The organism is Yersinia sp. 22-579, assembly GCF_030433455.1.
GTDB lineage: Bacteria > Pseudomonadota > Gammaproteobacteria > Enterobacterales > Enterobacteriaceae > Yersinia > Yersinia enterocolitica.
Genome location: NZ_JAUJTZ010000019.1, coordinates 1 through 83323 on the forward strand (window position 1 = coordinate 1; position 83323 = coordinate 83323).

The following is an 83323-nucleotide window of genomic DNA, read 5'->3' on the forward strand; positions in this document are numbered from 1 at the left end:
CGAAGGGTGAGGAACGAAGTGACGAGTAATCCTTCCCCCACCACCATCTATTAATTATTCACCATCTCCTCAGTAAACAACTCAATCAAAAAATAGCACCCATCGGGGGAAGGTAAGAACCTTCGACCAAGGTTCGCGCCGAGCGTAGCGAGATAACGACGCGCAGCGGCGGCCCGAAGGGTGAGGAACGAAGTGACGAGTAATCCTTCCCCCACCACCATCTATTAATTATTCACCATCTCCTCAGTAAATAACTCAATCAAAAAATAGCACCCATCAGGGGAAGGTAAGAACCTTCGACCAAGGTTCGCGCCGAGCGTAGCGAGACAACGACGCGCAGCGGCGGCCCGAAGGGCGAGGAACGAAGTGACGAGTAATCCTTCCCCCACCACCATCTATTAATAATTCACCATCTCCTCAATAAATAACTCAATCAAAAAATAGTACCCATAGGGGGAAGGTAAGAACCTTCGACCAAGGTTCGCGCTGAGCATAGCGAGATAACGACGCGCGGCGGCGGCCCGAGGGTGAGGAACAACGTGACAAGCAATCCTTCCCCCACCACCTTCTGTGCAGAGTACATCCTCCATCATATATTCATATGTAAATATAAAATCCCAGAAAATATTTAAATAAAATCACTACAAATCAATAGATAACAATCAACTCGGTTGATAATAGATTAACGATGTGACATTTTCACACCAGAGTATGTATATAATCAATTAACCTATTAAGTACACTTGAATGTGATCTTGATTTGTAGAAATACAATTTATTTTCTTCTTGAAAGTTTGTTAAATCTATAAAATCCAATTTTGAATCGCCATTAAAATCATCCATAATAGAATCTGTAATACAGATATATCGGCCGGAGTAGATGAAATTCAAGCAACAAGCCAGGTTGTCTACCTGCCTCACATTCACTTTACTATATTGTTTTTTAACGCATTCCTCCAGATATTTGACAAACTTACTTCTATATAACATCGGATTACACAGCCAAATATTATTATGAAGAATACTTATAATGTCAGAACTCTCATTAAGTATGTCTTTTCTACCATAAATACCAAATCCACTATCCGGAACTTCATTCAGTAGCATAAATCTGTCACTGCTGACTTTTTCAGATGAAAGGATAAGTGAATTCCCATCATAGTCTCCAATCTCATCAATATTTTCATAATGAAACTTTATTATATTAGCCTGTATATTGTTTTTTTCTGCCACTCTATATAATTTCGTCAATTTTTCACTTTTTCCCCAGTCGTAATAAATGTTGATGATATTGGAAACGTGACCTGTGAGATGTTTTTTAGTGATTTCTTTTTCTTGTTGATATAAATCTTTTAGATCATTATATAAAACCTCTCCATCTCGCGTTAAACTCATGCCAAATTTTTCTCGTTTGAATAACTTTTTCCCTATTATGCTCTCGAAGTCTTTTATCGACTTCGCAACAGGCGGTGTAGTCCTGTTCATTACTCTTGCCGCCTTACTCAGCGAGCCATTTTCTACTACGGCCATAAAGGCCTCCAACTTACGAGATAGAAACATAATTCACCAATCCTTTGCTTTGCGTCAAAAATTATCAGAAAAAAAAGACAAGCATGCCTACGTATATAATGCCAACTGTAGATATTGTTTATATATATAATAAAAAAAACACCAGTGGGTTTGGAATAATTTATAAATATATTATAATAAGCTATTACTGCGTAGACACTAACGACGTAAAGTTGCATGTTTTGCAATCAAAGTTTTGGCGATTTAGTGTATTGCCGCCTTAACATTGCAAATATTTTTAACAGAGTTTTAAATGTAGATCTATGATATCAAATAACTATTTTTTATTCTTCTCGTGACAAAATCAGTTAACGCTTTATCAGAGAAAAAATAGAAATGCCTATAGCATTTACCGCCAAAAAAAATTAAGTGGAATGGGTTGCTAGCAAGGAAATGCTTTAAATCATTTACACCAATAGAGTGATTAAGTTAAATCGATAGATATTTATAATGTTTCAACTATAAAAGAATATAACTTATTTTTTTGTCAGAAAAAACATGGTCGCCTGGCAAGATAAAATTTAATTTTATCTAAAATTAGGGTGTGAATAATACATGTAGCACGCCGTTTAATTAACAATCCGAGATACTGCGATAAACTCATGTGAAATATAAAAATATTTATAGGGTTATTTTGACTTTTGTCGGTAAAAGTATTTTATTATCTATTCTCTGCATCACCTATTACTTATTCTTTTGTTGTGCATTACATTTTTATTCGGCATCTGCTAATATTCGACATCATTTCTAGCGAATATACGGTGCTGACCATGAAGTTTGTCTCTTTTAATATCAATGGCCTACGTGCTCGACCTCATCAACTGGCTGCAATAATCGAACAACATCAACCTGATGTTATCGGGCTTCAAGAAACGAAAGTCCACGATGATATGTTCCCGCTTGAAGAGGTCAGCCAACATGGTTATCACGTCTTTTATCATGGGCAAAAAGGGCATTATGGCGTCGCACTATTAACCAGGAATGAACCTTTAGCGGTTCGTCGGGGCTTCCCTACAGATGAAGAAGATGCACAGCGCCGTATTATCATGGCCGATATTGCAACGCCACAAGGTCCCTTAACCGTGATTAATGGTTATTTTCCTCAAGGAGAAAGCCGTGACCACCCCATTAAGTTTCCTGCCAAAGAACGTTTTTATGCCGACTTACAACAGTATTTGGAGCAGCAACTTTCGGCTGATGCCCAGGTGCTGATTATGGGTGATTTAAATATCAGCCCAACCGATCTCGATATTGGCATTGGTGAAGATAGCCGCAAGCGTTGGCTACGTACCGGTAAATGCTCATTCTTGCCTGAAGAACGCGCATGGTTAGAGCGCCTGCAAAATTGGGGGTTAGTGGATACATTCCGTGCAGCAAACCCGGATTGTAATGACCAATTCTCATGGTTTGACTACCGTTCGCGTGGTTTTGACGAAAATAGAGGCTTGCGCATAGATTTATTACTGGCAAGCCGACCTCTGGCCGCACGCTGTATTGCCACTGGCATCGATTACGATATTAGAAGTATGGAGAAACCATCGGATCACGCCCCTGTGTGGTCTGAATTCGCGCTCTAATCACGCTTTACATTGAGGTAGCCCCTATTTATAGGGTTACCTCTTGGCGTGACACATAAACCAATGTAATCGGGCAAATAGAAAATGATTGATGTCGTTGCGGCAATTATAGAACGAAACGGTAAGATTTTATTGGCACAACGGGATTCACATCGCGATCAGGCAGGTTTGTGGGAATTCCCTGGGGGCAAAGTCGAAGCTGGAGAGAGTCAACCGCAAGCATTGATGCGTGAACTTGGCGAAGAATTAAATATTGATGCAATAATAGGCCAATATATTGCTACCAATCAATGGAACTCACAGCAACGCATCATCCGGTTACACGCCTGGCATATTGAAAACTTCAGTGGTGAGCCGGTGTTGCATTGTCACTCGGCTCTGGCGTGGCTAACACCAGAGGATGCTTATCGCTACCCTCTGGCCCCCGCTGACATCCCGTTATTAGATGCTTTTATCGAACAAAAACGGTAGTCCGTTATCTGGTTAATCTTTTCCAGATAAGTGGATTAGTCCCAACCACGTTGGGATCACGCACACATTGCAAAACTTCACCTTCAACCCGCAACACTGCACCTTCCGAGTAATTTTGATTTTGGTAAATGCAACAGCGTGTGCAAGGATTATTGTTGGTATTGCGATTTGATGAGTTATTCCAGACCTCTGGAGGCAAAGGAACAACGACATCAACATTATTCCTGTTTGCCAAAACCTGACCGGAAATAAGTGTGGCAAAACCAATACATCCCAGCATTACCCATGTTCTCATGACTTATTCTCCTTGGTTTTGGATGGCGTTTTCTTACGTTTTTTTATCGCCCCGGATGGGGCTGCTGGCAACCCACGAAAGACCTGAGGTGACCGATTTTGCTTTGCCTGACTGATTAAATCCTGCAATGTAGCCACCAGCGGTTGCATAAAATCCTGATAGCGACAGTTTTTCTCACTGATTTGTGTCAGCGTAGACTCCCAGTGCGCCGTCATATCCGGCCGTGCGGCAATATCAGGCAATGCATGAATCAATGCTCTTCCTGCTGGGCTGGCATGAATGTACCGACCTTTTTTAAACAAAAAAGTCCGTTTAAACAATAGCTCAATAATTCCGGCTCGTGTTGCTTCAGTCCCCAAACCATCAGTTGCACGTAACACTTTCTTCAGTTCTTTATCTTGCACAAAACGGGCTATACCCGTCATGGCTGATAATAAACTCGCATCAGTAAATGGCCGGGGCGGCTGAGTTTGACGCTCCACAACTTCACCGCGCTCACACAACAACTCGGCCCCCTTCTCAACCACTGGCAGTGGCGCGCCTTCATTCTCTTCATCTCGCTCTTTACTTCCAAGCAAGGTACGCCAACCCGCTTCGGCCAGAAAACGGGCTTTAGCAATAAACTTACCACCGGCAATATCCAGCTCAATAACGCATTTACGGAACTGTGCGTCAGGACAAAATTGCATCAGATATTGCTGCGCGACTAATCGATAAACCTTGCTCTCATCGGTGGTTAAATTCACTTTACTGGCCCGCGCCGTCGGGATAATCGCGTGGTGGGCATCGACTTTTTTATCATCCCAACAGCGGTTGCGCCTATCACTGTCCATTACATCCAGCGGTAAAAGATCAGCCTGATGGAGACTAATGGCATTGAGTACCGAATGACGCCCTGCGAAATGCTCTTCTGGTAGATATCGGCAATCCGAACGCGGATACGTAATCAATTTGTGCGTTTCATATAATCGCTGGCAAATATCCAGCACTTGCTGCGCACTTAGCCCGAATCGTTTGGCGGCTTCAATCTGCAAGGTAGATAGCGAGAATGGCAACGGGGCTGTTTCTGATTCCCGTTTATCATTATAGGAGGTAACAAGTGCAGGCTGACCCGCAATACGATTAACAACGTGTTCTGCTAATGGCCGGTGTAACAAGCGCCCTTCTTCATCCTGATAGGACTCACAAGAATCACTCGGCTGCCATAGTGCAATAAAGCGCTCATCAGCAGGCGTGACGATATGGGCTTTAACTTCAAAAAAATCTTTGGCAACAAAATCTTCTATTTCTTCATCGCGGCGCACCACCAGCCCTAACACCGGCGTTTGCACCCGACCGACCGACAACACGCCATCATAGCCCGCATTACGCCCAAGAATGGTATAGGCTCGAGTCATATTGATGCCATACAACCAGTCAGCTCTGGCTCGCGCTAATGCTGAGACACATAGCGGGATAAACTCACGGTTATAGCGCAGGCGCTCCACGGCACGCTCAACCGCTTGCGGGTTTAAGTCATTAATCAAACAACGCCGGACGTTTTGCCGTTTCTCTGCCGCCAAATCGAGATAATCCAATACCTCATCAACCAAAAGTTGCCCTTCACGGTCAGGGTCTCCCGCATGAATGACTTCATCAGCTTGTTGTAACAACTGTTTGATAACATTCAATTGTTTGCTCACTGAAGGGCGTGGCTGTAATCGCCATTTTTCAGGAATTATCGGTAAATCTGCCAGTGACCAACGCGCATAACGGCTATCGTAAGCATCAGGTTGAGCTTGTTCCAACAAGTGGCCCACACACCAGGTCACCATGTTGTCACTACCACAGGCAATGAATCCATCACCCCGTCGATGCGGCTTTGGCAAGATATCGGCTATCGCCCGTGCCAGACTCGGTTTTTCGGCAATAAAAAGTCGCATCATTCACCGCACTGATACATCAAATAAAAAGACAGCAAATAAAAGGTCATTCTGTAATCTCAATCAGTGCCCGGTCATTATCCACTACATTTAGTTCGCCAATAGCACTGAGCGTCATACCATGTTGAGCGGCTATTTCCTGCACTTGCGCCTCAGCATCAGGTAAAACAGCTAACAGCAAGCCACCTGATGTCTGTGGGTCGCAGAGTAAACTCTTCTGCAAATCGGACATTTTGCCAATCAGATGACCATAGCTGTCAAAGTTGCGGCCCGTTCCGCCCGGAACACAACCTGCGGCAATATACTCTTCTACTGCGGGTAAACGCGGGATAGACGAAAAATGTAATGTCGCTTGCACACCCGACCCCTGACAAATCTCACTGAGATGCCCTAACAGACCAAACCCGGTCACATCTGTCATAGCAGTGACCCCCGGTATATGGGCAAAGTCAGCGCCAGACTTATTCAGTTGACACATAGTTTCCGTAGCAACACCTTGGTGCTCTGGCCGTAATTGACTCTTCTTCTCAGCGGTAGTGAGGATACCAATTCCCAGCGGCTTGGTGAGAAACAGTTTGCAGCCCGCTTTAGCTGCACTGTTTTTCTTAACCTGCTCAGTGCTGACAATACCCGTGACAGCCAAACCGAAAATCGGTTCAGGCGCGTCAATGGAGTGCCCCCCTGCTAACGAAATTCCTGCCTGTTGGCAAACATATCGGCCGCCTTCGATAACTTGCCGGGCGACTTCAGGTGCCAGTTTATCAATTGGCCACCCCAATATCGCAATGGCCATAATCGGCTTGCCGCCCATAGCATAAACATCACTAATGGCATTAGTGGCAGCAATGCGCCCGAAGTCGAAAGGATCATCGACGATCGGCATAAAAAAATCGGTGGTGCTGATAATACCAACACCATTACCAATATCATAAACAGCTGCATCATCACGGGTTTCATTGCCCACCAGCAGGCGAGGATCAAGAAATTTTTGTTGCTCGGAATGTAAAATTTTATCCAATACTTTAGGCGAAATTTTACAACCGCAGCCCGCTCCGTGGCTGTATTGAGTAAGACGTATCGCTGGCGATGTCATAACACTCTCCCGTCTGGTGGTTCAGTAATAAGCCGTTTAAAGATATATATACCCTAAATAATTCGAGTTACAGGAAGGCGGCAAGCGAGAGAACCCGGTGAGCTTACATGAATAAGTGATTCGGGTAATTGAACGTAGCCAACACACATGGAACTTGAAGTATGACGGGTATATGTATCCAAGGTACCTATGGTAGCGTCTCTAGCTTAGCTTAGTAAGTAGAGAGCAGTGATTGGGCAGATAGGTTGGTCACAAAGCAGGCGAAAACGCAGCTTATTGCCGATAAAAGCAACAGGCCGCGTAGTATCGTGTAAGAAATAGCCGCTATATCTCAGAAATAACGCACAAAAGTCGAGTAATCGGGTGGTGTCACTTTGGTCGCTGATTTCAGCTGTGGGGTCCCAAGATACAGGAAACCGACAATTTCATCTTGTTCTCGGCAGGCAAAACCGTCACGGACAACCGGATGATGTGTCCAGGAACCGGTGCGCCAAATACCATTAAAACCCTGGGCCAGCGCAGCCATTTGCATGGCTTGCACCGCGCAACCAGCAGAAACGACCTGCTCCCAGTTTGGGACTTTAGGGTTTTCTGTAACATGCGCAATAACAGTAATAATCAAAGGCGCACGGAAAGGTGCCTGTTTGGCCTTCTCCAACACAGTTTCATCAGAGCCATCATGCTTGACCGCATCCTGTAGCAATTGGCTAAAACGTTGCAACCCCTCATCTTGAATTAAAACAAAGCGCCATGGCTGCAATGTGCCATGATCCGGAGCGCGCATTCCTGCGTGAATAATATGGTCTAATGCTTCGCCTGCTGGGGCTGGGGCAGCTAAGCGCGACGCCGAACGGCGATTAAGTAACAGTTCCAATGCATCCATCATTTTCTCCTGATAACGATTTTCATTTTCAACACGGTAGCATAAGTTGTCATTTTGTTACCAGTGTTGACCTAATAGCTAAGTTTCTCGATGATTTAAAGCTGACTTTTGTTCGTCAGGTCATTAGGATAACGATACTTGCCCGGTTTTGTTGGAGATAACATGCGCACTTTGTGGCGAATTATTGCTGGCTTTTTCAAGTGGACCTGGCGTCTGCTGAATTTTGCCAGAGAGTTTATTCTTAATCTTTTCCTGATACTGCTAATTTTGGTCGGTGTCGGTATTTACCTTCAGTTCCAAAGTAAACCGGCAGAACCGGTTAAAGGCGCACTGTTAGTGAATTTAAGCGGTGTCGTTGTCGATCAACCTGCGGTAAATAATAAATTGCGCCAGTGGGGGCGTGAGTTATTAGGGGCATCCAGCAATCGCCTACAGGAAAACTCCCTGTTTGATATTGTAGAAACCATTCGGTTAGCAAAAGCCGATAATAATATTACTGGCCTGGTGTTATCGCTGAGCGACTTCACCGGCGCTGATCAGCCTTCTCTGCAATATATTGGCAAAGCGCTGCGGGAATTCCGTGATAGCGGCAAGCCGATTTACGCTATTGGCGAAAGCTATAGTCAAAGTCAGTACTATTTAGCCAGCTTCGCCAATAAGATCTACCTGTCACCGCAAGGGACGGTCGCTCTGCATGGTTTTGCCAGCAATAATCTGTACTACAAATCACTATTGGAAAAACTCAAAGTTACCACCAATATCTTCCGCGTTGGCACCTATAAATCTGCTGTCGAACCGATGATTCGTGATGATATGTCCCCTGCTGCACGTGAGGCGGACACTCGCTGGATTGGTGGTTTATGGCAAAACTATTTGACTGCTGTTGCGGCTAACCGGCAATTAACCCCAGAACAATTGTTCCCAGGGGCGGCAGGTGTTGTCAGTGGATTGCAGGCCGCAGGTGGCTCTCAAGCACAATATGCCCTGTCGAGCAAATTGGTCGATCAACTCGCCACGCGCCCAGAGATGGAAAATGAGTTGGTTAAAGCCTTCGGCTGGGATAAGAAGAATAACGATTTCAACTATGTCAGCATTTATGACTACCAACCTACTCCGACTCCACAGCAAGGCGAACAAATAGCAGTGCTCTTTGCTAATGGTGCCATTATGGATGGGCCACAGACACCAGGGAATGTCGGTGGTGATGCTTTAGCCGCACAAATTCGCCAGGCGCGATTAGATCCGAAAATCAAGGCCGTTATCTTGCGGGTCAATAGCCCAGGTGGCAGCGTGAGTGCTTCTGAACTAATTCGCAATGAATTAGCCGCCTTACGTGCCGCTAATAAACCATTGGTGGTATCAATGGGCGGGATGGCAGCCTCTGGTGGTTATTGGATCTCAACACCGGCTAACTATATCATCGCTAACCCAAGCACCCTGACCGGCTCGATCGGTATTTTCGGTGTGATTAATACCTTCCAAAATACTTTGGAAAGTATCGGGGTGCATACCGATGGTGTGGCAACATCGCCACTGGCAAATGTTTCTGTGACCAAAGACCTGCCACCGGAGTTCTCTCAGATGATGCAGATCAATATCGAAAATGGTTACAAAACCTTTATTGATTTGGTGGCAACCGCTCGCCATAAAACACCAGAGCAAGTTGATCAAATTGCGCAAGGCCATGTTTGGATTGGTATAGATGCCAAAAATAATGGTCTGGTAGATCAACTGGGTGATTTTGACGATGCGGTTAAGAAAGTCGCGGAGCTGGCAAAACTGAAAACCTGGCAACTGAATTGGTTTGTTGATGAACCAAGCCTCAGTGATTTGATTTTCGGCCAAATGAGTGCGTCAGTACAGGCGATGTTACCTACTGCGATTCAAGCCTGGTTGCCCGCACCAATATCTGCTGTGGCACAAGCAGTAAAAGATCAGCCCAACTTAATGAATACGCTCAATGACCCACAGAATCGTTATGCGTTATGCCTAACTTGCGGTGATGTACGCTAGTAAATTAAGTAAATAGTAGATAAATACTCTGCCCGGCACCTGCCGGGCTTTTTTTCCTCGCCAGTCGCCCTATAATTCACCCATCTCATTTCACACCACCTTTCAGGCATATTGCTCATGCAGAAGAAATCTATTTATGTCGCCTATACTGGCGGGACTATTGGTATGCAACGCTCGGATAACGGATACATTCCGGTTTCCGGCCATCTACAGCGCCAGCTTGCGCTTATGCCTGAGTTCCATCGCCCGGAAATGCCGGATTTTACAATCCATGAATATGCCCCATTGATTGATTCCTCGGATATGACCCCGGAGGACTGGCAGCATATCGCCAATGATATTCAGCAAAATTACGATTTATATGATGGCTTTGTGATTTTGCACGGCACCGACACTATGGCTTTTACCGCCTCGGCGCTCTCTTTTATGTTGGAAAACCTGGCCAAACCGGTGATTGTCACTGGTTCGCAAATCCCACTGGCAGAGTTGCGTTCTGATGGGCAAACTAACTTGCTGAATGCTCTCTATCTGGCTGCCAACCACCCAGTCAATGAAGTCAGTTTGTTCTTTAATAACAAACTGTTTCGCGGCAATCGTACCACTAAAGCCCATGCTGATGGGTTTGATGCATTTGCTTCACCTAACCTCTCGGTGCTGCTCGAAGCCGGCATTCATATTCGCCGAATGGTCTCAGTAGAATCACCTATCAATAATGGCCCATTGATTGTTCATAACATCACCCCACAGCCGATTGGTGTAGTGACTATCTACCCAGGTATCTCTGGTGCTGTTGTGCGTAACTTCTTGTTACAGCCAGTAAAAGCGCTTATTTTACGCTCCTATGGTGTCGGCAACGCACCACAAAAAGCCGAATTATTGGATGAATTAAAAAATGCTAGTGAACGAGGCATTGTGGTGGTGAATCTGACGCAATGTATTTCTGGTAGAGTCAATATGGACGGATATGCCACCGGTAATGCATTGGCACATGCGGGGGTTATCAGCGGCTCTGATATGACCGTTGAAGCGGCGCTGACCAAACTGCACTATTTATTGAGTCAATCTCTATCTCCTGAAGAAATTCGCCGCTTAATGCAACAAAATCTGCGCGGTGAATTAACGGATACTAACTGATCGGGCGGAATGTGAATGAATGCAGCGCTGTTGTTAATTGATTTGCAGAATGATTTTTGCCCAGGTGGCGCATTAGCGGTTGCCAAGGGTGACGCGGTAATTGCCGTTGCAAATGAGGCTATTGCTACCTGTCTGGCTCACAAAATACCCATTATCGCCAGCCAGGATTGGCACCCCGCAGAGCACCGCAGCTTTGCTGTCAATTCGCAGGCAGAGCCTTGGACGATCGGTGATTTGGAAGGGTTAACCCAAGTGTGGTGGCCGGTGCATTGTGTTCAGAATTCAGTTGGAGCAGCTTTGCATCCAAAGTTGAATCAAGAGGTGATTACCCAGATTTTCCGTAAAGGTCAGGATCCGGATATCGACAGCTACAGTGCTTTTTTCGACAATGGACGGCGGGCAAAAACACCGCTGGATGCTTGGTTACAACAACAAGAGATCAATTGCCTGTTCGTTATGGGATTAGCAACAGATTACTGTGTGAAATACAGCGTGTTGGATGCATTAACATTAGGTTATAAAACATCCGTCATTAAAGATGGGTGCCGTGGCGTCAATTTGCAACCACAAGACAGCCAACTGGCTCTTGATACGATGAATGAAGCCGGAGCTAACATACAGTCGTTGGCGCAATTTATTGCTGAAGTAAAGCAACTGACAGCTCGCTGACTCGATAAGATAAACATCAACGGAGCCTCATCTGGCAGAGTTCAAACTGCTGACAAAGTTAAATGAAGGGGAATCGTGCCGTTGGGGTCGTAACGGCGTAAGCCGTCGGAGTGCCCCTAGGCGCGGTAACCCCTTCACTCCCTGAGTTATCAATAACTTTATTATTAACCTCACGGAGCCTCATCTGGCTCCGTTTTCCCTGTATCAAGCCTAAGTTGCTTAAACGATTACTCGGGCTTCAACTTAACCAGTGTCGGCTGACTGAATTGTTGCTTCAGCTCTTGCTTGGTTTTCATCACTATCTGGCCATCGGTGCCGATGCTCATATGTTGCGCATCCTTGTTGTGACGGGCCTGCCACAACATCACCATTTGCAGGCTGTTCTCTTTCTGTTCTGGCGTCAATGCCACACCATCCGGCCATTTACCTAACTCTACAGCCAGCATCAAACGTTGGTAGATTTCGGGCGTCATCACTGAAATCAGGTCTTCAAGCTCCATCAGAGCATCCTCAGTAAACGAATAATAAGCTGAATCGATTTTTCATTGACAAAATGGTCACAACAACCGGTATCTATCCGGGGATTTGTTCGCCATTTTGGTCATCAACAAAATTGAGTGAAGCCGAGTTCACGCAATAACGCTCCCCTGTTGGTTGCGGGCCATCAGGGAAGACATGCCCCAAATGCGCATCACAATGACCACAGCGAATTTCGACACGATGCATATTATGAGAATAATCATCAATATAGCGAATAGATTCAGCATCTAAAGGCTGATAGAAACTCGGCCAGCCACAGCCAGAATCAAACTTCGACTCTGAGATAAAAAGTGGCTGGTGACAGCACAAGCATTGGTATATCCCTTCGCGCTTGTTGTGCAGTAATTTGCCGCTAAAAGGCGCTTCCGTCCCCCGCTGTTGGGTGACATGCCGCTGAATATCGGTCAGTTTCTCAATATTTTCTGTAGGGTTCAGTTCTTTAGCCATTTGTGCGGTTCTCTGGCAGGGAATAAAGTCAACAAAAACAACGTCTAATAATAACAAAAAATTAACAACAAAGCAGTTAAAATTGTCCTAAACTGTATGCCATCGAAGCGGCAACAGTGTAAATGTGATAAAAATCGCAAATATTACTGATTCTCACTTTAAACTGAATAATTCGCCCCAATATAAAAATGAGGCTAATCGTATATGGAAACGCGTGATTAATGTTCGATCTACCCTGTCTGGTTTGATTTGTAGCAATAATTGACACGATTCCGCTTGACGCTCGGTAAGGTTTTTGTAATTTTACAACCAACCTTTTATTCACTAACAAATAGCTGGTGGAATATATGACTATCAAAGTAGGTATCAACGGTTTCGGCCGTATCGGTCGCATTGTTTTCCGTGCTGCTCAGGAACGTTCTGACATCGAAATCGTTGCAATCAACGATCTGTTGGACGCTGACTACATGGCATACATGCTGAAATACGACTCTACCCACGGTCGTTTCGACGGTACTGTAGAAGTAAAAGACGGCCACCTGGTTGTTAACGGTAAAACCATCCGTGTTACCGCAGAGAGAGATCCGGCTAACCTGAAGTGGAACGAAGTTAACGTTGACGTTGTTGCTGAAGCAACTGGCCTGTTCCTGACCGACGAAACTGCACGTAAGCACATTGCTGCTGGCGCGAAGAAAGTGGTTCTGACTGGTCCGTCTAAAGACGACACCCCTATGTTCGTTATGGGCGTTAACCATAAAGAATACGCAGGTCAGGAAATCGTTTCTAACGCTTCTTGTACTACTAACTGCCTGGCTCCACTGGCTAAAGTTATCAACGACAAGTTCGGTATCGTTGAAGCGCTGATGACCACTGTGCATGCAACTACCGCTACTCAGAAAACTGTTGATGGCCCGTCTCACAAAGACTGGCGCGGCGGCCGCGGCGCATCCCAGAACATCATCCCTTCTTCTACCGGTGCGGCTAAAGCAGTAGGTAAAGTTATCCCAGCACTGAACGGCAAACTGACTGGTATGGCGTTCCGCGTTCCTACTCCTAACGTTTCAGTTGTTGACCTGACTGCACGTCTGGAAAAACCAGCTTCTTACAAAGAAATCTGTGCTGCCATCAAAGCGGCTTCAGAAGGCGAGCTGAAAGGCGTTCTGGGTTACACCGAAGACGACGTTGTTTCTACCGATTTCAACGGCGAAAAACTGACTTCAGTATTCGATGCTAAAGCCGGTATCGCGCTGAATGACAACTTTGTGAAACTGGTTTCTTGGTACGATAACGAAACTGGCTACTCAAACAAAGTTCTGGACTTGATCTCTCACATCTCCAAATAATGGATTGATGTAGATTTCTGCCAAAAGCCACCTCCGGGTGGCTTTTTTATTGCTGATACATTGTGCTTCTTCCCTCACCCCATTGCCTCACTGCAAATAAAATTGCGCAATATCAATGATTCACTACTCGGTTAGCGCCGATTTGCTGCAAGATATAAAGCCTGTGATATTATCGAAAGTCTGAAGTTCAATGGATCTCTAGCCCCTTTGCTCATAAGGTCAAACGAATGAACGAGAAAGTCTTCACCCTACCTGTTGTTGAACAAATTTCACCTTATATCAGCCAGCGCCAGTTGGATGAACTGCCAATCGTAGTGGTTTCCCATCCGAAGGTGCGTGCCGCCGTCAGCTTGCAAGGTGCTCATTTATTGGCTTTCCAACCGAGTGGTGAGCAACCGATTATTTGGTTGAGTAATAACACGCCATTTAAAGACGGTGTCGCTATTCGTGGCGGTGTACCGATCTGTTGGCCTTGGTTTGGCCCATCAGCGCAACCTTCTCATGGTTTTGCTCGTTTACTGCCATGGAAGCTCAGCGCCCATGATGAAAATGAGAATGGGGTTATCTTGACCTTCACTCTGGAAGACAGCGATGCATCTCGTCAATTCTGGCCACACCCGTTCACTTTGATTGCCCGCTTCAAGCTGGGCGAAGAATGTGAAATGGAATTAGAATCACACGGTGATTACGAGGCAGTTGCTGCCTTGCACACTTATTTCCAGATTGGCGATATCAGCCAGATTAAGATCAGTGGCTTGGGCGAAAAGTACCTTGATAAAGTACTGAAAATTGCTGATGCAACGCAACAAGGTGATTTGGTCTTTAACGGTCAGACCGACCGCATCTATACCCACCCTGAAGCCTACAGCCTGATAAAAGATGCCGGGCTGAAACGTACCATTGAAGTGCATCATCATCATCAAAGTGATGTAGTTGCATGGAATCCAGGTGCTGAACTGTCCAGCAGCATGGTTGATATGCCAAATGATGGCTATAAAACAATGGTTTGTGTAGAAACTGCGCGGGTGAATAAACCGTTGGTCGCCAAACAAGATTCTCCTGCACGTCTGGCCATGACCATTCGTAGTCGCAAGAATGCCCAATAATAGCTGATATTGCAGACACAAAAATGGGGCACAAAGCCCCATTTTTATTGTTCAGATAGGGTGCGTGATAGATTAACGGAAGGTATATGTGACCCCAGTCCACAGTACGCCGGTCCAGGATGCATCTACCATTGGGCTATTCTTCACTTCATTTGCCAGGTGAATATAACGACCAGTAAAGAAAGCATTCCAGTTTGGATTGATATTGTAGTTTGCCGTCAACTCCAGATATGGTGACCAGCTATCACTAGGGCTGTACTGGGCCAGTCCACTGCGGGCGGACTCCCCACGGCTCACACCATAGTAGTACTTATTCTGATCTTCACTGTTCCAGGCAACACCAACGCCCGGAGTCAGCGTCCAGCTATCAACACTGAAACGATAGAGATAAGCCAGATCGCCGACAAAGCCGCCGCTGTTATCCAGCACGTCGCCGGAGAACATGGCGCGTAAAGTCCCCCAATCCTCGATATGGGAATAAGACATACCCGCCATCAAAGTGCTACGGCGTTTATCCAACTGCTTCATCTGCTGGTCGTCACTATCGCCCGGCGTAAAATGTAGAGGCAAATAATAGGCATCAATCGATAAACGATTGTTGTCATCTTTCCATAGGTAATAACCCGCAGCCAGTGTGCGGAAATAGAAATTATCACTTTCATAAGAAACGATAGGCACTGGGTAAACACGGTCATTCTTACCGCGATATGGGTCAGGGCTGACTAATGCTGAGGCCCCCAAAGACCATGTTCCTGCCATCGCAGTAGGCATACAAACTGCCGTAGCTACAGCCAACGCTGCCAGTGTTTTGACTTGCTTCGTTTTTATGTAATGTTTTTTCACGGAAAGATCCCTTTGGTAACAAAATCGTTAGTTAACTTAGTGTAAATCAATTGCTTGCCTGTGGCGAAATCTTTACACACCCAGGCGCAAAATTAGTCTTCCCTGCACAACTTATCGCCGATATGCCACAAATTGACAACCTAAAAATTTACGTAGATTTGATTACAATAAAATAACAAGATATTCAAATAGATAATCTCAATTAATCATATATAAAACACTGTTAATGAAATAAAAAATAGATTTAATTACCGAATGATGGTTATTTATTGTACTGGGGGTGGCAAATCTGTGGTTAATGTCAACTTGACCTTTATGAGAGACGCGACCATAACAATAAGGTAGTAGTTTCAAAATTTTAACCCAATAAAGCGCTACTATTATTTTATGTTCCCAACCATTCAAACAGGACGGGCATCGCTATGAACATATTTGATCACTACCGCCAACGCTATGAGGCTGCCAAGGACGAAGAGTTCACACTGCAGGAGTTCCTCACCATCTGCCAGCAGGATCGCAGTGCGTATGCCAATGCGGCTGAACGTCTGCTGATGGCTATTGGTGAGCCTGTCATGGTTGATACCGCGCTCGAATCTCGCATGTCTCGGCTGTTCTCCAACCGAGTTATCGCCCGCTACCCTGCTTTTGAAGAGTTCTATGGCATGGAAGAAGCCATAGAGCAGATCGTTTCTTACCTTAAACATGCGGCTCAAGGGTTAGAAGAGAAGAAACAGATCCTGTATTTGCTCGGCCCTGTGGGTGGGGGTAAATCATCACTGGCTGAACGTTTGAAAGCACTGATGCAACGGGTGCCTATCTATATTTTAAGTGCTAATGGTGAGCGCAGCCCGGTCAATGACCATCCATTGTGCTTATTCAACCCGCAGGAAGATGCGGCGATTTTAGCCAAAGAATACAATGTTCCTAGCCGTTATCTCGGCACAATCATGTCACCGTGGGCGGCCAAACGCCTGCATGAATTTGGCGGTGATATCACCAAATTTAAAGTCATCAAAGTCTGGCCCTCTATTCTTGAGCAGGTCGCGATTGCGAAGACTGAGCCGGGTGATGAAAACAATCAGGATATTTCTGCTCTGGTGGGTAAGGTTGATATCCGTAAACTGGAGAACCATGCCCAAAACGACCCTGATGCTTATGGTTATTCCGGGGCATTGTGCCGCGCGAACCAGGGGATTATGGAATTCGTCGAGATGTTCAAAGCGCCGATTAAGGTGCTGCATCCCCTGCTGACAGCCACTCAAGAAGGGAACTATAACGGTACCGAGGGGATCTCTGCCCTGCCATTCAGCGGCATTATCCTCGCGCACTCTAACGAATCAGAGTGGGTGACATTCCGCAATAACAAGAACAATGAGGCCTTCCTTGACCGTGTTTATATCGTCAAAGTGCCCTATTGCTTGCGGGTATCAGAAGAGATCAAGATTTACGACAAGCTGTTGAATCACAGTGAATTAACTCATGCGCCTTGCGCTCCAGGGACGTTGGAAACACTGGCTCGCTTCTCCATTCTCTCAAGGATGAAAGAGCCGGAAAACTCGAGCATTTACTCCAAAATGCGGGTGTATGACGGTGAAAGCCTGAAAGATACTGACCCGAAAGCCAAGTCTTATCAGGAATATCGCGACTATGCTGGGGTTGACGAAGGGATGAACGGTCTTTCTACCCGTTTTGCCTTCAAGATCCTGTCACGGGTATTTAACTTTGACCATGCAGAAGTGGCAGCTAACCCGGTACACCTCTTCTATGTGCTGGAACAACAGATTGAACGCGAACAATTCCAGCAAGATGTCGCGGAAAAATACCTCGAGCATCTGAAAGGCTATTTGATCCCGAAATATGCCGAGTTTATCGGCAAAGAGATTCAGACTGCCTATCTGGAATCCTACTCTGAGTACGGTCAAAATATTTTCGACCGCTATGTTATTTACGCCGATTTCTGGATTCAGGATCAAGAGTACCGCGATCCGGATACCGGGCAACTGTTTGACCGTGAATCGCTGAATGCTGAACTGGAGAAAATTGAAAAACCTGCGGGTATCAGCAACCCGAAAGACTTCCGTAATGAAATCGTCAACTTTGTGTTGCGCGCCAGAGCCAATAACAATGGCCGCAATCCAAATTGGACCAGCTATGAGAAGTTACGCACGGTTATTGAGAAGAAAATGTTCTCTAACACTGAAGAGTTATTGCCGGTTATCTCCTTTAACGCCAAGACTTCAACGGATGAGCAGAAAAAGCATGATGACTTCGTCGATCGGATGATGGAGAAAGGTTATACCCGTAAGCAGGTTCGTTTACTGTGTGAATGGTACCTACGGGTCAGAAAATCATCATAACCTGTTGTCGAACCACCCTAATATTACAGGTACAGCTTTCGCGTTGTGGCTGTGTTGCCAGCCAGCACAGCCACAGTGTGGAAGATGCAGGGAATAGAGGCAGGGGGAGTTATGGGCTACTTTATTGACAGGCGACTTAACGGCAAGAATAAAAGCATGGTTAACCGCCAGCGCTTTTTGCGCCGCTATAAGTCGCAAATTAAACAATCGATTTCTGATGCCATCAATAAAAGGTCGGTAACTGATATTGAGAGTGGCGAATCGGTGTCGATTCCTATTGACGACATTAATGAGCCAATGTTCCATCAGGGCCGTGGCGGGTTACGCCATCGGGTACACCCCGGCAATGATCATTTTATTACTAATGACCGTATAGAGCGCCCGCAAGGTGGTGGTGGCGGCAGCGGTAGTGGTCAGGGGAATGCCGGTCAGGACGGTGAAGGCGAGGATGAATTTGTCTTTCAGATTTCCAAGGATGAATATCTCGATTTGTTGTTTGAAGACTTGGCGCTGCCTAACCTGAAGAAAAATCAGTATAAACAACTGACTGAATTTAAAACCCATCGCGCGGGTTATACCTCCAATGGGGTTCCTGCCAATATCAGTGTGGTGCGTTCACTGCAAAACTCACTGGCCCGCCGCACCGCCATGACGGCCAGTAAACGCCGCGAACTGCGCGAATTGGAGGAAACACTTAAAGCATTGGAGAACTCGGAACCGGCACAATTATTGGAAGAAGAGCGGGTACGTAAAGCCATTGCCGAGTTGAAACAAAAAATCGCCCGGGTGCCTTTTATTGATACCTTCGATTTACGCTATAAGAACTATGAACGACGCCCGGAACCATCAAGTCAGGCAGTGATGTTTTGCTTGATGGACGTGTCAGGTTCTATGGATCAAGCCACCAAAGATATGGCAAAACGGTTTTATATTCTGCTGTATCTGTTCCTGAGTCGGACTTATAAAAATGTGGATGTGGTGTATATCCGCCACCACACACAAGCTAAAGAAGTTGATGAACAAGAGTTTTTCTATTCGCAAGAAACCGGTGGAACCATTGTTTCCAGTGCACTGAAATTAATGGACGAAGTGGTGCAAGAGCACTATGACCCGGCGCAATGGAATATCTATGCGGCGCAAGCCTCAGATGGCGATAACTGGGCTGATGATTCGCCTCTGTGTCATGAATTGTTGGCGAAAAAAATTCTTCCCGTGGTGCGTTACTACAGTTACATCGAGATAACCCGCCGTGCCCATCAAACGCTGTGGCGGGAATATGAAGACTTACAGGCAAAATATGAGAACTTTGCCATGCAGCATATTAGGGAACCCGAAGATATCTATCCGGTATTCCGTGAGTTGTTCCATAGGCAGACTGTTGATAATTAACTTCCAAACTAGCCGGTCATCTTTTTCTGCCACAGAAATAGCTTTCCGGCTTTTTAATGCGCTAAAATTTCCACTCCCTGCTTAATTCTCAGAGCTAACCCAATGAAATGGCATGATGGACTGCGACAACCGGGTGTATTGGCGGCATTAACTGCTGCGGTACTGTTTGGTGCGGGAACCCCGCTGGCAAAACAATTGCTGAATACGGTGAGTCCGTGGTTGCTGGCCGGTTTGCTGTATTTGGGATCGGGGGTAGGTTTGGCGCTATATCGGTTGATAACCCGCCCGGCTACCGTCAAGTTACCACGTAATGAGTTATGGTGGTTTATCGGCGCGATTACCGCCGGAGGGATCATTGCGCCAGTGCTACTGATGATAGGCCTTACCGGTATGCCCGCATCGGGAGCCTCACTGCTACTCAATGCCGAAGGGGTATTCACTGCCCTGCTCGCCTGGTTTGCTTTCAAAGAGAATTTTGACCGACGCATTGCCTTGGGCATGATGGTGATTGTAGCGGGTGCCGCTATTTTGAGCTGGCCGGGAGAAGCTCGCTTTGCCGGATTGTGGCCGACGCTGGCTATTCTGGGTGCCTGTTTTGCCTGGGGAATTGATAACAATCTGACCCGTAAAGTTTCGCTGACGGACGCCACCTGGATTGCTTCGGTCAAAGGATTGGTGGCGGGTGTGGTGAATCTCGCATTAGCATTTTCCCTCGGCGCAACCTTACCACCACTGACCAATCTGGCTGGTGCCCTGCTGGTGGGGTTCTTTGCCTATGGCGTGAGTCTGGCGCTGTTTGTTATCGGTTTGCGTCACCTGGGTACCGCCCGAACCGGCGCTTACTTCTCTATCGCGCCATTTTTAGGTGCGGCGCTGGCAGTGGCTATGGGTGATGCAGTAACAATCCCCCTGATCGTAGCCGGGTTATTGATGGCAATAGGGATTTGGTTGCATCTGACTGAACAGCATGAACATCAGCACCACCATGATGACTTACTGCACGAGCACCAACATCTCCATGACGAACACCACCAGCATTCACATGATTTCCCCGTCAATGCCGATATCCCCCATAAACATCCTCATCAGCACCAACCGATGGAGCACTCTCATCCCCATTTTCCTGACTCACACCATCGCCACAAACATTAGTCACAAACATTAATCACAAATATGAGTTACAAATATTAGCAGTATATAAATCACCACGTTAGCGCCTATTTCATCGAATAAACACCAGACAAGTATTGGTAAACAGCATAATTTGCCCAATTGACATCATTGGCTTGTTCTGTCTGACAAATCCCCTAATATGAGAACATTCTTATTCTGGTTGTGTTGCAGAGATGACTGTGCGCTCCTTACTCATTCTGATTTTATCTTTATCATTTATTCCCCTTTGCCAGGCGGTTTATAACCCCAAAGAATATAATATTTGGCATATTCAGGGTGGTGTTTTATACGGAGCTACCCAAACAGAAGATGAGGAACCGGTGCTTATCAGTATTGCCGGCCCCACCACTCACTGGGCCAATATGGTAATTTCATTGATAGCCACTGAGCCTTGCGATCTCCACAAAACAACCACTGAATTTGCTTTTAATAATGATATGTTGACTGTCGAATATAGCTGCCTGACAACGGCGGGTCATACTGTCATAAGCTATACCCTGCATGATGCCGACAAGGTCAATAAGCTCTACAGCCAACTAAAATCGGGCTTTACCATCACATTGGATAAACGTATTAAAGTTTGGGCGGCCAATATTGGCACACCCATCAACAGTGACTAATAGCGTGGTATTTTATTGATCGTCAAGTTGGCTAAAACGTAGCGTCAAATAATCCAGCACACTGCGCACCGAAGGTAATAAACCACGCCGTGAAGGGAAAACAGCATGGATAATTTCATGGCGCAGTGACCACTCAGGTAGCAGGCGAATTAATTCACCCGTGGCTAATTGCTCCGTCACCATCATTACAGGTAACTGCACCACCCCGACACCGCTTACCGCCGCGCTGCGTAATGTGGTCATATCAGCGGTCACCAGTCGCGGTTGATGATAGACCGCCGCATGCGCCCCTTCAGGCCCGTCTAAATTCCAGATAAATTCCTGTTGAGGCTGCCCCAGTCCCAGACTAGGCCAGCCAGTCAAATCAGCCGGTACTTTCACCTGCCCAAGACGGGCAATCAATTCAGGGCTAGCGACCAGGCACTGACAGCGGTTGCCCAAAACCTTCAATACCAGATCACTGTCTTGCAACGGTGGTGGCCGAACCCGAATCGCAATATCTATGGCTTCAGCTATCGGGTCTACCTGCCGATTGGTCGATTCGAGATGCAACGTCACCAGAGGGCAACTGGCCATGAAGTCTGCCAACATAGCACTGACCGTAGCCTGCAACAGTGCCACTGGGCAGGTGATACGTACTACACCGCGTGGTTCAGCTCGTGTTAACTCTATGGCTTCTTGTGCCGCTTTGGCTTCTTCCAGCATCGCTTTGCAGTGTTCGTAATAGGTGCGCCCGACATCCGTCACGGCAAAGCGCCGGGTTGAGCGCTGAATTAATCGCACCCCCAGCCGCTCTTCCAGTAAAGCCAACCGTCGACTCAGTTTTGATTTGGGCAAACCTAATACTCTGGCGGCAGCACTGAATCCGCCATGCTCTACCACCTCTGCATAATAATAGAGATCGTTAAGGTCCTGCATACCCCGCCTCTCAGTTGCTTATCATTGTTCCAATAATAGAACACTGATAGCTAAATTTGCTATCTACTGCCGAAATTATCCTGAATATATACTTTATCCAACTTGTGGACAGGCGGATTGAATAGCCTGGCTGCTATACCTCATTAAGGTGTTGTAAGGAGAATGCGATGAAAAAAGTTCAAGGTATTTATCGTGCGCCGCGCCAACATTGGGTCGGTGATGGTTTCCCGGTTCGCTCACTGTTTTCATACCAGAGTCATGGTAAACAACTCAGCCCGTTCCTGTTGCTGGACTATGCCGGACCGATGGATTTCACTCCGACCCAGCATCGTCGTGGTGTCGGGCAACACCCACATCGTGGATTTGAAACAGTGACCATTGTGTACGACGGTGAAGTTGAACATCGTGACTCTACCGGTAAAGGTGGGATTATTGGCCCCGGTGATGTGCAGTGGATGACCGCTGGTGGCGGTATTCTGCATGAGGAATTCCATTCCGATGCCTTCGCGAAACGTGGCGGGGCTTTTGAAATGGTACAGTTGTGGGTCAATTTACCGGCAAAAGATAAAATGACCGCCCCCGGTTATCAGGCGATTCGCAGTGAAACCATTCCTCAGGTCGCATTATCTGAAGGTGCAGGTAGTCTGCGCGTTATTGCCGGTAATTATTCCGGAGAAAATGGCCCAGCCAATACATTCTCACCGCTGAATGTCTGGGATATCCGGCTAAATCAAGGAAAAAGCGCCGAGTTCTCCCTGCCAGATGGCTGGAACACGGCACTGATTGTATTGCGCGGTACCGTGCAAGTTAATGGTGATGCCATTGCCCGCGATGCAGAAATGGTGTTGTTGGACTCTACCGGCAGCAATGTCACTATTGAGGCTAATAATGATGCAGTGCTGTTATTACTCAGTGGTGAGCCAATCGATGAGCCCATTATCGGTTACGGGCCATTTGTGATGAATACGCAGGAGCAAATAGCCGAGGCTATCGCTGATTTTAACAGTGGCCGCTTTGGTTCGATGGATAATCACGCATAACCGCTGAGCGACCCGCCATTACCTGATATCGTTATTATCAGGTAATGGCATTCAGCTGGTTATCAAACCCAAATATCAACCCGCCCGATACTCACCGCAAATCCCCTCTTTCCCTCCCCGGTTATCGACTAAACTTAATGTTATATTCTGTACAAAAAATAGCATCAGCATAAATAAGACAAGGGGATTTTTTTACATGTGGCGCTTTAATTCACATTTGAATATTTGTCATTAATCTTATTCTATTTATAAACAAATAGTGATATTCCAATAGCCACGGTGATAATTTCGCTCAAACAACAAGTAACAAGACTGCCAAGCGATTCTTTTTCCTAGGAATTAATCATGAAAACCCAAAAAACAGTAAAATGGCAGAAAAAAGGGCAGTCTGAGTACAACGAAAATAATGCCTTATTAAGCGCATTAGATCATTCATTGGCGATTATTGAGTTTGATCTTTCCAGCCGCATTATTGAAGTTAATCAAAACTATCTTGATTATTTTGGCTATCAGCGTGATGAAGTGATTGGCCAACATCATTTGATGTTTTGCCATCCTGGTTATGCCAGCAGCGAAGAGTATCAAAAAATCAAAAAATGTCTGCTAGCCGGGCAATCGCTGGAAGGACGTTTTGAGCGTTTACATAAAGACGGTTCAACAGTTTGGCTGGCGGCCATTTATCAACCGGTCCCCGGCCCTGACGGTTCGGTGACCCGTATGGTGAAAATCGCCAAAGACATTACCTTTTTAATCGAACAACAAAAAGCAACCCAAGAGTGGGTGCAGCTTTTAACGCAATTAACCGACCGCAGCGACAGCGCAATGTTTATTGCCGCGAATACCGAGCACGGGCAACAAGCTGTTTATATTAATCAGGGGTTTACGAAACTGTTTGGCTATACCCCAGAACAGGCTCTGGGGCAAAATATGGTCGATCTACTGCAAAGTGCGCATCCTGAACAGCTCGCGCCAGTCAATGGCCACTCACCCGATACACGCCAACGGCTGCTGCCTAAAGAGCTTTTTTACAGCAAAGACCGGCAACCCCATTGGTGCTCAGCAGTGATGAACTCACTGATTAATGAGCAAGGCGAGCAGAGTTACAGCATTGGGGTGCTAACTGATATCACCCTGACAAAAATGTATGAAGTATTGCAATATAAAGTGTTGGAAGCCCTGGTCCGCGAGCGCCCGCTGGAAGAAGTGATGTCATTACTCTGTCATGAAGTTGAGCGGATTGCTCCTGAGGTGACCGCCAGTATTTTGCAAAGTATCGGCCAGAATCACCTTTCCCATCTTGCTGGCCCTAGTCTGCCACTGACTTATACGGCCATCCTCACCTGTGTGCCCATTGGCCCATTTTCCGGTTCCTGCGGGACAGCTGCATTTCGCAAAGAAGCGGTTGAAGTACAAGACATCGCCACTGACCCATTGTGGCAGGACTACCGACATCTGATATTACCGCATGGTTTATTGGCTTGCTGGTCAACGCCTATTCTCTCCAGCCAAGGGCAAGTACTTGGTACATTTGCTTTTTATTATAAACAGAAACGAAAACCCAGTGATTTTCATCGTCAGCTGGTCAAATTAATTGCCAATTTATGTTCTCTTGCTATGGAGCGAGAACTCTCACGCAAACAAATTCAACATTTGGCTTTTTATGATTCATTGACCGGGTTGCCCAATCGCACCCAGTTTTTGGTGTATGCCAAACAAGCCATTGCTCTGGCAGCTGAAATGAATCATCCGCTGGCGGTATTGGTGATTAATCTGGATCGGTTTAAACAAGTCAATGACTCACTTGGTCATGCCGCTGGCGATGAATTACTGGCGGCGATGGCCCAGCGCCTGCGCGACAGTTTGCCTAAAAATGACATCATTGGCCGCCTGTCTGGCGATGAATTCATCATTATTCTGACCTCCAGCACCCTGCAACAGACCACGGTAAGAGTAGAGAAAATGCTCAGTTTGTTGTCACAGCCCTGCCAAATTGCCAACATGAATATTATTCCGTCGGCCAGTGTAGGTATTAGTTTGTATCCTGAAAATGGTATGGAAATGGACACCCTGATGAACCATGCCGATATTGCGATGCATAAAGCGAAAAATATGGGGCGCGGACATTTCAATTTCTTTAGCGCAGAAATGAATAATCTCAATCAACAGCGCCAGGATATGGAAGATGCGCTACGTCATGCATTTCATATCGGCTCCCTGGAGTTATTTTATCAGCCACAAGTGATGCTGAAAGATGGCCATCTGTATGGTGTCGAAGCTCTGAGCCGTTGGAAGCACCCAATATTGGGGGATATTCCACCACAACGTTTTATTCCGCTGGCCGAAGAGAGTGGTCTTATCAATGAACTGGCCCTATGGGCGATTGAAACAGCATGTCGGCAATTGGCCGACTGGCGTTTGCGGGGCATTGATGTTCCCTCGGTGTCAGTGAATTTATCGCCAACCAATTTCCACAATCTGGGTTTACCGGACATGATTCTGCATATTTTGCACCATTATCATTTACCGCCGCAGGATCTGACGTTGGAAATTACCGAAGACATATTGATTGAAAATAATCCGGCCATATTCACGACAATCGAAAAAATTCATCGTCTGGGGGTTCGACTATCCATGGATGATTTTGGCACCGGTTATTCTAGCCTCAGTTACCTGCGCCGCCTGGATCTCGATGAAATCAAACTGGATAAAAGCTTTGTACATGACCTTGAATATGATGAAACCAGCCGAACCCTAAGTGAAGCAGTGATACGTATTGGCGAGAGTTTGCAATTGTCGGTGATTGTCGAAGGGGTAGAGAATGAAGCCCAGCGCACCTTATTGAGCCGGCAAGGTTACCTGATTGGTCAGGGATTTCTATTTTCCGAAGCGCTACCCGCTATCAAACTGGAAAAATGGTTAGAGCATCGTCTGACAAGTTAGACGGTGAATAATAAGAGATATATGATTGGTTGTAGTAATCTATTAGGGATTTCTAAACACTAACAAGTGACATTGTCACTATCGTTGGGTTGGGTCATGCTCAACCTTTTCATTTGTCGGCAATTTCTTTATCCTTGCTGCCTTTGTAATCTGGATGTTGTTTTGTTGTTATGCAAAAATTCCTTTTTCTGCTGTTAAGCTTGATTCTACTCGGCCCTCTGGGCATCGACCTCTACTTACCGACCATTCCTGCTATTGCCAAGGGGCTGAACAGTAGCGAGTCATTGATCCAATCCACCATTGCGCTGTTTATTTTAGTTCTGGGGGTCGGGCAACTGATTGCTGGACCATTGGTTGACAAATATGGCCGCAAACCGATTGCCATCATCGGGATAATCCTTTACATGCTAGGTGCCGCCATGGCTGCTCTGGCTGTCAGCCCTTTCATGTTTGTCAGCTCTCGCCTGTTACAAGGTGTGGCCGTTTGCTGTACGGCAGTGGTGGCATTCAGTGGGGTGCGCGACCGCCTGAACGGCAATGAAGCTGCCCGTGCTTTTGGTTTTCTCAATGGCACATTAAATATCGTGCCGGCATTAGCCCCATTATTAGGTGGTTTGTTGGCCGAAGCCTTTGGCTGGCGTGCGCCATTCTGGTTCCTGGCTCTGTACGGATTGTTGGTATTAATCCTGGTTATCGTTTTCCTACCGGAGACTCGCCCGGCAGAGACGCAACCGGTGAAGAGTTTGCCGATTAAAAACTATCTGCGTATTTTGCGTGATGACCGTTTTCTGACTTTCGCGCTGGTGAATGCGGGCGCGATGGGAATGGCGTTAACTTATGTCTCTCTGGCACCCAATGTCTTGATGGTGGGCGCTGGACTCAGCCCGCTGCAATTCTCGCTGGTGTTCGGTGCCAATGGTTTTTGGATCATGGCCGTCAGCTTTTTTGCGAATCGGATTATCCAAAAAGTGGGCCGCCCAGCCTGCCTGATGACGGGTAGCGTGCTGATGGCACTCGGCTGTTTCAGCCTGCTATATGGCCTGCGCTTAGCACCTGAAGTACAGCATCACTGGCTGGTTTACATGTTACCCGTCGCCAGTGCCTGTGCCGGTTTAGCCTTTATGATGGGGCCAGCCACCAGCTATGCACTGGAGCCTTATGCCAATGAAGCGGGTGTTGCTTCAGCCTTGGTTGGGTTTGTACAGATGGCAGGAGGCGCGGGATTAGGTCTGTTGGCGATGGCCTTACCGATTGAACCTAAGTTATCTCTGGCTATTGTGATGTTGGCCGGTTGCTTACTGGCCTGGCAAGCGCGCCGTGCCAGCAAGCATGTGCGCGGTAAATTACAAAAGATAAACTAACCATTCGCTATGTGCGCTCGGTGGTGACCTGAACCCTGGCTGCCAGCGCACACATCAACTCATACCCCACCGTTCCTGCGGCTTGTGCCACATTATCAATGGGCACATTCTCACCCCATATTTCGACTTTGCTGCCCATCTGCGCTTGCGGACATGGCGAGAGATCCACGGTGAGCATATCCATCGAAATCGCCCCCACAGTGTGCGTCAATATACCATCCACCATAATAGGTGTTCCCGTCGGTGCGACACGCGGATAACCATCAGCATAACCACAAGCAACCACCCCTATGCGCTGCGCACCAGTAGCGCGATAACGGCTACCATAACCCACACTTTGACCGGCGGATAATGATTGCAGCGCGATAATCTCACTGTGCAAACTCATCACCGGGCGCAGACCAAGGCCAGCAATATCTGCAATATCACCACTGGGTGACGCGCCGTAGAGAATAATTCCCGGACGTACCCAGTCATAATGGGTGTCCGGGTTACGCAATATTGCCGCTGAATTGGCAAAGCAGCGAGCTGCCGGAATATGCCCACTGGCCTGCTGGATCTGAGCAAATTGCTCATCAGCGCCAATAGGATTATCTGCATTAGCAAAGTGGCTCATTAATGTGATTTCGCCGACATTGCTGAGGCTGTTGGCCCATTGCCACACAGCTTCCGCCTGACCAATTGGAAACCCTAAACGATTCATACCGCTATTAAACTTCAAGTAAATATTGAGTGGAGCCGTCAGGCGGGCCGCTTTGATAGCCTCAAGTTGCCAGTCACTGTGCACCGCCGTCGTCAGGCGATAATGATCCAGCAGCACCAAATCCTGCGCTTGAAAGAAACCCTCCAGTAATAAAATTGGCCCTTGCCAGCCCTGTTCTCGCAGCAGAATAGCTTCGTTTAAATCCAGTAAAGCAAATCCATCCGTTGCCGCCAGCCCTTGCCAGACACGCGCTAAACCATGACCGTAGGCATTGGCTTTCACCACCGACCAAATTTTTGCCCTTCCCACATGGCGGCGAACAACATTCAGATTATGGTGCAGCGCAGGTAAATTCAGCGTGGCAGATATCGGGCGAGGCATGCTTATTCCTTCCAGAACACTATTCAGTTGTTGTTAACAAAAGGGCTATCCACTAATCCCCTAAATAATTCGAGTTGCAGCCAACACACATGCAGCTTGAAGTATGGCGGGTATAGGTTAACGAATGGGATGAGCGTCATGTAACGGCGCAACATTCAGCGGCCGAAAGCCCGCGTTATAGCGCGAGACCGAGAGATCATCTGCCAGAATCGCAGGACGCCGACCAGACATAATATCGGCCAATAGTTGACCTGAACCGCATGCCATGGTCCAGCCCAAGGTGCCATGCCCAGTATTGAGATAGAGATTTTTCAGCGAAGTTCGCCCAACAATAGGTGTACCATCCGGTGTCATCGGGCGCAGGCCAGTCCAAAATATCGCCTGACTGATATTACCGCCATCGGGATACAAATCGCCGACGACCATTTCCAGTGTTTCCCGCCGCGCCTGTTCCAGTTGGGTGTTGAATCCCACGATTTCCGCCATGCCGCCCACCCGAATGCGATTGTCAAAACGGGTAATAGCTATCTTATAGGTTTCATCCAGCACGGTAGAATAGGGTGCGTCAGCAGGGTTGGTGATGGGGATTGTCAGGGAGTAACCTTTTAGCGGGTAAACCGGAATCGATACTAACCCCGCCAGCAGCGCAGTTGAATAAGCGCCAAAAGCCACGACATAAGCATCGGCTTTGATGATGTCATCGCCGCACAACACGCCAGCGATTTGATCCCCGTCCACCAGCAGTTTTTCCACTGAGCGATTGAAGATAAATTTCACGCCAGCCTGTTCGGCCATTGTTGCCAGCCGCTCGGTAAACAACTTACAGTCGCCAGTTTCATCATTAGGTAGACGTAAGCCGCCGGTGAGCTTATGTGCCACTTTTGCCAGAGCTGGTTCGACGGTGGCCAGTTGATCCGCAGTTAACAGCGAATACGGTACCCCTGCATCATCCAATACAGCAATATCTTTAGCTGCATTATCAAATTGCTGTTCGGTGCGGAATAATTGCAGCGTTCCCCCTTGCCGCCCTTCGTACTGAATACCGGTATCTTCGCGTAGATCTTTCAAGCAATCACGGCTGTACTCGGCCAACCGCACCATACGGCTTTTGTTAATCATATAGTGGGAAGTGTCGCAGTTTCTCAGCATTTGCCACATCCAGCGCAACTGCGAAGCACTGCCATCCAGGTGAATCGCCAACGGCGCATGGCGTTGGAACATCCATTTAATGGCTTTTAGAGGAACACCGGGGGCAGCCCAAGGTGCCGCGTAGCCGGGAGATATCTGGCCCGCATTACCTGCACTGGTTTCCTGAGCTGGCCCATCCTGCCGGTCAATGACCGTGACATCATGTCCATCTTTCGCTAAGTACCAGGCACTGGCAACACCAACCACACCACTTCCTAAAATGACAACGCGCATATCACCCCCACACAAAATGCATCAAAAGCACAATATTCTGTTGACAGAAAATTAACTCAGCAGAAAAAACTATCCAACACATTAATGATAGATTGTGACTTAATTCACAATTAATTTACACCGCAATCACTTTCCAATTCAATAGCAGGCTTTAAATAGCGATAACATGCTATTTAAAGCGGGATATACAAAAAAATGACTGAAAATAGCGCTTATTATCCCTATTAACAGCATGAATAATTGCCATGTTGCTGATGTTAATTTTATTGGTTTTATATTCTGCAATAACCACAATTAGACAGAGCAATAATCTAATTAAATCTCTTTTGGGATAATAACTTCTGCCAGTAAAAACAGTCCCTATTCCCGCGATAGAGAGCCTCTATTTTGAAAGATGACGGATATTCATTGACATAAAGTATTGCCATGCCTCAATTTGTTCATATTGAGCTAGGATTATTGAAGTGACCAGTATTTTGCAGGGTTATAAAACCGTGAGGATGCGCTAATGACAACTTCAACATCGAAACACACCGCGCAAGATAAGCGCCTGACTGACGGCCCAGACTGGACATTTGAATTGTTACAGGTCTATCTGGATCAAATAGACCGGGTGGCAAAACATTACCGGCTCGATACCTACCCCCATCAGATTGAGGTTATTACCTCGGAACAAATGATGGATGCCTACTCAAGTATTGGTATGCCCATTAATTATACCCACTGGTCTTTCGGTAAAAAGTTTATCGAAACCGAGCAAAAGTATAAGCACGGCCAGCAAGGGTTAGCCTATGAGATTGTGATTAACTCCAATCCTTGTATTGCCTATTTAATGGAAGAAAATACCATTACTATGCAAGCCTTAGTGATGGCTCACGCCTGTTATGGTCATAATTCTTTCTTTAAAAATAATTATTTATTCCGCGCATGGACTGATGCCAGTTCCATCGTTGATTATTTATTATTTGCGCGCCATTACATCAGTGAATGCGAAGAACGCTATGGTGTGGAAGAGGTTGAACGACTGCTCGATTCTTGCCATGCATTGATGAATTATGGTGTTGACCGCTATAAACGCCCGCAAAAAATCTCGCTAGTTGAGGAGACTGCACGGCAAAAAAGTCGAGAGGAATACCTGCAAAGCCAGGTCAACTCTTTATGGAAGACCTTGCCACGTAAAGACAAAGAAGAAGTGCAAGCCCAGGCTCAGCGCTACCCAAGTGAGCCGCAAGAGAATCTGCTCTACTTTATGGAGAAGAATGCCCCGTTGCTGGAATCATGGCAGCGGGAAGTACTGCGGATTGTGCGCAAAGTGAGCCAGTATTTCTATCCGCAGAAACAGACCCAGGTGATGAACGAAGGTTGGGCAACTTTCTGGCATTACACCATTCTTAATCATTTATACGATGAAGGCCGGGTCAGTGATCGGTTTATGATGGAGTTCCTGCACAGCCACACCAATGTGGTGTATCAACCGCCGTATAACAGCCCTTATTACAGTGGTATCAACCCTTATGCGCTTGGATTTGCCATGTTCCAGGATATCAAGCGCATCTGCCAGTCTCCAACCGAAGAGGATTATTATTGGTTCCCGAATATTGCCGGTAAAGACTGGTTGGATACCCTGCATTTTGCGATGCGCGATTTTAAAGATGAAAGTTTCATTAGCCAGTTCTTATCACCAAAAGTGATGCGTGACTTCCGTCTCTTCACTGTGCTGGATGACGATAAGAATAACTATCTGGAAATTTCGGCCATTCATAATGAAGAAGGCTATCGTGCTATTCGTAATGAATTATCTGCTCAGTATAACTTGAGCAATCATGAACCTAACATTCAAGTCTGGAATGTTGATCTGCGCGGGGATCGTTCTCTGACGCTACGCTATATTCCTCATGACCGAGCACCGCTGGATAAAAGTCGCCAGCAAGTGATGAAACATATCCATCGCTTATGGGGGTTTGATATTCATATGGAACAACTAAATGATGATGGCAGTATTGAATTGCTTGACAGCATTCCACCCAGAGCCAATAAGCTCTAATCTGGCTGTATCAGTGCGTTGATATCAAATGGAAAAGGGGCGCGGTTGGCCCCTTTTTACTGTGCTATTTTTACTGATTGTGCTTCTAGCGGCGAGCTTCTGCCAAATCACTTGGCATGGTGCCCTGCATACTGTGCCAGATAGCCCCGCTCTCTTTACCGTAGGCACGCAGGCAATCTAACACCTGATCATAGGCTTTCTCATCGCACAGTGTCGACAAGCGGCTATAAAACGTCAGTGCCAACTTACGCGCTTCTGGATTCGAGAAATAATAACGCCCAACGCGAGTATACAACCCTTTCAATCCATTGAGAATTAAACCATAAATTGGGTTGCCTGAAGCAAAAGCCAAACCACGGAAAATACCGTAATCCAGCGCAGTGAACGACTCTGCGTTATCGTCAACCGTCTGCGCTTGTGCCAGAATTTCTTGCGCTTTTTCGGGATGATTGCGGATAGCTGTCCGGACAAAAATTGTCGCGATATTGGTTCGAACAGCCAGTAAGTTATCTATCAATTGTGGCACGCTATCGTGGTCAAGCCGCGCCAGTGTTTCCAGAATATTAAGACCGGAAGTTTCCCAAAAGTTGTTTACTTTCGTTGGTTTACCGTGCTGAATAGTGAGCCAGCCATCGCGGGCTAGCCGTTGTAGCACTTCGCGCAATGTTGTGCGGGTCACTCCAATCAGCTCTGAAAGTTCACGCTCCGCGGGCAAAATAGTGCCTGGAGGGAAGCGATTATTCCAAATACTTTCAATAATATACTCTTCCGCGAAACCGGCAGGACTTTGCGCCTTTATAACCATATTTTTTGACGTTCCGTAGCGATAAATATCAGCAATTTAGTATGCTCATCATACCAGACGACGCTATTCTGATATAGATCCAGAGCCGAACAAATGGTGAAAGCAGTCATAAAGTTGCAAAAATTGCGCAGATGTAATGATGAACAGATTATACATATTGCTTTTAGGCGAATAACGTAAAGTAAAATGTAACCTTGAGCAGTAATAGCGCCATATATCCTGAATAATTCAAGTGACCGCGCACAGCCAACGCGCATGCAGCTTGAAGTAGGACGGATATAATAATTTATTAAGGAGACCTTAGCTCACAATGGACATCACCATTAGACAAGCCGTACTCAGGAATTTTCTTGGCAATTCACCAGATTGGTACAAGCTGGCAATTATAGCGTTTCTCATCATTAACCCGTTGGTGTTCTTTTTTATCAGTCCTTTTGTCGCCGGTTGGATGCTGGTTATTGAATTTATCTTCACGTTGGCGATGGCACTGAAATGTTATCCGTTACAGCCCGGTGGTTTACTCGCCATTCAAGCCGTCGCTATTGGGATGACCAGCCCGCATCAAGTAGCAGAAGAAATTGCCAATAACCTCGAAGTCCTGTTGCTACTGGTATTTATGGTGGCGGGCATCTACTTTATGAAACAGCTCTTGCTGTTTATTTTTACCAAACTGCTGCTGAGCATCCGCTCAAAAATCACTCTTTCCCTCGCTTTCTGTGTCGCTTCTGCCTTCCTTTCCGCCTTTTTGGATGCATTGACCGTTATCGCCGTGGTCATTAGTGTATCGGTGGGTTTTTATACTATTTATCATCATGTTGCCTCAAATCACTCAGATAATGACATCAATGATGACAGTTGGATCGACAGTCAGGAAAATCGCAAGACGCTGGAACAATTCCGTGCATTTTTACGCAGCCTGATGATGCATGCGGGTGTGGGAACGGCGCTGGGTGGCGTGATGACTATGGTGGGTGAACCGCAAAACCTGATTATCGCCAAAAGTGCCGGTTGGCATTTTGGTGATTTCTTTATGCGGATGCTGCCCGTCACCCTGCCAGTGCTGTGTTGTGGATTATTGGTTTGCATACTGGTCGAGCGTTTTAAACTGTTTGGCTATGGTGCCGCGCTACCTGAGCGTGTTCGTCAGGTCCTGACTGATTACGATAAGCAGGCCAGCGCGAAACGCAACCGTCAGGAGAAAGTGAAGCTGCTGGTTCAAGCACTGATCGGCGTTTGGCTGGTTCTTGCATTGGCGCTACATTTGGCTGAAGTGGGCTTAGTGGGATTGTCGGTCATTATTCTCGCCACTTCTTTTTGTGGCATCACCAATGAACATGCGCTGGGTAAGGCATTTCAGGAAGCGCTACCTTTCACTGCGCTGCTTACAGTGTTTTTCGCCGTAGTCGCAGTGATTATCGAACAAAGCTTATTCACTCCGATTATTCAGTTTGTTTTACAATCTTCACCCTCGGCCCAATTATCCCTGTTTTATCTGTTTAATGGCTTACTGTCTTCGGTTTCTGATAATGTCTTTGTCGGTACCGTATACATTAATGAGGCGCGGAAAGCATTTGAATTGGGCGTTATCTCTCTGCAACAGTTCGAGTTGTTGGCCGTCGCGATCAACACCGGTACTAACCTGCCGTCGGTGGCAACACCGAATGGTCAGGCCGCGTTCCTGTTCTTGCTAACCTCAGCGCTCGCTCCGCTGATTCGCCTGTCCTATGGCCGAATGGTATACATGGCTCTGCCTTATACCATAGTGATGACAGGTGTCGGCCTGCTTGGCGTGGAGTATTTATTAGTTCCAGTGACGGAGTGGATGATGCAAAGTGGCTGGATAAGTTTGCCTCATATCGCTGCGGGAGTTAGCATGACACACTGATAACTTACCTTATAGTTCGTGCCAGCCCACTATTCTCCTCGCTATTCGGGGCTAAGATGGGCTGGTAAAACAAACCAATATCTCATCCAAAGCAAAATTGATGCTTCTGGTAGCTGTCATAGGCGAGAAATAGCTGATTTTTGCCTAATTTTACCGTTGGGTAGCTGGCAGCAAAGATGAATTGGTTTACACTGCCAGTACAATTGCTTACTGCATGGAAAATAAAGATATGTTGCAATTCCTTAACCGCTGCTCTAAAGGGCGCGGTGCTTGGCTATTAATGGCCCTGACTGCACTTGTATTAGAATTGGTTGCGCTCTATTTTCAACACGTGATGCTGCTACAGCCTTGCGTAATGTGTATTTATGAACGAGCCGCATTATTCGGTATTCTTGGTGCATCATTGCTGGGTGCTATCGCGCCTAAATCCCCTTTGCGCTATCTGGCTATTTTTATCTGGATTTACAGCGCCTGGAAAGGGGTTCAGCTCGCCTGGACACACACCATGCTGCAACTGCATCCATCGCCTTTCACCACCTGCGATTTCTTTGTGAGCTTCCCTTCATGGTTGCCGCTAGATAAATGGTTCCCAGCTGTCTTTGTTGCCAGTGGTGATTGTGCAGTAAAACAGTGGGAATTCCTGTCATTGGAAATGCCGCAGTGGTTAGTCGGTATCTTTGCCGCTTACCTGTTTATCGCGATATTAGTGCTGATCAGTCAGTTTGTTAAACCGAAAAGACGCGATCTGTTTAGTCGATAGTTTTCTATTTCGATTGATAGTTTTCATTTCGGTTGATAGTTTTCATTTCGGTTGATCATTTTCACACATATCTTTATCTATTTAAGGCGCCCAGAAATGTGGCGCCTTTTTATATTCTGAACGTCGAATGATGCTAGAGATCCGCCACATTATTCATTAACGAATAATGCCACGAGCCGAGCGGCTGAAAAAAGGTTTATAAGCCAACAGTATTTGCCACTCTTTAGCCAATAACTCAATTTCATTATTCACATCAGCCACTAACTTACCTGTATGATAAATAAGCCGGTAAGCCTCTATAACCGCTTGCCGGTCACCACTATTTAGCCAATCAGCCTCAACGCCAGTTTCTCTTATACCTACGGGAACAGCACGATTTCCTTCAGCTATGACATAAGGAGGAATATCCTGCACCACACAAGCACCGGTATTGATTAATGCGTAGGTTCCTATCACACAGAATTGATGTACCGCACTGCCAGCACTGATAATGGCAAAGTCATCAACTTCAACATGCCCAGCCAAACCCACATTTGAAGCTAATGAACAGTGATTACCCACGATACAATCGTGGCCAATATGGACATGGCTCATCAGATTATTATCATTACCGATATGTGTCACCCCACCGCCCTGCAACGTACCCCGATGGATAGTGACATTTTGCTGAATCAAGTTGCGGTTGCCAATCACAACGCGAGTGCTCTCACCCTTATATTTAAGATCCTGATTAACCTCCCCGATGGAGGAAAACTGTCCAATATTATTGTCACATCCAAGCTCGGTAAGACCATTAATCACAATATGTGATTTAAGTACCGTGCCGGAACCAATAGTGACTTGAGAACCAATGTAGCAAAAGTGGCCAATTTGCACATTCGCACCAATCACCGCCCCCTTCTCAATAATTGCAGAAGCAGAAATTATCGCGGTGGCATCAATCAAGCTATTTAACTCTCCTGGTGGAGGACTCACTTACTGCTTTGTGGGTAACTTCAGTGTTGACTGAGAGACTAATCCATCCATTGGTTTAATCGGATTTACTGACAGAAAAAAGATAGGAATACGAGAATATGGCCGTCATGCTGACTCAATCGCCCATATAAAAAACCCCGGCGAATACCAGGGTTTTGAAAGGGTGCCGGTACTTTCCCGGCCGTCATGTTATGGCGTAAGCGTCCATCGTACACTCCAACGTTACACAGTCTAAGCATGACTATTGCATAACAGAGAAACACACTGGCAATTGCCCCAATACGCTTTTCTGTTAAACAACTTGTCCCGCGATCCGCTAACTGTACCTAGCTTTAACTTCACACGACTAATAATCATACAGCGTTATAATATTTCATCAAGACCAATTGAATATAATTTTCTATTTCAGAACAATCTGGATTTTTTATTTCTTGCTAACACAAAATAAATGACTGTTCTGCCCGTGATACAACTAAAAAAGGCCGCCTGATGGCAGCCTTATTTTACCAATATAATCAAATCATTATGCTTTGGTATGGGTACAAGTATACTGGCTGGCCTGCTCGCCATCGACAATAGCCAGGCGGATTGGCATTGCAGAAATATTAAGCGCAGCAATAACATGTTCTTGGTTATTTGCCTTTTGGAAGATTAATGACTCACCCTGACCTTCCGGATTAACTTTAACAAATTGAAAAACTGACTTATCAATGGTCAATTGCTGATTAGGACCATCCAATACAGCAGAAAGGTTACCACCCTCTTTCAATTCGCAATCAAGATTAATCAATGAAGCCCCAGCGGCCTGAACTTGGTGTGAAACACTACCTAAAGTAGCGGATAGGCCGATGATGACAGCGGCTAAAGTAGAATATTTCATTTTTTAAGTTTCTTGGTTAAATTTCGGCGTTAGTATGCCATATCTGACTTATTAATAGGTAGGCGTTATCTGGCCCACTGTGGTTTATTCAAGATATGGTCTTGCCAATCAATCACTTCACTCTCTCGCACAGCAATATGGCGCACCGAAATCCGCTCGCCATGCATAGCAGATTTTGAACCTGCTAATAATGGGTGCCAGTCAGGTAAATCATGGCCTTCACCAATTAAGCGATAGGCACAGGTAGGCGGTAGCCATTCGAAAGTCACTAAGTTTTCACGCGTTAATTTGATGCAATCCTCTTCTAACTCAAAGCGGCGCTCATAATTACGACATTGACAGGTTTTGAGATTAAGCTGATCGCAAGCCACATTGGTGAAATAAATTTCATCCGTGTCTTCATCAATCAGTTTATTCAAACAGCATTGACCACATCCGTCGCACAGAGATTCCCATTCGCTATCCGACATCTCAGCGAGTGTTTTTTGTTGCCAAAAAGGAAGTTGTGACATAACGGCATCCGGTGTTGTGAGTAAATATAGAGTTAAATGAGCGGGTCGTTATAGACGCTTTGGCTAGCAGATGCAAGTTTTGCCGCCTGAACAACAAGCCCAAGCGGCATATATTTAGAGTACACGGGTGCTCAACGTCTTGCCATTCAGGCCAATTTTTAGCATATCACCCGATGCCATCGGCCCGACACCTTGTGGCGTACCGGTCAAAATAATATCGCCAGGCCGTAAGGTAAAGAAACGGCTGATATAACATATTAATGGCAGAATGGGTGTAATCATATCGCGGGTGTTTCCCTGCTGACGGATCTCATCATTTATGGACAGAGATAACTCAGCCTGTTGTGCATCACCAAACTCAGCGACAGGAATAAAACCCGAAATCGGACACGAACCATCAAATGCTTTGGCCTTTTCCCACGGCTGCCCCGCTTTTTTCAACCTGGCCTGTAATTCGCGCAGGGTCAAATCCAATGCCACGCCATACCCAGCAATAGCACGAGCCGCTCTGTCTTCATTCGCTTGCTTTAACGGTGTACCGATCAAAACGGCTAATTCTACCTCATGATGAACAGCACCGAACTCTTTCGGGATAGCAACCGGTTGGCGAATATCACACAATGCCGTTTCAGGCTTTATGAACAGCACAGGCTCGACTGAGGTGATACTGCCCATTTCTTTAATATGTTCGGCATAGTTACTGCCTACGCAAACCACTTTATTGACTGGAAAATCCAGCAAAGCCCCTTGCCAGTCTCTATGTTGATACATACTGCCTCTCCTGATTACATCCTGATAGACACTACCCGTGGCCAAATACGCTGTTCTACTGCTCATATTGGCCGCAGGCTTTATTGACTAATGCTATCTGCCATCATACCAATGCTGATAGCAAAATAGTAAGAACGGTTCCAGTGCATAATGGTTCGGAAATTATCATAAACCAGAAACGCACGCCCTTGCACATCATCAGGCACGATCACCCAGGCGCGCAAGTCAGGGTCAGCCACACTGCCCTTGGGGGCAACACCGAGTTGCTGCCATTGGGCCACGGTCTTGGCCTGGCTGTCTTTCAGGCCAGCAAGTGCGACATTGAAGCCATCAGGCAACTGTGCTTCTTGCCCCCAACCGATCCCCGGTTTCCACCCCTCAGTAGACAAATAGTTAGCAGTAGAAGCAAACACATCATCAATATTATTCCAAATATCGACTTTGCCATCACCATCACCGTCAGCACCATAGGTCAAAAAAGAACTTGGCATAAACTGGCTTTGCCCCATAGCACCAGCCCAAGATCCTTTTAATTGTGGGTCTTCAACCCGACCTTGTTGAATAATCTTCAATGCGGCGATCAACTCTTTGGTGAAAAACGCCTCGCGCCGCCCTTCAAATGCCAAGGTTGATAAAGCCGAAATGACATCTTCTTTACCTTGAATCTTACCGAAACCACTTTCCATTCCCCACAGCGCCACAATATAGCGTTCAGGTACCCCATAGCGTGCAGTCACTTGTGATAATTGGGGTTGGTAGCGCTGATAAATCTCTTTACCCTGCGCTATTTTGCCTGGCGTCAAAACTTTGGCGAGGTAATCATCCAGTGTGACCTTTTTTTCTAACTGGTTTCGATCTGATTGGATAACCCGGTCAACAAAATGAATATTGGCGAAAGCAACCGCCAAAGTCGCCTCACTGATTCCCTGAGCTCGCGCCTGGGCTTTCAATTGTTCAACATAGGCAGGAAACTGCGCCGGATCGCGCCCCTGTTCGGATAACATTTTTTTGCTGTTGTTATTGCTGGCAAGGGCTGGGGTTGGTGCTGCTTGTGGTGCAGCAACCGGTGTTTGAATTGGCGCGGCTGTGTTCTTATTAGCACACCCCAAAGATATAACAGCCGCAAAAGCGACTGTAATCATTGACAATTTCATCGACGTGTTCCTTTATAAAGCCACAAACCGTGAGGGAACTAAGCTTTCGTTTCACCCAAATGCATTTTTAATAAGCTTTCTGGCGGCGGCGGAACTTGTAGATAAAAACCCTGCTCAACGAGTGCACTTTTCACTTTTTCGATATCCGCTGTGGCTAAGCTCTTGCGCTCATTAAGTGAAAGCAACATCGCAAATTGGGGTTTACCAAAACTGGCGAGTAACTCAGCCGGCACGCGTGAGAAATCGTCTTTCTTTTCAATATAAAGGTAGGTTTGATCCCGTTTCGGGCTTCTGTAGATAGCACAAAGCATGTTTTGGACTCTAGTCGATAAATTCAATAGTCATAGCTGGCGATTATAACACGCCAGCCTATATCACCTATCCGAGATATCAATAGACGGGAATATCAATGCCAATACTGGCAGCACAAGGGTCGTGAACTAAATAGGAATTCTTAGTATTGTCCACACGCGGGCGTTGTTGAGATTCCTGCTGTTGGCATTTCACCTGTTTTTCCTTTTCATTCCTCGCCGCCTCAGCGTCCTTTCGCGCTTTCTCCTCGTCCAGTTGACGTTGCCATGATTGGGCATCAAGGCCCGACGCCCCCAATGCTTTTCGTTTTTCAAGATAATCCGTAGAAATCTTACTATCTTTTGGAATTTCAGCGTGATAGCTAAAATCAGCCCCGACTTGCAATGGCGTTGATATGGCAATAACACCGATAAATGATAGTGGGATGAAACTCCTTTTCATCATTGATTTCCTTTAGATTAATGAATGTAGAAATCGGAAAATATCATAAAATGATTATCATTCTCAATATTATATAACTAAAAATAGTGGTCGTGCGCCTAATTTATAGGCAAAAAATAAAATCCTTCAAATTTGTGACTCATTTCTGCTTTATCAATGCATGGCTCAGATTGACAAAGTATTGAGTGAGATTTCTCCGAAATAATATTACGAGGTATTTCACTCATCGGATAATAGCCACATTACCCCCTCTTATTTCTTCATCTTAAAAACGATAATAACGGATAAGAAGCCAATCTGACTGTTGAAAAAATAAACAACACAATCATGACAGTGATATTAACCAAATATAGACAAACCGGGGCTAGCGAATAAGGAGAAGTTATGCTGTAATTTCCTACAAGATTGGCATCATTTGGATGTTAGGATTCAATATATTGATACGGATAGATTTATTTTTATATTACCTATAACATGCTTGGGAAGATCAGAATATTGTACCCCGAATGAAATTCCGGGGATTAAACGCAGCTGAAACTGAGTCAGGATAGATGTCACAATCGCCAATTGAGTTAAAAGGCAGTAGTTTTACCCTATCGGTCATTCATTTACATGATTCACGACCGGAGGTAATCCGTCAGGCATTACAGGAAAAGGTAGATCAAGCACCCGCTTTCCTGAAAAACGCCCCTGTTGTGATTAACGTTGCAACGTTACCTAACGGTGCTAACTGGAAAGATCTCCAACAGGCTGTCACTTCAGCGGGTCTGCGTATTGTTGGCATCAGTGGTTGTCAGGATGAACGTCAAAAACGTGCGATAGCACGAGCTGGTTTGCCATTACTGAGCGAAGGTAAAGGTCAGAAAATGGCACCAGAGCCGGTTGTTAGTCCGCCGGAAAATGTTCCTACCAAGACACGAATTATCAACACGCCTGTCCGTTCTGGCCAACAGATTTATGCCCGTAATTGTGATTTGATTGTTATCAGCAGTGTCAGTGCTGGAGCTGAATTAATTGCCGACGGCAATATTCATATCTATGGAATGATGCGCGGTCGTGCGCTAGCAGGCGCATCAGGTGATGCGCAGTGCCAGATTTTTTGCACGCATCTGGGTGCTGAACTAGTCTCTATCGCAGGGCAGTACTGGTTGAGTGATCAAATCCCCAGTGATTATTTTGGTCAAGCTGCGCGTTTGCATTTGCTGGATAACGCATTAACTATACAACCTTTAAATTAAGCCCTTTTGACAAGGAATCCATTTCATGGCACGCATTATTGTTGTTACATCGGGTAAAGGGGGCGTTGGCAAGACCACATCAAGCGCGGCTATCGCAACCGGCTTGGCCCAAAAAGGTAAAAAAACCGTTGTTATCGATTTTGATATCGGACTACGGAATCTAGACTTGATTATGGGTTGTGAACGCCGGGTAGTTTACGATTTTGTTAATGTGATTCAAGGTGACGCCACATTGAATCAGGCATTAATAAAAGATAAGCGCACGGATAATTTGTATATTCTGCCCGCTTCTCAGACCCGTGACAAAGACGCTCTGACCAAAGAGGGTGTCGAAAAGATTTTAAACGATCTTGGCGAAATGAATTTTGAGTTTGTCGTGTGTGACTCACCTGCCGGTATCGAAAGCGGTGCGTTGATGGCACTGTATTTTGCTGACGAAGCAGTCATCACGACCAACCCTGAAGTTTCTTCAGTTCGTGACTCAGACCGTATTCTCGGGATATTGTCATCCAAGTCACGCCGAGCTGAGAATGGTCAGGAACCAATTAAAGAACATCTGCTGTTGACTCGCTACAACCCAGGGCGTGTTAATCGCGGCGATATGCTTAGCATGGAAGATGTCCTTGATATTCTGAGGATACCACTGGTTGGCGTTATTCCAGAAGATCAGTCTGTATTGCGCGCCTCGAACCAAGGCGAGCCTGTGATTCTGGACAAAGAGTCAGATGCCGGTAAAGCTTATGACGATACCGTTGACCGTTTGCTAGGAGAAGAACGTCCCTTCCGCTTCATTGAAGAAGAGAAGAAGGGCTTCCTGAAACGCCTTTTTGGGGGATAAACCATGGCTTTGTTAGACTTTTTTCTGTCCCGCAAAAAACCGACAGCCAATATAGCCAAGGAACGGCTGCAAATTATCGTCGCTGAGCGTCGTCGTGGGGACAGTGAGCCCCATTATTTGCCTGACTTGAAACGCGATATTTTGGCGGTTATTTGTAAATACATTCAGATTGACCCGGAAATGCTGCATGTGCAATTTGAGCAGAAAGGGGATGATATTTCGGTGCTTGAACTTAACGTGACATTACCGGAAACGGAAGAAACGCCTAAATGATTTCTTCGCAATAACTACCCCCTGTATTTATTTACAGGGGGTAATTCTTTTTTATAAACTGTATATATATCCAGGTTTATACTCGTTATATATACGCCCGCCAAAACAAGAAAATTCTTAACTCTTATTTCTGCTATTAATATTGCTGTAAAATATCAGTCAATTCCGTAGCCAATAAATCCCCACGCCAGCCACTTAATAATTCAGGTTGAGTTTCTGTCGACTTCAATTTCCAATGCCAACTGAGTAATTGGTTTATTTGGCGGCGTGACGCCAACAATTCGCTACTTAACCCACTGCGTTCACTGACCGACACAATAAGTGCTTTAATATCTTTAAAGACTTTTTTGTAACCAGGCTGATCAATCAGATTGATAACCGGTGGTGGCAACTGGTCCTCAGGAACAGCATTACCTTCCGCTACCAACGCCAGTAAAGTGCGGCCATGATAGCGGATCTCTTGCCCACTTAAGCCCAGAGAGTCAAGCTCACCCAGCGAGGTTGGCTGATAACGGGCAACTTGCCACAGATTCTCTTCGCGAACCACAAAGTTCACCGCCAGGTCACGTTCGCGAGCCTGACGTAAGCGCCATGACGCCAATTTTTGCAGACAAGCCAACTGATGGCCACGCAACTGCCAGGCATTGGTGATTTCACGGTAGGCTAATTCGGGATCGAGTGTTTCACTACGGCGGCGACACAACAGCTCACATTCGTCTTTAGCGGCGTCCATACGTCCTGCTGCTTCGGTCGCTGCAACTAATTTAGTCGCTAACGGTAATAGGTAAAATACGTCAGCAGCCGCATAATCACACTGTTTTTCACTCAGAGGACGAGCAATCCAATCCGTGCGAGATTCGCTTTTATCTAATTCGACGCCTTCAAATTCATTCACCAACATGGCGAAACCGCAAGATAACGAGCGGCCAGAAAATGCCGCCAACACCTGAGTATCAATCATCGGTGTAGGCATCAGTTCAAAAGCATTCAAAAACACTTCGAGATCTTCACTCCCGGCATGTAGGTACTTCACTACATTTAAATCTTGCAACAACTCACGGAAAGGCTGCCACTGCGTGATGGGCAAAGGATCAATCAGCGAAAGTTGTTCACCATCATACAGTTGAATCAGGCCCAACTGAGGGTAGTAGGTGCGGGTTCTGACAAACTCTGTATCCAGCGCAACATGGGCATGTGTTCGGGCTTGTTCGCAGACCTGCTGCAACGCACTGTCGGTCGTGATCAACTGATAATTCAAAACGTGATTCTCTATTAGTCGTTAGTTCTATGGCAAACACAACAACGCCGGTGATAACCGGCGTTGTTGATGATGATTGGGTGACTCCATCGTTAAGCTATGCTGCGTTTTGCTCGCTAGTCTTAGCTTTAATCTGATCGTCACGCAGTTCCCTGCGCAAAATTTTGCCAACATTCGATTTTGGCAATTCGTCACGGAACTCTACTATTTTCGGTACTTTATACCCTGTTAGGTAGCGGCGGCAATGGGTTAGCAGCTCTTCCTGCGTCAATGAGGCATCTTTTTTTACCACAAACAATTTTACTGTCTCACCGGAAACCTCATTAGGCACCCCTACAGCGGCAGACTCCAGTACTTTCGCATGTAACGCCACCACATCTTCAATCTCGTTGGGGTAGACGTTAAAACCTGAAACCAGAATCATATCCTTTTTACGATCAACGATGCGCAAGAAGCCTTGTTCATCTAGCGTCGCAATATCACCGGTTGCCAGCCATCCGTCTTTTAATACTTCATCTGTCGCTTCAGGGCGTTGCCAATAGCCTAACATAACTTGCGGCCCGCGCACCCACAGTTCGCCCGGCTCCCCCATAGCAACATCGTTGCCTTCATCATCCACTAACCGAACATCGGTAGAAGGCACGGGTAAACCAATACTGCCACTGTAATGTTTCAAATCATAAGGGTTACCAGTGACTAACGGCGAACACTCCGTCAAACCATAACCTTCCAGTAAATGTTTCCCAGTCAGTTTTTCCCATTTTTCGGCCACCGCTTTCTGCACTGGCATCCCACCACCAACAGAAAGGCGTAATGTCGAGAAATCTAATTTGGTAAATTCTTCATTATTTAACAACGCATTAAATAACGTATTGACCCCCGTCATCGCCGTGAAGGGATAGCGACTGAGCTCTTTGACCATTCCTGGAATATCACGCGGGTTGGTTATCAATAAACTGCGCCCGCCTAACTCGATAAATAACAGGCAGTTCATGGTCAAAGCAAATATATGATAGAGAGGCAGAGCCGTCACGACCAACTCGTGACCTGGCTGCAGCAATGGCGCGTAGGCAGCCTTAGCCTGTTCCAGATTCGATTGCATGTTACGGTGAGTTAACATCGCCCCTTTCGCCACGCCAGTAGTACCGCCGGTATACTGCAAGAACGCCATATCTGTATTGATGACATCCGGCTTCACATACTGCATCCGCCGGCCTTTTTGTAAGGCAGTGCGAAATGAAATAGCATCAGGCAAATAGTATTTCGGTACCAAGCGCTTAATATATTTCACTACAAAATTAACCAGTGTCCCTTTCGCGGTCGACAATTGGTCGCCCATCCGAGTCAAAATGACGTGTTTGACCTGGGTCTTAAATACGATTTTTTCCAATGTATGAGCAAAGTTGGAAACAATAACAATGGCCGCAGCGCCGCTATCATTAAGCTGGTGTTCTAATTCTCGCGGGGTATACAAGGGGTTAACATTCACCACAACCATACCGGCGCGCAGAATACCAAACAAAGCGATAGGATATTGCAGCAGGTTAGGCATCATCAATGCGACGCGGTCGCCTTTTTGTAACCCCAGGCCTTGCTGTAAATAGGCGGCGAAAGCACGGCTACGCTCTTCCAGCTTACGGAAGGTCATCACCTCCCCCATATTGATGAATGCAGGTTGGTCCGCATAACGTAATGCAGCGTTCTCAAACATTTCCACCAAAGAAGAATAGCGATCCGGGTCAATTTCTGCGGGGACATCTGCCGGATACCGCTTTAGCCATACTTTTTCCAAGGTAGTACTCCTGAAATTATTATTAGTCGCCCAAATAGGGAGGCAAACTTATTTACACCAGAACTTTAACAATATTTTAACTCAGCTTACCAGTTTGCTTTTAAACAATTTTGAGGTTGGGATATACATCACTATTTTCTGGCGTTGAAATCATAGAAATAATCAAGCTGAAAAATAAATCTCAGTAAAATCAACATACTATTTTAATTTAATAATGTTAAATAGTATAAGCTTTTGATTATAAAATCTTTTACTCAAATTCCATGTGGGATAGAGACAAAAAGGGCGCTGAATTCAGCGCCCTTTTGTTAAATCCACTTCCACGTAGGTAACCGGCCCACTACTCCGTAACGATAGTTTGTATCGGTGCTGGCCCCGGATTGTACCAACCGCCCCATCCTGGCCCCCACATGCCAGGGTGACGATAACCCCAAGGGTCCATCATGGGTGGCATTAACACTTGCTGCTCAATATGCCAACGCTTGTAACCCGTAGCATTCATTACCACGAAATCATAAGGTGTCTGACCAATTTTACCCGCTTCAACACCGGTAATTGGCCCAACAACAGTGACAAGATGCCCACGGAAATCGACCGGTTCCAGGAAGCCATTCACATAAGCAATAACACGCCCTTGTGAAGGTTCACCCAAAATAGGTCTGGCTCCGGAATCTAACGGTACGCTAGCAATTTCAAGCCGGGTGCGCCGAGCCTCGTTGGTGACATTAATAACAGTTCCACCAAAACGTGCTTCCTGACCAATAAAGACCTTGGGATCAGTCCGAACCAAGTTAAGATTTTGCTGCGGTGTCGCGGTTGTTCCCTGAATCGCTGGCGGGATCGTGACACAACCGGAAAGTAACAAAGCGCCCAATCCTAACCAGCCACACTTCCATTTACGGCTCTTGTTCTGGGTAGATTGAGTTGTTGACGTCATTATCGCCATAACCTGAGGCTCCTTATCATATCTCTATCTTGATATTTTAGACTCTAAACAGCATGACAAGTTGCTATATTCTTAATCCTTCAAATTACAGCAGCAACGAGAAATTCTAGCGGCCAGGAAGTTTTTTCCAGGTCACTTCATTGCGCAGATACACCGGCTCGGCATTCTCCACATTGACGACCTGCCCATTCACCCATGATGATAATGCCAGCGGCAACATATCTTCAGCATGGGGTAAGGTTATTTCACCGTCAACCAGCACTACACCACTGCCGCTAATCAGATCAGGATAAGTCTGCCAACCCGTGCCGACCGTTGACCAAGTGCCACTCAATGAGTGTGCGTGCTCCAGCGCTTGTGCCGGTGTCATCACCGCTTCACTCGCGTCGCCGAGCCACACCCCTTCGTCGTTGCGCTCGAATTCGCCCCAATACACTTCGCCCATTCGAGCATCTATTGCCGCTAAAACGCGAGATGCTCCCGTCAGGCGAAACGCCCCCTGAGCCATGGTTTGCAAGGTAGAAATACCGATCATTGGCAAATCAGCGCCCAATGCCAGCCCTTGGCCAATGCCGATGCCAATTCTTACACCGGTAAAACTGCCGGGGCCACGACCAAAGGCCAGTGCATCGAGTTGTTGCAGAGACAAGCCCGACTCAGCCAACACTTGCTGTACCATCGGTAAAATTCGTTGGGTATGTTCTCGTGGGCAAAGCTCAAATAAAGCCTGAACCTCACCGTTGTTCCAGAGTGCGACAGAACAAGCTTCTGTTGCGGTATCGATCGCTAAAATTCGCGTGGACATGCCAACCTCGGCAGGAAAAGAAGATAAATTCAACACAGGGCGCGCATGATAGCACACCCCTCCTCGCTTTTCCCTCAATCGCGCTGCTTGAGAAAAGCGATAGCTTTCGCTAAATCACGGGTACGGGGCGCGGGGGGTAAGCTATTGAGGAACATCGCGCCATAAGGACGCATTACCAGGCGGTTATCACAGATAACCAGCACGCCGCGATCATCAATATCACGAATCAAACGCCCGACACCTTGCTTGAGCGTAATCACTGCATCGGGTAATTGCACATCATTAAACGGATCGCCGCCACGCAAGCGGCAATCTTCAATGCGCGCTTTCAACAAAGGGTCATCCGGCGAGGTAAATGGCAGTTTGTCGATGATAACGCAGGATAAAGCATCACCCCGCACATCCACCCCTTCCCAAAAGCTGCTGGTCGCCACCAAAAGCGCATTGCCCGCTGCCACAAATTGCGCCAGAAGCTGCCCTTTGCTGGTTTCCCCTTGCACCAATACCGGCAATGTCATGCTGGCCCGGAACTCTTCAGCCAGGCCGCGCATCATCTGGTGCGAGGTACACAGGAAGAAACAGCGTCCTTTATTGGCATCAATCAAGGGTTTTAGCATCACGGCCAGTTTACGCGCCGCCCCCGGTTCATTTGCGGAAGGCAGATTGCGCGGCACGCACAGCAATGCTTGATTAGCGTAATCAAACGGGCTGGGTAGCAGCAATGTCTTGGCATTGGTCAACCCTAGTCGGGAGGTGAAATGCTCCAACTGATCATTCACCGACAGTGTGGCGGAAGTGAAAATCCAGGTGCCGGGTTTTTCTTCGATTAACTCGCGAAAGCGGTCAGAAACTGAGAGTGGCGTTAGCGCCAGAACAAAATGCCGTGAGTTACACTCATACCAATAACTATAACCGGGCATGGAGACATCTTTTAATCGTTTCAGGCGGTTGCGATACACCGTAGCGCGTTCAAAGGCCGCATCCAGCATGGCGCTGCGCCCCAGAGACAATTTCATGACGTCGTAGCACAGTTCCAGTGCATCATCGAGCAACAGCAACGCCCGCTGAATGGCGGGTTGCTCCATCACATCGCGCAGATTACCGCGATAGCCGGGATCCCCCAGAACCAAACGAAAATCTTGCGTGCTTTGTGTCAGGCGGTCAGCACTTTTTTGTAATTGTGCTGAATCACGCACTTCAGTGCGATAGGCAATAATAATGTCTTTTGCCAAATCCATCAGTTGCCTGCTGGTCAGTTGCTGACCGAAATATTGGCTGGCAATATCAGGTATCTGATGGGCTTCATCGAAAATCATTACATCGGCAGTGGGGATAAGTTCTGCAAACCCGCTCTCTTTCACCACCATATCCGCCAGGAATAGATGGTGGTTAACCACCACCACATCAGCATCCATCGCCCGGCGGCGGGCTTTGACCACAAAACAATCTTTGTACAACGGGCAATCACTACCCAGACAGTTGTCATTGGTGCTGGTGACTAGCGGCCAGACAAAACTGTCTTCTGCCACTTCACCACAGGTACTGATATCCCCGTCTACGGTTTCTGCTGACCAGCCGCGCAGTCGAACTAGATCCACTAATGTATCACTGGCAAGTTCGCCACCCGCCAGAGATTGCTGTTCCAGTCGCTCCAGACACAGGTAGTTCGAACGGCCTTTGAGTAACGCCAACTTTCCTTTGTATTTTAGGGCAGTCGCGACAGTAGGCAGGTCGCGGGAATAGAGCTGATCCTGTAATGCTTTGGAGCCAGTGGAGATAATGACTTTGCAATCAGCCCGTAAGGCGGGTGCCAAATAAGCAAATGTTTTACCCGTACCAGTACCGGCCTCAACCACCAGTTGTTGTTTAGCATCAATGGATTCGCTGATTGCCGCAGCCATCTGGCGCTGGGACTCACGGGGATTAAAACCTGTAATGGCCTGTGCTAATGCACCATCTGTTGCAAAATCGTCTGTCACGCTTTCTCTTCCGGGCGAAATCAGCGGTGATTATGCCAAGCCTGACGCCTTACGACCACACATTCTCGCGGCGAGCTATGTTACTCTAATGGGATAACTGACATTGACATTCACACAAGGGAGTGAAAATGAGTATTGAACGCATTAATCCAGAAAAACGCTGGTCAGACGCAGTGGTATTTAACAACACTATCTATTACACCAGCGTACCGGAAAATTTGGATGCAGACGCCACGGCACAGACGGCAAATACCCTGGCAGCGATTGATATGATATTGAATCAGCTTGGTTCAGATAAAAGCCGTATTTTGGATGCCACTATTTTTCTGGCTGATAAAGCCGACTTCGCGGCGATGAATGCGGCGTGGGATGCCTGGGTGGTTGATGGCAGTGCACCTGTACGCTGCACCGTCGAAGCCAAGCTAATGAATCCAAAGTATAAAGTTGAAATCAAAATTATTGCGGCTATTTGATTAGCAGCCAAATTTCCTTGGCTTGTCTCAGACTAATCACAACGTGAATAGGCGGGGAAATGTGCCGAATGGGTCGTAGCGGCGTAAGCCGCCGGAGCGCCCATCGGTGCAGTCGCCCCGCCAGACTCCAGATTAGGATAGCTTTATCATTACCATCCCAGCCAGTAACAAGATCAGACCAATCCAGCCTTTATAGTTCAGGCGCTGATTAAATAAGATCCAACCGGCTGCTACAGTGGCGGCGATACCGAACCCGCCCCATAAAGCATAAGCCACTGACAACTCAATACCTTTTACCGCTTGGGCCAGCGCACTGAATGCCCCTAATACTGACAACAGCGATAATATGCCCAGCCATACCCGGCGAAAACCATCTGACATTTTCAGCAAGATATTGGCGATGATTTCCAGGATGACAGCCAAAATCAGAAACGCGATATGATAAAACTCAAGCTGTTGCATGATGCTCACCTGAATTTCGGTTCGGACTGTTTGGTTTCTTCGGCTTACGAGTCCCTGATTTCACTAACATTATGCCACCGACCAAGGTGACTAAACCGGCAATTTTCAGTGGCGACAAGCTTTCATCAAACCACAACACACTGAAGACTGTGATAATCAAGATACCAATCCCTTCCCACAGAGCATAGGCCACACCTAAGGCCACTTTCTTCACTGCCAGCGCCAGCATGATATAAGAGCCCGTTATCATAAAATACATCACGATATGCCCGGTCAGTTCACCACTGACACTGGCGTATTTCATTGATAACGTGCCGATAATTTCTGCAACAATCGCTAAACCTAAAAATATCCAATAAATCATTTTTCTTCTCCTAACACGCATAAACGCACGCTAAGGTCTATTTGTTACGGTTATCCTCACTCGGCACCCTATTCACAGGGAATAGACGTGCGCAGGCCGTAAGAAATAGAAACTCACTTGGCGTATAAATTTTGTTAAATTTATTAACTACGGAAGAAGAACGACGCTACAGCTCGCTGCACCAGTGATGCTCACTGGCCAGAATGGCAGACAGGAAGAGTTGACAGGTAGAAGGTTTGAAAGTAATTCCATTAATTTTCATCATAATATATCTCTTTTTTTTAGCCACACGCGGTTTAGCTACATTCTTGTATGCAAAACTTAGTGTGATACGCCTAAAACCCTCATCAAATTGGAATAATTAACTGCTGTATTTTTACCACAGTCAATTTTATAAAGCAAACCATCAATTTGGTAAATAGTTTATAAAAAGAGATTACAAAATAATAAGTTAGTGATTCTAAAAAAACAAAACCCCTGCATTGCAGAGGTTTTATTGTGGGCAACGAATGCCTGTATCTCCCATCAGTTCAGGAGGTTAGAGTAACTTATGCGGTAGCGCCCGCAACAGCTTGTTTAGCTAATTCAGTAATGCGAGCGTAGTCACCTTTTTCCAAGGCATCAGCAGGAACTAACCATGACCCGCCGATACACAACACGCTTTTCAGCGCCAGGTAATCACGATAGTTATTCGGTGTGATACCGCCAGTTGGGCAGAAACGCACTTGAGAGAATGGGCCACCAATGGCTTGCAAGGCTTTCACGCCGCCGTTAGCTTCTGCCGGGAAGAATTTAAACTCACGCAGGCCATAACTCATGCCCAGCATCAGTTCTGAAACCGTGCTGATCCCTGGGATCAACGGAATAGAGCCTTCAGTCGCTGCTTTGAGAAGTTCATCTGTCAGCCCCGGGCTAATAGCAAATTGAGCACCAGCCTCAACCACGTCAGCCAATTGCTGCGGATTAAGAACAGTCCCCGCGCCAACTATCGCTTCAGGCACTTCTTTAGCAATAGCGCGGATAGCCTCAACAGCACAAGGGGTGCGCAACGTCACTTCCAGCACCCGAACACCACCAGCCACCAGGGCTTTTGCTAATGGTACCGCTTGCTCGAGCTTATTAATCACGATCACCGGGACAACTGGGCCTGCGGTCATGATTTGTTCTGCGCTCGTTTTCCAGCTTTTCATCAGTTGTTATCTCCACTTATGCCGATTGGCATGTACTCACCCGAAGGTGTTAGTTGAAATATGGCAGGCAGAACATGCATTCCTGCTTCTGCCTGCCATAAAGAATCACAATGCGAGCCAGCTAACGGCTCTTTATTATATTTATTCGAACTCATTCCATGAACGACCATCACGAGTGATCATGGCGACAGATGCTACTGGCCCCCATGTCCCGGATTGGTAAGGCTTAGGTGCTTCATTATCAGCAGCCCATGCATCCATGATGGAATCGACCCACTTCCAGGCTTCTTCTACCTCGTCACGGCGTACAAACAGCGCCTGAATACCGCGCATCGTCTCTAACAGCAGACGTTCATAAGCATCAGCCATATGCTGTTCGTTAAAGGTTTTGGTGAAGCTAAGGTCAAGTTTGGTGGTTTGTAAGCGGTGCTTGTGCTCCAGACCTGGCACTTTATTCAGCACTTCAATTTCGATGCCTTCATCTGGTTGCAGACGAATGGTCAGCTTATTTTGTGGCAGTTGCTGATAAGATTCACGGAACAGGTTCAGCGCAGGGTTTTTAAAGTACACCACCACTTCAGAACATTTGGTCGGCAGGCGTTTACCGGTTCTCAGATAGAACGGCACACCGGCCCAGCGCCAGTCATCAATATCCACACGAATAGACACGAACGTTTCGGTATTACTGCTCTTATTCGCCCCTTCTTCTTCCAGATAGCCAGGCACTTTATTACCTTGCACAAATCCAGCGGTGTACTGACCACGTACTGTGGTTTCACGCACATTGGTGTGATCGATACGGCGCAGAGAGCGTAGTACTTTCACTTTTTCATCACGAATACGGTCAGTACTCAAATCTGCTGGCGGTGACATGGCAATCATAGTCAGAATTTGCAGCAAATGGTTTTGAATCATATCGCGCATCTGACCGGCCTGATCAAAATAGCCCCAGCGCCCTTCGATCCCCACTTCTTCTGCCACGGTTATCTGCACATGGTCAATCGTGCGGTTATCCCAGTTGGATGCGAACAGTGAGTTAGCAAAACGTAAAGCCAACAAGTTCAGCACGGTTTCTTTACCGAGATAATGGTCGATGCGGTAAACCTGACACTCGTTGAAATATTCGGCAACCTGATCGTTAATCACCCTTGAGGACGCTAAATCTTTCCCCAATGGTTTTTCCATTACCACCCGCGCAGGCTCTTTATTCAGCCCTGCCTCACCCAAGCCTTTGCAGATTGCACCAAAAGTATTAGGTGGCATGGCAAAATAATTGATAGTTATGCGGTTTTTCTGATCCAACATTTTGCCCAATTTGGCAAAGTGTTTGCTGTCATTGACATCTAAATTACAGAAGTCGAGACGAGAACTGAGTTTTTGCCACAATTCATCATCCAGCTTCTCTTTCATAAAGGTATCGAGGGCTTCCTTTACCACGGCTGTGTACGCGTCTTTATCCCAGTCGGCACGGCCTACGCCGATAATCCGAGTATCTGGGTGGATGTGACCCGCTTTCTCTAATTGGTAAAGGGAAGGCAACAGTTTCCGGCGAGCCAAGTCTCCCTTAGCGCCGAAAATCACCAGATCACACGCCTGGGCTGCCTGGGCTGTATTAGTTACCGCCATGTTATTCTCCTCGTTGCAGGATATTTGTAATTTTCTTACATTACTAATGTACTCTCTTTGACTATAGCCAGTAAACCCAGATAAAAGCGGGTCAAAAAAGGTCAAAAAACACGCGATAGAGTGGCAAGCCGCGTCAAATCTGGCGGTACAACTTTAAAATGTAATTTTATGACGGTTTTGACAACTATTTACCATTATGAAAATTAGACACAGGTCATATTCTGGTGAAAAAGAGTCACTTCTTACCAGATGCCTCTGCCAACGGGTCCCAGCTCGTAGTATATTTTCATTAAACCGGCATAGATTTCTCCTTTAAATGAAATCGGTAAAACCCATGGGTGATTCTCGATATATGAATACGCTGGAAAATATCCAAAATAATCTGGACCTCCTGAGCAAATCGGAACGGAAAGTCGCCGAGGTCATCCTCGCCTCCCCACAAACGGCCATCCACTCAAGTATTGCCACCCTCGCCAAATTGGCGAACGTGAGCGAACCCACCGTAAACCGCTTTTGCCGTCGATTAGACACCAAAGGTTTTCCTGATTTTAAACTTCATTTGGCACAAAGTCTGGCTAATGGCACACCTTATGTGAATCGAAATGTTGAAGAGGATGATAGTGTATCCGCTTACACGGGGAAAATATTCGAATCGACCATGGCTAGCTTGGATATGGTGAAGAATAATTTAGACATTGCAGCCATTAATCGAGCAGTAGATTTATTGACGCAAGCGAAGAAGATTTCGTTCTTCGGCCTTGGCGCGTCTGCTGCCGTGGCCCATGACGCGATGAATAAATTCTTCCGCTTCAATATCCCGGTGATTTATTTCGATGATATCGTTATGCAACGTATGAGTTGTATGAATTCCAGTGAAGGTGATGTCGTAGTATTGATCTCCCATACTGGGCGGACAAAAAGCCTGGTAGAGTTGGCTCACTTAGCTCGTGAAAACGATGCCACTGTGATTGCCATTACCTCGCGCGATACTCCGCTAGCCCACGAAGCAACATTACCGCTGCTGCTGGATGTGCCGGAAGATACTGATATGTATATGCCGATGGTGTCACGGATTGCTCAATTGACCTTAATTGATGTGTTAGCCACCGGATTTACGCTGCGTCGCGGTGCGAAATTCAGAGATAACCTGAAACGGGTCAAAGATGCATTGAAAGAATCGCGTTTCGATAAAGGTTCAGCGCGTATCAATAGCGGTGAATAACGTTCATGAATCCATAAGCAGAATTCAAACTCGCTTTGTTTTGTGCTAACGCAGCTTCTGTAGTGATAATCTGACATATTATTGGCACATAATTTTCACCATGGCTCCGGTAAATATTATCTGAGTCGATAAGTTAAGATAGCTTGAGTACTTTTTACTATCGGATTTATTATCCGCTGTTTTAACAACACCATGCTTCACCAGTCAACGGAGTAAGAGATGTCCAGACGGCTTAGAAGGACCAAAATTGTTACTACACTGGGGCCAGCTACTGACCGCGACAATAATCTGGAAAAGGTTATTGCAGCAGGTGCTAACGTAGTCCGCATGAATTTTTCCCACGGTAGCGCTGAAGATCATATAAAACGAGCCAATGACGTTCGTAAAATAGCAGCCAAATTGGGCCGACATGTAGCGATTCTTGGCGATCTACAAGGTCCTAAAATCCGTGTATCAACCTTTAAAGAAGGCAAAGTATTCCTTAATATTGGTGATAAATTCCTGCTAGACGCCAATATGGCCAAAGGTGAAGGCGATAAGGAAAAAGTCGGTATCGATTATAAAGGGCTACCTGCTGATGTGGTTCCCGGTGATATCTTGTTGCTGGACGATGGCCGTGTGCAGTTGAAGGTTATTGAAGTTCAGGGCATGAAAGTGTTCACTGAAGTGACTGTCGGCGGCCCGCTCTCCAATAACAAAGGGATTAACAAGTTAGGTGGTGGCCTGTCAGCCGAAGCATTAACCGAAAAAGATAAAGCCGATATCCTCACCGCCGCCAAGATTGGCGTGGACTACCTAGCTGTTTCTTTCCCACGTACCGGTGAAGATTTGAATTATGCCCGTCGTCTGGCGCGTGATGCTGGTTGCAATGCACAAATTGTGGCTAAAGTTGAGCGTGCTGAGGCTGTGGCAACCGATGAAGCTATGGATGATATCATTCTGGCCTCTGATGTGGTGATGGTAGCTCGTGGTGATTTGGGTGTTGAGATTGGTGACCCTGAGTTGGTCGGTATTCAGAAAAAACTGATCCGCCGCGCTCGTCAGCTAAACCGTGCGGTGATCACTGCGACTCAGATGATGGAGTCGATGATAACCAACCCAATGCCAACCCGTGCTGAAGTGATGGACGTGGCTAACGCAGTGCTAGATGGTACCGATGCGGTGATGTTATCAGCTGAAACAGCTGCAGGTCAGTATCCGGCTGAAACTGTTGCTGCAATGGCTCGCGTTTGCCTGGGTGCAGAAAAAATCCCTAGTATTAATGTGTCAAAACATCGCCTGGATACACAATTCGACAATATCGAAGAAGCTATCGCGATGTCGACCATGTATGCGGCAAACCATCTGAAAGGTATCACGGCAATTATTGCCATGACCGAGTCGGGCCGTACTGCATTGATGATGTCCCGTATCAGCTCCGGTCTGCCAATTTTCGCTATGTCGCGTCATGAACATACGTTAAATCTGACAGCCATCTATCGTGGCGTCACTCCGGTATTCTGTGATACTCACACTGACGGCGTGCTGGCAGCTAGTGAAGCAGTCAATCGACTGAGAGACAAAGGTTTCCTGGTGTCAGGCGATTTAGTTATTGTCACTCAAGGCGATGTCATGGAGACAGTTGGCACCACCAATACCAGCCGCATTCTGCGTGTTGAATGATATGATTTTGTGATAGACAAAAAGCAAAAACCCGCTGATCACTAGCGGGTTTTTTATTCCTTATTTTCTGTTTCAACTCCCACGCTAAGCGTTACAAGTCCTTACGAACATAAGGTTCTATTTCACCTTCTTTGCGGGTTTTCAGCAGTTTTAAAATCCAGGTATATTGTTCTGGATTTGGTTTAACCAGCAGTTCAACTTCTTCATTCATACGACGTGCAATATAAGCATCATCCGCATCTGCCAGATCATCCATCGGTGGACGAATATAGATATCAAGGCGATGTTCACGATAATTGTAAACAGGGAACATTGGAACGATGGCTGCACGACAGACTTTCATCAATCGCCCCACTGCCGGTAGCGTGGCCTTATAAGTCGCGAAGAAATCAACAAACTCACTTTGCTCAGGGCCGTAGTCCTCATCGGGCAAGTAATACCCCCAGAACCCCTGGCGCACGGAACTGATAAAGGGCTTGATGCCACTGTCACGCGCATGAATACGGCCACCAAACCGCAAGCGTGCGCTGTTCCATAAATAATCGACAACAGGATTGCGTTGATGATGGAACATACCGGCTACTGGCTTACCTTGCTCTGCGAGCAACATGGCCGGAATATCAATCGACCAGGCATGGGGCACCAACAAAATAACATTGCGCTCTTGCTGTTGCAGTCCATCTAAAATATCCAGTCCATGCCAATGAACCCGCGTCAGTACTTTCTTTGGGTCGCGAAAACACAGTTCCGCCATCATCATTAATGGTTGCGCCGCGGTTGCAAACATTTGATCAATAATATGTTCGCGCTCTGCTTCTGGCAGCTCTGGCATACAATAAAGTAAGTTAATGCGAGCTCGGCGACGGGCACTTTTAGCAAACTTTCCGGCAAGACGCCCCACCCCGGCCAATAATGGATCACGGAATTTCGGTGGGACATATGCCATTGCGGCCATGGCCCCGGCCCCTAACCACACCCCCCAAAAACGTGGATGTAGAAAAGATTTTTTAAATACCGGAATAAAGCCAGCTGCGTCGTTTTTCTCTTTGTGCATGGGGAACTCTTGGAATGGGCGATGGGATAATAATATACCGCTGGGTATAAACGCGCCGGTAGCCCATAGCTACCGGCATGCGATTAATCCAGTTGCAACTGCGGAATGACCTGTTTGGCAAGCGCCAGATATTCACTACGGTCTTTGCCGCTTAACCCTTCTGAGCGCGGTAACTTGGCGGTCAATGGGTTAACTGCTTGCTGGTTCATCCAAAATTCATAATGCAGATGCGGGCCAGTGGAACGGCCTGTGTTACCTGACAATGCGATGCGATCACCACGTTTTACTTTTTGGCCTGGTTTCACCAGTAACTTCTTCAAATGCATATAACGGGTGGTGTACTGACGGCCATGACGGATAGCAACATAATTTCCCGCCGCCCCGCTGCGCTTAGCAATAACCACTTCACCATCACCCACAGCCAGTACCGGTGTACCAACTGGCATCGCAAAATCTACCCCTTTGTGCGGTGCAATACGCCCGGTCACTGGGTTAATTCGGCGCGGATTGAAGTTAGACGAGACGCGGAATTGTTTCATGGTGGGGAAACGCATAAAGCCACGCGCCAGGCCAGAACCCTGGCGGTCATAGAACTTACCGTCTTCGGCACGAATAGCGTAATAATCCTTACCACCTGAGCGCATTCGCACCCCGACCAGTTGGCTTTGCTCACTGCGGCCATCGAGTATTTCACGGGACATCAACACCGAGAACTGATCACCTTTGCGCAGCTTGGCAAAATCTAACTGCCATTGTAATGCTTTCGTCACTGCGCGTATTTCTGCGCCAGTCAAACCGGCCTTTTTGGCACTGGTAACAAAACTGCCATCCAGCCGACCAGTAAGAACGGTATTGGTCCAGTCGCCTTTCTGTAACTCTTTTGTTTCTTTGAAATTATTACCTACACGGTCATAAGTGCGGGTTTCTCGACGAGAAACTTCCCATGTCAAACGCTGCAAATCACCGGTGTCATTGACAGTCCACGAGATTTGTTGCCCGATCTTCAAATTACGCAAATCACGGTTTTGGGTTGCCAGTAAGGAAACATCCGAGATATCAATGCCATATTGGGTAAGAATGCTGCTCAGGGTATCCCCGGTTGAGACAACATACTCATGGACGCCAGTTTCACTGACATCTTTGGCATCTAATTCGTCTTGCGGGATTTCATCATCAGGAGTTGGCTGATCAATGGGTTCGCTGGCTTCGGGTAATAAAATGCGGGTTTGGCTGGTATCTAATACCACGCTCTTGGCGATTGGCTCATGTTCCGGATGATAAACAAAAGGCCGCCAAACAGCGACGGCCAGTGTCATTACAGTCAACGACCCCAGCATGATACGGTGGGGCCTCGGGAGATTGTTATACGCCAAGGTGATAGTTCGGACTATCTGCTGCACTTATGAGTATCCTTTTAATCTTGCTTCAGGCAGCTCACGTATTGGTTCGACAACTGAGACATAAAGTTCACATAGCTGTCCTTACCTAATACTATGCCACTCCCCAAAGGATCTAAGGTGCCTGAACGCACGTCTGTTCCTTTGGCGACAGCATTAATGACGGCCGGCCTGAATTGTGGCTCAGCAAAAACGCATACCGCTTTATGCTCAACCAACTGTGTTCGAATTTGATGTAAACGCTGCGCACCAGGTTGAATTTCGGGATTGACTGTAAAATGCCCTAATGGGCTCAAGCCAAAGTGTTTTTCAAAGTAGCCATAAGCATCATGAAAAACGAAGTATCCCTTACCTTGGGCAGGCTTTAGCATAGTAGCAATATTTTTTTCATTTTGCGCTAGTTGATCCTCGAATCGGCGCAGGTTTGCATCTAATTTGTCCTTATTTTGTGGCATAAGTTCCAATAATCTGTCGTGAATAGCAATTGCAGATTGTTTGGCAATAGTTGGGGACAACCAAATATGCATATTATATTCGCCGTGATGATGCTCATCATGGTGATTATCTTTAGCATGATCATGGTCATGACCGTCGCCTTCCCCTTCATGTTCATCATCTTCACTACCTTTCATCAATAAAGGCATGACAGAAGGTAACTGCGCCAATGCTATCTGTTTATTATCAGCAACTTGCGTTAGAGGTTTCGATAAAAATGCTTCCATTTCCGGCCCAACCCAAATAACCAAGTCAGCGCTACGTAACCGCTGGACATCTGATGGGCGCAGGGCATAATCGTGCGGTGATGCGCCATCGGGCAATAAGACTTCTGTCGGTAATACGCCATCAGCGATAGCTGAGGCAATAAAACCCAACGGTCGCACTGATGTAACGACCGCTGCTGAAGCAATATTAAATGGATTGGCAATTAATATTGCACTGGCCAACATTGCGCGCTTTAGCCATTTATTTTTGTGTAACATAATACGAATTCTCGACGTTTTGATGGGTTAAGCGTAATATTATAACATTCAATCGGTTCTGCAAACGTAATCATAATGTCCACACTGGTAACTCTAAATAAGATATCCGTCACTTTTGGTAGTCGGCGGGTGCTCAATGATATTTCCCTTTCCCTGCGTCCGGGAAGAATTCTTACTCTGCTTGGGCCAAATGGCGCGGGCAAATCAACCTTGGTGCGCGTGGTGTTAGGGCTGATTGCGCCCACCAGCGGCTCGATTATTCGTGAGCCGGGTTTGCGCATCGGCTATGTACCGCAAAAGCTCCATCTGGATACGACATTACCGCTAACAGTGAGCCGTTTCATGCGGTTGAAACCGGGCGTTAAAAAAGCGGATATTCTGCCAGCTCTAAAACGGGTTCATGCTGCTCATCTATTGGATCAGCCAATGCAAAAACTGTCCGGCGGTGAAAACCAGCGGGTACTTTTAGCCCGTGCATTATTGAATCGTCCACAGTTACTGGTGCTGGATGAACCGACGCAAGGCGTTGACGTCAATGGACAACTCGCGTTGTATGATTTAATTGAACAATTACGTAGAGAACTCGGTTGTGCAGTACTGATGGTGTCCCATGATTTGCATTTAGTGATGGCTAAAACCGATGAAGTATTATGTCTTAACCAACATATTTGCTGTTCCGGCGCTCCGGAAGTGGTCTCAACTCATCCTGAGTTTATCGCCATGTTTGGTCAACGTGGAGCTGAGCAGTTAGCGGTTTATCGTCATCACCATAATCATCGTCATGATTTACATGGAAAGATTATTTTGAAGAACAGTGGGAGCCGTGGCGCATGATTGAATTATTGTTGCCTGGCTGGTTAGCAGGTGTATTGCTGGCAACGGCGGCGGGGCCTCTGGGATCCTTTGTTGTCTGGCGTCGGATGTCCTATTTTGGTGATACCTTAGCGCATGCATCATTGCTAGGTGTTGCATTCGGTTTACTGCTCAATGTGAATCCATTTTATGCTGTCATCGTGATGACCATGTTGCTGGCACTGATTCTGGTGTGGTTGGAACGCCGCCCGCAGTTGGCCGTTGACACACTACTCGGGATTATGGCTCACAGTGCATTATCTTTGGGCTTAGTGGTGGTTAGCCTGATGCATAATGTGCGGGTTGATCTCATGGCCTATCTATTTGGCGATCTGCTTTCGGTTACATTGAGTGATATCTGGTTGATAGCCGCAGGAGTGGTGGTGGTGCTCGGGATATTGTGCTGGCAATGGCGAGCGTTGCTATCAATGACTATCAGCCCGGAACTGGCTCATGTAGACGGTGTTAATTTAGAACGCGTCCGGATGCTGCTGATGCTGGTGACCGCACTGACTATTGGCTTGTCGATGAAGTTTGTTGGCGCACTGATTATTACGTCCTTACTGATCATTCCTGCCGCCGCCGCACGCCGTTTTGCCCGCACTCCAGAACAAATGGCCGGTATTGCCATTGGTATTGGTATTGTTGCCGTGACCGGTGGCTTAACCTTCTCTGCTTTTTATGATACCCCGGCTGGCCCTTCAGTCGTGTTGTGTGCCGCAGTGATGTTTATCCTAAGTCTGTCGCAAAAAGCGCGCGGGTAATAATTGTTAAGTGGGGTTTTATTGATAAACCCCATTCTTAACCACCTCCCCTATCCCCCCTCAAGCATCAATTCTGTTTTTTATATTTTAATTAGTGTGATCAACCACAAATACAATATATATGCAGTGTAATACCCTGCATAACACTTCAAACATTGAGCAATATATTGATTATGCAGATTCTTAACTTGTCTCTGCATGGGCCTTGTACGCTCTCAATTTACGCCGAATGACTATTCGCGCAGAGGCGACTTATCATGGAAAGATCCACCCCCACAGGTTTACTTCAGCAACCTAAACCGTTCTTTATGATCTTTTTTGTCGAGTTATGGGAGAGATTCGGTTATTACGGTGTACAAGGTATTCTGGCTGTTTTCTTCGTTAAACAGCTTGGGTTCTCGCAAGAACAAGCATTTGTCACTTTTGGTGCTTTTGCTGCGTTGGTTTATGGCCTGATTTCCATCGGTGGATATGTCGGTGACCACCTACTCGGGACTAAGCGCACCATGGTCTTGGGGGCGGTGGTACTGGCAGCGGGTTATTTTGCCACCGGTTTATCATTGTACCAACCGAACCTGATTTTCTTTGCTTTAGGTACTATTGCTGTGGGGAATGGTTTATTCAAGGCCAACCCAGCCAGCTTATTATCTAAATGTTATCCACCGAAAGATCCTCGGTTGGATGGGGCCTTTACTCTATTCTATATGTCGATCAATATCGGCTCCTTACTGTCACTTTCATTGGCACCGGTTATAGCCGAACGTTTTGGTTATACCGTTACCTATTACTTATGCGGCATTGGTTTGATTTTTGCCCTACTGGTCTATTTCTGCTGTCGTCATATGGTGCGCCATATTGGTTCTGAACCCGACACAAAACCCTTAAATTGGCGCAATCTGCTGTTGGTGCTGCTGGGCAGCGCAGTGATGATATGTGTCTGCGCCTGGTTGATGAATCATGTTTTTATTGCCAATCTGGTGCTAATCGCGTTGTCACTGATTGTCGTCTTTATCTTTTTTAGAGAAGCATCGAAGCAGGACCAACTGGGCCGTAATAAAATGTTTGTTGCTTTCATTCTGATGATTGAAGCGATCGTATTTTACGTTTTATATGCGCAGATGCCGACTTCACTTAACTTCTTTGCTATCAATAATGTCCATCATGAGATCCTCGGATTCAGTATCAACCCCATTAGTTTCCAGGCACTTAACCCATTCTGGGTGGTAGTCGCCAGCCCTATTTTGGCCTCAATCTATACTCGATTGGGTAGCCAAAATCGTGACTTATCCATGCCTGCAAAATTTACTTTAGGTATGTTTTTATGTTCGCTGGGTTTCCTGACTGCAGCGGCGGCCGGAATGTGGTTCGCTGATGCACAAGGTCTAACATCACCTTGGTTTATTGTTCTGGTTTATTTATTCCAGAGCTTGGGGGAATTGATGATAAGCGCCCTCGGCCTGGCGATGGTGGCGGCGTTAGTACCGCAATATTTAATGGGGTTTATTCTGGGGATGTGGTTCCTGACGCAGGCGGCCTCGTTCCTGATTGGCGGCTACGTAGCAACCTTTACTGCGACACCTGAGGGCATGACTGATCCACTTGAAACCTTACCTATCTACACCGATGTGTTTGGCAAAATTGGTATGGTCACACTGGTGATTGCGTTAGTTATGGCGCTACTTATCCCATGGCTTAACCGAATGATTAATTCATCGGCCAAGGAGGATGCAGTAGCCTGAGGATCTCACTTATCAGGGCTGACAATAGCGCAGCCCTGCATCAAAGAGGCTTACTCTTCGCGGGTGATACCAAAATGTTTATAAGCGTGATTGGTAGCAATACGCCCGCGCGGAGTGCGCTGAATAAAACCTTGCTGGATTAAATACGGCTCCAGAACATCTTCAATGGTTTCCCGCTCTTCACCAATTGCCGCAGCGAGGTTATCCAGCCCCACCGGCCCCCCCATAAACTTATCGATGACCGCTAGCAAAAGTTTTCGATCCATAAAATCGAATCCTTCAGCATCAACATTCAGCATATCCAGCGCTTTCATCGCCACATCGCCGTTGATCGCCCCATCAGCCCTCACTTCAGCGAAGTCACGCACCCGGCGCAACAAACGGTTAGTGATACGTGGCGTCCCTCTGGAGCGGCGTGCCAACTGGTGCGCACCTTCCGGAGTCAATTCCAGGCCCAAGCACTTGGCACTGCGCGAGACAATATGTTCTAAATCAGCAACTTGATAGAACTCAAGCCGCTGCACAATACCAAAGCGGTCGCGCAGTGGAGAGGTCAGTGAACCGGCTCGTGTAGTCGCGCCAATTAAGGTAAACGGCGGTAGATCGAGTTTGATGGAACGTGCAGCTGGGCCTTCACCAATCATGATATCCAGTTGATAATCTTCCATTGCCGGGTAGAGAATTTCTTCTACCACTGGAGATAATCGGTGAATCTCATCAATAAACAACACATCATGCGGCTCCAGGTTGGTCAACATAGCGGCTAAATCACCCGCTTTTTCCAACACCGGGCCGGAGGTGGTGCGCAAATTGACACCCATTTCATTAGCAACAATATTGGCCAGTGTGGTTTTACCTAAACCCGGAGGGCCAAATATCAGCACATGATCTAACGCATCACCGCGCTGTTTCGCCGCCTGGATGAAGATTTCCATTTGCTCGCGGACATGAGGTTGCCCGACATATTCAGCCAATAGTTTCGGACGGATAGCCCTGTCAATGCTCTCTTCATCACTGATAACACCCGCAGAGATCAGGCGGTCTGCTTCAATCATTTTAGACCCCTACTTCAATCATTTTAGACCCTTACTTCAATCATTATCTACCTCTACCTATAACGCGGCACGCAAAGCATCACGGATCAAGGTTTCACAATCTGCACCCGGTTTAGCTATTTTACTCACCAGGCGGCTAGCTTCTTGTGGTTTATAGCCCAAAGCCACCAGCGCAGAAGCGGCTTCCGCTTCGATATCGGCATCTGAGATTTGTGACGAATTACTGGCAGGCAACTGAATATCACCGGTATTGTTGAACAAGTCACCATTGAGGCCTTTAAAGCGGTCTTTCATTTCAACCACTAACCGCTCAGCGGTCTTCTTGCCGACCCCCGGTAATTTCACCAAGGTGGTAATATCTTCGCGTTCAACCGCAGCTACAAACTGTTGCGCAGACATTCCAGAAAGAATGGCCAGCGCCAGTTTTGGCCCCACACCGTTCACTTTTATTAATTCACGAAACAGTGCTCGTTCCTGTTTATCATTAAAACCGTATAGTAGTTGAGCATCCTCGCGAACCACAAACTGGGTAAAGATAATGGCTTCCTGCCCAATATCTGGCAGCTCATAAAAACAGGTCATAGGTAGTTGGATTTCATAGCCAACACCGTTAGTTTCCAGCAGCACCAGGGGTGGCTGTTTTTCCAGAATAATACCTCTGAGGCGCCCTATCACGTTGACTCTCTCCTCGTTTACCCACATTCGGGTATAACCATAATGGCTGTTTATAGCATAAAAAAGGCTGGATGGATATCCAGCCTACAATAACAGTTAACCTGCTCGCATTAAAATACCAGTCAGCGAAGCCTGCCGCGCGCCAACACCATTTGGGCATTGCCCAAACGCAGGGTATTTTGACTAAGATGGCAATGGGTTATGGCAATTGCCAGCGCATCAGCGGCATCTGCCTGAGGGTTTGCAGGAAGTTTCAACAGTGAGCGCACCATGTGCTGAACCTGGCTTTTTTCCGCCGCACCTGTGCCTACTACCGTCTGTTTAACCTGACGAGCGGCATATTCGGAAACCGGTAAATTCAGGTTTACCGCCGCAACAATTGCCGCTCCTCGCGCCTGCCCCAGTTTTAAGGCCGAGTCCGGGTTTTTCGCCATAAACACTTGTTCGATCGCAAAAAAATCGGGTTGGAACTGAGTGATAATTTCAGTGACACCTGCATAAATCAACTTCAGGCGAGTAGGCATATCATCAACGACAGTGCGGATGCAGCCACTGCCCAGATAGGTGAGCTGACGACCTTGTTGGCGAATTACGCCATAACCGGTGACACGGGAACCGGGGTCGATGCCTAATACGATCGCCATACCAGTTTATTCACCTTGTTCAGTGCTTCTAATGGCACCGGCCACAAAATGTGGCCAGTGTTATACCCGTCATACTTCAAGCGGCATGTGTGTTGGCAGCCTTACTACAACTCGAATTATTTAGGCTATTAAAATAGAGCTAAATAGCAGAATAAAAACACACTGACTTACAGTGTTGCTGCCACTTCATCAGAGATTTCACCGTTGTGATAAACCTCTTGCACATCATCTGAGTCTTCCAGCATATCAATCAGACGCAGCAGTTTTGGCGCAGTTTCTGCATCAAGTTCGGCTTTGGTTGATGGAATAAGAGAGACTTCAGCGCCTTCGGCAACCAGACCGGTAGCATCCAGTGCATCTTTCACCGCGCCGAGAGATTCCCAGGCAGTAAACACATCAATAGCGCCATCATCATAGACCACGATATCATCAGCACCCGCTTCCAGTGCTGCATCCATCACCGCATCTTCTTCCAAACCCGGTGCATAGGAAATAACACCTTTTTTGGTGAATAGATAAGACACCGAACCATCAGTCCCCAGATTACCACCGGTTTTGGTGAATGCATGGCGAACTTCAGATACGGTACGGTTACGGTTATCACTTAAGCATTCAACCATTACGGCAGTGCCGCCTGGGCCATAGCCTTCGTAAATGATGGTTTCCATATTGTTATCTTCATCACCACCCACACCACGAGCAATTGCGCGGTTCAGGGTGTCGCGTGTCATATTATTTGACAGCGCTTTATCGATAGCTGCACGTAACCGTGGGTTCGCACCAGGATCACCACCGCCCAGGCGTGCAGCGGTTACCAACTCACGAATAATTTTAGTGAAAATCTTACCGCGCTTGGCATCCTGTGCCGCTTTGCGGTGTTTTGTGTTGGCCCATTTACTATGACCTGCCATAAATAAGTATCTCCAAAATAGCCTAACTAGACTGAATAAAGAACGTACTCTTCAATCGCATGCTGATTACTCCAGGACTTAGTCAATGCTGCGGCATCCGCAGCATCTAGCCACTGGTAAGCAAGATGTTCGGTAATCACAACATCCCGCTCTTCGGGTAACGCCAAACAGAACCAATGTTCTTTATTGCGCGTAACACCCGGCGCATAGCGACGGCGCAAATGCACAAAGAGTTCAAATTCCACACAGCGCTGGCAGTCGAACAGCTCCAGATTTTCACCCAGTATATCAATGCCGACTTCTTCCTTTACTTCGCGCTGGGCGGTTTCCAACGGCGTTTCATCACCTTCCAGACTGCCGGTGACCGACTGCCAAAAATCAGGATCATCACGCCGTTGTAACATCAACACCCGGCCACTGTTTCTGGCGTAGATCACCGCCAAAATAGACTCAGGCCGCTTATAATTCATTACTGATTCTCTTCTGCCGAGCTATCAGTGGCCCCTTTCTTCGCTACCACGCTGATAGACAGCTCTTGCAGTGAAGCAGGATTGGCAAAACTTGGCGCATCAGTCATCAGACAAGCCGCAGCCGTGGTTTTCGGGAAGGCAATAACATCACGAATGTTATCAGTACCGGTCAACAGCATAACCAGACGATCCAAACCAAAAGCCAGGCCCGCATGTGGTGGGGTACCGAATTTCAATGCATCCAGCAGGAAGCCAAACTTCTCACGCTGTTCTTCTTCATTGATGCCCAGAATACCAAACACTTGTTGCTGCATTTCAGTGCGGTGAATACGCACTGAACCGCCACCCACTTCGTAGCCGTTAATGACCATATCGTAAGCATTGGCGATAGCGGTAGTCGGTGCCGCAGCCAGTTGCTCCGGGCTCATGTCTTTAGGTGCAGTGAACGGATGATGCATGGCAGACAAGCCGCCTTCGCTATCGTCTTCGAACATTGGGAAGTCAACGACCCACAACGGTGCCCATGAATCCAGTTTGGTCAATGCCAGGTCACGGCCGACTTTTAGACGCAACGCGCCCATCGCATCCGTCACCACTTTAAAGCTGTCAGCACCAAAGAACAGGATATCGCCGCTTTCAGCCTGAGTGCGGGCCAGAATAGCTTCCAACACATCAGCACTGAGGAACTTCGCGATTGGGCTTTGTACCCCCTCAACGCCAGCAGCACGATCATTAACTTTCAACCATGCCAAGCCTTTCGCACCATAAATACCGACAAACTGACCGTATTCATCAATTTGCTTACGCGTGACCTGCGCGCCACCCGGCACGCGCAATGCTGCGACACGGCCTTTGGCATCATTGGCTGGGCCGGAGAAGACTTTAAACTCTACATCTTTAACTAAATCAGCGACATCCACCAATTCCATTGGGTTGCGCAGATCCGGCTTATCAGAACCGTAGCGACGCATAGCTTCGGCAAAGGTCATCACCGGGAAATCACCGAGATCGACACCTTTGGTTTCCTGCCACAATTCGCGCACCAGTTTCTCCATCACTTCACGCACTTGGTCGGCGGTCATGAAAGAGGTTTCAACATCGATCTGAGTAAATTCTGGCTGACGGTCAGCACGTAAATCTTCATCACGGAAGCATTTTACAATCTGATAGTAGCGATCAAAACCAGACATCATCAGCAATTGTTTGAACAACTGCGGGGACTGTGGCAGTGCATAGAACTTGCCTTTATGTACACGGCTTGGCACCAGATAGTCACGCGCACCTTCCGGCGTCGCTTTGGTCAGCATCGGGGTTTCAATATCCAGGAAACCATGGCTGTCCATGAAGCGGCGCACAAAGCTGGTAATTTTAGCGCGCGTTTTCAGGCGATCGGCCATCTCAGGGCGACGCAAATCCAGATAGCGATATTTCAGGCGCTGCTCTTCGCTGTTAGTCTGATTTGAGTCCAGTGGCAACGGCTCAGAACGGTTGATAATATTCAGTGTATTGGCAAAGATTTCCACTTCACCGGTCGACATATCTTTGTTGATTTGGCTGTCAGGACGTGCGCGCACAGTACCGGTAATCTGGATACAGAACTCATTGCGCAGTTCAGAAGCTTGCTCGTAAGCTGCTTTATGGTCGGGATCGAAGAATACCTGAACAATGCCTTCGCGGTCACGCATATCAATAAAAATCAGGCCACCGAGATCACGACGACGGTTAACCCAACCACAAAGTGTCACTTCTTGGCCAACATGGGACAGATTCAACTGCCCGCAATACTCAGTACGCATACAATATCCTTTTACTCAGCCGATGCCGCACGCGTTATGCACTGCCCGTGCGGCTATTTTCTGATGAGCCCTAATTTGAGCCTCAGCTACTACTGTCTGGTTTACTTTTATTATCTGGTTTGCTGTTACTGCCCGGCTTGAAATCTGTCGCGTACCAACCGGTGCCTTTCAATTGAAAGCCGGCCGCAGAGATAAGTTTCGATAACGCGGGCTGATGACACGCAGGACATTGAGTCAGTGGCGCGTCGGAAAATTTTTGCAATTTCTCTAATCGATGGTTGCAAGCGCTACACGCATATTCATATATAGGCATAGGTATTTTGGATTAAAGAGTGTTGAAAAAAGGGGGTCATTATAAAGGAAATTCGTGGCGTAGATAAGAGCGAACGCACAGCTCAGGCACGACAAAACCTCTTTCAGTACTGTTTTAACACATCATTTAACAAAATTATCTCCTCACAAGGACGTCCCGATAACATATGTTGGCATAAACTGGTCAGCAGATTAAGTTTATCGTCCAGAATTTATCCAATGATACCGAGGCATAACACCATGAAACTTGATGCAAAAACCACCGCATTGGTACTAATTGATTTGCAACAGGGAATTTTACCCTTTGCTAAAGGCCCTTACAGTGCAGAGCAGGTCGTCGCGACCAATGCTGGCCTGGCAGAACGCTTTCGTAAGCTCGGTGCCCCTGTGGTTTTCGTGCGCGTGGGTTGGTCAGATTCATTTGCTGAGGCGCTGAAACAACCGGTCGACCAACCTAGCCCAAGTCCGGCAGGTGGTTTACCTGAGTCATGGTGGACTTTCCCGTCAGAACTTGCAGTTACAGATAGCGATATCAAAGTAATAAAACACCAATGGGGGGCGTTTTACGGTACCGATTTAGATTTACAACTGCGTCGCCGCGGGATCAAAACCATAGTGCTGGCGGGAATTGCCACCAATATTGGCGTTGAATCCACCGCCCGCGCCGCCTGGGAGCACGGTTATGAACTAGTGATTGCAGAAGATGGTTGCAGTACTGCCAGCACTGAAATGCAGCAATTCGCGGTTGAAAAAATCTTCCCCCGCATCTCCCGCGTACGCAACAGTATCGAGATCCTTGCAGCCCTGAGCGCGTAACGTTAAATTTGTGCTAACTGCGGACTTGTAGCGCCAAGTAAGAAGAGTTTACCCAAATTAATTGGTGTTACAGCTAGGCAGCAAATGAATAAATCCCGATGAGCTGACGTTGGTCAGTGATTCGGGTGCGTGAATGCAGCTAACAACGCTGTAGCGCCAAGTAAGAAGGGTAAAAGATGTATATAGGACTGCCGCAATGGCAACACCCAAGCTGGAACCGTTTGGGTATCAAGGACTTGGCTGATTACAGCCGCTACTTTAACTGTGTTGAAGGGAATACTACTTTTTATGCACTGCCACGGCTGGAAATAGTACAACGCTGGCGCAATATGACGCCCGATAACTTCCGCTTTTGCTTTAAATTCCCGGCGACTATCAGCCATCAAGCGGCTCTGCGTGACTGTGATAAGGATCTGCAAGCCTTTTACCAATGTCTGTCCCCGCTGCATGATCGGATTGGACAATTATGGTTACAGCTACCCGCCGCTTTCGGGCCAAATGACCTCAATCGTTTATGGCAATTTATTGATAAATTGCCGGCGGGTTTCCATTATGGCGTGGAAGTGCGTCACCCAGAATTTTTTGCCAAAGGTGATGCCGAACGCGCGCTCAACCAAGGCTTGCACCAGCGAGCAGTCAATCGAGTGATGCTTGATAGCCGCCCTATTCACGCGGCGAAGCCTCTCACTGAAGCGGTTCGTGACGCGCAAAGTAAAAAACCGCGCCTTCCTGTGCACGCGATCGTCACCGGCAGTCAGCCGTTGGTACGCTTTATTGGTGGTGACCAATGGGAGGATAACCTGGCATTGTTTGCGCCTTGGTTGCAAAAACTACCGCTATGGGAACAACAGTATCAGCCCTATGTTTTCATTCACACACCAGATAACAGCGACTCCCCCCAACAAGCACAAAAGATTTGGCAGCAATTAGCCACAGTGATTGCCACCTTACCCCCAGCCCCAGATTGGCCGGAACAAGATACGCTGTTTTAACCCTGACTGTGCATTTTTCACCCAAACACAGCACTACCTACAGGTCATGTTTATCCCTGTCTTACAAGTTCATCATTCCAAACACTAAACCGAGTATCAAGAAATGTGATTCCTACCATTTTTCTAGCGACAGTAACACGGTAGGCGGTTATCATTATCTGGCCAGTCTATGTTGGGCAATGGAGTTAAAAATGGTTAGCTCGCTTTATGTGGTGTTGGGCGCACTGTTATTGATCAAGCTTTCATTTGATGTAGTTAAATTGAGAAATCAGTACCGAGTCGCTTATGGCGACGGTGGTTTTTATGAATTACAAACCGCCATCCGTGTACATGGCAACGCTGTGGAATATATTCCTATTGCTGTCATTTTACTCATTATGATGGAAATGAACGGTGCTGAAACATGGATGCTCCATATCTGTGGATTGATGCTGATAGTTGGCCGCCTGCTACATTATTATGGTTTACGTCATCGCGAAATTCGCTGGCGCCGCTCCGGGATGAGCGCCACCTATGTTTCGTTGGTTTTGATGATTATTGCTAATATTTACTACCTGCCTTGGGATCAGATTTTCAGCCTGACCTAATAGGCCTGTTCGGATTGTTGCTCGGTTCCCAAACGGAACACAGTTAGTTCGGGCGGCTAATTGCCGCCTTCATGCCTGCCCTCACCTCTCTACTATCCACTCGCGCTTTATCGCGCTCATTTGTTCTGTTTTCTGTTATAATACGCGCCTTTAATTTCTTGTTCATTTCTTACTTAGTCAATGACAGCCATGCCAAAACGCGAAACGCAATCTCTACACGATACGCAACAGCAACCTGGGCCAACAGCGCCACAGCGTGATAGCCTGTTTGCTGCCCCTATTGCCAAGTTAGGTGACTGGACTTTCGACGAAAAGGTCGCTGAAGTCTTCCCTGATATGATAAGCCGATCGGTGCCCGGCTATTCCAACATCATCTCGATGATAGGCATGCTGGCTGAGCGTTTTGTGCAACCCAATAGCCAGATTTACGATCTTGGCTGCTCACTCGGTGCGGCAACACTGTCAATGCGGCGTAATATCAAAGTCGAAGGCTGTAAAATTATTGCCGTGGATAACTCACCGGCAATGGTTGAACGCTGCCGCCGTCATATCGATGCCTTCCGGGCAGAAACGCCAGTAGACGTGGTGGAGTCCGATATTCTGGATATCCAGCTTGAGAATGCCTCAATGGTGGTGCTTAACTTCACGCTGCAATTCCTTGAGCCAGCGGATCGCCAACGGCTGCTCAATCAGGTATACCAAGGGCTACGCCCAGGTGGTGCCTTGGTGCTGTCAGAGAAGTTCAACTTTGAAGATAATGATGTTGGTGAATTACTGTTCAATATGCATCATGATTTTAAGCGTGCGAATGGCTATAGCGAGCTGGAAATCAGTCAGAAACGTAGCATGCTGGAGAATGTCATGCTGACGGATTCGGTTGAAACCCATAAAAAGCGTCTGCATCAGGCCGGTTTCGAGCACGCGGAAGTGTGGTTCCAATGTTTTAATTTTGGTTCGTTAATTGCCCTGAAAGCGGGAGAGGCTCAATGATTGAATTTGGCGATTTTTACCGGCTGATTGCCAAAGGCCCGCTAAGCCCATGGCTAGACACCCTGCCCGCTCAGCTCAGTGCCTGGCAGCGCGAATCATTACACGGTAAGTTTAAAACTTGGTTTAACGCTGTTGAGCACTTGCCGCAGCTCACGCCAACCTCGCTGGATTTACGCGAGGGTGTGCGGGCAGAGATGACTCCGCCGATTTCAGCGGGGCAACGTGAAGGGATGGAAAACATGTTGCGCGCCCTGATGCCCTGGCGCAAAGGTCCCTTCTCTTTGTATGGGTTAGATATTGACACTGAATGGCGTTCCGACTGGAAATGGCAGCGAGTTTTGCCACACATCAGTCCACTAGCAGGTCGCACTATTCTGGATGTCGGGTGTGGCAGCGGGTATCACTTATGGCGCATGATTGGTGAAGGTGCACATCTGGCGGTGGGAATCGACCCAATGCAGCTATTTTTATGCCAGTTTGAAGCTATTCGTAAATTGCTTGGGGGTGACCAGCGAGCCCATGTGTTGCCATTAGGTATTGAACAACTGCCGGAACTGGCGGCCTTTGATACCGTATTCTCAATGGGCGTGCTGTATCATCGCCGTTCACCGTTGGATCACCTCTATCAACTTAAAAATCAGTTGGTTAATGAGGGAGAACTGGTGCTTGAGACCTTAGTGGTCGAAGGTGATAGCCAGCAGGTATTAGTGCCCGGTGATCGGTATGCTCAGATGCGGAATGTGTATTTTATTCCCTCGGCCCCAGCCCTGAAAGCCTGGCTGGAAAAATGTGGGTTTGTCGATGTCAGAATTGCCGATATGGCCGTGACCACTACCGATGAGCAACGCCGTACCGATTGGATGACCAGTGAGTCATTAGCTGAATTCCTCGATCCGAACGATCCCACTAAAACGGTTGAAGGTTATCCGGCCCCACTCCGAGCGGTACTCATCGCCCGTAAACCATAAAAAAACCCCGGTCGGATTGGCCGGGGCATTGACAACTTTACCACTGCAAATGCGCAAAATCTAAGCAGATTGTGGTAACGGCGCACCCATCACCAACAAACTTTTCATCGCTTCAACCACTTCACCGTCTACACAATAATGAGCAAACTCATCAACATCGCTGTCAGCGCACATTGTCACACCCGCTTTGCGGTATTTCATCGTTGACGGCACAGTTCGGCCAGCAGAGCTGTGAAGCTCCCGAATACCGGCATCAATAAATTTCTGCATATTCGTGAGACGAACCCCCGCCCCGGCCATGATAATCGGTCCTTGCCCCTGAGTGGCGGCAACTAAATCTTTCAATAATGCCAGCCCCAACTCAGCATTCTGTTGCTGACCTGAGGTTAAAATTCGCGCCACATTCAGATCCGCTAATTGTTGTAACGCAATCATTGGGTTCTGACACATATCAAATGCTCGATGGAAAGTGACCGCCAATGAGCCACTAATAGACATAATTTCTCGCATCCGGCGCATATCAATGTGACCATCAATATCCAGCGCGCCCACGACCACCCCGGCAAACCCCATATCACGGATTCTGGCAATATCATTTTTAATGATGGCGAAATCATTGTCGCTGTAGCAAAAATCCCCCCCGCGCGGGCGGACGATTGGGTGAACGGGAATGGTAACCGTCTCTCTGGCCTGCATTAATGCACCGATGCTCGGCGTTAAGCCCCCTTCGGACTGACCGCAGCATAATTCAATCCGGTCGGCTCCTGCCTTTTCTGCTATTTGCGCGCAATCCACGCTATAGCAACAAATTTCCAATTTAGTCATTCTCTCCCCCGTTTGACGGATGCCACTGCGGCAGTAAATACCCTATGACTTCTCAGCATATAAATATCGGCTTAATAGTTAATCGACTAAATAACAGGCTAAATAATGTCTCACACTAAAAAAGCGTTAATCAAGCACACTGAGGCATTCACTATGGCACTCATTTTGAATCCATGAGTAGACGCCAGTCACAGTGATAACCATAAGTGATAGTCGGTATCGAAATAAATAACCCATATACGTTAGCCATTACGCTCACTAGCTACAATTTGCCGCAAAGTATAAGGGTGAAACTTAATGGTTATCTCACCATCACTCACCGCAAATGTTGGATTGGCTAAGCGCTCATGCTCGCCTTGCGGAGAACTAAACTTAGTCCTAACCCCCTCTGGCAGGGTCGTCGGTAATAAGGCGCGTGCCCGCTGCATCAAGGTTTGTGGGTCACCCAGTAGTACCAGTTCAACATGTTCCCACCCTTCATGGGGATAATATGTTTTCCCCGGATAAGGTAATTCCACACAATCTATTTGCCAAGGCCCAACAACTAGTGGTGGCGTTAAATCGAACAAACAAATAGATCGGCCATTAATTTGTGTTTCGGACATCAAATTGCCACATTGCTGTAAACCACTGCGCCAGCGTTGTGCCGTTTCTGTTTGATGACAGCGCAATGAAATATGGTCAGCACTGAATTGCGTCAAATCCAGATTTAATTTAGCCGCGAAAACAACCAGCTTTTGTTCAAAATAGGGCAAGTCTGTGAATAAGTCCGATAATTCGACGATATCTTTCAGGCTGCTCATTTTATTCTCCTGTTAACTGTTATTTCCGGCACTGAAGCGGCCATAATCTACAGTTATTAGTTCTAATCAGCCATATTTAATCTATCCCCGTCATTCTTCAAGCTGCATGCGCGTTGGCTGCTCTCGCTCACTCGAATTATCCAGGGTACATACACACAATAATCCGCTATTCCATTTATGACAGTAACCACCGGCCTGATGCTGACGTCGGGGGCCAAATATGGTATAAATCCTGCCATCTTGTGACTCACGCTCTGCCAAACCTTCCCGCTGCTGGCGTGACAGGTTTTTTGGCCCCGTTTGAATTAACTGGCACAGAGATGCTCGTGTGCGTCATTAATATGTTTTTTGTGCGTAATTAAGGTAACCCGGTGAATATTCAGGCTCTTCTCTCAGATAAAGTCAGCCAGGCGCTGATTGCAGCAGGTGCTCCAGCAGGCAGCGAACCTCAGGTTCGCCAATCTGCCAAAGCTCAATTTGGCGATTATCAAGCTAACGGTGTGATGGCCATTGCCAAAAAACTTGGCATGCAGCCCCGACAACTGGCAGAAAAAGTCATTGAACTGCTCGATCTTGACGGTATTGCCAGCAAAGTCGAAATTGCAGGCCCCGGTTTTATCAATATCTTCCTTGATCGTCAATGGGTTGCCAGCAAAGTAGAAGAAGCGCTGAAGGCCCCTAAACTGGGCGTTCAGCCAGTTGAGCCACAAACTATTGTGGTTGACTATTCTGCACCTAATGTGGCTAAACAGATGCATGTTGGTCACTTGCGCTCGACCATCATCGGTGATGCTGCGGTACGGACTTTAGAGTTCCTGGGCCACAATGTTATTCGTGCCAACCACGTCGGCGACTGGGGCACCCAGTTCGGTATGCTGATTGCTTATCTGGAAAAAATGCAAAACGAAAATGCCAGCGACATGGGCTTATCGGATTTGGAGCTTTTCTATCAGCAAGCCAAGAAAACCTATGATGAAGATGAAGAATTTGCCAAGCGTGCCCGCGCTTATGTGGTGAAACTGCAAAGCGGTGACGAATATTGCCGTCAGATGTGGCGTAAATTGGTGGATATCACCATGGCGCAAAACCAAATTGCTTACGACCGCCTGAATGTCACCCTGACCAAAGATGATGTGATGGGTGAAAGCCTGTATAACGCCATGTTGCCTGAGATTGTGGCTGACCTGAAAGCCAAAGGGCTGGCAGTGGAAAGCGAAGGTGCGACCGTTGTCTATCTGGATGAATACAAAAATAAAGATGGCGAACCTATGGGCGTCATTATCCAGAAAAAAGATGGCGGCTATCTCTACACCACCACCGACATCGCCTGTGCCAAATACCGTTATGAAACACTAGGCGCAGACCGTGTGTTGTATTACATCGACAGTCGTCAGCACCAACATCTGATGCAGGCCTGGACTATCGTCCGTAAAGCTGGTTATGTGCCGGAATCTGTTCCATTAGAGCATCATATGTTTGGCATGATGCTGGGCAAAGATGGCAAACCATTTAAAACCCGCTCCGGCGGTACAGTCAAACTTTCCGATTTGCTGGATGAAGCCATCGAGCGTGCGGGTAAACTGATTGCCGAGAAAAACCCGGATATGCCTGCGGATGAACTCAAGCAAGTGGTTGAAGCTGTTGGTATTGGTGCCGTGAAGTATGCCGACCTGTCAAAAAGCCGCACCACTGACTATATCTTTGACTGGGATAACATGCTGGCACTGGATGGCAATACTGCGCCTTACATGCAATATGCCTATACCCGTGTGGTTTCAGTATTTAAGCGCGCTGGTATTGATGAAAGTAACCTGACCTTGCCGTTAGTGATCACAGAAGACCGCGAAGCTGCACTAGCTACCCGCTTGTTGCAGTTTGAAGAGGTCATCACTACCGTGGCCCGTGAAGGGACACCGCATGTGATGTGTTCTTATCTATATGACCTGGCCGGTTTGTTCTCCAGCTTCTACGAGCATTGCCAAATCCTGAATGCTGATAGCGAAGAAAGCCGTCAGAGCCGCCTGAAACTGGCCATGCTAACAGCAAAAACCCTGAAACAAGGGCTGGATACCTTAGGTATTCAAACGGTTGAACGGATGTAGTTTGTTATTGCGTCAATCACCTCAAAGGCACCCAAAAGGTGCCTTTTGTGTTACTAAAGAATCAGTTCGTTCTGCGAGCAAAATCGCGCAATTTAAATCCAAGCAAAGCAAGTGCTGCAAAGTAGGCAATCACCCCCGCAGTCACAACAGCAGAAAGCCGTAGTAGGCGATAAGCCATACCCCCGACATCCCAGTCAGGCATGACCCACAATAACCCTAGCAACACCACTGACATCACCACCACACCAATCACCAATTTAGTCAGGAACACCGCCCAACCTGGTTGCGGCTGAAAAATCTTCTGCTTACGTAACTGCCAATATAACAAGCTCGCATTCAGACAAGCCCCCAAACCAATCGACAGTGATAAACCGGCATGTTTAAGTGGCCCGATGAAAATCAGGTTCATAACTTGAGTGATTATCAGCGTAATAATGGCGATTTTGACCGGTGTTTTTATGTTCTGACGTGAGTAAAAACCTGGGGCCAGTACTTTTACAACAATCAACCCCATCAATCCGACTGAATAGGCCACCAGCGCACGTTGTGTCATCAGCGCATCAAACGCACTGAATTTCCCGTATTGGAATAATGAAACAACCAATGGTTTGGCTAAAATGCCCAAAGCCACCGCACTTGGCAATGCCAGCAGGAAACACAGGCGCAACCCCCAATCCATCAACTTAGAATATTCATCATGATTGCCGCTGGAGAAGCTTTTTGCCAATGAAGGCAACAAGATAGTCCCCAATGCAACTCCCAGCACACCGGAGGGGAACTCCATCAAGCGGTCAGCATAATACATCCATGACACCGAGCCTGAGACCAGGAATGATGCAAAAATGGTATTGATAATCAGGGAGATCTGGCTCACGGACACACCCAGAATAGCAGGCCCCATTTGGCGCATTACTCGCCATACACCGGCATCTCGCAGCGATAACCGAGGCAATACCAACATACCTATCTTTTTCAGATGAGGAAGCTGGTAGCCCAATTGCAGTACTCCCCCGACCACCACCGCCCAAGCCAGTGCCATGACTGGTGGATTGAAGTAAGGTGCAGCGAAGAGTGCAAAACCTATCATGCTGATATTCAGAAAGGTTGGAGCAAACGCCGGAATTGAAAAGCGGTTCCAGGTATTAAGAATCGCCCCCACCAGCGATGCTAACGAAATCAGCAAGATATAAGGGAATGTCACTCGCAGTAATGCAGAAGTTAATGCAAATTTGTCTGGTGTGTCGGTGAAGCCGGGCGCAGTAATAAAAATGACCCAGGGTGCAGCCAGCATCCCCAATACTGTCACCACTGCCAGAATAAGCGTTAATAAACCGGAGACATAGGCAACAAATGTCCGGGTTGCTTCCTCACCTTGCTGGCTTTTATATTCGGCCAGAATCGGTACAAAAGCCTGTGAAAAAGCCCCTTCAGCGAAGATACGCCGCAATAAATTAGGTAATTTGAATGCGACAAAAAAGGCATCCGTTGCCATACCGGCACCAAAAACCCGCGCGACAATCGCATCGCGAGCAAAGCCCAACACGCGGGAAAACATGGTCATTGAACTGACAGCTGCCAGTGATTTCAGTAGATTCATAGGTTTTTCTGATCTGTTTTCCGATCTGTATTTGCAAAATACGCTGTAAATATCAACGCCTGCTATAAGCAGGCGCTGCTTCTACCCAATATTGGATGGATTGTATCAGTTCTGGCCGGCTATTCCGCCACCTGCTGTTGTAACAGAATCTCTATCATTCGTTGCGCGAGGATAGCCTCTTCACCTGACACTTGCGGTATCGTCTGGTTACTGACCGCGGCAATAAAGTGATGAACCGCCCCGCTAAAGCCTCGTTGTTCTAATGTGGTTTGCCAACCAGGTGCGGGCAAATTTATCACTTGCCCGTCGGACTCCTGCTGCCATTGGCGCATATCCGTAATCTGATAGCAGGTACCGGGGCTAACCGCTTGCACACTTTCGCGTTGAGTTCCGCCGTTGCGATGCATGCTGGTGGTGATCAGACAATCCCCCGCCTGGAAATGGTGTTCGGCATACAGCATCTGCTGTTGTGGGTTTGTTTGTATCACCCCACTCAATAATTTTGCCTTCTCCCCCCCCAGCCACAGCGCCGTATCCACCACATGCAGATAATCATCAAGCAAGGTAAAACGGACATCATTTGGCCCGACACTATTCTGCCGATGTTTCTCCATGCGCAGCGATACAGGGTGACTCATTTGCTGCTTAAGCTGCTGATATAAAGGCGCGAAACGTCGATTAAATCCCACCATTAGCGCCAACCGTTGCTTCGCCGCCAGTGCAATCAATTGCTCAGACTGCGCAATTGTTTCAGCTAATGGTTTATCGACATAAACATGGATCCCGGCCTGCAATAACGCGCTCACCACCTGAAAATGGCTCGCGGTACTGCTGTGGACGAAGATGGCATCACATTCAGCGGCCAAGGTATCCAATCGCGAGAAGTAACGCATGCGATAGCTGTCACATACTGGTTGTGCTTTTATCTGATTGGGAGAAAACGCCCCCACCAATTGCCAGTCCTGCGCTTGGGTCAAAATAGGCAAATAAGCCTTTTGCGCAATGCCGCCAAGGCCGACAATGCCGACGCGTAATTTTTTATCAACACCGGATTGTTTCATAGCATCCTTATTAATCATCCAGCTGTATCAACACTTCGTCCAGACGACGAGTCAGCGCCATGACCTGCTGTTCGAGCTGAGCGACTCTGGCTTCAAGATCACGGCCCCCTTCTGGCGCACTTTGTGCTGCTGAAGACAGGGGTGCAATATCGCCACTGAGCAGATGCATAAAGCGGCTTTCTCGTTTGCCTGGCTCGCGCGCTAAGCGCACCACGAAAGGCCCATCATCGCGTAAAGATAACTGATTGAGTACTTCTTCAGTTTCAGCCACATCAGAAAACTCATACATCCGGCTGGTACGAGTACGCAACTCGCCCGGCGTCTGTGCGCCGCGCAAAAATAGTGTGGTCATCACGGCCAGTTCAGCGGGAGAAAACTTCAAATTGCCAAATTCTGAATTACAAAAACGGTGCTCATACTTCATCACCCGATTGCCGCTTTGGGTGCGGATAAGGTGTTTTTTCAACAAAAAATCCAGTGTTTGTTGCACCTCTGATTCAGATAACTCCATTACTGGTTCACGGTTGGTTTTCTGATTACAGGCAATCGTCACACCATTGAGTGACATCGGATATTGCTCTGGCGTGGTCACTTGTTTTTCCAGTAAACAGCCAATAACTCTGGCTTCCTGTGCATTTAAACTGTGTTTCATCCTGACCTCAGCGAGTTGGCGTCCATTCTTTGTTAGTCAAAGCCGTCAGCACATGATCGCGCCATTGACCATCAATTAATAAGTAATCTTTCGCGTAGCCTTCACGTTCAAATCCAAGGCGTTCGAGCAAATTACCGCTACGATGATTATGCGGCATATAGTTAGCCATAATACGATGCATCCGCTCTTGCCGCTGCATGTAGCGAATCAGGGGTTGTAAGGCTTCAAACATCAGCCCCTGCCCCTGCCAGCGCTCACCTAATGAATAGCCAAGAAAGCAGGCATGGAACGAACCGCGCAACACATTGCTAAAATTCGCCACACCACGGACTTCTTTTTCTTCTGGATCTAACAAAATAAAATAATAGGCGCTGCCTTGTTTTTGCAGTTCCATTATCATTCCCAGCCGGGCCTGCCAGCCAGAAGGCATGCAATGACTTTGATCACGCACCGGCTCCCAGGGTTTAAGAAATGCCTGATTTTCAGCGTAATACTCCGCCATGCGATACGCATCACGCTCATTAACCAACCGTAGTGACATTCGGTCTGTTGTTAAGCGGATTTTAGGTGTTGCTGAATGATAGCCGAACATCTGCTCCCCTTTGGCTATGCGCTGTACTCAATTAGCGACAATCTTTTTTATTCAATATACCTGTTGTCGGGCTGCCACGTAAAACGATGGCCGCGCTCTTTTGACACATCAGTACAGAAAAATTGCGCAACTAAAGAGCCAAAAAGGCATTTTATTATGAAACTGTCGGTGAGGTAACGTATTGACGATAAAAAATATTATCAATCCGAATTCTGCATTCTTGTCATCTTAACCAGGTTTGTTAGACAGATGCACCACAGCAAATTGAAACTGCTGATCACTATCGCCATCATTTGAAAATTTTCCCGTCATAAAATCAATTCTATTATATAGGCTGACTCGAACATCCAATTAGTTTCATTATATCCGTAGCAATTTGTTATTCGCTCTGCCAAATTAAATTACAGGCTATTTACATTGATACATCCATTATGTGTTCTTTTTGCAGTAGCTCTGCCAGGCAATATTTACAACGATAAAAAACAGACTCAGATTAATGATTAAATGCATGAAACCCCTGCACAAAACATAAGCAATTCTCTTCCCTAATTTGTCTATTTGTATTAAAATTTCGCTGAAGGAAAATAAGGATCATCAACAAATAATTAAGGGACATTATGGACATTCATCTTAATCAAAAAAGTAGATTTATCGAGTATTATCAAGCCATTGCAATGACTAACAGTGACAAGCTATTAAGGGTAGCCAGAGATGTTTCGCGTTTTGTTCTTCGTGATGCTCTCGTTAGGGCAAGGTTTGAAAATGAAATAAAAGATTTTATTAGTGAACAGATGAAAATAATAAAATCAGCCAGAACGGAATCTGATTGCAAGATAGCTATCGATAATTTGAATAAAGAGTGCAGCCATCTCCTTGAACAAGATCTTATGCTGAAAACCAAACGAGCCAAAACTGTTGTCTCTATAGAACTTAAAAAAGATCGAGATACTTGGGGCTATGTCATACAAGGAGTTAATATAGTAGTTAGTGGACTTACAATTGTCGCAGGATTTACTTTAGTGGCAGGGACTGTAATGTCTGGGAATGTGATAGGAGTTATAAGTGGGGCAACAATAATTTTACATGGCTTTAATGGTTTCCAGGAAGGTATTAAAAATCTGATAAGCGGGTCTGACTCCTCAACAGGCTTTATGCTAAACGGTTATATAGCGACCGCTGAATTTTTAGGCTTTGAGAAAAAAGTGGGTGTGTTAGCCTATAACTTTATGAGTATTGGATTATCAGGTTATGGAATGGCAAGAATGGTTCTGAAACCTGATGCTTGGAGACTGTTTAGACATATCCCAACTGATTATGTGAGAAACATAAAAACTATGGGATATGGTTCATTAGCCATTGAAGGCACCGGTAATACTTTATCAGTTAAAGCAATTAACGATAGCCAATAACGCTAATCACATTATTCTTTCAATGACACAAAGAATAACTTCGCTCCTAATAGCATGGGAGCGATAAAATACATAACTATAAGACCAAATGTCAGAGCTACACTATATGATATAAAATCAAGGAAATCACCTAAAATAAAAATTGCCAACCCAATCAATAAAAATAAAACTTTCAACAATGTCATAACTAAAAAGAGTTTTTTTAGCTTTCCTATGACAACGTCAAAGGTAGAATTATTCCCGATAGCTTGTTTGCGTATAAACTCAACATCCCTTTTTGAGATAAATTTTTTCTCTGATAACAACATCTCAATACTTTTATCGTCCATAATAACCTACTATCCGCATTAAACAATTTTATATGGTATCGTATTTTCGTGTGATGCTGCAATCATACAACTTAA

78 protein-coding genes and 3 other RNA genes are annotated in these 83323 nt (G+C 46.8%); 36 read left to right on the forward strand and 45 right to left on the reverse strand.

Annotation, left to right across the window (positions count from 1 at the left end; translation table 11 throughout):
- Positions 1 to 92 precede the first annotated feature (92 nt).
- From QSV56_RS19115 to QSV56_RS19125, 3 genes are all read left to right on the forward strand, one after another.
- Positions 93 to 220: non-coding RNA, RtT sRNA (locus QSV56_RS19115), on the forward strand.
- 46 nt (positions 221 to 266) lie between these two features.
- Positions 267 to 394: non-coding RNA, RtT sRNA (locus QSV56_RS19120), on the forward strand.
- A gap of 46 nt (positions 395 to 440) precedes the next feature.
- A non-coding RNA gene (locus QSV56_RS19125) (RtT sRNA) lies at positions 441 to 567 on the forward strand.
- A 132-nt stretch (positions 568 to 699) separates the two neighbouring features.
- Here QSV56_RS19125 and ytxR read toward each other — a convergent pair.
- Complete coding sequence (ytxR, locus tag QSV56_RS19130) at positions 700 to 1560, reverse strand: LysR family transcriptional regulator YtxR (protein WP_019083186.1); 861 nt, start codon at positions 1558 to 1560, stop codon at positions 700 to 702.
- A 779-nt stretch (positions 1561 to 2339) separates the two neighbouring features.
- Here ytxR and xthA point away from each other — a divergent pair.
- Together xthA and QSV56_RS19140 are read left to right on the forward strand one after the other, a co-directional pair.
- Complete coding sequence (xthA, locus tag QSV56_RS19135; protein ID WP_019083187.1) at positions 2340 to 3146, forward strand: exodeoxyribonuclease III; 807 nt, start codon at positions 2340 to 2342, stop codon at positions 3144 to 3146.
- An 84-nt stretch (positions 3147 to 3230) separates the two neighbouring features.
- Positions 3231 to 3617 (forward strand): pyrimidine (deoxy)nucleoside triphosphate diphosphatase, encoded by a 387-nt coding sequence (locus tag QSV56_RS19140; protein ID WP_019079525.1) that lies wholly within the window; start codon positions 3231 to 3233, stop codon positions 3615 to 3617.
- Between the two features lie 4 nt (positions 3618 to 3621).
- Here QSV56_RS19140 and QSV56_RS19145 read toward each other — a convergent pair whose 3' ends face one another.
- The 4 genes from QSV56_RS19145 to QSV56_RS19160 all read right to left on the reverse strand — a co-directional run bounded on the left by QSV56_RS19145 (position 3622) and on the right by QSV56_RS19160 (position 7810).
- Entirely contained in the window at positions 3622 to 3912 is a 291-nt protein-coding gene (locus tag QSV56_RS19145; RefSeq protein ID WP_011816424.1) for a DUF1496 domain-containing protein, read from the reverse strand.
- Positions 3909 to 5834, reverse strand: coding sequence for a DNA topoisomerase III (locus QSV56_RS19150; protein ID WP_019079527.1), 1926 nt, complete (start codon positions 5832 to 5834; stop codon positions 3909 to 3911). The genes QSV56_RS19145 and QSV56_RS19150 overlap by 4 nt, the downstream gene beginning before the upstream one ends.
- 46 nt (positions 5835 to 5880) lie before the next feature.
- Complete coding sequence (gene selD / locus QSV56_RS19155; protein WP_046694950.1) at positions 5881 to 6927, reverse strand: selenide, water dikinase SelD; 1047 nt, start codon at positions 6925 to 6927, stop codon at positions 5881 to 5883.
- A 331-nt stretch (positions 6928 to 7258) separates the two neighbouring features.
- Positions 7259 to 7810: an NAD(P)H nitroreductase gene (locus tag QSV56_RS19160; protein ID WP_046694949.1), complete on the reverse strand. Its 552-nt coding sequence runs from the start codon at positions 7808 to 7810 to the stop codon at positions 7259 to 7261.
- Between the two features lie 162 nt (positions 7811 to 7972).
- Here QSV56_RS19160 and sppA point away from each other — a divergent pair, with 162 nt between their 5' ends.
- The 3 genes from sppA (at position 7973) to pncA (ending at position 11626) form a co-directional block, all read left to right on the forward strand.
- Positions 7973 to 9823, forward strand: coding sequence for a signal peptide peptidase SppA (sppA, locus tag QSV56_RS19165; protein WP_019083189.1), 1851 nt, complete (start codon positions 7973 to 7975; stop codon positions 9821 to 9823).
- Between the two features lie 117 nt (positions 9824 to 9940).
- Positions 9941 to 10957 (forward strand): asparaginase, encoded by a 1017-nt coding sequence (gene ansA / locus QSV56_RS19170; RefSeq protein ID WP_019083190.1) that lies wholly within the window; start codon positions 9941 to 9943, stop codon positions 10955 to 10957.
- A 15-nt stretch (positions 10958 to 10972) separates the two neighbouring features.
- Entirely contained in the window at positions 10973 to 11626 is a 654-nt protein-coding gene (gene pncA, locus QSV56_RS19175; protein WP_219643768.1) for a bifunctional nicotinamidase/pyrazinamidase, read from the forward strand.
- Between the two features lie 227 nt (positions 11627 to 11853).
- Here pncA and QSV56_RS19180 read toward each other — a convergent pair whose 3' ends face one another.
- Positions 11854 to 12126: a YeaC family protein gene (locus QSV56_RS19180; RefSeq protein ID WP_019079533.1), complete on the reverse strand. Its 273-nt coding sequence runs from the start codon at positions 12124 to 12126 to the stop codon at positions 11854 to 11856.
- 73 nt (positions 12127 to 12199) lie between these two features.
- Positions 12200 to 12613: a peptide-methionine (R)-S-oxide reductase MsrB gene (msrB, locus tag QSV56_RS19185; protein ID WP_019079534.1), complete on the reverse strand. Its 414-nt coding sequence runs from the start codon at positions 12611 to 12613 to the stop codon at positions 12200 to 12202.
- Positions 12614 to 12960: 347 nt separating this feature from the next.
- On the opposite strand from msrB, the gene gapA reads away from it, so the two are divergent.
- Entirely contained in the window at positions 12961 to 13956 is a 996-nt protein-coding gene (gene gapA / locus QSV56_RS19190) for a glyceraldehyde-3-phosphate dehydrogenase (protein ID WP_005162909.1), read from the forward strand.
- A gap of 227 nt (positions 13957 to 14183) precedes the next feature.
- Positions 14184 to 15062 (forward strand): D-hexose-6-phosphate mutarotase, encoded by an 879-nt coding sequence (locus QSV56_RS19195; RefSeq protein ID WP_050334014.1) that lies wholly within the window; start codon positions 14184 to 14186, stop codon positions 15060 to 15062.
- A gap of 72 nt (positions 15063 to 15134) precedes the next feature.
- Here QSV56_RS19195 and QSV56_RS19200 read toward each other — a convergent pair whose 3' ends face one another.
- Positions 15135 to 15905: a MipA/OmpV family protein gene (locus QSV56_RS19200; protein WP_005169267.1), complete on the reverse strand. Its 771-nt coding sequence runs from the start codon at positions 15903 to 15905 to the stop codon at positions 15135 to 15137.
- Between the two features lie 422 nt (positions 15906 to 16327).
- On the opposite strand from QSV56_RS19200, the gene yeaG reads away from it, so the two are divergent.
- The 4 genes from yeaG to QSV56_RS19220 all read left to right on the forward strand — a co-directional run bounded on the left by yeaG (position 16328) and on the right by QSV56_RS19220 (position 21444).
- On the forward strand, positions 16328 to 18262 hold the full coding sequence (yeaG, locus tag QSV56_RS19205; protein ID WP_019079537.1) for a protein kinase YeaG: 1935 nt from the start codon (positions 16328 to 16330) through the stop codon (positions 18260 to 18262).
- A 111-nt stretch (positions 18263 to 18373) separates the two neighbouring features.
- Entirely contained in the window at positions 18374 to 19651 is a 1278-nt protein-coding gene (locus QSV56_RS19210) for a YeaH/YhbH family protein (RefSeq protein ID WP_046694947.1), read from the forward strand.
- 102 nt (positions 19652 to 19753) lie between these two features.
- Positions 19754 to 20803, forward strand: a complete 1050-nt coding sequence (locus QSV56_RS19215) for a DMT family transporter (RefSeq protein ID WP_046694946.1) — start codon at positions 19754 to 19756, stop codon at positions 20801 to 20803.
- A gap of 194 nt (positions 20804 to 20997) precedes the next feature.
- On the forward strand, positions 20998 to 21444 hold the full coding sequence (locus tag QSV56_RS19220; RefSeq protein ID WP_050158300.1) for a hypothetical protein: 447 nt from the start codon (positions 20998 to 21000) through the stop codon (positions 21442 to 21444).
- Between the two features lie 12 nt (positions 21445 to 21456).
- Here the strand turns inward: QSV56_RS19220 and QSV56_RS19225 are convergent, their stop codons facing one another.
- Positions 21457 to 22362 (reverse strand): LysR family transcriptional regulator, encoded by a 906-nt coding sequence (locus QSV56_RS19225; RefSeq protein ID WP_050880398.1) that lies wholly within the window; start codon positions 22360 to 22362, stop codon positions 21457 to 21459.
- A 167-nt stretch (positions 22363 to 22529) separates the two neighbouring features.
- Here QSV56_RS19225 and QSV56_RS19230 point away from each other — a divergent pair, with 167 nt between their 5' ends.
- From QSV56_RS19230 to QSV56_RS19240, 3 genes are all read left to right on the forward strand, one after another.
- Positions 22530 to 23402: a pirin family protein gene (locus QSV56_RS19230; protein WP_301213349.1), complete on the forward strand. Its 873-nt coding sequence runs from the start codon at positions 22530 to 22532 to the stop codon at positions 23400 to 23402.
- Between the two features lie 345 nt (positions 23403 to 23747).
- Positions 23748 to 26342: an EAL domain-containing protein gene (locus QSV56_RS19235; RefSeq protein WP_301213350.1), complete on the forward strand. Its 2595-nt coding sequence runs from the start codon at positions 23748 to 23750 to the stop codon at positions 26340 to 26342.
- Positions 26343 to 26512: 170 nt separating this feature from the next.
- On the forward strand, positions 26513 to 27703 hold the full coding sequence (locus QSV56_RS19240) for a multidrug effflux MFS transporter (protein WP_050130723.1): 1191 nt from the start codon (positions 26513 to 26515) through the stop codon (positions 27701 to 27703).
- Positions 27704 to 27710: 7 nt separating this feature from the next.
- On the opposite strand, the gene dadX is transcribed toward QSV56_RS19240, so the two are convergent.
- Positions 27711 to 28787, reverse strand: coding sequence for a catabolic alanine racemase DadX (gene dadX / locus QSV56_RS19245; protein ID WP_050130726.1), 1077 nt, complete (start codon positions 28785 to 28787; stop codon positions 27711 to 27713).
- A 117-nt stretch (positions 28788 to 28904) separates the two neighbouring features.
- A complete protein-coding gene (locus tag QSV56_RS19250) occupies positions 28905 to 30209 on the reverse strand; it encodes a D-amino acid dehydrogenase (protein ID WP_301213354.1) in 1305 nt (434 codons plus the stop codon).
- 508 nt (positions 30210 to 30717) lie between these two features.
- Between QSV56_RS19250 and QSV56_RS19255 the strand changes: the two genes are divergently transcribed.
- Positions 30718 to 32253 carry a SpoVR family protein gene (locus QSV56_RS19255; protein WP_013649969.1) on the forward strand — a complete coding sequence of 512 codons (1536 nt, stop codon included), beginning with the start codon at positions 30718 to 30720 and terminating at the stop codon, positions 32251 to 32253.
- Positions 32254 to 32338: 85 nt separating this feature from the next.
- Here the strand turns inward: QSV56_RS19255 and fadR are convergent, their stop codons facing one another.
- A complete protein-coding gene (gene fadR, locus QSV56_RS19260; protein WP_005162963.1) occupies positions 32339 to 33058 on the reverse strand; it encodes a fatty acid metabolism transcriptional regulator FadR in 720 nt (239 codons plus the stop codon).
- 310 nt (positions 33059 to 33368) lie between these two features.
- On the opposite strand from fadR, the gene nhaB reads away from it, so the two are divergent.
- Together nhaB and dsbB are read left to right on the forward strand one after the other, a co-directional pair.
- The gene (gene nhaB / locus QSV56_RS19265; protein WP_019083199.1) at positions 33369 to 34943 is read left to right on the forward strand and encodes a sodium/proton antiporter NhaB; all 1575 of its coding nucleotides are present in this window, start codon (positions 33369 to 33371) and stop codon (positions 34941 to 34943) included.
- A gap of 229 nt (positions 34944 to 35172) precedes the next feature.
- The gene (gene dsbB / locus QSV56_RS19270) at positions 35173 to 35703 is read left to right on the forward strand and encodes a disulfide bond formation protein DsbB (protein ID WP_011816443.1); all 531 of its coding nucleotides are present in this window, start codon (positions 35173 to 35175) and stop codon (positions 35701 to 35703) included.
- A gap of 156 nt (positions 35704 to 35859) precedes the next feature.
- Here dsbB and lpxA read toward each other — a convergent pair whose 3' ends face one another.
- The 7 genes from lpxA to QSV56_RS19305 all read right to left on the reverse strand — a co-directional run bounded on the left by lpxA (position 35860) and on the right by QSV56_RS19305 (position 40748).
- Positions 35860 to 36648, reverse strand: a complete 789-nt coding sequence (gene lpxA, locus QSV56_RS19275; protein ID WP_019083200.1) for an acyl-ACP--UDP-N-acetylglucosamine O-acyltransferase — start codon at positions 36646 to 36648, stop codon at positions 35860 to 35862.
- Between the two features lie 553 nt (positions 36649 to 37201).
- Complete coding sequence (locus QSV56_RS19280) at positions 37202 to 37558, reverse strand: hypothetical protein (protein WP_019079548.1); 357 nt, start codon at positions 37556 to 37558, stop codon at positions 37202 to 37204.
- Between the two features lie 65 nt (positions 37559 to 37623).
- A complete protein-coding gene (locus QSV56_RS19285) occupies positions 37624 to 38070 on the reverse strand; it encodes a YcgN family cysteine cluster protein (RefSeq protein ID WP_019079613.1) in 447 nt (148 codons plus the stop codon).
- A 114-nt stretch (positions 38071 to 38184) separates the two neighbouring features.
- A complete protein-coding gene (locus QSV56_RS19290) occupies positions 38185 to 38841 on the reverse strand; it encodes a fumarylacetoacetate hydrolase family protein (protein WP_019079614.1) in 657 nt (218 codons plus the stop codon).
- Between the two features lie 80 nt (positions 38842 to 38921).
- Positions 38922 to 39995: a lytic transglycosylase domain-containing protein gene (locus QSV56_RS19295; RefSeq protein WP_019083201.1), complete on the reverse strand. Its 1074-nt coding sequence runs from the start codon at positions 39993 to 39995 to the stop codon at positions 38922 to 38924.
- Between the two features lie 38 nt (positions 39996 to 40033).
- On the reverse strand, positions 40034 to 40306 hold the full coding sequence (locus QSV56_RS19300) for a YcgL domain-containing protein (protein ID WP_005162995.1): 273 nt from the start codon (positions 40304 to 40306) through the stop codon (positions 40034 to 40036).
- Between the two features lie 79 nt (positions 40307 to 40385).
- On the reverse strand, positions 40386 to 40748 hold the full coding sequence (locus QSV56_RS19305) for a hypothetical protein (RefSeq protein WP_005162996.1): 363 nt from the start codon (positions 40746 to 40748) through the stop codon (positions 40386 to 40388).
- A gap of 551 nt (positions 40749 to 41299) precedes the next feature.
- Between QSV56_RS19305 and minC the strand changes: the two genes are divergently transcribed.
- From minC to minE, 3 genes are read left to right on the forward strand one after another with little or no spacing between them, the layout of a single operon-like run.
- The gene (minC, locus tag QSV56_RS19310) at positions 41300 to 41986 is read left to right on the forward strand and encodes a septum site-determining protein MinC (protein WP_005169220.1); all 687 of its coding nucleotides are present in this window, start codon (positions 41300 to 41302) and stop codon (positions 41984 to 41986) included.
- Between the two features lie 25 nt (positions 41987 to 42011).
- A complete protein-coding gene (minD, locus tag QSV56_RS19315; RefSeq protein ID WP_005163000.1) occupies positions 42012 to 42824 on the forward strand; it encodes a septum site-determining protein MinD in 813 nt (270 codons plus the stop codon).
- A 3-nt stretch (positions 42825 to 42827) separates the two neighbouring features.
- A complete protein-coding gene (gene minE / locus QSV56_RS19320; RefSeq protein ID WP_002211180.1) occupies positions 42828 to 43097 on the forward strand; it encodes a cell division topological specificity factor MinE in 270 nt (89 codons plus the stop codon).
- 136 nt (positions 43098 to 43233) lie between these two features.
- Here minE and rnd read toward each other — a convergent pair whose 3' ends face one another.
- The 5 genes from rnd to QSV56_RS19345 form a co-directional block, all read right to left on the reverse strand.
- Entirely contained in the window at positions 43234 to 44355 is a 1122-nt protein-coding gene (gene rnd, locus QSV56_RS19325; protein ID WP_046694936.1) for a ribonuclease D, read from the reverse strand.
- Positions 44356 to 44452: 97 nt separating this feature from the next.
- Entirely contained in the window at positions 44453 to 46147 is a 1695-nt protein-coding gene (gene fadD / locus QSV56_RS19330) for a long-chain-fatty-acid--CoA ligase FadD (RefSeq protein ID WP_046050825.1), read from the reverse strand.
- Positions 46148 to 46487: 340 nt separating this feature from the next.
- A complete protein-coding gene (locus QSV56_RS19335; protein WP_019079618.1) occupies positions 46488 to 47093 on the reverse strand; it encodes a Slp family lipoprotein in 606 nt (201 codons plus the stop codon).
- A 106-nt stretch (positions 47094 to 47199) separates the two neighbouring features.
- Positions 47200 to 47898 carry a tRNA (adenosine(37)-N6)-threonylcarbamoyltransferase complex dimerization subunit type 1 TsaB gene (gene tsaB, locus QSV56_RS19340; RefSeq protein WP_026017861.1) on the reverse strand — a complete coding sequence of 233 codons (699 nt, stop codon included), beginning with the start codon at positions 47896 to 47898 and terminating at the stop codon, positions 47200 to 47202.
- A gap of 74 nt (positions 47899 to 47972) precedes the next feature.
- Complete coding sequence (locus QSV56_RS19345; RefSeq protein ID WP_046050824.1) at positions 47973 to 49877, reverse strand: ATP-dependent DNA helicase; 1905 nt, start codon at positions 49875 to 49877, stop codon at positions 47973 to 47975.
- A 128-nt stretch (positions 49878 to 50005) separates the two neighbouring features.
- Here QSV56_RS19345 and QSV56_RS19350 point away from each other — a divergent pair, with 128 nt between their 5' ends.
- Complete coding sequence (locus tag QSV56_RS19350; RefSeq protein ID WP_005169202.1) at positions 50006 to 50350, forward strand: RidA family protein; 345 nt, start codon at positions 50006 to 50008, stop codon at positions 50348 to 50350.
- A gap of 132 nt (positions 50351 to 50482) precedes the next feature.
- Here QSV56_RS19350 and mdtI read toward each other — a convergent pair whose 3' ends face one another.
- The 4 genes from mdtI to zwf all read right to left on the reverse strand — a co-directional run bounded on the left by mdtI (position 50483) and on the right by zwf (position 53992).
- Complete coding sequence (gene mdtI, locus QSV56_RS19355; protein ID WP_005163022.1) at positions 50483 to 50812, reverse strand: multidrug/spermidine efflux SMR transporter subunit MdtI; 330 nt, start codon at positions 50810 to 50812, stop codon at positions 50483 to 50485.
- Positions 50799 to 51176, reverse strand: coding sequence for a multidrug/spermidine efflux SMR transporter subunit MdtJ (mdtJ, locus tag QSV56_RS19360; protein ID WP_005163026.1), 378 nt, complete (start codon positions 51174 to 51176; stop codon positions 50799 to 50801). The genes mdtI and mdtJ overlap by 14 nt, the downstream gene beginning before the upstream one ends.
- A 548-nt stretch (positions 51177 to 51724) precedes the next feature.
- Positions 51725 to 52366, reverse strand: a complete 642-nt coding sequence (locus QSV56_RS19365; protein ID WP_005163029.1) for a bifunctional 4-hydroxy-2-oxoglutarate aldolase/2-dehydro-3-deoxy-phosphogluconate aldolase — start codon at positions 52364 to 52366, stop codon at positions 51725 to 51727.
- 141 nt (positions 52367 to 52507) lie between these two features.
- Positions 52508 to 53992, reverse strand: coding sequence for a glucose-6-phosphate dehydrogenase (zwf, locus tag QSV56_RS19370; RefSeq protein ID WP_005163030.1), 1485 nt, complete (start codon positions 53990 to 53992; stop codon positions 52508 to 52510).
- 316 nt (positions 53993 to 54308) lie between these two features.
- Between zwf and QSV56_RS19375 the strand changes: the two genes are divergently transcribed.
- A complete protein-coding gene (locus QSV56_RS19375; protein WP_026017862.1) occupies positions 54309 to 55214 on the forward strand; it encodes a MurR/RpiR family transcriptional regulator in 906 nt (301 codons plus the stop codon).
- Between the two features lie 219 nt (positions 55215 to 55433).
- A complete protein-coding gene (pyk, locus tag QSV56_RS19380) occupies positions 55434 to 56876 on the forward strand; it encodes a pyruvate kinase (protein WP_019079622.1) in 1443 nt (480 codons plus the stop codon).
- A 91-nt stretch (positions 56877 to 56967) separates the two neighbouring features.
- Here pyk and lpxM read toward each other — a convergent pair whose 3' ends face one another.
- The 3 genes from lpxM to znuA all read right to left on the reverse strand — a co-directional run bounded on the left by lpxM (position 56968) and on the right by znuA (position 60307).
- The gene (gene lpxM / locus QSV56_RS19385) at positions 56968 to 57930 is read right to left on the reverse strand and encodes a lauroyl-Kdo(2)-lipid IV(A) myristoyltransferase (RefSeq protein WP_019079623.1); all 963 of its coding nucleotides are present in this window, start codon (positions 57928 to 57930) and stop codon (positions 56968 to 56970) included.
- 83 nt (positions 57931 to 58013) lie between these two features.
- Entirely contained in the window at positions 58014 to 59330 is a 1317-nt protein-coding gene (gene mepM, locus QSV56_RS19390; protein ID WP_005169193.1) for a murein DD-endopeptidase MepM, read from the reverse strand.
- A gap of 14 nt (positions 59331 to 59344) precedes the next feature.
- A complete protein-coding gene (gene znuA / locus QSV56_RS19395) occupies positions 59345 to 60307 on the reverse strand; it encodes a zinc ABC transporter substrate-binding protein ZnuA (RefSeq protein WP_019083208.1) in 963 nt (320 codons plus the stop codon).
- Positions 60308 to 60382: 75 nt separating this feature from the next.
- On the opposite strand from znuA, the gene znuC reads away from it, so the two are divergent.
- The 3 genes from znuC (at position 60383) to dtpB (ending at position 63662) form a co-directional block, all read left to right on the forward strand.
- Positions 60383 to 61141: a zinc ABC transporter ATP-binding protein ZnuC gene (znuC, locus tag QSV56_RS19400; RefSeq protein WP_019079626.1), complete on the forward strand. Its 759-nt coding sequence runs from the start codon at positions 60383 to 60385 to the stop codon at positions 61139 to 61141.
- Positions 61138 to 61923 carry a zinc ABC transporter permease subunit ZnuB gene (znuB, locus tag QSV56_RS19405; RefSeq protein ID WP_019079627.1) on the forward strand — a complete coding sequence of 262 codons (786 nt, stop codon included), beginning with the start codon at positions 61138 to 61140 and terminating at the stop codon, positions 61921 to 61923. The genes znuC and znuB overlap by 4 nt, the downstream gene beginning before the upstream one ends.
- A 257-nt stretch (positions 61924 to 62180) precedes the next feature.
- A complete protein-coding gene (gene dtpB, locus QSV56_RS19410) occupies positions 62181 to 63662 on the forward strand; it encodes a dipeptide/tripeptide permease DtpB (protein ID WP_046050821.1) in 1482 nt (493 codons plus the stop codon).
- A 50-nt stretch (positions 63663 to 63712) separates the two neighbouring features.
- On the opposite strand, the gene ruvB is transcribed toward dtpB, so the two are convergent.
- The 7 genes from ruvB to QSV56_RS19445 form a co-directional block, all read right to left on the reverse strand.
- Positions 63713 to 64717 carry a Holliday junction branch migration DNA helicase RuvB gene (ruvB, locus tag QSV56_RS19415; protein ID WP_005163065.1) on the reverse strand — a complete coding sequence of 335 codons (1005 nt, stop codon included), beginning with the start codon at positions 64715 to 64717 and terminating at the stop codon, positions 63713 to 63715.
- A gap of 57 nt (positions 64718 to 64774) precedes the next feature.
- Entirely contained in the window at positions 64775 to 65392 is a 618-nt protein-coding gene (gene ruvA / locus QSV56_RS19420) for a Holliday junction branch migration protein RuvA (protein ID WP_019079629.1), read from the reverse strand.
- 122 nt (positions 65393 to 65514) lie between these two features.
- A complete protein-coding gene (gene ruvC / locus QSV56_RS19425) occupies positions 65515 to 66036 on the reverse strand; it encodes a crossover junction endodeoxyribonuclease RuvC (protein ID WP_019079630.1) in 522 nt (173 codons plus the stop codon).
- A gap of 167 nt (positions 66037 to 66203) precedes the next feature.
- Complete coding sequence (locus QSV56_RS19430; protein ID WP_005165984.1) at positions 66204 to 66947, reverse strand: YebC/PmpR family DNA-binding transcriptional regulator; 744 nt, start codon at positions 66945 to 66947, stop codon at positions 66204 to 66206.
- 26 nt (positions 66948 to 66973) lie between these two features.
- On the reverse strand, positions 66974 to 67417 hold the full coding sequence (gene nudB, locus QSV56_RS19435; protein ID WP_301213370.1) for a dihydroneopterin triphosphate diphosphatase: 444 nt from the start codon (positions 67415 to 67417) through the stop codon (positions 66974 to 66976).
- A complete protein-coding gene (gene aspS / locus QSV56_RS19440; protein ID WP_019079632.1) occupies positions 67417 to 69213 on the reverse strand; it encodes an aspartate--tRNA ligase in 1797 nt (598 codons plus the stop codon). The genes nudB and aspS overlap by 1 nt, the downstream gene beginning before the upstream one ends.
- Positions 69214 to 69295: 82 nt before the next feature.
- Complete coding sequence (locus QSV56_RS19445) at positions 69296 to 69526, reverse strand: FmdB family zinc ribbon protein (RefSeq protein ID WP_005165975.1); 231 nt, start codon at positions 69524 to 69526, stop codon at positions 69296 to 69298.
- A gap of 239 nt (positions 69527 to 69765) precedes the next feature.
- On the opposite strand from QSV56_RS19445, the gene QSV56_RS19450 reads away from it, so the two are divergent.
- The 5 genes from QSV56_RS19450 to cmoB all read left to right on the forward strand — a co-directional run bounded on the left by QSV56_RS19450 (position 69766) and on the right by cmoB (position 73878).
- Entirely contained in the window at positions 69766 to 70341 is a 576-nt protein-coding gene (locus QSV56_RS19450) for a hydrolase (RefSeq protein ID WP_046694934.1), read from the forward strand.
- A gap of 176 nt (positions 70342 to 70517) precedes the next feature.
- A complete protein-coding gene (locus QSV56_RS19455; RefSeq protein WP_301213374.1) occupies positions 70518 to 71333 on the forward strand; it encodes a DUF72 domain-containing protein in 816 nt (271 codons plus the stop codon).
- Between the two features lie 191 nt (positions 71334 to 71524).
- On the forward strand, positions 71525 to 71920 hold the full coding sequence (locus QSV56_RS19460; protein ID WP_005165969.1) for an MAPEG family protein: 396 nt from the start codon (positions 71525 to 71527) through the stop codon (positions 71918 to 71920).
- A gap of 189 nt (positions 71921 to 72109) precedes the next feature.
- Positions 72110 to 72910, forward strand: coding sequence for a carboxy-S-adenosyl-L-methionine synthase CmoA (gene cmoA, locus QSV56_RS19465; protein ID WP_005169166.1), 801 nt, complete (start codon positions 72110 to 72112; stop codon positions 72908 to 72910).
- Positions 72907 to 73878, forward strand: coding sequence for a tRNA 5-methoxyuridine(34)/uridine 5-oxyacetic acid(34) synthase CmoB (gene cmoB / locus QSV56_RS19470; RefSeq protein ID WP_046050819.1), 972 nt, complete (start codon positions 72907 to 72909; stop codon positions 73876 to 73878). The genes cmoA and cmoB overlap by 4 nt, the downstream gene beginning before the upstream one ends.
- A gap of 60 nt (positions 73879 to 73938) precedes the next feature.
- On the opposite strand, the gene cutC is transcribed toward cmoB, so the two are convergent.
- The gene (gene cutC, locus QSV56_RS19475; protein ID WP_046050818.1) at positions 73939 to 74703 is read right to left on the reverse strand and encodes a copper homeostasis protein CutC; all 765 of its coding nucleotides are present in this window, start codon (positions 74701 to 74703) and stop codon (positions 73939 to 73941) included.
- 242 nt (positions 74704 to 74945) lie between these two features.
- On the reverse strand, positions 74946 to 75506 hold the full coding sequence (locus tag QSV56_RS19480) for a VOC family protein (RefSeq protein ID WP_046694932.1): 561 nt from the start codon (positions 75504 to 75506) through the stop codon (positions 74946 to 74948).
- Between the two features lie 371 nt (positions 75507 to 75877).
- Here QSV56_RS19480 and argS point away from each other — a divergent pair, with 371 nt between their 5' ends.
- Positions 75878 to 77608, forward strand: a complete 1731-nt coding sequence (gene argS / locus QSV56_RS19485; protein ID WP_046050816.1) for an arginine--tRNA ligase — start codon at positions 75878 to 75880, stop codon at positions 77606 to 77608.
- A gap of 61 nt (positions 77609 to 77669) precedes the next feature.
- Here argS and murJ read toward each other — a convergent pair whose 3' ends face one another.
- The 4 genes from murJ to rimJ form a co-directional block, all read right to left on the reverse strand.
- The gene (murJ, locus tag QSV56_RS19490; protein ID WP_019079639.1) at positions 77670 to 79205 is read right to left on the reverse strand and encodes a murein biosynthesis integral membrane protein MurJ; all 1536 of its coding nucleotides are present in this window, start codon (positions 79203 to 79205) and stop codon (positions 77670 to 77672) included.
- A 119-nt stretch (positions 79206 to 79324) separates the two neighbouring features.
- The gene (locus QSV56_RS19495; RefSeq protein ID WP_050870471.1) at positions 79325 to 80284 is read right to left on the reverse strand and encodes a Gfo/Idh/MocA family protein; all 960 of its coding nucleotides are present in this window, start codon (positions 80282 to 80284) and stop codon (positions 79325 to 79327) included.
- Positions 80277 to 80918 (reverse strand): YceH family protein, encoded by a 642-nt coding sequence (locus tag QSV56_RS19500; RefSeq protein ID WP_050321652.1) that lies wholly within the window; start codon positions 80916 to 80918, stop codon positions 80277 to 80279. The genes QSV56_RS19495 and QSV56_RS19500 overlap by 8 nt, the downstream gene beginning before the upstream one ends.
- A gap of 7 nt (positions 80919 to 80925) precedes the next feature.
- Positions 80926 to 81510, reverse strand: a complete 585-nt coding sequence (gene rimJ / locus QSV56_RS19505; RefSeq protein WP_005169134.1) for a ribosomal protein S5-alanine N-acetyltransferase — start codon at positions 81508 to 81510, stop codon at positions 80926 to 80928.
- A 674-nt stretch (positions 81511 to 82184) separates the two neighbouring features.
- On the opposite strand from rimJ, the gene QSV56_RS19510 reads away from it, so the two are divergent.
- On the forward strand, positions 82185 to 82919 hold the full coding sequence (locus tag QSV56_RS19510) for a DUF4225 domain-containing protein (protein ID WP_046695686.1): 735 nt from the start codon (positions 82185 to 82187) through the stop codon (positions 82917 to 82919).
- 11 nt (positions 82920 to 82930) lie between these two features.
- On the opposite strand, the gene QSV56_RS19515 is transcribed toward QSV56_RS19510, so the two are convergent.
- A complete protein-coding gene (locus tag QSV56_RS19515; RefSeq protein ID WP_301213385.1) occupies positions 82931 to 83248 on the reverse strand; it encodes a hypothetical protein in 318 nt (105 codons plus the stop codon).
- Between the last annotated feature and the right edge of the window lie 75 nt (positions 83249 to 83323).

Coding starts and splice junctions, on each gene's coding strand:
- ytxR (WP_019083186.1), bottom strand. CDS start 1,560: ATGTTTCTATCTCGTAAGTTGGAGGCCTTTATGGCCGTAGTAGAAAAT.
- xthA (WP_019083187.1), top strand. CDS start 2,340: ATGAAGTTTGTCTCTTTTAATATCAATGGCCTACGTGCTCGACCTCAT.
- QSV56_RS19140 (WP_019079525.1), top strand. CDS start 3,231: ATGATTGATGTCGTTGCGGCAATTATAGAACGAAACGGTAAGATTTTA.
- QSV56_RS19145 (WP_011816424.1), bottom strand. CDS start 3,912: ATGAGAACATGGGTAATGCTGGGATGTATTGGTTTTGCCACACTTATT.
- QSV56_RS19150 (WP_019079527.1), bottom strand. CDS start 5,834: ATGCGACTTTTTATTGCCGAAAAACCGAGTCTGGCACGGGCGATAGCC.
- selD (WP_046694950.1), bottom strand. CDS start 6,927: ATGACATCGCCAGCGATACGTCTTACTCAATACAGCCACGGAGCGGGC.
- QSV56_RS19160 (WP_046694949.1), bottom strand. CDS start 7,810: ATGGATGCATTGGAACTGTTACTTAATCGCCGTTCGGCGTCGCGCTTA.
- sppA (WP_019083189.1), top strand. CDS start 7,973: ATGCGCACTTTGTGGCGAATTATTGCTGGCTTTTTCAAGTGGACCTGG.
- ansA (WP_019083190.1), top strand. CDS start 9,941: ATGCAGAAGAAATCTATTTATGTCGCCTATACTGGCGGGACTATTGGT.
- pncA (WP_219643768.1), top strand. CDS start 10,973: ATGAATGCAGCGCTGTTGTTAATTGATTTGCAGAATGATTTTTGCCCA.
- QSV56_RS19180 (WP_019079533.1), bottom strand. CDS start 12,126: ATGGAGCTTGAAGACCTGATTTCAGTGATGACGCCCGAAATCTACCAA.
- msrB (WP_019079534.1), bottom strand. CDS start 12,613: ATGGCTAAAGAACTGAACCCTACAGAAAATATTGAGAAACTGACCGAT.
- gapA (WP_005162909.1), top strand. CDS start 12,961: ATGACTATCAAAGTAGGTATCAACGGTTTCGGCCGTATCGGTCGCATT.
- QSV56_RS19195 (WP_050334014.1), top strand. CDS start 14,184: ATGAACGAGAAAGTCTTCACCCTACCTGTTGTTGAACAAATTTCACCT.
- yeaG (WP_019079537.1), top strand. CDS start 16,328: ATGAACATATTTGATCACTACCGCCAACGCTATGAGGCTGCCAAGGAC.
- QSV56_RS19210 (WP_046694947.1), top strand. CDS start 18,374: ATGGGCTACTTTATTGACAGGCGACTTAACGGCAAGAATAAAAGCATG.
- QSV56_RS19215 (WP_046694946.1), top strand. CDS start 19,754: ATGAAATGGCATGATGGACTGCGACAACCGGGTGTATTGGCGGCATTA.
- QSV56_RS19220 (WP_050158300.1), top strand. CDS start 20,998: ATGACTGTGCGCTCCTTACTCATTCTGATTTTATCTTTATCATTTATT.
- QSV56_RS19225 (WP_050880398.1), bottom strand. CDS start 22,362: ATGCAGGACCTTAACGATCTCTATTATTATGCAGAGGTGGTAGAGCAT.
- QSV56_RS19230 (WP_301213349.1), top strand. CDS start 22,530: ATGAAAAAAGTTCAAGGTATTTATCGTGCGCCGCGCCAACATTGGGTC.
- QSV56_RS19235 (WP_301213350.1), top strand. CDS start 23,748: ATGAAAACCCAAAAAACAGTAAAATGGCAGAAAAAAGGGCAGTCTGAG.
- QSV56_RS19240 (WP_050130723.1), top strand. CDS start 26,513: ATGCAAAAATTCCTTTTTCTGCTGTTAAGCTTGATTCTACTCGGCCCT.
- dadX (WP_050130726.1), bottom strand. CDS start 28,787: ATGCCTCGCCCGATATCTGCCACGCTGAATTTACCTGCGCTGCACCAT.
- QSV56_RS19250 (WP_301213354.1), bottom strand. CDS start 30,209: ATGCGCGTTGTCATTTTAGGAAGTGGTGTGGTTGGTGTTGCCAGTGCC.
- QSV56_RS19255 (WP_013649969.1), top strand. CDS start 30,718: ATGACAACTTCAACATCGAAACACACCGCGCAAGATAAGCGCCTGACT.
- fadR (WP_005162963.1), bottom strand. CDS start 33,058: ATGGTTATAAAGGCGCAAAGTCCTGCCGGTTTCGCGGAAGAGTATATT.
- nhaB (WP_019083199.1), top strand. CDS start 33,369: ATGGACATCACCATTAGACAAGCCGTACTCAGGAATTTTCTTGGCAAT.
- dsbB (WP_011816443.1), top strand. CDS start 35,173: ATGTTGCAATTCCTTAACCGCTGCTCTAAAGGGCGCGGTGCTTGGCTA.
- QSV56_RS19280 (WP_019079548.1), bottom strand. CDS start 37,558: ATGAAATATTCTACTTTAGCCGCTGTCATCATCGGCCTATCCGCTACT.
- QSV56_RS19285 (WP_019079613.1), bottom strand. CDS start 38,070: ATGTCACAACTTCCTTTTTGGCAACAAAAAACACTCGCTGAGATGTCG.
- QSV56_RS19290 (WP_019079614.1), bottom strand. CDS start 38,841: ATGTATCAACATAGAGACTGGCAAGGGGCTTTGCTGGATTTTCCAGTC.
- QSV56_RS19295 (WP_019083201.1), bottom strand. CDS start 39,995: ATGAAATTGTCAATGATTACAGTCGCTTTTGCGGCTGTTATATCTTTG.
- QSV56_RS19300 (WP_005162995.1), bottom strand. CDS start 40,306: ATGCTTTGTGCTATCTACAGAAGCCCGAAACGGGATCAAACCTACCTT.
- QSV56_RS19305 (WP_005162996.1), bottom strand. CDS start 40,748: ATGAAAAGGAGTTTCATCCCACTATCATTTATCGGTGTTATTGCCATA.
- minC (WP_005169220.1), top strand. CDS start 41,300: ATGTCACAATCGCCAATTGAGTTAAAAGGCAGTAGTTTTACCCTATCG.
- minD (WP_005163000.1), top strand. CDS start 42,012: ATGGCACGCATTATTGTTGTTACATCGGGTAAAGGGGGCGTTGGCAAG.
- minE (WP_002211180.1), top strand. CDS start 42,828: ATGGCTTTGTTAGACTTTTTTCTGTCCCGCAAAAAACCGACAGCCAAT.
- QSV56_RS19335 (WP_019079618.1), bottom strand. CDS start 47,093: ATGGCGATAATGACGTCAACAACTCAATCTACCCAGAACAAGAGCCGT.
- tsaB (WP_026017861.1), bottom strand. CDS start 47,898: ATGTCCACGCGAATTTTAGCGATCGATACCGCAACAGAAGCTTGTTCT.
- QSV56_RS19350 (WP_005169202.1), top strand. CDS start 50,006: ATGAGTATTGAACGCATTAATCCAGAAAAACGCTGGTCAGACGCAGTG.
- mdtI (WP_005163022.1), bottom strand. CDS start 50,812: ATGCAACAGCTTGAGTTTTATCATATCGCGTTTCTGATTTTGGCTGTC.
- mdtJ (WP_005163026.1), bottom strand. CDS start 51,176: ATGATTTATTGGATATTTTTAGGTTTAGCGATTGTTGCAGAAATTATC.
- QSV56_RS19365 (WP_005163029.1), bottom strand. CDS start 52,366: ATGAAAAGCTGGAAAACGAGCGCAGAACAAATCATGACCGCAGGCCCA.
- zwf (WP_005163030.1), bottom strand. CDS start 53,992: ATGGCGGTAACTAATACAGCCCAGGCAGCCCAGGCGTGTGATCTGGTG.
- QSV56_RS19375 (WP_026017862.1), top strand. CDS start 54,309: ATGAAATCGGTAAAACCCATGGGTGATTCTCGATATATGAATACGCTG.
- pyk (WP_019079622.1), top strand. CDS start 55,434: ATGTCCAGACGGCTTAGAAGGACCAAAATTGTTACTACACTGGGGCCA.
- lpxM (WP_019079623.1), bottom strand. CDS start 57,930: ATGCACAAAGAGAAAAACGACGCAGCTGGCTTTATTCCGGTATTTAAA.
- znuA (WP_019083208.1), bottom strand. CDS start 60,307: ATGTTACACAAAAATAAATGGCTAAAGCGCGCAATGTTGGCCAGTGCA.
- znuC (WP_019079626.1), top strand. CDS start 60,383: ATGTCCACACTGGTAACTCTAAATAAGATATCCGTCACTTTTGGTAGT.
- znuB (WP_019079627.1), top strand. CDS start 61,138: ATGATTGAATTATTGTTGCCTGGCTGGTTAGCAGGTGTATTGCTGGCA.
- dtpB (WP_046050821.1), top strand. CDS start 62,181: ATGGAAAGATCCACCCCCACAGGTTTACTTCAGCAACCTAAACCGTTC.
- ruvB (WP_005163065.1), bottom strand. CDS start 64,717: ATGATTGAAGCAGACCGCCTGATCTCTGCGGGTGTTATCAGTGATGAA.
- ruvC (WP_019079630.1), bottom strand. CDS start 66,036: ATGGCGATCGTATTAGGCATCGACCCCGGTTCCCGTGTCACCGGTTAT.
- QSV56_RS19430 (WP_005165984.1), bottom strand. CDS start 66,947: ATGGCAGGTCATAGTAAATGGGCCAACACAAAACACCGCAAAGCGGCA.
- nudB (WP_301213370.1), bottom strand. CDS start 67,417: ATGAATTATAAGCGGCCTGAGTCTATTTTGGCGGTGATCTACGCCAGA.
- aspS (WP_019079632.1), bottom strand. CDS start 69,213: ATGCGTACTGAGTATTGCGGGCAGTTGAATCTGTCCCATGTTGGCCAA.
- QSV56_RS19445 (WP_005165975.1), bottom strand. CDS start 69,526: ATGCCTATATATGAATATGCGTGTAGCGCTTGCAACCATCGATTAGAG.
- QSV56_RS19450 (WP_046694934.1), top strand. CDS start 69,766: ATGAAACTTGATGCAAAAACCACCGCATTGGTACTAATTGATTTGCAA.
- QSV56_RS19455 (WP_301213374.1), top strand. CDS start 70,518: ATGTATATAGGACTGCCGCAATGGCAACACCCAAGCTGGAACCGTTTG.
- QSV56_RS19460 (WP_005165969.1), top strand. CDS start 71,525: ATGGTTAGCTCGCTTTATGTGGTGTTGGGCGCACTGTTATTGATCAAG.
- cmoA (WP_005169166.1), top strand. CDS start 72,110: ATGCCAAAACGCGAAACGCAATCTCTACACGATACGCAACAGCAACCT.
- cmoB (WP_046050819.1), top strand. CDS start 72,907: ATGATTGAATTTGGCGATTTTTACCGGCTGATTGCCAAAGGCCCGCTA.
- cutC (WP_046050818.1), bottom strand. CDS start 74,703: ATGACTAAATTGGAAATTTGTTGCTATAGCGTGGATTGCGCGCAAATA.
- QSV56_RS19480 (WP_046694932.1), bottom strand. CDS start 75,506: ATGAGCAGCCTGAAAGATATCGTCGAATTATCGGACTTATTCACAGAC.
- murJ (WP_019079639.1), bottom strand. CDS start 79,205: ATGAATCTACTGAAATCACTGGCAGCTGTCAGTTCAATGACCATGTTT.
- QSV56_RS19495 (WP_050870471.1), bottom strand. CDS start 80,284: ATGATTAATAAGGATGCTATGAAACAATCCGGTGTTGATAAAAAATTA.
- QSV56_RS19500 (WP_050321652.1), bottom strand. CDS start 80,918: ATGAAACACAGTTTAAATGCACAGGAAGCCAGAGTTATTGGCTGTTTA.
- rimJ (WP_005169134.1), bottom strand. CDS start 81,510: ATGTTCGGCTATCATTCAGCAACACCTAAAATCCGCTTAACAACAGAC.
- QSV56_RS19510 (WP_046695686.1), top strand. CDS start 82,185: ATGACTAACAGTGACAAGCTATTAAGGGTAGCCAGAGATGTTTCGCGT.
- QSV56_RS19515 (WP_301213385.1), bottom strand. CDS start 83,248: ATGGACGATAAAAGTATTGAGATGTTGTTATCAGAGAAAAAATTTATC.